Origin of the sequence: Pantoea sp. EKM103V, from assembly GCF_011800365.1 — a bacterium.
Lineage (GTDB): Bacteria > Pseudomonadota > Gammaproteobacteria > Enterobacterales > Enterobacteriaceae > Pantoea > Pantoea anthophila.
Genome location: NZ_JAALFQ010000008.1, coordinates 57,672 through 172,134 on the forward strand (window position 1 = coordinate 57,672; position 114,463 = coordinate 172,134).

108 protein-coding genes, 1 tRNA gene, 1 other RNA gene, 1 pseudogene and 1 riboswitch (1 of these 112 running past the window's edge) are annotated in these 114,463 nt (G+C 56.0%); of the genes and pseudogenes, 50 read left to right on the plus strand and 61 right to left on the minus strand.

The genetic code is table 11. From position 1 onward, the window contains the following. The 3 genes from HFD97_RS15755 to exbB form a co-directional block, all read right to left on the minus strand. A protein-coding gene (locus tag HFD97_RS15755) for an MFS transporter (RefSeq protein ID WP_140924933.1) crosses the window boundary here: on the minus strand, positions 1-743 show its 5' portion. It extends 580 nt beyond the left edge of the window; 743 of the gene's 1,323 nt are visible here — the first part of the coding sequence; the start codon lies at positions 741-743; its stop codon lies beyond the left edge, outside the window. A 236-nt stretch (positions 744-979) separates the two neighbouring features. Then, on the minus strand, positions 980-1,402 hold the full coding sequence (gene exbD, locus HFD97_RS15760; protein WP_009087249.1) for a TonB system transport protein ExbD: 423 nt from the start codon (positions 1,400-1,402) through the stop codon (positions 980-982). A gap of 6 nt (positions 1,403-1,408) precedes the next feature. Continuing rightward, complete coding sequence (gene exbB / locus HFD97_RS15765) at positions 1,409-2,131, minus strand: tol-pal system-associated acyl-CoA thioesterase (RefSeq protein WP_009087251.1); 723 nt, start codon at positions 2,129-2,131, stop codon at positions 1,409-1,411. 261 nt (positions 2,132-2,392) lie between these two features. On the opposite strand from exbB, the gene metC reads away from it, so the two are divergent. Together metC and HFD97_RS15775 are read left to right on the plus strand one after the other, a co-directional pair. Next, a complete protein-coding gene (metC, locus tag HFD97_RS15770; protein ID WP_167432265.1) occupies positions 2,393-3,583 on the plus strand; it encodes a cystathionine beta-lyase in 1,191 nt (396 codons plus the stop codon). Positions 3,584-3,754: 171 nt separating this feature from the next. Then, positions 3,755-4,417, plus strand: coding sequence for a DedA family protein (locus HFD97_RS15775; protein ID WP_009087255.1), 663 nt, complete (start codon positions 3,755-3,757; stop codon positions 4,415-4,417). Positions 4,418-4,449: 32 nt separating this feature from the next. Here the strand turns inward: HFD97_RS15775 and HFD97_RS15780 are convergent, their stop codons facing one another. Beyond that, entirely contained in the window at positions 4,450-5,358 is a 909-nt protein-coding gene (locus tag HFD97_RS15780) for an AraC family transcriptional regulator (RefSeq protein ID WP_009087257.1), read from the minus strand. A 203-nt stretch (positions 5,359-5,561) separates the two neighbouring features. Between HFD97_RS15780 and dkgA the strand changes: the two genes are divergently transcribed. Next, positions 5,562-6,386 carry a 2,5-didehydrogluconate reductase DkgA gene (gene dkgA / locus HFD97_RS15785; RefSeq protein WP_009087259.1) on the plus strand — a complete coding sequence of 275 codons (825 nt, stop codon included), beginning with the start codon at positions 5,562-5,564 and terminating at the stop codon, positions 6,384-6,386. Positions 6,387-6,466: 80 nt separating this feature from the next. Here the strand turns inward: dkgA and ftsP are convergent, their stop codons facing one another. From ftsP to HFD97_RS15805, 4 genes are all read right to left on the minus strand, one after another. Then, a complete protein-coding gene (gene ftsP / locus HFD97_RS15790; RefSeq protein ID WP_009087261.1) occupies positions 6,467-7,897 on the minus strand; it encodes a cell division protein FtsP in 1,431 nt (476 codons plus the stop codon). Between the two features lie 146 nt (positions 7,898-8,043). Next, positions 8,044-8,781, minus strand: coding sequence for a 1-acylglycerol-3-phosphate O-acyltransferase (locus HFD97_RS15795; RefSeq protein ID WP_046102557.1), 738 nt, complete (start codon positions 8,779-8,781; stop codon positions 8,044-8,046). A gap of 45 nt (positions 8,782-8,826) precedes the next feature. Then, positions 8,827-11,100: a DNA topoisomerase IV subunit A gene (gene parC / locus HFD97_RS15800; protein WP_154929159.1), complete on the minus strand. Its 2,274-nt coding sequence runs from the start codon at positions 11,098-11,100 to the stop codon at positions 8,827-8,829. A gap of 193 nt (positions 11,101-11,293) precedes the next feature. Further along, on the minus strand, positions 11,294-12,058 hold the full coding sequence (locus HFD97_RS15805) for a transporter substrate-binding domain-containing protein (protein ID WP_111208169.1): 765 nt from the start codon (positions 12,056-12,058) through the stop codon (positions 11,294-11,296). Positions 12,059-12,215: 157 nt separating this feature from the next. On the opposite strand from HFD97_RS15805, the gene HFD97_RS15810 reads away from it, so the two are divergent. Together HFD97_RS15810 and HFD97_RS15815 are read left to right on the plus strand one after the other, a co-directional pair. Further along, a complete protein-coding gene (locus tag HFD97_RS15810) occupies positions 12,216-12,797 on the plus strand; it encodes an NAD(P)H-dependent oxidoreductase (protein ID WP_009087272.1) in 582 nt (193 codons plus the stop codon). 48 nt (positions 12,798-12,845) lie between these two features. Next, a complete protein-coding gene (locus HFD97_RS15815; protein WP_009087274.1) occupies positions 12,846-13,154 on the plus strand; it encodes a putative quinol monooxygenase in 309 nt (102 codons plus the stop codon). 298 nt (positions 13,155-13,452) lie between these two features. Here HFD97_RS15815 and HFD97_RS15820 read toward each other — a convergent pair whose 3' ends face one another. The 6 genes from HFD97_RS15820 to nudF all read right to left on the minus strand — a co-directional run bounded on the left by HFD97_RS15820 (position 13,453) and on the right by nudF (position 18,907). Then, entirely contained in the window at positions 13,453-14,352 is a 900-nt protein-coding gene (locus HFD97_RS15820) for a LysR substrate-binding domain-containing protein (protein WP_167432264.1), read from the minus strand. Between the two features lie 98 nt (positions 14,353-14,450). Continuing rightward, positions 14,451-16,346, minus strand: a complete 1,896-nt coding sequence (gene parE, locus HFD97_RS15825; protein ID WP_009087278.1) for a DNA topoisomerase IV subunit B — start codon at positions 16,344-16,346, stop codon at positions 14,451-14,453. Positions 16,347-16,394: 48 nt separating this feature from the next. Further along, a complete protein-coding gene (gene yqiA / locus HFD97_RS15830; protein WP_009087280.1) occupies positions 16,395-16,976 on the minus strand; it encodes an esterase YqiA in 582 nt (193 codons plus the stop codon). 3 nt (positions 16,977-16,979) lie between these two features. After that, positions 16,980-17,807 carry a 3',5'-cyclic-AMP phosphodiesterase gene (gene cpdA / locus HFD97_RS15835; RefSeq protein WP_058956430.1) on the minus strand — a complete coding sequence of 276 codons (828 nt, stop codon included), beginning with the start codon at positions 17,805-17,807 and terminating at the stop codon, positions 16,980-16,982. Positions 17,808-17,849: 42 nt separating this feature from the next. Then, the gene (locus tag HFD97_RS15840) at positions 17,850-18,275 is read right to left on the minus strand and encodes a DUF1249 family protein (protein ID WP_009087284.1); all 426 of its coding nucleotides are present in this window, start codon (positions 18,273-18,275) and stop codon (positions 17,850-17,852) included. Further along, a complete protein-coding gene (gene nudF, locus HFD97_RS15845; RefSeq protein WP_009087285.1) occupies positions 18,272-18,907 on the minus strand; it encodes an ADP-ribose diphosphatase in 636 nt (211 codons plus the stop codon). Before nudF ends, HFD97_RS15840 begins: the two co-directional genes overlap by 4 nt. 211 nt (positions 18,908-19,118) lie before the next feature. On the opposite strand from nudF, the gene tolC reads away from it, so the two are divergent. The 3 genes from tolC (at position 19,119) to HFD97_RS15860 (ending at position 22,571) form a co-directional block, all read left to right on the plus strand. Next, the gene (gene tolC / locus HFD97_RS15850) at positions 19,119-20,588 is read left to right on the plus strand and encodes an outer membrane channel protein TolC (protein WP_058956432.1); all 1,470 of its coding nucleotides are present in this window, start codon (positions 19,119-19,121) and stop codon (positions 20,586-20,588) included. Positions 20,589-20,732: 144 nt separating this feature from the next. Next, on the plus strand, positions 20,733-21,404 hold the full coding sequence (locus HFD97_RS15855; protein WP_009087289.1) for a DUF1190 family protein: 672 nt from the start codon (positions 20,733-20,735) through the stop codon (positions 21,402-21,404). Between the two features lie 6 nt (positions 21,405-21,410). Then, positions 21,411-22,571 carry a glutathionylspermidine synthase family protein gene (locus HFD97_RS15860; protein ID WP_046102560.1) on the plus strand — a complete coding sequence of 387 codons (1,161 nt, stop codon included), beginning with the start codon at positions 21,411-21,413 and terminating at the stop codon, positions 22,569-22,571. Positions 22,572-22,622: 51 nt separating this feature from the next. Here the strand turns inward: HFD97_RS15860 and ygiD are convergent, their stop codons facing one another. Together ygiD and ribB are read right to left on the minus strand one after the other, a co-directional pair. After that, positions 22,623-23,408: a 4,5-DOPA dioxygenase extradiol gene (ygiD, locus tag HFD97_RS15865; protein ID WP_167432263.1), complete on the minus strand. Its 786-nt coding sequence runs from the start codon at positions 23,406-23,408 to the stop codon at positions 22,623-22,625. Positions 23,409-23,564: 156 nt separating this feature from the next. Next, a complete protein-coding gene (gene ribB / locus HFD97_RS15870; RefSeq protein ID WP_009087293.1) occupies positions 23,565-24,221 on the minus strand; it encodes a 3,4-dihydroxy-2-butanone-4-phosphate synthase in 657 nt (218 codons plus the stop codon). 110 nt (positions 24,222-24,331) lie between these two features. Then, positions 24,332-24,488: riboswitch (FMN riboswitch) on the minus strand. 170 nt (positions 24,489-24,658) lie between these two features. Between ribB and HFD97_RS15875 the strand changes: the two genes are divergently transcribed. Further along, positions 24,659-25,054, plus strand: coding sequence for an accessory factor UbiK family protein (locus tag HFD97_RS15875; RefSeq protein WP_167432262.1), 396 nt, complete (start codon positions 24,659-24,661; stop codon positions 25,052-25,054). Between the two features lie 39 nt (positions 25,055-25,093). Here the strand turns inward: HFD97_RS15875 and hldE are convergent, their stop codons facing one another. The 3 genes from hldE to HFD97_RS15890 form a co-directional block, all read right to left on the minus strand. After that, complete coding sequence (gene hldE, locus HFD97_RS15880; RefSeq protein WP_009087295.1) at positions 25,094-26,518, minus strand: bifunctional D-glycero-beta-D-manno-heptose-7-phosphate kinase/D-glycero-beta-D-manno-heptose 1-phosphate adenylyltransferase HldE; 1,425 nt, start codon at positions 26,516-26,518, stop codon at positions 25,094-25,096. A gap of 70 nt (positions 26,519-26,588) precedes the next feature. After that, positions 26,589-29,441, minus strand: a complete 2,853-nt coding sequence (gene glnE / locus HFD97_RS15885; protein WP_167432261.1) for a bifunctional [glutamate--ammonia ligase]-adenylyl-L-tyrosine phosphorylase/[glutamate--ammonia-ligase] adenylyltransferase — start codon at positions 29,439-29,441, stop codon at positions 26,589-26,591. Between the two features lie 33 nt (positions 29,442-29,474). Continuing rightward, positions 29,475-30,785, minus strand: coding sequence for an inorganic triphosphatase (locus HFD97_RS15890; protein ID WP_167432260.1), 1,311 nt, complete (start codon positions 30,783-30,785; stop codon positions 29,475-29,477). A gap of 270 nt (positions 30,786-31,055) precedes the next feature. Between HFD97_RS15890 and HFD97_RS15895 the strand changes: the two genes are divergently transcribed. Both HFD97_RS15895 and HFD97_RS15900 read left to right on the plus strand, forming a co-directional pair. Then, positions 31,056-31,676, plus strand: a complete 621-nt coding sequence (locus tag HFD97_RS15895; RefSeq protein ID WP_009087298.1) for a TIGR04211 family SH3 domain-containing protein — start codon at positions 31,056-31,058, stop codon at positions 31,674-31,676. A gap of 158 nt (positions 31,677-31,834) precedes the next feature. Then, the gene (locus HFD97_RS15900) at positions 31,835-33,067 is read left to right on the plus strand and encodes a multifunctional CCA addition/repair protein (RefSeq protein ID WP_046102633.1); all 1,233 of its coding nucleotides are present in this window, start codon (positions 31,835-31,837) and stop codon (positions 33,065-33,067) included. A 15-nt stretch (positions 33,068-33,082) separates the two neighbouring features. Here HFD97_RS15900 and bacA read toward each other — a convergent pair whose 3' ends face one another. Together bacA and folB are read right to left on the minus strand one after the other, a co-directional pair. Continuing rightward, on the minus strand, positions 33,083-33,901 hold the full coding sequence (gene bacA / locus HFD97_RS15905; protein WP_009087300.1) for an undecaprenyl-diphosphate phosphatase: 819 nt from the start codon (positions 33,899-33,901) through the stop codon (positions 33,083-33,085). Between the two features lie 191 nt (positions 33,902-34,092). After that, positions 34,093-34,452, minus strand: coding sequence for a bifunctional dihydroneopterin aldolase/7,8-dihydroneopterin epimerase (gene folB, locus HFD97_RS15910; RefSeq protein ID WP_010249061.1), 360 nt, complete (start codon positions 34,450-34,452; stop codon positions 34,093-34,095). Positions 34,453-34,560: 108 nt separating this feature from the next. Here folB and plsY point away from each other — a divergent pair, with 108 nt between their 5' ends. Beyond that, positions 34,561-35,166: a glycerol-3-phosphate 1-O-acyltransferase PlsY gene (plsY, locus tag HFD97_RS15915; RefSeq protein WP_111208132.1), complete on the plus strand. Its 606-nt coding sequence runs from the start codon at positions 34,561-34,563 to the stop codon at positions 35,164-35,166. A 29-nt stretch (positions 35,167-35,195) separates the two neighbouring features. Here the strand turns inward: plsY and tsaD are convergent, their stop codons facing one another. Then, positions 35,196-36,209 carry a tRNA (adenosine(37)-N6)-threonylcarbamoyltransferase complex transferase subunit TsaD gene (tsaD, locus tag HFD97_RS15920; RefSeq protein WP_167432259.1) on the minus strand — a complete coding sequence of 338 codons (1,014 nt, stop codon included), beginning with the start codon at positions 36,207-36,209 and terminating at the stop codon, positions 35,196-35,198. A gap of 277 nt (positions 36,210-36,486) precedes the next feature. On the opposite strand from tsaD, the gene rpsU reads away from it, so the two are divergent. The 3 genes from rpsU (at position 36,487) to rpoD (ending at position 40,639) form a co-directional block, all read left to right on the plus strand. Further along, the gene (gene rpsU, locus HFD97_RS15925) at positions 36,487-36,702 is read left to right on the plus strand and encodes a 30S ribosomal protein S21 (RefSeq protein ID WP_001144069.1); all 216 of its coding nucleotides are present in this window, start codon (positions 36,487-36,489) and stop codon (positions 36,700-36,702) included. A gap of 118 nt (positions 36,703-36,820) precedes the next feature. Further along, positions 36,821-38,566 carry a DNA primase gene (dnaG, locus tag HFD97_RS15930; protein WP_009087304.1) on the plus strand — a complete coding sequence of 582 codons (1,746 nt, stop codon included), beginning with the start codon at positions 36,821-36,823 and terminating at the stop codon, positions 38,564-38,566. 231 nt (positions 38,567-38,797) lie between these two features. Further along, positions 38,798-40,639: an RNA polymerase sigma factor RpoD gene (gene rpoD / locus HFD97_RS15935; protein ID WP_009087305.1), complete on the plus strand. Its 1,842-nt coding sequence runs from the start codon at positions 38,798-38,800 to the stop codon at positions 40,637-40,639. 41 nt (positions 40,640-40,680) lie between these two features. On the opposite strand, the gene mug is transcribed toward rpoD, so the two are convergent. Continuing rightward, on the minus strand, positions 40,681-41,211 hold the full coding sequence (gene mug, locus HFD97_RS15940) for a G/U mismatch-specific DNA glycosylase (RefSeq protein ID WP_046102565.1): 531 nt from the start codon (positions 41,209-41,211) through the stop codon (positions 40,681-40,683). A gap of 374 nt (positions 41,212-41,585) precedes the next feature. Between mug and HFD97_RS15945 the strand changes: the two genes are divergently transcribed. After that, positions 41,586-41,661 (plus strand) — tRNA-Ile (locus HFD97_RS15945). A 691-nt stretch (positions 41,662-42,352) separates the two neighbouring features. On the opposite strand, the gene HFD97_RS15950 is transcribed toward HFD97_RS15945, so the two are convergent. From HFD97_RS15950 to HFD97_RS16000, 11 genes are read right to left on the minus strand one after another with little or no spacing between them, the layout of a single operon-like run. Then, entirely contained in the window at positions 42,353-43,312 is a 960-nt protein-coding gene (locus tag HFD97_RS15950) for an oxidoreductase (protein ID WP_167432258.1), read from the minus strand. A 15-nt stretch (positions 43,313-43,327) separates the two neighbouring features. Then, complete coding sequence (locus HFD97_RS15955) at positions 43,328-44,302, minus strand: aldo/keto reductase (protein ID WP_167432257.1); 975 nt, start codon at positions 44,300-44,302, stop codon at positions 43,328-43,330. Positions 44,303-44,313: 11 nt separating this feature from the next. After that, positions 44,314-44,859, minus strand: coding sequence for a carboxymuconolactone decarboxylase family protein (locus tag HFD97_RS15960; RefSeq protein WP_167432256.1), 546 nt, complete (start codon positions 44,857-44,859; stop codon positions 44,314-44,316). A gap of 9 nt (positions 44,860-44,868) precedes the next feature. Then, on the minus strand, positions 44,869-46,410 hold the full coding sequence (locus tag HFD97_RS15965) for an NAD(P)/FAD-dependent oxidoreductase (RefSeq protein WP_167432255.1): 1,542 nt from the start codon (positions 46,408-46,410) through the stop codon (positions 44,869-44,871). Beyond that, the gene (locus tag HFD97_RS15970) at positions 46,397-47,851 is read right to left on the minus strand and encodes an MFS transporter (RefSeq protein WP_167432254.1); all 1,455 of its coding nucleotides are present in this window, start codon (positions 47,849-47,851) and stop codon (positions 46,397-46,399) included. Before HFD97_RS15970 ends, HFD97_RS15965 begins: the two co-directional genes overlap by 14 nt. Positions 47,852-47,872: 21 nt before the next feature. Then, positions 47,873-48,148, minus strand: coding sequence for a putative quinol monooxygenase (locus HFD97_RS15975; protein WP_167432253.1), 276 nt, complete (start codon positions 48,146-48,148; stop codon positions 47,873-47,875). Positions 48,149-48,158: 10 nt separating this feature from the next. Further along, entirely contained in the window at positions 48,159-48,728 is a 570-nt protein-coding gene (locus HFD97_RS15980) for a histidine phosphatase family protein (protein WP_167432252.1), read from the minus strand. Further along, positions 48,725-49,003 carry an acyl carrier protein gene (locus tag HFD97_RS15985; protein WP_167432251.1) on the minus strand — a complete coding sequence of 93 codons (279 nt, stop codon included), beginning with the start codon at positions 49,001-49,003 and terminating at the stop codon, positions 48,725-48,727. The genes HFD97_RS15980 and HFD97_RS15985 overlap by 4 nt, the downstream gene beginning before the upstream one ends. Beyond that, positions 48,981-49,991: a beta-ketoacyl-ACP synthase III gene (locus HFD97_RS15990; RefSeq protein ID WP_167432250.1), complete on the minus strand. Its 1,011-nt coding sequence runs from the start codon at positions 49,989-49,991 to the stop codon at positions 48,981-48,983. The genes HFD97_RS15985 and HFD97_RS15990 overlap by 23 nt, the downstream gene beginning before the upstream one ends. Before the next feature lie 7 nt (positions 49,992-49,998). After that, the gene (locus HFD97_RS15995) at positions 49,999-50,850 is read right to left on the minus strand and encodes an AvrD family protein (protein ID WP_167432249.1); all 852 of its coding nucleotides are present in this window, start codon (positions 50,848-50,850) and stop codon (positions 49,999-50,001) included. 23 nt (positions 50,851-50,873) lie between these two features. Beyond that, entirely contained in the window at positions 50,874-51,551 is a 678-nt protein-coding gene (locus HFD97_RS16000; protein ID WP_167432248.1) for a thioesterase II family protein, read from the minus strand. Between the two features lie 944 nt (positions 51,552-52,495). Between HFD97_RS16000 and HFD97_RS22395 the strand changes: the two genes are divergently transcribed. Both HFD97_RS22395 and HFD97_RS16010 read left to right on the plus strand, forming a co-directional pair. Further along, positions 52,496-52,771 carry a GNAT family N-acetyltransferase gene (locus tag HFD97_RS22395; protein WP_255461654.1) on the plus strand — a complete coding sequence of 92 codons (276 nt, stop codon included), beginning with the start codon at positions 52,496-52,498 and terminating at the stop codon, positions 52,769-52,771. Between the two features lie 355 nt (positions 52,772-53,126). Continuing rightward, a complete protein-coding gene (locus HFD97_RS16010; protein ID WP_185155360.1) occupies positions 53,127-54,431 on the plus strand; it encodes a hypothetical protein in 1,305 nt (434 codons plus the stop codon). A gap of 49 nt (positions 54,432-54,480) precedes the next feature. Here HFD97_RS16010 and HFD97_RS16015 read toward each other — a convergent pair whose 3' ends face one another. Beyond that, on the minus strand, positions 54,481-55,383 hold the full coding sequence (locus HFD97_RS16015; protein ID WP_167432247.1) for a bacteriophage abortive infection AbiH family protein: 903 nt from the start codon (positions 55,381-55,383) through the stop codon (positions 54,481-54,483). 91 nt (positions 55,384-55,474) lie between these two features. Between HFD97_RS16015 and HFD97_RS16020 the strand changes: the two genes are divergently transcribed. The 7 genes from HFD97_RS16020 to ddlA all read left to right on the plus strand — a co-directional run bounded on the left by HFD97_RS16020 (position 55,475) and on the right by ddlA (position 64,316). Then, positions 55,475-56,392 carry a hypothetical protein gene (locus tag HFD97_RS16020; RefSeq protein WP_167432246.1) on the plus strand — a complete coding sequence of 306 codons (918 nt, stop codon included), beginning with the start codon at positions 55,475-55,477 and terminating at the stop codon, positions 56,390-56,392. A gap of 1,303 nt (positions 56,393-57,695) precedes the next feature. Continuing rightward, the gene (locus HFD97_RS16025) at positions 57,696-58,010 is read left to right on the plus strand and encodes a hypothetical protein (protein WP_009087309.1); all 315 of its coding nucleotides are present in this window, start codon (positions 57,696-57,698) and stop codon (positions 58,008-58,010) included. 752 nt (positions 58,011-58,762) lie between these two features. Next, the gene (locus HFD97_RS16030; RefSeq protein ID WP_167432245.1) at positions 58,763-59,452 is read left to right on the plus strand and encodes a DUF1120 domain-containing protein; all 690 of its coding nucleotides are present in this window, start codon (positions 58,763-58,765) and stop codon (positions 59,450-59,452) included. Positions 59,453-59,515: 63 nt separating this feature from the next. Next, positions 59,516-60,196, plus strand: a complete 681-nt coding sequence (locus HFD97_RS16035; protein WP_167432244.1) for a fimbria/pilus chaperone family protein — start codon at positions 59,516-59,518, stop codon at positions 60,194-60,196. Positions 60,197-60,214: 18 nt separating this feature from the next. After that, entirely contained in the window at positions 60,215-62,578 is a 2,364-nt protein-coding gene (locus tag HFD97_RS16040) for a fimbria/pilus outer membrane usher protein (RefSeq protein WP_167432243.1), read from the plus strand. Then, positions 62,575-63,126 carry a hypothetical protein gene (locus tag HFD97_RS16045; RefSeq protein WP_167432242.1) on the plus strand — a complete coding sequence of 184 codons (552 nt, stop codon included), beginning with the start codon at positions 62,575-62,577 and terminating at the stop codon, positions 63,124-63,126. Before HFD97_RS16040 ends, HFD97_RS16045 begins: the two co-directional genes overlap by 4 nt. Before the next feature lie 92 nt (positions 63,127-63,218). Then, positions 63,219-64,316 (plus strand): D-alanine--D-alanine ligase, encoded by a 1,098-nt coding sequence (gene ddlA, locus HFD97_RS16050; RefSeq protein WP_167432241.1) that lies wholly within the window; start codon positions 63,219-63,221, stop codon positions 64,314-64,316. A gap of 19 nt (positions 64,317-64,335) precedes the next feature. On the opposite strand, the gene HFD97_RS16055 is transcribed toward ddlA, so the two are convergent. The 4 genes from HFD97_RS16055 to HFD97_RS16070 all read right to left on the minus strand — a co-directional run bounded on the left by HFD97_RS16055 (position 64,336) and on the right by HFD97_RS16070 (position 69,524). Beyond that, positions 64,336-65,757, minus strand: a complete 1,422-nt coding sequence (locus HFD97_RS16055) for a GGDEF domain-containing protein (protein WP_009087321.1) — start codon at positions 65,755-65,757, stop codon at positions 64,336-64,338. A gap of 269 nt (positions 65,758-66,026) precedes the next feature. Then, the gene (locus tag HFD97_RS16060) at positions 66,027-67,502 is read right to left on the minus strand and encodes a SulP family inorganic anion transporter (RefSeq protein ID WP_009087324.1); all 1,476 of its coding nucleotides are present in this window, start codon (positions 67,500-67,502) and stop codon (positions 66,027-66,029) included. After that, positions 67,502-68,134, minus strand: a complete 633-nt coding sequence (locus HFD97_RS16065) for a carbonic anhydrase (RefSeq protein ID WP_033736060.1) — start codon at positions 68,132-68,134, stop codon at positions 67,502-67,504. The genes HFD97_RS16060 and HFD97_RS16065 overlap by 1 nt, the downstream gene beginning before the upstream one ends. Before the next feature lie 580 nt (positions 68,135-68,714). Continuing rightward, positions 68,715-69,524 carry a 5'-nucleotidase, lipoprotein e(P4) family gene (locus HFD97_RS16070; RefSeq protein WP_167432240.1) on the minus strand — a complete coding sequence of 270 codons (810 nt, stop codon included), beginning with the start codon at positions 69,522-69,524 and terminating at the stop codon, positions 68,715-68,717. A 106-nt stretch (positions 69,525-69,630) separates the two neighbouring features. Here HFD97_RS16070 and HFD97_RS16075 point away from each other — a divergent pair, with 106 nt between their 5' ends. Next, on the plus strand, positions 69,631-70,338 hold the full coding sequence (locus HFD97_RS16075; protein ID WP_167432239.1) for a polyphenol oxidase family protein: 708 nt from the start codon (positions 69,631-69,633) through the stop codon (positions 70,336-70,338). A 150-nt stretch (positions 70,339-70,488) separates the two neighbouring features. Then, entirely contained in the window at positions 70,489-72,507 is a 2,019-nt protein-coding gene (locus tag HFD97_RS16080; RefSeq protein ID WP_167432238.1) for an NADPH-dependent 2,4-dienoyl-CoA reductase, read from the plus strand. On the opposite strand, the gene rlmG is transcribed toward HFD97_RS16080, so the two are convergent. After that, complete coding sequence (gene rlmG / locus HFD97_RS16085) at positions 72,508-73,626, minus strand: 23S rRNA (guanine(1835)-N(2))-methyltransferase RlmG (protein ID WP_111208120.1); 1,119 nt, start codon at positions 73,624-73,626, stop codon at positions 72,508-72,510. It lies immediately after the preceding gene. A gap of 85 nt (positions 73,627-73,711) precedes the next feature. Here rlmG and HFD97_RS16090 point away from each other — a divergent pair, with 85 nt between their 5' ends. Further along, positions 73,712-74,215, plus strand: a complete 504-nt coding sequence (locus HFD97_RS16090) for a M48 family metallopeptidase (protein ID WP_009087337.1) — start codon at positions 73,712-73,714, stop codon at positions 74,213-74,215. Here HFD97_RS16090 and HFD97_RS16095 read toward each other — a convergent pair. Continuing rightward, a complete protein-coding gene (locus HFD97_RS16095; protein WP_167432286.1) occupies positions 74,212-75,900 on the minus strand; it encodes a chloride channel protein in 1,689 nt (562 codons plus the stop codon). The two genes, HFD97_RS16090 and HFD97_RS16095, sit on opposite strands and share 4 nt — an antisense overlap. 146 nt (positions 75,901-76,046) lie before the next feature. Between HFD97_RS16095 and HFD97_RS16100 the strand changes: the two genes are divergently transcribed. The 3 genes from HFD97_RS16100 to sstT all read left to right on the plus strand — a co-directional run bounded on the left by HFD97_RS16100 (position 76,047) and on the right by sstT (position 79,725). Further along, on the plus strand, positions 76,047-77,033 hold the full coding sequence (locus tag HFD97_RS16100; RefSeq protein WP_167432237.1) for a Gfo/Idh/MocA family protein: 987 nt from the start codon (positions 76,047-76,049) through the stop codon (positions 77,031-77,033). A gap of 255 nt (positions 77,034-77,288) precedes the next feature. Beyond that, positions 77,289-78,257 carry a TerC family protein gene (locus HFD97_RS16105; RefSeq protein WP_167432236.1) on the plus strand — a complete coding sequence of 323 codons (969 nt, stop codon included), beginning with the start codon at positions 77,289-77,291 and terminating at the stop codon, positions 78,255-78,257. Between the two features lie 235 nt (positions 78,258-78,492). Further along, positions 78,493-79,725: a serine/threonine transporter SstT gene (sstT, locus tag HFD97_RS16110; RefSeq protein ID WP_111208118.1), complete on the plus strand. Its 1,233-nt coding sequence runs from the start codon at positions 78,493-78,495 to the stop codon at positions 79,723-79,725. Positions 79,726-79,919: 194 nt separating this feature from the next. Here the strand turns inward: sstT and HFD97_RS16115 are convergent, their stop codons facing one another. The 3 genes from HFD97_RS16115 to uxaC are packed head-to-tail and all read right to left on the minus strand — an operon-like array spanning position 79,920 to position 84,281. Beyond that, positions 79,920-81,410 carry a UxaA family hydrolase gene (locus HFD97_RS16115; protein ID WP_167432235.1) on the minus strand — a complete coding sequence of 497 codons (1,491 nt, stop codon included), beginning with the start codon at positions 81,408-81,410 and terminating at the stop codon, positions 79,920-79,922. Then, complete coding sequence (locus HFD97_RS16120) at positions 81,394-82,863, minus strand: tagaturonate reductase (protein ID WP_167432285.1); 1,470 nt, start codon at positions 82,861-82,863, stop codon at positions 81,394-81,396. The genes HFD97_RS16115 and HFD97_RS16120 overlap by 17 nt, the downstream gene beginning before the upstream one ends. A gap of 2 nt (positions 82,864-82,865) precedes the next feature. After that, complete coding sequence (gene uxaC, locus HFD97_RS16125) at positions 82,866-84,281, minus strand: glucuronate isomerase (protein ID WP_058956450.1); 1,416 nt, start codon at positions 84,279-84,281, stop codon at positions 82,866-82,868. A 399-nt stretch (positions 84,282-84,680) separates the two neighbouring features. Between uxaC and HFD97_RS16130 the strand changes: the two genes are divergently transcribed. The 10 genes from HFD97_RS16130 to HFD97_RS16175 all read left to right on the plus strand — a co-directional run bounded on the left by HFD97_RS16130 (position 84,681) and on the right by HFD97_RS16175 (position 91,445). Next, positions 84,681-85,985 carry an MFS transporter gene (locus tag HFD97_RS16130; protein ID WP_167432234.1) on the plus strand — a complete coding sequence of 435 codons (1,305 nt, stop codon included), beginning with the start codon at positions 84,681-84,683 and terminating at the stop codon, positions 85,983-85,985. An 87-nt stretch (positions 85,986-86,072) separates the two neighbouring features. After that, positions 86,073-86,849, plus strand: a complete 777-nt coding sequence (gene exuR / locus HFD97_RS16135; protein ID WP_009087356.1) for a transcriptional regulator ExuR — start codon at positions 86,073-86,075, stop codon at positions 86,847-86,849. Positions 86,850-87,170: 321 nt separating this feature from the next. Then, a complete protein-coding gene (locus HFD97_RS16140; RefSeq protein ID WP_009087358.1) occupies positions 87,171-87,845 on the plus strand; it encodes a DedA family protein in 675 nt (224 codons plus the stop codon). After that, a complete protein-coding gene (mzrA, locus tag HFD97_RS16145; protein ID WP_009087359.1) occupies positions 87,845-88,192 on the plus strand; it encodes an EnvZ/OmpR regulon moderator MzrA in 348 nt (115 codons plus the stop codon). Before HFD97_RS16140 ends, mzrA begins: the two co-directional genes overlap by 1 nt. 191 nt (positions 88,193-88,383) lie before the next feature. Further along, a complete protein-coding gene (locus HFD97_RS16150; protein ID WP_009087362.1) occupies positions 88,384-88,758 on the plus strand; it encodes a DUF1090 domain-containing protein in 375 nt (124 codons plus the stop codon). A 35-nt stretch (positions 88,759-88,793) separates the two neighbouring features. Further along, a complete protein-coding gene (locus HFD97_RS16155) occupies positions 88,794-89,099 on the plus strand; it encodes a YqjD family protein (RefSeq protein ID WP_009087364.1) in 306 nt (101 codons plus the stop codon). A gap of 2 nt (positions 89,100-89,101) precedes the next feature. Then, positions 89,102-89,497 carry a phage holin family protein gene (locus tag HFD97_RS16160; RefSeq protein WP_009087366.1) on the plus strand — a complete coding sequence of 132 codons (396 nt, stop codon included), beginning with the start codon at positions 89,102-89,104 and terminating at the stop codon, positions 89,495-89,497. Beyond that, positions 89,497-89,781, plus strand: coding sequence for a YqjK-like family protein (locus HFD97_RS16165; RefSeq protein WP_009087368.1), 285 nt, complete (start codon positions 89,497-89,499; stop codon positions 89,779-89,781). Before HFD97_RS16160 ends, HFD97_RS16165 begins: the two co-directional genes overlap by 1 nt. Positions 89,782-89,983: 202 nt before the next feature. Beyond that, positions 89,984-90,394 (plus strand): DoxX family protein, encoded by a 411-nt coding sequence (locus HFD97_RS16170; RefSeq protein WP_009087370.1) that lies wholly within the window; start codon positions 89,984-89,986, stop codon positions 90,392-90,394. Positions 90,395-90,470: 76 nt separating this feature from the next. After that, positions 90,471-91,445, plus strand: coding sequence for a glutathione S-transferase family protein (locus tag HFD97_RS16175; RefSeq protein WP_140924887.1), 975 nt, complete (start codon positions 90,471-90,473; stop codon positions 91,443-91,445). A gap of 61 nt (positions 91,446-91,506) precedes the next feature. On the opposite strand, the gene HFD97_RS16180 is transcribed toward HFD97_RS16175, so the two are convergent. The 3 genes from HFD97_RS16180 to rsmI form a co-directional block, all read right to left on the minus strand. Next, complete coding sequence (locus tag HFD97_RS16180; RefSeq protein WP_050544646.1) at positions 91,507-91,734, minus strand: flagellar biosynthetic protein FliR; 228 nt, start codon at positions 91,732-91,734, stop codon at positions 91,507-91,509. Between the two features lie 306 nt (positions 91,735-92,040). Further along, positions 92,041-92,419: RNase P RNA component class A (gene rnpB, locus HFD97_RS16185), an RNA gene on the minus strand. 33 nt (positions 92,420-92,452) lie between these two features. Further along, positions 92,453-93,319 carry a 16S rRNA (cytidine(1402)-2'-O)-methyltransferase gene (rsmI, locus tag HFD97_RS16190; RefSeq protein ID WP_009087377.1) on the minus strand — a complete coding sequence of 289 codons (867 nt, stop codon included), beginning with the start codon at positions 93,317-93,319 and terminating at the stop codon, positions 92,453-92,455. A 62-nt stretch (positions 93,320-93,381) separates the two neighbouring features. On the opposite strand from rsmI, the gene HFD97_RS16195 reads away from it, so the two are divergent. From HFD97_RS16195 to dolP, 4 genes are read left to right on the plus strand one after another with little or no spacing between them, the layout of a single operon-like run. Beyond that, on the plus strand, positions 93,382-95,415 hold the full coding sequence (locus HFD97_RS16195; RefSeq protein ID WP_167432233.1) for a penicillin-binding protein activator: 2,034 nt from the start codon (positions 93,382-93,384) through the stop codon (positions 95,413-95,415). Beyond that, complete coding sequence (locus tag HFD97_RS16200; RefSeq protein WP_150030232.1) at positions 95,373-95,768, plus strand: YraN family protein; 396 nt, start codon at positions 95,373-95,375, stop codon at positions 95,766-95,768. Before HFD97_RS16195 ends, HFD97_RS16200 begins: the two co-directional genes overlap by 43 nt. Positions 95,769-95,782: 14 nt before the next feature. Beyond that, positions 95,783-96,370 carry a DnaA initiator-associating protein DiaA gene (gene diaA / locus HFD97_RS16205; RefSeq protein WP_003855538.1) on the plus strand — a complete coding sequence of 196 codons (588 nt, stop codon included), beginning with the start codon at positions 95,783-95,785 and terminating at the stop codon, positions 96,368-96,370. 14 nt (positions 96,371-96,384) lie between these two features. After that, positions 96,385-96,957 carry a division/outer membrane stress-associated lipid-binding lipoprotein gene (gene dolP / locus HFD97_RS16210; RefSeq protein WP_009087383.1) on the plus strand — a complete coding sequence of 191 codons (573 nt, stop codon included), beginning with the start codon at positions 96,385-96,387 and terminating at the stop codon, positions 96,955-96,957. Positions 96,958-97,018: 61 nt separating this feature from the next. Here dolP and HFD97_RS16215 read toward each other — a convergent pair whose 3' ends face one another. Next, positions 97,019-97,723 carry a pirin family protein gene (locus tag HFD97_RS16215; protein ID WP_154929170.1) on the minus strand — a complete coding sequence of 235 codons (705 nt, stop codon included), beginning with the start codon at positions 97,721-97,723 and terminating at the stop codon, positions 97,019-97,021. 129 nt (positions 97,724-97,852) lie between these two features. On the opposite strand from HFD97_RS16215, the gene HFD97_RS16220 reads away from it, so the two are divergent. Further along, positions 97,853-98,752 (plus strand): LysR family transcriptional regulator, encoded by a 900-nt coding sequence (locus HFD97_RS16220; protein WP_009087386.1) that lies wholly within the window; start codon positions 97,853-97,855, stop codon positions 98,750-98,752. Between the two features lie 18 nt (positions 98,753-98,770). Here the strand turns inward: HFD97_RS16220 and HFD97_RS16225 are convergent, their stop codons facing one another. The 11 genes from HFD97_RS16225 to pmbA form a co-directional block, all read right to left on the minus strand. Beyond that, a complete protein-coding gene (locus tag HFD97_RS16225; RefSeq protein WP_009087389.1) occupies positions 98,771-100,681 on the minus strand; it encodes a transcription antiterminator in 1,911 nt (636 codons plus the stop codon). Positions 100,682-100,803: 122 nt separating this feature from the next. Further along, positions 100,804-101,544 carry a KDGP aldolase family protein gene (locus HFD97_RS16230; protein ID WP_009087391.1) on the minus strand — a complete coding sequence of 247 codons (741 nt, stop codon included), beginning with the start codon at positions 101,542-101,544 and terminating at the stop codon, positions 100,804-100,806. Then, positions 101,541-102,662 carry a DgaE family pyridoxal phosphate-dependent ammonia lyase gene (locus HFD97_RS16235; RefSeq protein ID WP_167432232.1) on the minus strand — a complete coding sequence of 374 codons (1,122 nt, stop codon included), beginning with the start codon at positions 102,660-102,662 and terminating at the stop codon, positions 101,541-101,543. The genes HFD97_RS16230 and HFD97_RS16235 overlap by 4 nt, the downstream gene beginning before the upstream one ends. Beyond that, on the minus strand, positions 102,646-103,776 hold the full coding sequence (locus HFD97_RS16240; RefSeq protein WP_009087395.1) for an amidohydrolase/deacetylase family metallohydrolase: 1,131 nt from the start codon (positions 103,774-103,776) through the stop codon (positions 102,646-102,648). The genes HFD97_RS16235 and HFD97_RS16240 overlap by 17 nt, the downstream gene beginning before the upstream one ends. 43 nt (positions 103,777-103,819) lie before the next feature. Next, positions 103,820-104,461 carry a DUF4310 family protein gene (locus HFD97_RS16245; protein ID WP_009087397.1) on the minus strand — a complete coding sequence of 214 codons (642 nt, stop codon included), beginning with the start codon at positions 104,459-104,461 and terminating at the stop codon, positions 103,820-103,822. Between the two features lie 11 nt (positions 104,462-104,472). Further along, positions 104,473-105,249: a DUF4311 domain-containing protein gene (locus HFD97_RS16250; protein ID WP_009087399.1), complete on the minus strand. Its 777-nt coding sequence runs from the start codon at positions 105,247-105,249 to the stop codon at positions 104,473-104,475. Positions 105,250-105,383: 134 nt separating this feature from the next. After that, a complete protein-coding gene (locus HFD97_RS16255; RefSeq protein ID WP_009087401.1) occupies positions 105,384-105,683 on the minus strand; it encodes a DUF4312 family protein in 300 nt (99 codons plus the stop codon). Positions 105,684-105,685: 2 nt separating this feature from the next. Then, complete coding sequence (locus HFD97_RS16260; RefSeq protein WP_009087404.1) at positions 105,686-106,042, minus strand: SFCGS family glycine-rich protein; 357 nt, start codon at positions 106,040-106,042, stop codon at positions 105,686-105,688. A 13-nt stretch (positions 106,043-106,055) separates the two neighbouring features. After that, positions 106,056-106,391 (minus strand): glycine dehydrogenase, encoded by a 336-nt coding sequence (locus HFD97_RS16265; RefSeq protein ID WP_167432231.1) that lies wholly within the window; start codon positions 106,389-106,391, stop codon positions 106,056-106,058. A 294-nt stretch (positions 106,392-106,685) separates the two neighbouring features. Continuing rightward, entirely contained in the window at positions 106,686-107,072 is a 387-nt protein-coding gene (cybC, locus tag HFD97_RS16270; protein WP_046102594.1) for a cytochrome b562, read from the minus strand. A gap of 64 nt (positions 107,073-107,136) precedes the next feature. Further along, complete coding sequence (gene pmbA, locus HFD97_RS16275; protein ID WP_009087411.1) at positions 107,137-108,477, minus strand: metalloprotease PmbA; 1,341 nt, start codon at positions 108,475-108,477, stop codon at positions 107,137-107,139. A 115-nt stretch (positions 108,478-108,592) separates the two neighbouring features. Between pmbA and yjgA the strand changes: the two genes are divergently transcribed. After that, positions 108,593-109,135, plus strand: coding sequence for a ribosome biogenesis factor YjgA (yjgA, locus tag HFD97_RS16280; protein ID WP_009087413.1), 543 nt, complete (start codon positions 108,593-108,595; stop codon positions 109,133-109,135). Between the two features lie 91 nt (positions 109,136-109,226). On the opposite strand, the gene mpl is transcribed toward yjgA, so the two are convergent. Then, entirely contained in the window at positions 109,227-110,579 is a 1,353-nt protein-coding gene (gene mpl / locus HFD97_RS16285; protein WP_009087414.1) for a UDP-N-acetylmuramate:L-alanyl-gamma-D-glutamyl-meso-diaminopimelate ligase, read from the minus strand. A gap of 168 nt (positions 110,580-110,747) precedes the next feature. Here mpl and fbp point away from each other — a divergent pair, with 168 nt between their 5' ends. After that, positions 110,748-111,755, plus strand: a complete 1,008-nt coding sequence (fbp, locus tag HFD97_RS16290; RefSeq protein WP_009087416.1) for a class 1 fructose-bisphosphatase — start codon at positions 110,748-110,750, stop codon at positions 111,753-111,755. A 46-nt stretch (positions 111,756-111,801) separates the two neighbouring features. Here the strand turns inward: fbp and HFD97_RS16295 are convergent, their stop codons facing one another. Beyond that, positions 111,802-113,361 carry a methyl-accepting chemotaxis protein gene (locus HFD97_RS16295; RefSeq protein WP_009087420.1) on the minus strand — a complete coding sequence of 520 codons (1,560 nt, stop codon included), beginning with the start codon at positions 113,359-113,361 and terminating at the stop codon, positions 111,802-111,804. Positions 113,362-113,532: 171 nt separating this feature from the next. Between HFD97_RS16295 and HFD97_RS16300 the strand changes: the two are divergent. Together HFD97_RS16300 and HFD97_RS16305 are read left to right on the plus strand one after the other, a co-directional pair. Then, positions 113,533-113,943, plus strand: a pseudogene (locus HFD97_RS16300) (lysozyme inhibitor LprI family protein). Between the two features lie 59 nt (positions 113,944-114,002). Next, complete coding sequence (locus HFD97_RS16305) at positions 114,003-114,452, plus strand: DUF441 domain-containing protein (protein ID WP_009087425.1); 450 nt, start codon at positions 114,003-114,005, stop codon at positions 114,450-114,452. Positions 114,453-114,463: the final 11 nt, after the last annotated feature.

A 114,463-nucleotide genomic window follows, 5' to 3' on the forward strand; every position in this document is an offset into this window, starting at 1 on the left:
ACCATCAGCATCCCCGCCAGCACCAGCGCCCAGTTGCTGGCGACCGAGCGCATGATCTCCGTCATGCGCGGATGATGCTTGCGTTTGCTGAACGCTTCGGTCTCTTCCAGCGTGCGACGGATATAAAACAGAAACGGCACAATCAGACAGCCCACCACAAACGGGATACGCCAGCCCCACTCCGTCACCGCCTCTTTCGCCAGCAGATGGTTCAGCATCAGACCCAGCAGGGCGGCGAAGATCACCGCAATCTGCTGACTGCCCGACTGCCAGCTGACGAAAAAGCCTTTGCGCCCTTTCGGCGCCACTTCGGCCAGGTAGACCGACACGCCCCCCAGCTCAACGCCCGCGGAGAAGCCCTGCAGCAGCCGACCCAGCAGGATCAGAATCGGCGCCGCAGCGCCCAGCGTGGCGTAACCCGGCACCAGCGCGATAGTCAGGGTGCCAATCGCCATCAGGCCCAGCGTCAGCAGCAGGCCTTTGCGGCGACCATGATGGTCGATGTACGCGCCCAGAATAATCGCCCCCAGCGGGCGCATCAGAAAACCTGCGCCAAAGGTCATCAGGGTCAGCATCAGGGAAGCGAACGGGTCATCGCCGGGGAAGAAGGTTTTAGCAATGGCCGTGGCGTAGTAGCCAAAGACCATGAAATCGTACATCTCCAGGAAGTTACCACTGGTGACGTTGAAGATGGTTCGGGCGGCGCTTTTCGGGGGCTTTTGTAAAGACGGGGCGTGACTCATAACGGCTTCCTGTTGTTTTTTAGCCGTTTTAGCCTGCCTGCCGCGAGAATAATGTGACCTGGCTCACCATTGCACTTTACAGTTCTATGTACATAAGTAACAACAAATTAACAATACGGACCAGCCAGCATAAGTGATCGGTGTCACGGCGGATCGGCCAGATATCATCTGGTCAGCAGAGGGCCATAAAAAAAGGCGACTGCCTCAGTCGCCTCTTTGTCGTGCCGGATAACCCGCTATTTCTTCACGGTTTCCATGCCCATCAGACCAATTTTCAGGTAGCCCGCCGTGCGCAGCTTATCCATCACGCTCATCAGCGTTTCATAATCGACCGACTTGTCGGCCTGGAAGAAAATGGTGGTCTCTTTATTGCCCTGGGTCTGGCTGGTCAGCACATTCACCAGTGAGTCCGGCGTCACCGCGTCGTTACCGACGTAAAGCTGCTTATCCGCTTTAATCGACAGGTAAACCGGTTTTTCCGGACGCGGCTGCGGCGCGCTGGTTGAGGCGGGCAGATTGACGCGCACGTCGACCGTGGCCAGTGGCGCGGCCACCATAAAGATGATCAGCAGCACCAGCATGACGTCGATAAACGGCGTCACGTTGATCTCATGCATTTCACCATCGGTTTGCAGATCGTCGTTTAATCGCATTGCCATAAGAACTTACCCTAAGCGCAGTTTCTGAGCTGCTGCAGGACGCGGAACCTCAGTCGCCACGGTGCCCAGGTCGATGTCACGGCTCTGCAGCAGCATCACCTGCGCAGCGACATCACCCAGCGAGGCTTTGTAGTTGGCGATCATGCGGGCAAAGACGTTGTAGATCACCACCGCCGGGATCGCCGCGACCAGGCCAATCGCGGTCGCCAGCAGCGCTTCGGCGATACCTGGTGCCACCACCGCCAGATTGGTGGTCTGGGTTTTGGCGATACCGATAAAGCTGTTCATGATGCCCCAGACGGTGCCGAACAGACCGATAAAGGGCGCGACAGAGCCGATGGTCGCGAGGAAGCCATTTCCGCGTCCGGCGTGGCGGCTGAACGCAGCAACGCGGCGCTCCAGGCGGAAGCTGGTGCGATCTTTAATGCCGTTGGTATCTTCCACACCCGCCGACAGCGTCAGTTCATTCTGCGCATCGTTCAGCAGTACGACGCTGTGACTGTGATCGGTAAACGACTGGGCAATGCGGGCGGCGTCATTCAGACTGCGCGCTTCGCCCAGCGCCAGCTGCTCGCGCTTCAGGCGGCGCTTCGCGGCACTGAGTTCGGCATATTTGCCAAAGAATATCGCCCAGGTCACTACGGAGGCCAACAACAGGCCAATCATGACCACCTTTACCACGATATCGGCATGCTGATACATGCCCCAAACGGAGAGATCCGTTTGCATCAAATCACTGGCTACCACGCTGCTTCTCCAACTTCATATACAGGGATGCGGGACAAGCGCGAATAATAGCAAAATAATGGCGAATTGATAGTAGTTCTCATTACTATTTACAAACTCTGACCGCCCGCTTTGCCGTGACCCGCGCGGCTTTCAACCCGCTTTTTATCCTGCTCTCTGTTCTGATAATCGCCATTGAGTCTCAACCCTGCTGGCCGTTTCGTGGTAACGTGAGAGCTTAGTCAGAAGCGGCAAGGGCGACTCATGACCACCAGAAAAATTGATACCACGCTCGTCAGTGCAGGACGCAGCAAGCGTTATACCCAGGGTTCGGTGAACAGCGTGATTCAGCGCGCTTCCTCGCTGGTTTTTGATACGGTCGCGGAGAAAAAACGCGCGACCGCAGGACGGGCAAAAGGTGAACTCTTTTATGGCCGTCGTGGCACCCTGACGCACTTCGCGCTGCAGGATGCGATGACGGAGCTGGAAGGCGGCGCGGGCTGCGTCCTCTACCCCTGCGGTGCGGCAGCGGTGGCGAATGCGATCCTGGCCTTCGTCGAAGCGGGCGATCATCTCCTGATGAGCGGCGCGGTCTATGAACCGACGCAGGATTTCTGCACCAGAATTCTGGCCAAGATGAATGTCTCGACCAGCTGGTTCGATCACAGCATCGGCAGCGAAATCGGTGCGCTGGTCCAGCCCAACACCCGCGTCGTGTTTCTGGAGTCCCCCGCCTCAATTACCATGGAAGTGCAGGATATTCCGGCGATTGTGGCGGCGGTGCGCGCCATTGCGCCAGAGGCGATCATCATGCTCGATAACACCTGGGCAGCCGGTATTCTGTTTAATGCGCTGGCGCACGGCGTCGATATCTCGATTCAGGCTGGGACCAAATATCTGATTGGACACAGCGATGCGATGATCGGCACGGCGGTCGCCAATGCGCGCTGCATCGATCAGCTGCGCGAAAACTCCTATCTGATGGGCCAGATGGTCGATGCTGATACCGCCTATATGGCGAGCCGCGGCCTGCGCACTCTGGGCACCCGTCTGCGTCAGCATGAAGAGAGCGCCCTGCAGGTCGCGGAGTGGCTGGCAGCACGGCCCGAGGTGGCCCGCGTCAACCATCCTGCGCTGGCGCAGAGCAAAGGCCATACGTTCTGGCAGCGCGACTTTAACGGCAGCAGCGGCCTCTTCTCATTCATTCTGCAGGAAAAATTGAGCGCCCCGCAGCTGGCGGAATATCTCGATCACTTCCATCATTTCAGCATGGCTTACTCCTGGGGTGGCTATGAATCGCTGATCCTGGCCAATCAGCCTGAGGAACTGGCCGCGATTCGTCCGGCGGGCGGCGTGGATTTCACCGGTACGCTGGTCAGGCTGCACATCGGTCTGGAGCATGTGGATGACCTGATCGCCGATCTGGAGGCCGGTTTTGCGCGTCTGACGCGCTGAGCAAAGAAAAAAGTAAACAGAAGATAAACCGGGTCGCGGCTGACCAGTGAGTTTGCCGGGCTATGACGGATTTGTTGTTAACATTTATCCCGTATCGTTCAGCGTGTCAGTGCAGTCACTGCGCGCGCGGAATGCAGACGAATAGTTCCTTGTGACGTGATGGAATCGCTAATGGGTGTTTTACACGAGATTGTCCAGGCGCTCTGGCATCAGGATTTTGCCGCGCTGGCAAATCCGGATGTGGTATGGGTGGTATATGGCGTGATGTTTCTGACGCTGTTTCTGGAAAATGGTCTGTTACCTGCCTCCTTCCTGCCGGGCGACAGCCTGCTGTTACTGGCGGGTGCGATGGTGGCCAAGGGGGTCATGGATTTTGTCCCCACGATGGTGATCCTCACGACCGCCGCCAGCCTCGGCTGCTGGCTGAGCTATCTGCAGGGGCGCTGGCTGGGCAATACCCGTCTGGTGAAGAGCTGGCTGATGCATCTGCCCGCGCAGTATCATCAGCGTGCCTGGAATATGTTTAACCGTCACGGCCTGATGGCGCTGCTGGTCGGCCGCTTTCTCGCGTTTATCCGCACCATTCTGCCCACCATGGCGGGGATTGCGGGGCTGCAGAACAGTCGCTTCCAGCTCTTTAACTGGCTAAGCGGCGTGCTGTGGGTCGGCATTGTGGTCGCCTTTGGCTATGGCATCAGCCAGGTGCCGTTTATCAAGCGTCATGAAGATCAGGTGATGGCGATCCTGATGGTGCTGCCGATGGTGTTGCTGGTGGTCGGCCTGTTCGGCAGCATTCTGGTGATCTGGAAAAAGCGTCGGCAGAAACAGGCCTGATCGCAGCGCGTGTCGTCCGGATCTGCCGCCTCTCAGGCGGACGGATCCGCGACCGTCTGCCTGACCCGACTCACCTCTTCCCCCGGCGTTACGCCAAAGTAGCGCTTAAACTCCCGCGAAAACTGTGAAGGGCTTTCATAGCCAACCCGCACCGCCGCCGCGCTCGCTTTCAGCCCATCGTGCAACATCAGCAGCCGCGCCTGATGCAGACGATAGCGCTTGAGGTACTGCAACGGTGACGTCTGGGTGACCGCTTTAAAGTTATGGTGAAAAGCGGAAACGCTCATGTTCACTTCTGCCGCCAGTGCATCGACACTGAGGTTATCCGCATAGTGATTCTCAATCCGGCGCAGCGCACGCGCGATCTGGCTGAACTGGGTCTGCCGGCTCACCAGTGAAAGCAGCGCGCCGCCAATCGGGCCGGTCAGCACGTAATAGATAATCTCCCGCACAATGTGTGGTCCCAGCACCCGCGCTTCGCGCGGCTGAGTCATCACATCAAGCAGGCGTTCGGCGGCACAGAGCATCGGCTCTGTCAGCCACGCCGAGTGGATACCGGAGGTCAGCGGCTGCGGCTGAAACTGATCGTCATCGCCGATTTCGATCAGCAGATCCTGCAGGCTGGCGGTGTCCACATTGAGACACAGCCCGGCAATCGGGGTTTCCGGCGACGCCCAGGTTTCGCACTCCGCCGGCAGCGGCACGGTGAGCATCAGATATTTGCTGGCGTCATACTGAAAGACGGTGCTGCCAAGGTAGCCGGTTTTGCTGCCCTGAAACAAAATGACAATGCCGGGCTGATACATCATCGGCGTCCGGGGACGATACTGATTTGCGTAGATCAGCGACACATTTTCGACCTGACAGAGCCGGTCGCGACCCTGAGTCATTAAGTTAACTACCTGCTGTGCCAGCCGGTGACACAGTGCATCGTGCGCCATAGCGACTCCTTTACGGGTAAAAATCCAGTGTGCCGCGCGGATGTGCAAATCACCAGCGGGCTGGAGAATCAGGCAAGAATTTTACCGAATCAGGCAGGGCTTCAGAACGCGGGCGGATCGCTTCACTGAGCAGGCTGAAAATTGTTGGCTAGACTTAAGCACAGTGAAATCTCACGGGTTAACCGCAACGGAAAGGAGCAACTATGGCAGACCAGCCCATTATTAAACTGCGCGATGGCAATATGATGCCGCAACTGGGACTCGGCGTGTGGCAGGCCAGCATTGAAGATGCACGTCATGCGGTGCTGAAAGCGCTGGAAGTCGGCTATCGCTCAATCGACACCGCCGCGGCCTACAAAAATGAAGAGGCGATTGGTCAGGCACTGCAGGAAACCGACGTGCCGCGTGAAGAGATTTTTGTCACCACCAAACTGTGGAATGACGATCAGCAGAACGTTCAGCAGGCGATGGAAACCAGCCTGCAGAAACTGCAGCTGGAGCAGGTCGATCTCTACCTGATGCACTGGCCCTGCCCGGAAAAAGATCACTATGTGGATGCCTGGAAGAAGATGATTGAGCTACAGCAGCAGGGGCTGACCAAAAGTATCGGCGTCTGCAACTTCCATGAAGCGCATCTGAAGCGACTGATGGATGAAACCGGTGTTACCCCGGTGGTCAATCAGATTGAGCTGCACCCGATGCTGCAGCAGCGCACCCTTCACGCCTGGAACGCGATGCACCAGATTCAGACCGAATCCTGGAGCCCGCTGGCGCAGGGCGGCAAAGGGGTGTTCGATCAGGAGATCATCAAGTCGCTGGCGAAGAAGTATGGCAAGACCCCGGCCCAGATCGTCATCCGCTGGCATCTGGACAGTGGCCTGGTGGTGATCCCGAAATCTGTAACCCCAGCCCGTATCGAAGAGAACTTTAAGGTGTTCGACTTCCGTCTGGATAAGCATGAAGTGAGTGATATTGCGAAGCTGGACAGCGGCAATCGTCTGGGGCCGGACCCGGAAACTTTTAACTAAGCCCGGTAACGCACTGACCGCTCTGCGGCTGCAGAGCAGAAAGCGTGGGTCAGGCGGGTCTCCCCGCCTGACTCTGTGCGTTATGCAGAAGGCTGTACCACCAGCTGACCGGCCGTGCCACGATCGGCCAGTTCCAGCGTCTGGCTGTAATAGACGAACGGGAAATGGTCTGACGAACTCTGCGGGAAGCTGACCATCAGTTCCACACTGCCATCGACCCACACCGTATCTTTCCAGCCACGATCTTCGCCCATCGGCTGTGCGCCATTAACACTTTTAATCAGGAACATGACGCCCTGAATATGCAGCGCCTGTGGCCGGTCGGCGTGCAGGATCCAGCGCTCAAAGGTGCCCTGCTGCGCGGTGGTATCAATCCGGTTCATGTCCCAGAGCGCGCCGTTGATGCCCGGCATCGTGTCGCCGATACGGAATTCACGGGTGCGAACCGACGCCCCATCCAGAATCTGATCGGCCAGCAGCCGCATCGGCAGGTTATCGGTCACCAGCGGCAGTAAACCGGTGGGCCGCAGGGTCAGGATCAGGGTAGAGGTCAGAATCGATGAGGGCTCGAAGAAGCCACGCAGCCGATCCATGATGCCCGCCGCCGTTCCCGCCGTAATCGACACCTCATCGCCCTGCGACATGTCTATCAGCACCTCCCGGCGTTCACCGGGTGCCAGCGAGAGACGCTGCACCGCCACCGGGGCAGAGAGAAAACCCTGATCGCTGGCAATAACCATAAACGGACGATTATCGCTGAGCACCATCTCATAGCGTCGCGCATTCGAGGCATTCAGCAGACGCAGACGCACCCAGCCGCGTGACACCTCGACGTACGGATTGCGGACGCCATTCACCAGCAGCGTGTCGCCCAGGAAGCCGCCATCCTGCGGCGGGTCGTAGACCGGCGTGGCAAAGTTATCGAGCCGCTTGTCCTGAATAATAATCGGGAAGTCATCCACGCCGTAGTGCTTTGGCAACGGCAGTTGCTTGCTGACGTCATCCTCCACCAGCCACATGCCCGCCAGTCCATTGTAGATATGCGGAGCCATGCGGTTTGGCGTGTTGGCGTGATACCAGCAGGTCGAGGCGGCCTGACGAATCGGCAGAACCGGTGCCCAGTCAACCCCGGCCGACATCATGCGCGGCGCGCCGCCCATCAGGGCGCCTGGCAGCTGCAGACCGCTGACGGTCATGGAGACCGGTTCATTCAGCCGGTTGCTGTAGATCAGCTTAACGTCATCGCCGCTGTAAACCCGGACGGTCGGCCCCAGGTAGAGACCATTGATGCCCCAGACCGGTACTTTGTTGTTGTCGCCATTAAACGACCAGTGGCTGCGCTGCATCGTCAGGAACAGCGGCTGGCCGCGACGGGACTCCAGCAACGGCGGAACCGGAAGCGGTGTGTCGCCACTGGCAGAAGACGCGGCACGGGCCGCATGAGGGATGATACCGGCGCTAAGCGCCACTCCGGCAGAAAGCTGGATGAACTGACGTCTGCTGAAAGACATAAAACTTCTGACCCTTTACGCGTGGCGCTAACGCGCCGACCCTGTTTTTATTGCTCTGTTTTTGCTGTGCTGCGTTCACGACGGCGGGCAGTCACTGCCACGCCGTGTGGCATCCATGCAGGATAGTTCGGCGAACGGCTCGCCGGTCAGATTTTTCCGTTTTTTTCGCGTTCGGCCACTTCGGCGTTCAGCTCTTCCAGCTTCGCGGCCATCAGTTCGCGACAGTGGGTAGCCAGCTTGCGCACCGAAACCGATTCGAACGCCTTTACGTCAACTGGAGGCAGCATCTCAACGATGACCAGGCCATTTTTCAGGCGGTTAAGGTTGATCTTGTCATGGGTGTTGGAGACCACAATCGGAATGATCGGCACGCCCGCCGCGACAGCAGCGTGGAATGCCCCGGTTTTAAACGGCAGCAGACCGCGGCCCCGACTGCGCGTGCCTTCCGGAAACATCCAGATGGAGATGCGCTTGCGGTTGAACTGATCCACCAGCTCACCGATGGTGCCGCGCGCTTTGGCACGGTCGTCACGGTCAATCAGCAGGTTGCCGGTCAGCCAGTAGAGCGGGCCAAAAAACGGCACCCACAACAGGCTCTTTTTACCGACCGTGACCGTCGAAGGCTGCACAATTTTGGCGGCGGTGACCATGTCGTAGTTGTTCTGGTGGTTCGCGATGTAGATCGCATTCCCGTAGTTCTCCGCCCCTTCCGGTTTACGCAGTTCGACTTTCAGGCCAAACACCGTCGATAAGCGGCCAAACAGATGGCCAAAGGTGGCGACGTGACGCGGATCGCGCGGTGAAAAAAGACACCAGACAGAGCCAAAGACACAGATCAAAATCGAATAGATGATGACAATAATGGTACGCAGAATCAGTAGCATAGTTCCCTCATTGAGCCACGGCTGACACGGAGTCAGCCGGGTTGTTTACGCTTCGCTATCCGGGCTCGCCGGACGCGCAGGCGCATCCAGTTCAACACGATCAATTTTTTGCAGGCCGCGCGGTAACAGCGTGCCGCGACGTCCGCGATCGGCGCGGAATTTCTGAAGCTCTTCACTGCGCAACAACATTTTACGCTTGCCGACGTGCAGCGTAATCGCGCTGCCCGGTGGCAGGATCATCAGCCAGGCCAGTTTGTCCTGACCGGCGGCCGCTTCCGCGGAAGGAATGGAGATGATTTTGTTGCCCTTGCCTTTCGACATCTGCGGCAGCTCCCCGACCGGGAACATCAGCATCCGTCCCGCCTGCGTGATCGCCAGCAGCATGTCATCTTCATGATGCACGGCCATCGGCGTCATCACGCGGGCGTTGTCCGGCAGCGTCAGCAGCGCTTTACCGGCGCGGTTGCGCGATACCAGGTCGCTGAAGGTGCAGATAAAGCCGTAACCCGCATCCGAGGCCATCAGCAGACGCTGGTCATCAGCTTCCATCAGCACCTGTTCAACCACGGCGCCCGGCGGTGGCGTCAGCTTGCCGGTCAGCGGCTCGCCCTGTCCGCGTGCAGAAGGCAGCGACGTCGGGTCCAGGGTGTAGCTGCGACCGGTGGAGTCGATAAAGGCCACCGGCTGATTGCTCTTGCCGCGTGCGGCAGCCAGATAGCTGTCACCCGCTTTGTAGCTCAGGCCCGCCGGATCAATATCGTGCCCTTTGGCACTGCGTACCCAGCCCATCTGCGACAGCACAATGGTGACCGGCTCAGACGGCACCAGCTCGGTTTCACTCAGGGCTTTAGCTTCTTCACGCTCACGCAGCGGCGAACGGCGCTCATCGCCGTAGCTGGCGCTGTCAGCCTGCAGCTCTTTCTTCAGCAGGGTGTTCATCTTGCGCTCAGAGGCCAGCGTGGCCTGCAGCTGATCGCGCTCTTTTTCCAGATCCGCCTGCTCGCCACGGATCTTCATCTCTTCCAGTTTTGCCAGGTGGCGTAACTTCAGTTCGAGAATCGATTCGGCCTGAGTTTCACTGATGCCAAAACGCGACATCAGCACCGGCTTCGGCTCATCCTCCGTGCGGATGATTTCGATCACCTCATCGATGTTGAGGAACGCCACCAGCAACCCTTCGAGGATATGCAGGCGACGCAGCACGCGATCCAGACGGTAGTTAAGACGGCGTTTTACCGTTTCGCGACGGAACACCAGCCATTCGGTCAGGATCTCATGCAGGTTTTTCACCGCCGGACGGTTATCCAGCCCGATCATGTTGAGGTTAACGCGGTAGCTTTTTTCCAGATCGGTGGTGGCGAACAGATGGTTCATGACCTGATCGAGATCGACGCGGTTGGATCGCGGCACGATCACCAGCCGGGTCGGGTTCTCATGATCCGACTCATCACGCAAATCCTCGACCATCGGCAGCTTTTTATTGCGCATCTGGTTCGCGATCTGCTCCAGCACGCGCGCGCCTGAAACCTGATGTGGCAGCGCGGTGATAACCACCTCGCCCTCTTCCTTTTTCCAGACCGCGCGCTGGCGGATGGAGCCACGCCCGGACTGATAGATTTTGCGGATTTCGTCACGCGGCGTGATGATCTCCGCCTCGGTCGGATAATCAGGCCCCTGAACAATATCGAGCAGCTGTTCCAGCGTGGTTTTTGGCGAGTCGATCAGGGCAATCGCCGCCTGCGCCACTTCACGCAGGTTGTGCGGCGGGATGTCGGTCGCCATACCGACTGCAATACCGGTGGTGCCGTTGAGCAGAATGTTCGGCAGGCGCGCTGGCAGCATCTTCGGCTCCTGCAGCGTACCGTCGAAGTTCGGCTGATAATCGACCGTCCCCTGCCCCAGCTCGCTCAGCAGCACTTCAGCATATTTTGACAGGCGCGATTCGGTGTAACGCATCGCGGCAAACGACTTGGGATCGTCCGGCGCCCCCCAGTTTCCCTGGCCATCAACCAGCGGATAGCGGTAGGAGAAAGGCTGCGCCATCAGCACCATCGCTTCATAGCAGGCGCTGTCGCCGTGCGGATGGTATTTACCCAGCACGTCACCGACAGTACGCGCCGATTTTTTAAATTTTGCGCTGGCGTTCAGTCCCAGTTCGGACATGGCGTAGACAATACGGCGCTGGACCGGCTTTAACCCGTCACCAATATAAGGCAGGGCGCGGTCCATGATGACGTACATCGAATAGTTTAAGTACGCGTTCTCGGTAAACGTATGCAGGGCAAGACGCTCTGCACCATCCTGAGTCAGTTCACTCATTAATTTCTCATCCTCACATCGTGGCCCACAACGGCGGGACACCCGGCGGTGGTTTGGCGAGGATAGTACCTTATTCGCTGGTGTTAGTCACAGGGGAAGCGCGGGTCTGCGCGCCGTGCACCCGCGCGATTTCAGCCGCCCGAGGCGTGCCAGTCAGCGACCGGCACGCCTCGCGTCGTCAGGCAGGAGCCGGTCAGCGCGCGGCACCCATCCACTGGCGGGCAATATCACGGTATTCCCCGGTCGCGGTGCTGAGGTGCAGCCACTGATCGACATAGAGCTTCCAACTGATGTCGTCACGCGGAATCATGTACGCCTTCTCACCATACTGCAGCGGCTTGTCAGCATTCAGGGCACAGAGCGTCGGATAGTGCTGCTGCTGATAGCGCGCTTCGGAGGCGTCAGTGATCATGACATCCGCCTTGTTGTCCACCAGCTGCTGAAAAATGGTGACGTTATCGTGGAACAGCGTCAGTGATGCGTTGGGCAGATGGCTGTGAACAAAGGCTTCGTTGGTGCCGCCTGCCGGTTCAATCAGGCGCACATCGGGACGGTTGAGCTGCTCAATCGTCTGAAAGCGCGCTTTGTCGGCGCAGCGCACCAGCGGGATTTTGCCATCGACATCCAGCGGCTGGGCGAACCAGGCGGTCTGCTGGCGTTTCAGGGTGACCGAAATGCCCCCGACGGCGATATCACACTGCTTCGCCAGAAAGTCGGGCATCAGGGTTTTCCAGGTGGTCGGCACCCACTGCACCTTAGCGTTCAGCGAGGTCGCCAGCGCGTCAGCCATCGTGATATCCAGGCCCTCATACTGACCATCGGGACGCAGGAAGCTGTAAGGCTTGTAGTCGCCGGTGGTACAGACCTTCAGGACTTTAGAACTGAGGATTGTGTCGAGATGAGATTGAGCCTGGACAGCACCGCTGGCCAGCAGCAAAGCGAAGACGATTTTTTTCATTGGTGTTTTTTTTCATGATGAGTTTGCCCACTCATCGTGCCATAGACGGGCCGATTATTGCTGTCATAGCAAAAGTCTTGTGATCAACGTCCCATTTTTCTGCGGCCGCAGCGCGCGTAAGCTGAGCCCCATATTCAGACAATGAGGTAAACAGTTGATGAGCAAAATTTTAATTATCGATGGCGGCAAAACCTTTGCCCACTCTAAAGGCGAACTGAACCACACCCTGACCGATGTGGCGGCCAGTCAGCTGCGTGACATGGGACATGAGGTTTCTGTCACCGTCGCGGACAGCGACTACGTGGTAGCGGATGAAGTACAGAAGTACGTTGAGAGCGATGTGGTGATTTATCAGATGCCGGGCTGGTGGATGGGTGAGCCCTGGACCGTGAAGCGTTACATCGACGAAGTCTTCACCGAAGGCCACGGCTCGCTCTACGCCAGCGATGGTCGTACCCGCTCCGATGCTGCGAAAAAGTATGGTTCCGGCGGCCTGCTGCAGGGCAAAAAATATATGCTGTCACTGACCTGGAACGCGCCGCTGCAGGCCTTTACCGATCCGGAGCAGTTCTTTGAAGGCGTCGGCGTGGATGGTCTCTATCTGCACTTCCACAAAGCGAATCAGTTCCTGGGAATGGAGGCGCTGCCGACCTTTATCTGCAACGACGTGATTAAAGCCCCGGACGTGCCACGCGACATCGCCGCTTATCGGAACCATCTTAGCCAGGTTTTTGCCTAAGATAGAGGGTGGAGACTTACACTTTTCCCATGAAAGAGGAATTCGCGAATGTTAACTGTCGTAGCAGAAATTTGTGTCAAACCCGGACGCCGTCAGGCCGTGCTTGATGCCGTGAACAAGCTGATCCCGCAGGTGCTGGCAGAAGATGGCTGCCATCAGTATGACGCGCTGCTGGATCATCAGGCTCAGGTGCCGTGGAAGCAGAACTCCCCCGACTCTATTTTCATGCTGGAACAGTGGGAAACGCTGCGCCATCTGGAGCAGCATCAGCAGATGCCGCACATGGATGCCCATCGCGCGCTGATCAAAGATGACGTGGTGGATGTGAAGATTCTGGTGCTGGAACCCAGCGCCTGATTGTTGCTGAAGCTTTAATCCCTGTGGTGTAACCGGGGTTAAGGCTGGTGATAAAAACCTGGCCAGATTCGCTTTGCGATCGAGCCGGCACAGGGAACAGGGTCAGATCGGAAAAACGCAAAAACGTCATCCATGACTGCTCGGCCCGCGCCGTCCATGGCGCGGGACGTTTTCCTCTTCTGACCCTGTACCCTGCGCGCTGAGCTAATACATTGCGGCCAGACGTGCCCGCATGCGGGTTTAGCACTCATCTGAACCCCTGTCCCGCGACAGGGGTTTTTTATTTCTGACAAACTGCTCAGAGCAGCTGTCGACGATCGATCTCGCTGCGGAGAAAATCCAGGAAGCAGCCAATGCGCGAAGAGAGCGTGGTGTTTCGGTAGTAGACCGCATGCACCGGCAGTCGCAGCTCGCGGGTTTCCGCTGCCAGCACCGGCACCAGTCGCCCGGCGGCGCAATCTTCCCGACTGACAAAGTCGGAAAGGCGCGCAATCCCCTGTCCTGCCAGCGCCAGCTGCCGGATGGTCTCTCCGCTGGAAGCCGCGATCGTCGGCTTAACCCGCATAAACTCCCCTTCCGCCTGCCAGACCGGCCAGAGGTTATGGATCTCAGGATGACTGAAGCCAATGGTCTGATGCTGCGCCAGATCGGCAACGCTCTGCGGTGTGCCCGCCTTCGCCAGATAAGCCGGACTTGCCATCAGCCGGATCGCGCTGCTGCCCAGCATCCGGGCGCGCAGCGTGGAGTCGCGCAGTTCACCAATGCGAATGGCCACGTCGGTCTGCTGCTCCAGCAGATCGATCAGAATATTGTCGGTGTTCAGCTCAAGCTGGATCAGCGGATAGCGGGCGCGGAAATCCTCCACCAGCGGCACGATCACATGCAGCATAAAGGGCGTCGCTGCGTTGACCCGCAGTCGCCCTGACGGCATTTCACGCCGCAGGGCAATCTGCTCTTCAGCCTGTTCAACCGAGGCCAGAATCTGACGCGCATGTTCCAGAAAGACCTGCCCCTCTTCGGTCAGTGCCAGCCGTCGGGTGGTGCGATGCAGTAGCGTGGTCTGCAGTTTACTCTCCAGCCGCGACAGTGCCCGACTGATACCGGAACTGGTCTGCGCCAGCTGAGAGGCCGCCGCCGTAATCGAGCCGCTGTCTACCACCGCCACCCAGGCGCGTAGCTCTTCCAGGGTAATTTTCACAAGGGTTACTGTCTCTGCTGAGTGGACTGGCTTTCCGGCCACCGTTCACGGGTGATGCGTCGGGCATAAAAGAACAGGACGCTTTCGCGTCCTGCTTTTTACACTTCGATGTCGGCCATATCGCCTTTTTCCTGCAACCAGTTGCGCCGGTCTTCGGAACGTTTTTTCGCCAGCAGCATATCCATCATGCGCAGGGTCTGATCCGCATCCTCATCGCTGATGGTCAGCTGCACCAGACGGCGGGTATTGGGATCGAGCGTGGTTTCACGCAGCTGCAGCGGGTTCATCTCACCCAGCCCTTTGAAGCGCTGTACGTTAGGCTTACCCTTTTTGCGTTTCAGCTGCTCCAGCACGCCCTCTTTCTCATCTTCGTCCAGCGCGTAGTAAACCTCTTTGCCGAGATCGATACGGTAAAGCGGCGGCATGGCGACGTAGACGTGCCCGCCTTTGACCAGGGAACGGAAATGCTTCACGAACAGCGCACAGAGCAGCGTGGCGATGTGCAACCCATCCGAGTCCGCATCCGCCAGGATGCAGATCTTGCCGTAACGCAGCTGAGAAAGATCTTCGCTGTCGGGATCGATACCGATCGCCACCGAAATATCATGCACTTCCTGCGACGCCAGCACCTCATCGGACGAGACTTCCCAGGTGTTCAGGATCTTGCCTTTCAGCGGCATGATCGCCTGATATTCACGATCGCGGGCCTGCTTGGCCGATCCGCCTGCCGAGTCCCCTTCGACCAGGAACAGTTCTGTCTTATTCAGATCCTGGGCGGTGCAGTCCGCCAGCTTGCCTGGCAGCGCCGGCCCGCTGGTGAGTTTCTTGCGCACCACCTTTTTGGCGGCCCGCATACGCCGCTGGGCGCTGGAGATCGCCAGTTCAGCCAGCAGTTCTGCCGTCTGGATGTTCTGGTTCAGCCACAGGCTGAAAGCATCCTTCACCACGCCCGACACAAAGGCGGCACACTGACGTGATGACAGGCGCTCTTTGGTCTGACCGGCAAACTGCGGATCCTGCATCTTCACCGACAGCACATAGGCGCAGCGATCCCAGATATCTTCCGCAGAGAGCTTCACGCCACGCGGCAGGATATTGCGGTATTCGCAGAACTCACGCATCGCATCCAGCAGTCCCTGACGCAGACCGTTAACATGGGTTCCGCCCTGCATGGTCGGGATCAGGTTGACGTAGCTCTCCGTTAACAGCTCACCGCCTTCCGGCAGCCACAACAGCGCCCAGTCCACCGCCTCCACATCACCGGCAAAACTGCCGACAAACGGTTTTTCAGGCAGCGTAGGCAGGCCGTTCACGGCTTCACACAGATAGTCGGTCAGGCCATCTTCATAGCACCAGCGCTGTTCGGTGTTGTTGAGCTTGTCTTTAAAGATTATCTCAACGCCCGGACAGAGCACCGCTTTGGCTTTCAGCAGATGTGAAAGGCGCGAAACCGAGAAACGCGGGCTGTCGAAGAAGCTCTCATCGGGCCAGAAGTGGACGCGCGTACCGGTGTTGCGTTTTGCCACCGTGCCGGTCACGGTCAGATCCTGAACTTTGTCGCCATTCTCAAACGCCATGTCATAGATCTCGCCATTACGGCGCACCGTGACTTCGACGCGTTTAGAGAGGGCGTTAACGACCGAGATCCCGACGCCGTGCAGGCCGCCCGAAAACTGGTAGTTCTTGTTGGAAAACTTGCCGCCCGCATGCAGGCGGCAGAGGATCAGCTCGACGGCTGGCACGCCCTCTTCCGGGTGAATATCCACCGGCATGCCGCGCCCGTCATCAATGACTTCCAGCGACTGATCGGCGTGCAGAATCACTTCAACCCGCTTCGCGTGGCCGCCCAGCGCCTCATCGACGCTGTTATCAATCACTTCCTGACCCAAATGGTTGGGCCGCGTCGTATCGGTGTACATCCCCGGGCGACGGCGAACAGGCTCAAGGCCAGTCAGGACCTCAATGGCATCCGCGTTATAATTTGATTGACTCATCGTAAATGTCTGTCAGATGGGTGAAATGGGGTGCGATTTCCGCGTTACTCAGGTGTGATTCAGACCAAGAAAGTCCAGAATCTGCGGGAAATGGCGCTCGAATCCAGTAAATGCATGATTTCCGCCCTCTTCTACCGTGTGGCGACACGCGCTGTAGTAGTCGAGCGCCTGACGGTAATCGAGAACTTCATCGCCGGTTTGTTGCAGCAGCCAGAGTAAATCGGGCGCTTCCAGCGGTTCGATCTGCATCACTTTCAGATCGTAAATGTGGCGTGACTCTAACACATATTGCTGGCCGGTGTAGGGATTCTGATTGTCGCCGAGGAAATCGGCCAGCAGCTCAAAGGGGCGTACCGCAGGATTGACGACAACCGCCGGCAGCATAAAGCATTGTGACAGCCAGGTGGCGTAATAGCCCCCCAGCGACGAGCCGACCAGCCCCAGGGTTTCACCGCTGTGGCTCAGGACCAGCTCTTCCAGCAGGGCGGCAGCGTCCGCCGGAAAGGTTGGCAGTTGCGGCACAATCATCTTAATCGACGGATGATGCGTCTCTAACCATTGCCGGAACTGCGTCGCCTTCGCCGACTGCGGCGAGCTGTTAAAACCGTGCAGATAGAGCAGTGCCGCCACGCGTCAGTATCCTTCTGAGTCTAAATCGGGACGAAAAGCGTCGGTGTCGAGCCGGTTAACCTCGGTCTCTACGCCGCCATCCGGATGCAGGGTAAACCAGCGCCAGCCTGGCGCGACGGTATCAATCGCAAAGCTGGTGCAGTGGGGTTTGAACTGCACGCAGGTCGAAGGCGTCGCCAGCACCCGGCGGCCATGCCACAGCAGATCCAGCTCCTGATGAATATGACCACACACCAGCGTCCGGGCCAGCGGATAGCGCTGTAGCACCGCGTCAAGCTGATGGGAATTGCGCAGGCTGTGCTGGTCGAGCCAGGTGCAGCCTGAGGCCAGCGGATGGTGATGCAACAGGACCAGCGTATGTCGTTGAGGAAAGCGGGCCAGCGCGTTATCGAGCCACTCCAGCTGGTAGTCGCTCAGCATGCCGTGCGGCACACCGGGCACCTGGCTGTCGAGCAGGACGATCTGCCATTGTTCGCCCAGCAGCACCTGCTTGTGGGCATTGATGTGGGCGGCTGCCAGCGTATCGACCATCGCGGGCTGGAAATCGTGATTTCCCGGCAGCCAGACGCAGGGGCGGGGCAAACGTGAGATGCCCTCAGCAAAATGCTGATAGGCCTCCACTGAGTGGTCCTGAGCCAGATCGCCGGTGGCAATGATCAGGTCGTAGTCGCGCTGCTGCGCAGTAATTGCCTCCACGACCGCTTCATAGCTCGACCAGGTATTCACCCCAAGTAGCGACTCATGTTTTCCAGCGAACAGGTGGGTGTCCGTGATTTGTAAAATCCTGATTTCGGAACCGTTCGCCACAGGAAGAGTTAGCAGGCTATCCAAAGCGTTTCCTTCGTCTCCACGCCATTTACTGCATTATACGCATCAGCAGACCGGAACTGCCATTGCGCCATGTGCCAGGCAGTAGCGCAGCCAGTCTGCGAGAAACTGGTTTATCTGATGTTTTTCATCGCGCTGATGCAATTTTTTATTAGGATAATCATAGCGCGCTTTAAAGCGATAGATCTGTTGAGTTGAACACACTTCAGCGACCATCGCATCGTGATAGAGCCGTACCGACATCGAAGGCAGGCTCCAGTAACTCACGGCAGGCGCGACCTGGCGAATCTCCACCAGCGTGGTGTAGCGGGTCGACTCCTGGATGGTCAGCTGATAACGGGCGCCACTCACCTGATAGATCACCGATGCGCCCGCCTCATCGCTGCGCGGCAGCAGGCGGCGTAACTGGGCGAAATTGGTTTCGCAGAGCCGCATCATTTCGGGAAAATCAGGGGTATAGCGCTGTTTCATTTTTGTATCCACTCTTCACGTAGTTTTTCATGGTGCAACGCCAGCCATTGCAGGGCGATGACAGACGCCGCATTATCGATAATCCCCTCTTCCACCCAGCGATAAGCCTGTTCGCGGCTCACCACATGGACAAGAATATCCTCATTCTCTTCCTCCAGACCATGGCATCCCTCTGCCAGGCTGGCATCCACTTCCCCGATCAGCACCGACAGTCGTTCGCTGGTGCCGCCAGGGCTGGCCAGATAGCTCAGCATAGGCTTAATCCGGCCGACCTCTAATCCTGCTTCTTCCACGGCTTCACGACGCACGACCTGCTCAACAGACTCCCCCGGCTCGATAATGCCGGCGACCATCTCCAGCAGCCAGGGCGAGGCACTGCTGTCATAAGCCGGGATGCGGATCTGTTCAATCAGCACCACTTCATCACGTAAGGGATCATAAGGTAGCAGCACGGCGGCATGTCCGCGCTCAAAAACTTCGCGCTGCACTTCGCCGCTCATTTCGCCATTAAACTGGCGGTGGCGGAAGCGGTAACGTACAACGGAAAAAAAACCATCATAGACGGTTTCGCGTGTAATAATTTCTACATCGTTTTTTGTGAAAGTCACGGGGGATTTTTTTTCTTCCGGCATCATCAGGTTCCTTATGCAGATTGGGTGGAGCGAAAAAAGCCTCTGACCGTGCTCCATGTAGGGTGTTCTTTCTGAATTATTTACGTAAATTAGAGGGAGAAGGCACGTTCAGCCAACTTATCTCACAGTTGCCCTCTGCTAGAATCGGCGATAATTTTTGGCTTACCCGGCAGCGCACGCACTGCAATTTGCTGCAACAAAAGGAATGCAAATGAAAAAACTGCTCCCATTTTTTATTGGGCTGAGCCTGGGCGGTTTCAGCTTTACCGGCCAGGCCGAAGATCTGCTGCAGGTTTACCAGCAGGCACGTCTGAGCAACCCGGATCTGCGCAGCGCCGCAGCCGATCGCGATTCTGCTTTTGAGAAAATCAACGAAGCGCGTAGCCCATTATTACCACAGCTCGGCCTGGGTGCAGATTACACCTACAACAGCGGTTATCGCGATAACAGCGGACTCCATTCCAACACGACCAGTGGCTCGCTGCAATTAACCCAGACCATTTTCGACATGTCGAAATGGCGCGCGCTGACCCTGCAGGAAAAAGCGGCCGGTATTCAGGATGTGACCTATCAGGTTGCGCAGCAGGATCTGATTCTGAACACCGCCACCGCCTACTTCAACGTGCTGAAAGCGATTGATACGCTTTCTTACACCGAAGCGCAGAAACAGTCCATCTATCGTGAGCTGGACCAGACGACTCAGCGCTTTAACGTCGGCCTGGTGGCCATCACTGACGTTCAGAACGCCCGCGCGCAGTATGACAGCGTGCTGGCTAACGAAGTGACCGCGCGAAACAATCTGGATAACAACGTAGAGACGCTGCGTCAGATCACCGGCATGGACTACCTGTCGCTGGCGTCGCTGAATATCGACCGTTTCAGAACCGATAAGCCGGAAGCGGTCAGCGCGCTGCTCAAGCAGGCCGAGAGCCGTAACCTGTCGCTGCTCTCTGCACGTCTGAACCAGGATCTGGCCCGTGAGCAGATCCGCTCCGCGGAAACCGGTCATATGCCGACGCTGGATCTGACCGCCTCTACCGGCATGTCGAACAGCAAATATGGCGGCAGCCGTGCTAACCAGAGTGCAGGCTCTACCGACTCCATCACCGGTTCAAACCAGGTGGGTCTGAGCTTCTCCCTGCCGCTTTACAGCGGCGGCGGCGTGACCTCTCAGGTGAAACAGGCGCAGTACGGTTTCGTCAGCGCCAGCGAACAGCTGGAAAGCGCTCACCGCACTGCGGTGCAGACCGTGCGCTCATCGTTCAACAACGTGAACGCCTCGATCAGCAGCATCAACGCCTATAAACAGGCCGTTGTCTCTGCGCAGAGTTCACTGGATGCGTCAGAAGCCGGTTATCAGGTGGGTACACGTACTATCGTCGACGTGCTGGATGCGACCACCGTACTCTACAATGCCAAGCAGCAGCTTTCTGATGCGCGCTACAGCTACCTGATTAACCAGCTGAACATCAGCTATGCGCTGGGCACGCTCAACGAGCAGAGCCTGCAGAAACTGAACAGCCAGCTGGGTAAAGAGATCCCGACCTCTCCGGAAACCGTGGCACCGGAAAACGCGCAGCAGACCGCGCGCGTGGACAACGGTCCGGTCGCGACGGGTTCAGCAGAGGCTGCACGTCCTGCCGCTGCCCGCCAGAAAAGCGGTAACCCTTTCGGTAACTAATCAGCACTGACGGGCTGCTTTGCGGCCCGTCTCTCTGTTGAACGTATAACTAAGTAAAGATCCCTGCGGCATCAGGCCTTCAGCTTCAATTTTACCCCCCCATCCCCTATTCTATGCGCTACCTTTGGGCACAGGATAATCATAATGAAACGCACAAAATCTATTCGCTATGCCGCTTTTCGTAAGAGCTGGCAGGCGCGCCATTTAACGCCTGTTGCTATCGCGGTTTCAGCGGTATTTATGCTGGCAGGCTGCGAGCAGAACGATGAAACGGTTTCGATGTATCAGAACGCCGATGACTGTTCTAAAGCCAATCCGGGTCAGAGTGCGCAATGTACCACCGCCTTCAATGAAGCCAAAAAAGAGGCGGAGCGCACCGCGCCAAAATATGCCACACGTGAAGATTGTGTCGCTGAATTTGGTGAAAACCAGTGTCAGCAGACCCCGGCTCAGGCGGGCGCCGGCACCACCAATGCTGAAGCCCAGCAGAGTGGCGGCAGTTTCTGGATGCCGCTGATGGCCGGTTACATGATGGGTCGCATGATGGGCGGTGGCGCAGGCTTCGCACAGCAGCCACTCTTCTCGTCGAAAAACCCGCGCAGTCCGGCAAATGGCCAGTTTGTGGATGCTTCCGGCCGTAATTATGGTGCCGCGACCTCCGGCAAAACCATGAACGTGCCGAAAACGGCGCTGGCCCCTAAACCGGCCACGACCTCCACCATCACCCGTGGTGGCTTCGGTGAAACCGTGGCGAAGCAGAACAGCATGCAGCGCAGCAGCGCCAGCGGTACCTCCAGCCGCTCAATGGGAGGCTAACCCCCGATGGAACGCATTGCCATTTCAGAACGTCCGGGCTGGCGCGAAAAAGCCACCGAGTTCGGTTTCCGTTTTCACACCATGCATGGCGAGCCCTACTGGTGCGAAGAGGCGTACTACCAGTTCACGCTGGCGCAAATCGATCATCTGGAAGAGGTGACGGCTGAGCTGCACCAGATGTGTCTGCAGGTGGTGGAAAAAGTGGTCAACAGTGAAGCCCTGCTGACCCGCTTCCGCATTCCCCGGCACACCTGGGATTTTGTGCGGGATTCGTGGCGTCAGCGTCAGCCCTCGCTCTATTCGCGCCTCGATCTCGCCTGGGATGGCAAAGGCGACATCAAGCTGCTGGAGAACAATGCCGATACGCCGACTTCGCTATATGAAGCGGCCTTTTTCCAGTGGCTCTGGCTGGAAGACCAGCTTAATGCCGGACAGCTCCCGGCTGGCAGCGATCAGTTCAACAGCCTGCAGGAGAAACTGATCGAGCGCTTTGCCACCCTGCATCAGCAGCATGGGTTTAACCTGCTGCATTTCGCCTGCTGCCGTGACACCGAAGAAGATCGCGGCACGGTGCAGTATCTTCAGGACTGCGCGACCGAAGCGGGTCTGCCGGTTGAATTTCTCTACATTGATGAAATTGGCCTGGGAGAAAAAGGCGAGTTTACCGATGCCCAGGATCAGGTGATCAGCAACCTGTTTAAGCTCTATCCGTGGGAATTCATGCTGCGTGAGATGTTCTCCACCAAGCTGGCTGATGCTGGCGTGCGCTGGCTCGAACCGGCCTGGAAGAGCATTCTGTCGAACAAAGCCCTGCTGCCGATGCTCTGGGAGATGTTCCCGAATCACCCTAATCTGCTGCCCGCCTGGTTTGCGGAAGATGATGTCCCGCCGATGGAAAAGTATGTGGTTAAGCCGCTGTTTTCCCGCGAGGGCGCGAACATCCGCATCATCGAGAAGGGTCAGGAGATCGCCCGCGTCGACGGGCCTTACGGTGAAGAGGGAATGATCGTCCAGCAGTTTCATCCGCTGCCTAAGTTTGGTGACAGCTACACGCTGATCGGCAGCTGGCTGATTGACGATCAACCCGCCGGTATCGGCCTGCGTGAAGATCGCGAGCTGATCACTCAGGATCTTTCACGTTTCTATCCGCACGCGTTTATCGGTTAACACAGCGCGACAAGAACAGGCCAGCCCCTGGCCTGTTTTCTCTCAGCAGCCCTAACCTGCCTGAACCGACAACATGCTGATGGCACCCATTTCCATACCCTCAACCGGAAGGGTGATGGCGTCATCCGGCTGACGCGCACCGAGCACATAGAGCAGCGGCAGATAGTGCTCAGGCGTCGGGTTCGCCAGCGCCGCATCAGGATGCGTCATAAAGTTCACCAGCGGATGGGAAACGGCATCGCTCTGCACCTCAAGGTTATCGCGGACAAACTGCTCAAAGCGGCTGGCCCAGGGATAGACCTCGTCTCCGCCTCCCCAGCGCACCTTACGCAGGTTATGCACCACGTTACCACTGGCGACGATCATCACGCCCTGATCGCGCAGTGCGGCCAGTTTCTGCCCCATCTCGAAGTGAAATGCAGCAGGTTTTGTGCCGTCGATGCTGAGCTGCACCACCGGAATATCGGCCTGCGGGTACATCTTAATCAGCACGCCCCATGAACCGTGATCGAACCCCCATTCATGATCCAGCGTTACCGCCACCGGTGCCAGCTGCTCCACCAGCTGCTGCGCCAGCTCAGGCGAGCCCGGTGCGGGATAGCGGGTGTCAAACAGCGCCTGCGGAAAGCCACCAAAATCATGAATGGTTCTGGGAGAGGACATCGCCGTTACCGCCGTACCGCGCGTATACCAGTGCGCAGAGACCGCCACAATCGCCCGCGGGCGTGGCAGAGTTTCACCTGCATGGCGCCAGGCGGCCGTATAACGGTTCTCTTCAAGGGCATTCATTGGGTTGCCGTGGCCCAAAAACAGCGCCGGCATGCGTAACTGGCTCATTCGTGATCCCCCGGGATCGGTTAGGTGATAGCCACTACGATACGCGCATTCCCGACGTTAGCACGCTGATAAGCGTGATGATGATTATCAGAAAATTTGAATAACTCAGAAAGGAAAACAGGTCACGATGCGTGACCTGTTTTTGACGGTCAGCGATTAGCTGGCGTGACGGGTCTCGTGTTCACGACGCCAGGCAATCAGATCTTCAATGGTCACCACCGGCATGTTGTGCTGACGCGCGAACGCAATTGCCTCAGGCGCATGCGCCATAGTGCCGTCGTCGTTGGTCAGTTCACACAGTACGCCTGCGGGCTTAAAGCCGGCCAGCGTCACTAAATCGATGGTCGCTTCGGTATGACCGCCACGGCTTAAGACGCCGCCTTCACGCGCACGCAGCGGGAAGACATGGCCAGGGCGATGCAGATCGGTGGGTTTAGCGTCATCAGCAATCGCCGCACGGATCGTGGTAATACGATCCTGAGCAGAAACGCCGGTGGTGACGCCCTCTGCAGCTTCGATGGTCACCGTGAAGCCGGTGCCAAACGAGCTGGTGTTGTTCTCCACCATCATTGGCAGGTCGAGCTGCTGACGACGTTCTTCGGTCAGGCAGAGGCACACGATGCCGCTGCCGTGACGAATGGTCAGGGCCATCTGTTCAACGGTCATGGTTTCTGCGGCGAAGATCATATCGCCTTCGTTTTCACGATTTTCATCGTCGAGCACCATCACACCGCGTCCCTCACGCAGGGCGGCGATAGCACGTTCTACACGCTGTTGAGGCGTGCCAAATTCAGAAAGTAGCGTCTGATTCATGGTAATAAAAACCTTAAAATGTATGGGTTACCAGAATCAGGGCATGCTTAGGAGTGACGTCAAAAAGACGTGGCAATAACGTGATGCAGACACAATTGTCCGACAGGTGTCGTTACCCTCTCCCATCCGGACTGTAACCGTCGGCCCCGGAATTGCACCGGATCTGCTGTCCTTTACCCCGCTTTTCAGTGGAATAAAGCGCTCGCGGGCTTTCAGCTGAGCTGATTTACCGCCGGTGGGGAATTGCGCCCCGCCCTGAGAATAAGCAAATCAACTATAACGCCGATCGTTTGTAGCGGCAATCATCAATAGCGCAATTGCTTTTGCATTTTCTGCGTTACCGATTTGAGGTTTATCCTTTTCATTTCTGGCATTACACTTAACACTTATTACGTTGGTAAACACGCTGACACAGCTCCCGTAACCAGGAAATCATCATGATCGACACGAAAAAAATTGAACAACTTGCCCGCCAGGTTCACGACGCGATGCCTAAAGGCGTTCGCGAGTTTGGCGATGATGTCGAAAAGAAAATTCGTCAGGTTCTCCAGGCGCAGCTGACCCGGATGGATCTGGTTAACCGTGAAGAGTTTGATGTGCAGACGCAGGTGTTACTGCGTACGCGTGAGAAAATGGCGGCACTGGAGCAGCGTCTGGCCCAACTGGAAAGTCAGGGTTCATCAGCAGGTACGCCGCCGACCGCGACCGCACCGGTTGCCCCTGCTGCGCCGGTTACCCCGCCGTCATCCGTAGCGACCTCCCCTGCAGCAGCACCGGTATCAACACCGGCTGCCGATGTGGTGAAACCTGCTGCGGAGAACAAGCCAGAATAAGCCGTTAAGCGGGAGCACGGCTCCCGCTTAACACCGCTGTCAGCTGCTGCGGATGGTTTTGATGATGTTGGTAGTCGAGATACCGTCTTCGAAGTTCAGCACCTGTACGTCGCCGCCATTTGCCCACACCTCTTTGCTGCCCGCGATATCTTCCGGCTTGTAATCGCCGCCTTTGACCAGCAGGTCAGGCAGAATGCTGGCGATCAGCCGCTGCGGGGTATCCTCTTCAAACAGCACCACCCAGTCGACCGCTTCCAGCGCACCGAGAACAATCATGCGATTTTCCTGCGGATTGACCGGACGGCTCTCCCCTTTCAGACGTTTGGTTGACGCATCGCTGTTAACCGCGACAATCAGCCGATCGCCGAGTTTGCGGGCGTTCGCCAGGTAAGAGACATGACCGGCATGCAGAATGTCGAACACCCCGTTGGTCATCACCACTTTTTCACCGCGGCGGCGCGCCATCTCAACGGCGGCTTTTAACTGCGCTTCCGTCATGATGCCGAACCCCTGCTCCGGTCGGGCATGAATAGCGTTTTCCAGCTCAACGGTACTGACCGTCGAGGTTCCCAGTTTGCCGACCACGACACCGGCTGCTGCATTGGCGAGGAAACAGGCTTCTTCCAGTGAATCGCCTGCCGCCAGCGCCGCCGCCAGTACGCCAATGACCGTATCGCCGGCACCGGTCACGTCATAGACCTCCTGCGCCTGAGTCGGCAGATGCAGCGGCGCTTTGCCTGGCTGCAGCAGCGTCATGCCATTCTCGGAGCGGGTCACCAGCAGCGCAGAGAGATCGAAATCGGCAATCAGCTGCATGCCGCGCGAGACAATCTCCTCTTCGCTTTTGCATTTGCCGACCACGGCTTCAAATTCTGAAAGGTTTGGCGTCAGCAGCGTCGCGCCACGGTAGCGGGCAAAATCGGTGCCTTTCGGGTCGATGAGAACCGGCACACCGGCGTCACGCGCCAGAGTAATCATGGTCTGCACGCTTTCCAGCGCGCCTTTGGCGTAATCGGATAGCACCAGCGCACCGGCAGCTACCAGGGATTCACGCATCTTCTGATGAATCGGTTCCGGATCGACCTGATCAAAGCCCTCTTCAAAGTCGAGGCGGATCAGCTGCTGATTGCGGGAAAGCACGCGCAGTTTGGTGATGGTCGGATGGCTTTTAACCGCCACGAAGTCACAGTGTACATTGACATCTTTCAGCGTGCTGCTTAACACGCGCGCCGCATCATCTTCGCCGGTCAGGCCAATCAGGCGTGACGCGGCACCGAGTGCTGCAATGTTCATCGCCACGTTTGCTGCGCCGCCAGGACGCTCTTCAACCGTGTCCACTTTCACCACCGGCACCGGTGCCTCAGGGGAGATACGGCTGGTTGGGCCATACCAGTAGCGGTCCAACATTACATCGCCGACGACCAGCACTGAGGCTTGACCGAACGCGGGCAGAGTCACTTTCATTCCAGACACTCCAGACTGCATTAAAAATAGTGCGCGGATGATAGCACAGTTGCGATTTGTGCTATCAGCATCACGCCAGGATAGACGCAGGCGTTACCAGCCAGCGCTGCCAGCTGCTCAGCACCGTCTGCTGCTCCGCGCCATAGGCCTCTGGCTCCACGTGGCCAGGCAGCTCCTGCAGCGCGCGATGGTGCAGGGCGTCCCGCAGGGTAACGTAAGCCTGCGTCAGCGCCTCCGCTTCATCGGCGGCCATTTTGTGGTACGTCGCCATCAGCTCAAAAATGCGCACATTATCTGACCAGCGGGTGAGTTCAGGCTGCTCAGCGGCGTAGCGTAAGACAAGATATTGCGCGATGAATTCAATATCGGTGATGCCGCCCGCGTCCGTTTTAATATCCCAGCGACCTTTGTGCTTGTTGCTGAGGTGAGTGCGCATCTTTTCACGCATCTCACGCACTTCGGTCTGCAGGGCTTCCGCGCTGCGCGACTGCGAGAGGATCGCCCGGCGAATGGCATTGAAGCGTTCCCCCAGCGCCGCCTCGCCAAATACCACGCGCGCCCGGACCAGTGCCTGATGCTCCCAGGTCCAGGCTTCGTTGCGCTGATAGTCGTCAAAGGCGTCAAAGGTACTGACCAGCATGCCCGCCGCACCGGAAGGACGCAGCCGCGCATCCACTTCATAGAGAATGCCGGAGGCGGTGCGGGTACTGAACAGATGCATGATGCGCTGAGCAAGACGCAGATAGAACTGACGGCCATCGATGCTGCGCTCGCCGTCAGTCACCGCGTCTGCCGGGCAGTCATGCAGGAAGACCAGATCGAGGTCGGAACTGTAACCCAGCTCCCAGCCCCCCAGCTTGCCGTAGCCCAGCACGGCAAAGCCGCGCTCATGTTCGCTGGTCAGGTGCGAGGGGCGACCGTAGCGCTGCACCATCATCGTCCACGCCTGCCGCACCACGGAGTCGATAATCGCCTCCGCCAGCCAGGTCAGGTGATCGCTCACTTTCATCACCGGCAGCGTGCCCGCGATGTCGGCGGCGGCAATACGCAGATGCTGAGCCTGTTTAAACTGCCGCACCGCTTCCAGCTGCTGCTCTTCATCCTCGGTGGGAATACGCAGCAGATACTGTCGCAGTTCGTCACGATAGGCGTCGGTGGCAGTGGGCTGATAGAGCGTGGCGGGATCGAGCAGCTCATCCAGCAGCAAGGGGTGACGTGCCAGCTGGCTGGCCACCATCGGTGAGGCGGCACACAGGCGGATCAGATGCCGCAGCGCGCCATGATATTCGGTGAGCAGCTCCAGATAGGTGCTGCGGGTCAGCACGCCAAGCAGCAGCGGCGTCACGCGGCTGAGCGTGACCGCCGCGTCTTCGCGCAGGCAGACTTCGCTCAGCAGCCGCGGCATCAGCTGATCCAGCGCCTGACGGCCTCGCGGGCCAATGGTGCGTCGGCTGATGTCCTGACGAAAAGCCTCCAGCGTCTGATGCAGTGACAGCCGCTGATCGTCGCTGAGCTGCGGCACCAGCGGAGCCAGCTCGCTGTCCTCCAGCTGGTCCTGCCACAGAACCTGAAACTCCGCCAGCTCACGCTGGTCGTCGATGTCCGGGGTGTCCTCACCAATCAGCTCGTCGAAGATAGTGCGCACGGCCGCCATCTGGCTGTCGAGCTGCGTCATCAGCGTCGCCCAGTCGGCACAATCCATTGCCCATGCCAGCCGGGCGCGATGCAGCGCATCCTCCGGCAGGGTCTGTGTCTGCTCATCGCCCAGGCTCTGCAGCAGATTCTCAAGCCGCCGCAGAAACAGGTAGGCCTCGCGCAGCGCATCGACCTGTTCAGCAGGGAGCAGAGCCAGCGTTTTAATCGCCTCCAGCGTTGGCAGCAGCGCACGCAGCTGAAGTGAGCGCTCACGTCCCCCCCGAATCAGCTGAAACACCTGCACGATAAATTCGGTTTCGCGAATGCCGCCCGCGCCCAGTTTGATGTTGTTTTTCAGTCCACGTCGCCGCACTTCGCGGCTGATCATCCCTTTCATGTTACGCAGCGACTGAATCACGCTGAAGTCGATATAGCGCCGGTAAACAAAGGGCCGCAGCATCTGCTGCAGCTCAAGGCTCCAGCGATCCTGGTCATCGCCCATCAGCCGCGCCTTGACCATGGCATAGCGCTCCCAGTCGCGCCCCTGCTCCTGGTAGTAATCTTCGAGCGCGGCAAAGCTCATCACCAGCGGGCCGCTGTCGCCAAAGGGGCGCAGCCGCATATCCACCCGATAAACAAAGCCATCCATGGTGGGCTGATCGAGCACTTTGATCAGCCGCTGCCCCATACGGGTAAAGAACTGCGCGTTGTCGAGTTCACGTCGTCCGCCACGCGTGGTGCCGTTTTCCGGCCAGGCAAAAATCAGGTCGATATCAGAGGAGAAATTGAGTTCGCCGCCGCCCAGCTTGCCCATCCCCAGGATCAGCAGCGGCTGTGCCTCACCATCAGCATTGCAGGGTGTGCCGAAATCATGACAGCAGGCCTGATAAACCCAGTCACGCGCCCGGCTGATCAGCACTTCCGCTAACACGCTGAGCTGCTGCAGGCTCTGTACGGTCGAGGCCTGTTGCAGGGCCTGCATCCAGGCGACCCGCACCAGCATACGACGACGAAACAGCCGCAGTTCCCGCATCAGGCTCGCTTCACTGTCAACCGTACTCAGCGCCTGATTCAGCCACGCGGCATAGTGTTGCCACTCATCAGGCTGCGGCGGCTGGTCGCGCATCGCCTGCCACCAGTCGGGATGTTGTTGCAGGTTTTCCAGCACGAAATCACTGAAAGCCAGCCCGGCAGCCTCCTCCGGGCTGAGCGAGGCCAGCGGCACCCCAAGCTGTCGGGCGGCCTCTTCGGCCTGATCGCGTAACAATGCGGGAAGTGCTGACAACATAACGCCCTCCTTGATGGCGTGACCTGAAAGCGGTTAGCGGCCTGTGCCGCTGGTGAGCCAGAACGGCGACTGTTTCATTGCCTGCGAGGCCAGCCAGGCTAAGCCCGACTCCTGCTTTTCATGAATGGCTGACAGCAGCTGCTGCCAGGGTTCCAGCCAGCTGGCGACGGTTTCAGGCGCGTAGGATCCGGCCAGCAGGTGAATCGTCAGCAGCTGACGCGCCAGACGGGTCGCCTTGTCCTGATATTCGTTCGGCTGTTTCACCGTGCTGAAGGTCTCTCTCAGATCGGCATTCACGCGGCTCAGCATGATGTCGCTGAAGCGTTTAAAGGAGCCCTGTAGCTTGGTTTCCCCTTTGGCGTCGATCCACTGACGCCACTGAGATTCCGCCAGCCAGTGAGTCAGAGCCAGCTGGGTCTCAACGGAGAGTGATGAGAGACAGAAGGCAGCAGCGGCCTGCTCTTCATTCACCAGCGTCTCTTCCAGCGTGGCCAGTTGCTGACGCAGCGCGCTGCTGGCTTTGCGTGGCACCAGCGCACCAAACAGGCTGAACGCCTGGCGCAGCAGATCCAGCGCTTCGCGCACCGCATCCTGTGCTGCCGCATTGCCCCGCAGCCAGACCTCTTCATGATACTGCCAGTGGCTGAGGCCCGCCGACATGGCGGCGACCATCCCCTGCTCCACGGTGGCTTTCGCCCCCGCTTTGAGCAGCGGGAACGGCTTGATCAGGCGCGGCGGATTCCCCTGCGCCAGCTGATAACCCCGGGCGGCTTTACTCAGACTGCCCATCCGCAGTCCCCCCTGCGCCACCAGCTGCTGTGCAAAGGTCAGCAGATCCTGACGTTCGCCACGCTTCAGCTCAAGCTCGACCTCGCACAGCGGTTCGCTGAACTCACCGGCCGACACCTCGCCCTGGTCAAACGCCACTTCAATTTCGCTGTTTCCAGCGGTAATCAGCCAGATCTCGCGCTGGAAATGGGTGGTAAAAAGCGGCTGTAAGCGCGACTGGAGCGCCGCGACATCGGTGCCCTGCGGCCAGATCGTGGCAGGCAGGCGCGCAATATCGAGCACCGGTTCGCTGAGTTCAACGTTGTATTCCGGGCGCTGATGCAGTCCGCCCAGCGTCTGCCCCGCGGCCTTCAGGGTCATCTCATACTGTTTATCGATGCCACGAATGCGTAAGCCCATGTCCCAGCGTCGCAGCTGGTTGTCATCGGTCTCAAAGTAGATGTTGGTCAGTTCACGGGCCGCCTGATGCTGATGCGGCAAAGTGGAGAAGTACTCAGCCAGTTTCCCGGCCGCTTGTGGAGTTGCAATGAACTTTAGTTCGATTTCGATGGTCATAATTTTTTATTCACTACGCCGCTGGCACTTAAGAGGGTTTTTCCTGCATATTTCAGGCGATTATCAGCAGGCTGGTTACGCTGTCGCCTGAGGGCAAGGGGTTATGAGGCGAAGATTAATGCACAGAAGCGGCGCTGTCTCTGCTTTCTTTGCGCTTTGCAGACCTTTTCGCACTCCCATGAGACCAGGATAGTTCTCATTCAGATTTATGCGGGGCCTCTCCAGACTGTGCCGGTAAATTTTTAGTCAGATTAAGCCAAACGAAATCGAATGAAAAAAATCACACTCGCTGGAATCACTTTGCTGGCCCTCAGCACCCTTGCACCTGCCCACGCCGACGAAAAACGCTATGTCTCTGATGAACTCTCGACCTGGGTGCGCAGCGGCCCCGGCGACCAGTTCCGCCTGCTCGGTAAGCTGAACGCCGGGGAAGAGGTGCAGCTGTTACAGACCAACAATGATACTCATTATGGCCAGATCCGCGATTCGGAAGGCCGCACCACCTGGATCCCCCTGTCGCAGCTCAGCGCAAATCCGAGCCTGCGCACCCGGGTGCCGCAGCTTGAACAGCAGGTCAAAGATCTGACCGCCAAGCTGGATAACATCGACAACAGCTGGAACCAGCGCACCGCCGAGATGCAGAACAAAGTCGCCAGCAGCGACGGTGTCATCAACGGACTGAAAGACGAAAATCAGAAGCTGAAAAATGAGCTGATCGTCGCGCAGAAGAAAGTCAGCGCCGCCAATGTTCAGCTGGATGACAAGCAGCGTACCATCATCATGCAGTGGTTTATGTATGGCGGCGGCGTGCTGGGCGTCGGCCTGCTGCTGGGTCTGTTACTGCCGCACATGCTGCCGCGCCGCAAGAAAAGCGATCGCTGGATGAACTGACCGCATTCTGCCGGTTTTAAAGGGGGGATCAGACGATCCCCCCTTTGGCATGTCTGCAATCCGGGCAATCTGTGCAACAATAAAACCAGATGCACCGCTGATTTCAGGCGCGGGATGCGCCCGGCGTGCCGATCATTTCTTTTTCTCTGGAGTTTTACGTGAAGACGTTTCTTGTTGGCGGTGCGGTGCGTGATGCGCTGCTGAATCTGCCGGTTACAGACAAAGACTGGGTGGTGACCGGTGCCACGCCTGAAGCCATGCTGGAGCAGGGCTATCAGCAGGTCGGTCGCGATTTTCCCGTTTTCCTGCATCCTGTCAGCCGCGAAGAGTATGCGCTGGCACGAACCGAGCGGAAAAACGGGAAAGGCTATACCGGATTTGTGACCTGGTCTGCTCCCGACGTGACGCTGGAGCAGGACTTACAGCGGCGCGATCTGACGATTAACGCTATTGCGCAGGATGAGCATGGCGAGCTGGTCGATCCCTACAACGGCCAGCGCGATATCGCTCAGCGGCTGCTGCGCCATGTCTCTGCGGCTTTCAGTGAAGACCCGCTGCGGGTTTTGCGGGTCGCGCGCTTTGCGGCGCGCTTTGCTCACCTCAACTTTCGTATCGCCCCTGAAACCCGGCAGCTGATGCAGCAGATGGCGGAGAGCGGAGAGCTGGCAAATCTTACGGCTGAGCGGGTGTGGAAGGAGACGGAAAAAGCACTGAGCACCCGTAATCCGCAGGTCTATTTTCAGGTACTGCGCGACTGCGGTGCGCTGAAGGTGCTTTTCCCCGAACTGGACAATCTGTTTGGCATCCCGGCCCCTGCGAAGTGGCACCCGGAGATCGACACCGGCGTCCACACGCTGATGACGCTGGCGATGGCTGCCGCGCTCTCCGGAGAGATCGAGGTGCGCTTCGCCACGCTGTTCCATGACGTCGGTAAGGCACTGACGCCGCCTGAGCGTTGGCCCAGCCATCATGGTCATGGTCTGGCGGGTGTACCGCTGGTTGAGGCGCTGTGTCAGCGGCTGCGGGTGCCCAACGCGATTCGCGATCTGGCCCTGATCGTGACCGAATTTCACGACGTGGTGCACACCATTGAGCGGCAATCCGCGGCGTCGCTGGTGGCGCTGTTCGACCGGATTGATGCGTGGCGCAAGCCGCAGCGCGTCGAACAGATGGCGCTGACCAGTGAAGCGGACGCACGCGGGCGTGCCGGGCTGGAGAGTATGGCCTATCCGCAGGGTGACTATCTGCGTCGCGCTTTTGCGCTGGCACAGGCGGTTCCCACTAAAGCCGTGATTGAGGCGGGATTTAAAGGTGCGGAAGTGCGGGAGGAGTTAACGCGACGACGGGTTGACGCCGTCGCGCAGGGTCTGGCGATCGGGCAGACTGACTAGCAGTCTGCCTGCGGTTTACATGAAGACCATGTAGACCGCTGCCGCGACGATAAAGCGGTAGATGGCGAACGAGACAAAAGAGATGCGTTTGATCAGCTCAAGGAAGGCTTTGATCGCAATCAGCGCCACGATAAATGCCGTCACAAAGCCCACCGCGAACATCGGGAAATCGGCCATCGTCAGGAAGCCGATGCTCTTGTACATATCCAGCACGGTCGCGCCCATCATCATTGGCACGGCCAGGATGAAGGAGAACTCCGACGCGGCATAACGGCTGACGCCCATCAGCATCCCGCCAGAGATAGTGGCACCGGAACGGGAGAAGCCAGGCCACAGCGCCAGGCACTGGAAGCAGCCAATCATAAACGCCTGACGATAGGTAATATCATCGACGCCCACGGCTTTCGGCTGTTTTGGCTTCAGGAACTCGGCGGCCAGCAGCAGCACACCCCCGACCACCAGCGCGTACATCACGTTGATCGGATTAAACAGCGTTTTAATCTGATCGTGCAGCACCAGACCCACCACGACCGCCGGCACCATGCCCAGCAGAATATGGATCAGCGACAGACGACCGCTGCCGACACCCTCATGTTTCACTTCGCCAAAGTGGATGCCGATCAGCCCGAACAGACGGCGCCAGAACATCACCACTACGGCCAGAATCGATCCTAACTGGATCACAACTTCAAAGGTCTCGGCTTTTTCACCCTCAAAGCCCAGCAGGTGACCCACTATAATCATGTGCCCTGTGGAAGAGACCGGTAAAAATTCGGTCAGCCCTTCCACAACGCCCAGGATTGCAGCTACCCAAAGCTGATGAATATCTGCCATCAAATGTTCCCTCTATCCGTTTCAAAACCATTAAAAAGGCGGTAGCGCGCTGCTATCGCCTGAAATCATGCCGCTGTTAGCCTGAAGTAAACCTTAAGGTCTAAACCGATTCGCCTGCTGTAACGCATCGGTACAGGCTATGACAGACAGTAATTTGGTTTGGTTTCATTGTGATGGCAATCACATCGTATTTATTTAGGAATAGTCCCGCGCTCGATTCGCACGCCAACCTGCGCCGCCTGGGCCACCGCGCCCGGTTTGCTGACCTTTATGCGTACGCCAGGCGAATTGAAACGGTTCATCAACAGATCCGCAATTTCTTCAGCAACCCGTTCCACCAGAGCGAAACGGCTGCCGGTCAGATGCGTCAGAATAGCCGAGGAGACATCGGCATAGCTGAGGCAGTCCTTCACATCGTCGCTACTGGCCGCCAGCCGGTTATCCCAGGCCATTTCGACATCGAGCACCAGCTTCTGCTGTATGCCCTGTTCCCAGTCGTAAACGCCAATGGTGGTGAACACCGTGAGTTGTTCTATAAATACGATATCCATGATAAGACTCTCTGTTTTTGGCCAAGCCGGATACCACTTCCGGCGGATTATGCGTATTATCCACGGTTGAAGAGATCAAAACGACCCTGAAGGGAACGGTACGGTGTTATGAGTGCTTTCGCGCTTGGTATGATTATTTTCGCGTATCTTTGCGGTTCGATTTCCAGTGCCATTCTGGTCTGTAAACTCGCTGGCCTGCCCGATCCCCGCACACACGGCTCCGGCAATCCGGGGGCGACCAACGTGCTGCGCCTGGGCGGTAAAGCCGCAGCCGCCACCGTATTAGTGTTTGATGTGCTGAAAGGGATGGTGCCGGTCTGGCTGGCCTGGCTGATGCACGTTCCCCCGCTTTATCTTGGCCTCACCGCGATTGCCGCCTGCCTGGGTCATATCTATCCGGTGTTCTTTCGCTTTCGCGGCGGAAAAGGGGTGGCGACGGCATTCGGTGCCATCGCGCCCATTGGCTGGGATCTGACCGGCCTGGTCACCGGCACCTGGCTGTTAACGGTTCTGCTCAGCGGCTACTCGTCACTGGGCGCTATCGTCAGCGCGCTGATTGCGCCGTTTTACGTCTGGTGGTTCAAACCGCAGTTCACCTTCCCGGTTTCCATGCTCTCCTGTCTGATCCTGCTGCGTCATCACGATAATATTCAGCGGCTGTGGCGGGGACAGGAAGGCAAGATCTGGAAGCGCAAAAAGAAATCTCAGCCATAAAAAAAGCCGGCAAGCCGGCTTTTTTCACATCAGATGGCGGGCAGTTCCGCCAGCGGCCAGCGCGGCCGCACGCTGACGCCTAACCCCCCGCGCGTTCCTCCTTTCAGTCGCACCATGCCCGCATACGCGATCATCGCACCATTGTCGGTACAGAACTCAGGACGGGCGTAGAAGACTTCGCCGCCGCGCTTTTGCATCATGGCCGCCATCTGCTCGCGCAGCGTCCGGTTAGCGCTGACGCCGCCCGCAATCACCAGACGTTTAAAGCCGGTCTCATCCAGTGCGCGCTTACATTTGATCGCCAGCGTGTCCACCACCGCATCCTCGAAGGCGCGGGCGATGTCGGCTCGGGTCTGTTCGTCATCCGGATTAGCGCGAATAGTGTTCGCGGCAAAGGTCTTCAGCCCGGAGAAGCTGAAATCCAGCCCCGGACGATCGGTCATCGGACGCGGGAAGGTGAACCGCCCCGCCGTGCCCTGCTGCGCCATTTTGGAGAGCATCGGCCCACCCGGGTAATCGAGACCCAGCAGCTTCGCCGTTTTATCAAAGGCTTCACCTGCCGCATCATCAATCGACTCACCCAGCAGGAGATATTCCCCGATGCCGGTGACGCTGATCAGCTGAGTATGTCCGCCCGACACCAGCAGCGCGACAAACGGAAATGCCGGTGGATTCTCTTCCAGCATCGGTGCCAGCAGATGACCTTCCATATGGTGAACCGGCACCGCCGGCACTTTCCAGGCAAACGCCAGTGCGCGACCGATCGTCGCCCCGACCAGCAGCGCACCGACCAGCCCTGGCCCGGCGGTGTAGGCCACCGCGTCGATCTGCTGTGGTGCCAGACCGGCTTCTTTCAGCGCCGCCTGAATCAGCGGCACGGTTTTACGCACGTGATCGCGTGAGGCCAGTTCCGGCACCACACCGCCATAATCTGCGTGCACTTTAACCTGGCTGTAGAGCTGGTTAGCCAGTAATCCGGCCTCGTCATCATAGATTGCGATGCCGGTTTCATCGCACGACGTTTCAATACCCAGAATTCGCATTGCATCACCTCATTCTTGCGGCGCGCAGTTTATCACAGCAATGGGAGATGCAGCGCGGCCATCCCGCGTAAAAAGTCATTTTCTGTCGGCTAAAGAGTGCGCTATACTCCCGCCCCTGGAAAAACCGGCAGCCGCACAGGCAAACGCTCCTGTTGGTTTCAAATTGTCCATGGTGCTTTACAAACCAACCTGGGTTGGAGTAAAATGCTGCACCATTTTGAAATGTGCTGGCGCCGCAGTCAGCAGCAAAACCGAATTTTATCGAGGTGAGAGTTACATGCCGGTAATTAAAGTACGTGAAAACGAGCCATTTGACGTAGCACTGCGTCGCTTCAAACGTTCTTGCGAGAAAGCAGGCGTTCTGGCTGAAGTTCGTCGTCGTGAGTTCTATGAAAAACCGACTACCGAACGTAAGCGCGCTAAAGCGTCAGCAGTTAAGCGTCACGCCAAGAAACTGGCTCGCGAAAACGCACGCCGCACTCGTCTGTACTAAGTCGTTCCGGAGGTTCGCCTCCACCGCGTGATTCACGCAGACAGAGTCAAGTAAAAGGCCGTGCTTTCCGAAAGGAAGCGCGGCTTGTTGCCGTTTATGAGCTGAAAAACCGGGGCGTATGGCTGGACGAATTCCACGCGTATTTATCAACGATTTACTTGCCCGCACGGATATCGTGGATCTTATCGATGCCCGCGTTAAGCTGAAAAAGCAGGGTAAGAATTTCCACGCGTGCTGTCCTTTCCACAATGAAAAAACCCCCTCTTTCACCGTAAACGGCGAAAAACAGTTTTATCACTGTTTCGGCTGTGGCGCGCACGGCAATGCCATCGACTTTTTAATGAACTTTGATCGTCTGGAGTTTGTTGAGAGTATCGAAGAGTTAGCCACCGCCCACGGTTTAGACGTGCCTTATGAAGCAGGCAGCGGGCCCAGCCAGATGGAACGCCATCAGCGCCAGAGCCTGTATCAGCTGATGGAGAGTCTGAACGGTTTTTATCAGCAGAGCCTGCAGCAGTCCAGCGCGCAGCCAGCCCGCGACTATCTCGATCGTCGCGGTCTGAGCGCCGAAATCATCGATCACTTTGCGATAGGGTATGCCCCCGCCGGCTGGGACAACGTTCTCAAGCGTTTTGGCAAGCAATCCGAAGACCGCGAGTCACTGATGGAAGCGGGCATGCTGGTCAGCAATGACAAAGGCCGTACCTATGACCGGTTTCGCGACCGCGTCATGTTTCCGATTCGCGATAAGCGTGGCCGCGTCATCGGTTTTGGCGGTCGTGTCCTGAGTAACGAAACGCCGAAATACCTGAACTCGCCGGAAACACCGATTTTCCATAAAGGCCGCCAGCTCTATGGCCTGTATGAAGCAGTAAAAAATCATCCTGAACCCGCCCGCCTGTTAGTGGTCGAGGGATACATGGACGTGGTTGCGCTGGCGCAGTATGGCATCGATTATGCCGTTGCGTCGCTGGGCACCTCCACCACGGCTGAACACATTCAGTTGCTGTTCCGCAGTACCGACACCGTGATCTGCTGTTACGACGGCGACCGGGCCGGACGTGAAGCAGCATGGCGTGCGCTTGAGACCGCATTGCCTTACATGAATGATGGTCGTCAGCTACGCTTTATGTTTTTACCCGATGGCGAAGATCCGGATACGCTGGTCCGCAAAGAGGGTAAAGCCGCTTTCGAGGCGAGGATGGAGCAGGCAATGCCGCTCTCTTCGTTTCTGTTTGATAGCCTGCTGCCGCAGGTGGATCTGAGTTCACGCGACGGTAAAGCGCGCCTCAGCACGCTGGCTTTACCGCTGATTACGCAGATCCCCGGTGAGACCTTACGTATTTATATGCGTCAGGAGCTGGGGAATAAACTGGGTATTCTCGATGACAATCAGCTTGAAAAGCTGATGCCAAAGCTGGCCACAAGCGGAACGGCGCCGGTTGCCCCGCCGCTTAAGCGTACCACCATGCGCGTGCTGATTGCGTTACTGATTCAGAACCCGCAGCTGGCGTCGATGGTGCCTTCGCTTGACGGGCTGTCTGAGTCAAAAATGCCGGGTTTACCGCTGTTTATTGAATTAGTCGGTCGCTGTAATGAGAATCCTGGATTGACCACCGGACAGCTACTAGAGTTATATCGCGGAACAAATTTTAGTCAGACGCTTGAAACGCTGGCGATCTGGAACCACATGATAGTAGATGAAGAAGCCGAAGCGGTGTTTCAGGACTCGCTGGCCAGCGTCTACGACTCAGCTCTGGAAGAGCGTCTGGAGTTTCTGATAGCGCGTGAACGCACCCAGGGACTGAGCGCCGATGAGCGCCGTGAGCTCTGGACACTCAGTCAGGCGTTTGCCCGAAAATAATTTAGCACGCTGCCCGTTCTGATGGAGGGCGGCGTGGCTGTTTTAAGGCCGTGGGCGTTAAGCCAGGCCTGTACCACCAACGATTTATACACGCGGCTTAAGTGCCGATTACTGATGGGCAAAGCCCACGCCGCGACGAAGGCAGCGGCAAGAATTAAAGGCCTTCACTGCTATTGTTGGCTCGCTGCCGACCGACACCAATCTAATTAACAGAAGTGTGGATACCGTCTTATGGAGCAAAACCCGCAGTCACAGCTCAAGCTTCTTGTCACCCGTGGTAAGGAGCAAGGCTATCTGACCTATGCTGAGGTCAATGACCATCTGCCGGAAGATATCGTCGACTCCGATCAGATCGAAGACATCATCCAGATGATTAACGACATGGGTATTCAGGTAGTTGAAGAAGCCCCTGATGCCGACGATCTGATGCTGAACGAAAACAGCTCCGATACTGACGAAGATGCCGCGGAAGCTGCCGCTCAGGTGTTATCCAGCGTTGAATCTGAAATCGGGCGTACGACTGACCCGGTTCGCATGTACATGCGTGAAATGGGTACCGTTGAACTGCTGACGCGCGAAGGCGAAATCGACATCGCGAAGCGTATCGAAGACGGTATCAACCAGGTTCAGTGTTCCGTTGCCGAATACCCTGAAGCGATTACTTACCTGCTGGATCAGTACGACAAAGTTGAAGCAGGTGAATCACGCCTTTCCGATCTGATTACCGGTTTCGTCGATCCTAACGCAGAAGAAGATCTGGCCCCAACGGCTACGCACGTGGGCTCTGAGCTGTCTGAAGCCGATCGTAACGACGACGAAGATGAAGACGAAGATGAAGACGACAACTCCGAGGACGATAACTCCATCGACCCGGAACTGGCGCGCGAGAAGTTCTCCGATCTGCGCAAGCAGTACGAAACCACCCGTAGCGTGATTAAAAGCAAAGGTCGCAGCCATGCCGCCGCCGTTGCTGAAATCCAGAACCTCTCTGACGTCTTCAAACAGTTCCGCCTGGTACCGAAGCAGTTCGATTACCTGGTAGGCAGCATGCGCACCATGATGGAACGTGTCCGTACCCAGGAACGTCTGATCATGAAGCTCTGTATTGAGCTGTGCAAAATGCCGAAGAAAAACTTCATCACGCTGTTTACCGGCAACGAAACCAATGAAAGCTGGTTCAAAGCGGCGCTGGCGATGAACAAGCCGTGGTCTGAAAAGCTGCTGGAAGTGCAGGATGACGTTATGCGTTCCCTGCAGAAGCTGGCGCAGGTCGAAGAAGAGACCGGCCTGACCATTGAGCAGGTTAAAGATATCAACCGTCGCATGTCGATCGGTGAAGCCAAAGCGCGTCGCGCCAAGAAAGAGATGGTGGAAGCGAACCTGCGTCTGGTTATTTCGATTGCCAAGAAATACACCAACCGCGGTCTGCAGTTCCTCGACCTGATTCAGGAAGGTAACATCGGCCTGATGAAAGCGGTCGATAAGTTTGAATATCGCCGTGGTTACAAGTTCTCGACCTATGCGACCTGGTGGATCCGTCAGGCGATTACCCGCTCTATCGCGGACCAGGCACGTACCATCCGTATTCCGGTGCACATGATTGAGACCATCAACAAACTCAACCGTATTTCGCGCCAGATGCTGCAGGAGATGGGTCGCGAGCCGACGCCGGAAGAGCTGGCTGAACGCATGCTGATGCCAGAAGATAAAATTCGCAAAGTACTGAAAATCGCTAAAGAGCCGATCTCGATGGAGACGCCGATTGGTGATGATGAAGATTCACATCTGGGCGATTTTATCGAAGACACCACGCTGGAGCTGCCGCTGGATTCTGCTACCTCAGAGAGCCTGCGTTCTGCCACCCATGACGTGCTGGCTGGCCTGACCGCGCGTGAAGCGAAAGTGCTGCGCATGCGTTTCGGTATCGATATGAACACCGACCATACGCTGGAAGAAGTGGGCAAACAGTTTGACGTAACGCGTGAGCGTATTCGTCAGATTGAAGCGAAAGCCCTGCGTAAACTGCGCCATCCGAGCCGCTCGGAAGTGCTGCGTAGCTTCCTCGACGATTAAGTCCGACAAAAACCCCGGTTCGCCGGGGTTTTTTTTGCCTGCTACTCCCATGCCCTGCTCTCCTCCGGATGCAGCTCCCGGTAAAGCTGACGATAGGCTTCGACCATCTCCTCCAGTGAGGCGCGATTAAGCCCGCTGGGATTCGGCAGCACCCACACCTGGGTTTTCCCCATAAAGACGGGCTGCTTACCCCATTCCACTTTACGCTGCTGAAAGGCGTGACGAAACGCATCCTTACCCAGGATGGCGAGCGCGGCGGGCTGATAATTCAGCACCTTTTCCATCAGGCGTCTGCCGCCCTCACGTAGTTCATCCGTGGCAAGCTGGCTCGCCTGCACCGTGGGTCGCTCAACCAGCATGGTGATACCGCAGCCGGTTTCGGTTAAGCGCTGCTCTTCTTCCGGTTTCAACTGCTCCCGGGTGAACCCGGCCTGATGGATGACTTTCCAGAACCGGTTGCCGGGATGCGCAAAGTGAAAGCCCTGATGGGCGGTTGACTGGCCGGGATTAATGCCGCAGAACAGCACATCAAGCCCCGGAGTGATAATGTCGCGGATAGCGTGTTCACTCATGCCTTTCCCGCCCTGCTGTCGCTAAGCTGTGGCGTAAGCGCTCTGCTACTCTGCTTCTCCATAGAACGTCCTGTGCTCTCTGCCACGTGATCTCTGGCTAAGATAGTAGTGATTACGCTCAGTACATTCCAGCCTTCAGGAGTCAACGCGTTACGCTATCGACGTGACAGAGGAAGCACACGACTGCTGCAGCCTGATGTCCAGTTTCGCTAAAGGCACGGCGTCGCATTTTCCACGCTGTTTTAAAACTTCGCTAACGCCGTTCATCAGTTTTGTTATAGAAATCAGCAGGTAAATCGCTGCTGTTTATTTCAGCAACCGATGGCGGAGTGCTGGATCGCCCTGAAGAGATACTTTATAATCCCCGCTCCGCTGGCCCCTTAGCTCAGTGGTTAGAGCAGGCGACTCATAATCGCTTGGTCGCTGGTTCAAACCCAGCAGGGGCCACCAAATAAAACAAGGAGTTAGATGAGAAATCGTCTGACTCCTTTTTCTTTGGATGCGATTCAGGTGATGTAGTGGGTGACGTAAGTGAATGGCTGGGTGACGTAAGTAGTGTGGGTTTAAATGTATGACTGGCCGGTTGCCAGAAACCTGATTTCCTTTTTCGAAAAGCCTGACAGCCATCCGGATTCAATCATTAAGACAGCCTTACCTGCCCCCCAGGATTGCAGGACAAAAACAAGCCATGAGTTTCGACGATTCCATTCAGCAATTGCGTAATGAGTAACTCGCGCACCGGTCTTATACAGAACGCTTCATCAGTGTTAAGACTCTATTTGAACAGCTCAAACAGCGTTATCCCGATCAGAGCTACAATGCCCTGTGCCTTTTAGCGTTGAAAAAGTATCGACGTTCAGAGCATCAACCTTCGCTGTATTGGTTCAGATATGAAAGCTGGTATGACACTTCACCCGTTGCCCCATACCAGCTCCTGGATAAACATGGCGCGCCAAATATTAGTGCTAGAAACGGAACTTGCTAATACCTGGCCGATTCAATCAATATATAGCCGTTCATACTGGCCTAGTATAATGAATAACGTGTCGATGTTTAGTTAAAAAAGAGCAAATTCACATGACAATGTTACGCAAATAAAAAGCTGGCCATCATATGAGCCAGCCTTTTTTATTTTAAAAAATTATTTGTCAGAAAATGTATTTACGCCTGTCAGATTAGCCGTAAATTTCCACAATTTTAAAGCCTCTTCTGGGTCAACAGCATATTCGCAAACACCAACAAAAGGCTCTGGATATTCAGATGCGAGCGCGGATACATCACAATCTTCACAATAAAGCCCGCCAAGACCATTCAGTTGAGGACTGGTAGCCGCCCAGACTTCGGTTGCTGCTCCCTGAGCTGTGGATTTGAAAGTGGGATCAATTGGATTTCCATTTTTGTCCATCCATCCTTCTCCAGCCATCTCTTCATTTGTCAGATGTCGCTGCAACGGAGTAAATATTTTTCCAGGATGCAGTGAGAATGCTCGAATATCACGACTCTTACCGTAGCTGTCGAGCTGCAACGTGAACAAGATGTTGGCAGTTTTAGACTGGCCATATGCTAGCCATTTGTCGTACCCGCTGGTGAACTGAATATCGTCCCACCGGATTGGCGAGTTGTGGTGTCCTGCTGATGAGACACAGACTACTCGTCCACCTGAACGAATGTTATTCCAGATTAAGTTTACCAGCACATAATGGCCTACATGATTGGTTGCAAACTGGGATTCCCAGCCCGGCCCTACTCTTCGTTCAGGGCATGCCATGATACCGGCATTACACAGCACGTAATCGAATACATAGCGGTTAGCTGAAACAATGGCGGCCACGTTTTTAACAGAGGCGATATCAGACAGATCCAATGGGAGGATAGTGACATTTTTCTGTTCACTGAGATTTTGGGCAGCTGATTTAACATCTCTTGCTGCCACAACAACATGAACTCCCGCAGCAGAAAGGGCCTTTGTTGCCTCAAATCCCAGACCAGAATGTCCCCCCGTGATAAATGCAGTTTTTCCTACAAGGTCGAGACTTTTGAGCACATCAGATGCTGTTGAGGACGCATCAAATCCTGACTTTACCGGTTTCTGAACTGCCATCTTATCCTCCTGACTTTACTGTAATTCTGCTGTGGCATGAGGGGTGTAAAACTCTTCCAAAGCAGCTATCTCACGTTCATCCAGATTGATTTCGACGCTCCGGATATTATCAGTGAGTTGTTCAACCGAAGTGGCCCCAATGATGGGTGATGCCACACCTGGACGGGAAAGAAGCCATGCGAGTGCAACATGTGCAGGCTTGCATTCTTTATTTCTGGCAATCTCATTGAGTACGGTAATGACTTTCACATCGCTGGCTTTAGCCGACTCATACAGCCATGACTGGACTTTATCCGATCGGGAACGGGCAGTTTCCGCGTTTTTAGCAAGCCTCCCTCGAGCCAGTGGGCTCCAAGGTGTTACACCAATTCCCTCAGACACACAATAAGGAAGCATTTCACGTTCCTCTTCTCGGTTAATGAGGTTGTAATGGTTTTGCATACTGATAAACGGCGTCCAGCCATTATTGTGCGCAACATTTTGTGCCTGAATGAATTGCCATGCCCTCATCGAGGAAGCACCAATATAACGAACCTTGCCAGAACGGACTAAGTCATTAAGTGCTGACATGGTCTCTTCAATTGGCGTATTGGGGTCCCAACGATGAATAATATATAAGTCAATGTAGTCCGTTTGCAGACGCTTTAAACTCTGGTCAACCTGTGAAAAAATTTCTTTGCGTGACAATCCACCTGACTGTGGTGAATCACTCATTTTTTCATAAACTTTAGTTGCAATCACGACATCATCACGTTTTGCATGTCTTTTCAGACATTCACCCAAGATCTCTTCGCTCGATCCTAAAGAATAAATATTTGCGGTATCGAAAAAATTGATTCCTGAATCTAGTGATTCAACAATGATTCTTTCACTTCTAGCGAAGTCAAGTGTCCAAGGGTGTGCTCCCCTAGACGATTCTCCAAATGACATACATCCTAGGGCAATACGAGACACGACCAGGCCTGATTTACCGAGGTGAGAATAAATCAACCGCTACCTCCTTAATTGTTTAATTCTGTAAGGCGTGACCAGGATGTCTCCTGCTCATCTAAAGGTATGTCCAGACTTGAAAGATACATGGCTGTCATCCAACAGTGCCCTGCCAAATGTGTTGCATCTGCAATCTCGCCTTGGGAATAAAATTCGTTAAGCTTGCGAAATGCATCAGGTGAGGCTTTGCCATTATTAATACATTCGGTGATGTAGTGAACCATAGCCTGACGACGAGGTTCCATCACACTATAATTGCCATTTTCAATATCACTTATTTCTTGCTCTGATAAACCAGCTTTAATCGCTAAAGGGTAGTGAATGAGCCGCTCGAACTCACTGTCAACGAGTTTAGCCACACGCATCACAATGATTTCGCGCTCATAATCATTGAGATAACCTTTTGTGATGGCACCTCCCAATGCAAGATGAGGGCCAGCGGAGCATTTTGTGAGAAGCAGACTACGAGTCAGATTTGACGGGAACTTCTCATAAACGCTAAGCTGTTCTTGAGTAAAGTCTTTAACATCTGTCAATTTAACAAGTGGCTTATTCATAAATTATCCTCATGCAGGTTGTTGATTAATTTTACTGTTCAAAATACCGAAAACTTCATTTGAAGAGTTTTCGCTGATCTCTATCAAGTCGCTGATAAATCCATCCGGGCGTACAACGATGCAAACAGACTTACTGGGCAATAGGTCCTTCAATAAACCGAGTACCTTACCGCTTAAATTTACAAGAGTGGCACCTCTCACGGCCGCTGAAGCTTTTTCAAAGTAGGATAGCCAGTCTGAATAGATGTAATGGTTTCCCGGCCAGAATAAAACCGTATGCGTTGTCAGGCTCAGATGCGGAGAAAGGAAACTACTACGCCATTCAAGAGGTACTCGTCGTCCTATTTCCAAGCGATTTTTACCTTCAGGAAGTTCACCGTGTGGAATATCGATTTGAGCAATTCTAGGTGAAAGGAATTTATCAACTAGCCCGGTTCTGGAGGCCATTCTGAATGCTACGTCACGTGCAAATATGGCCTGACGATTTTTATACAGGCTGACGTTGGCTAGGAATGTGGAAAGTTTAGATGTGCGGTTAATCCCATTCATTCTTTCCTCAGAATACGACTCAAGAAGCGATGGATTGTATTCACCACGGATGACACCGGCGAGTTTCCATCCAAGGTTTACCGCGTCCTGAAAACCACTGTTCATCCCCTGCGCACCTGAAGGACTCATAGCATGCGCCGCATCCCCCACAAGGAAGACATTCTCATTTCTGTAAGAGGATGCAGAGCGAACATTAGCGTTAAAAATTCCGCAGAAATTCATGTGCCCCAGTGTTTTGTTTCCAGGAACACGGTCTCCTAAAATTTTTTCGAAGAACTCACGATTGATCTCACCTTGGTAGTCAGCAGGCACACTTGCACCTACTCGGAAAAGGCCATCACCTATTGGAGCCAGCACCATGTTTCCCTTGCGGTGCAGGTAATATCCTACCTCACGGCTAGTTGATTCACTGACCAGCTCCGCATCAGTGATAGCAAGTCTGGTTTCCATCTGAAAGCCATCAAAAGTGAAACCAAAACACTCCCTGACTTTACTGGAGTAGCCATCTGCACCAATCACCCATGCAAAGGATTCGTGAGTTATGTTTCCATCCGGATTGCGCAAGGTGACATTAACGCGCTCATGGTCGTTATGGCCGTCGATAAATTCACATCCGTATTCAATTTGGATTCCTTCTTCATTGAGTCGGTCTTCCAGAACCTTTTCCGTTTTCCACTGAGGTATCGTAATTCCATAGCGGTAATTAGTGAACTTCAAGCGGTCGAAGCAGATATTGCCGATCATCTTCTTGTTTGAGTAATAATTCATCTGGTCAAAGTAATGACCAGACTGGATGACACCCTCTGAAACACCGGTGCGGGATAGCAACTCCAGCACTCGTGGCCATATAATCGTCGCTTTTGAATGCGGTGAATATCGCTCATGTTTGGAAATAATCCTTGCCTTGATTCCAAAAAGCGATAATTCCAGCGCAGTCAGCATTCCCACTGGGCCGCCACCAACAATTAATACATCACCTTCATTCTTTTCAGGAAATTTCATTAATTTGCCCCCCCTTTTTACTAGCATGATAAAGATTAATAATCATCACAGAAAAGATAAGGCACAGTGCTGATATAGCCATGAGTAATAGAGATGCAGATGTAATGAAGATTTTATGCGTGCTGTCAATTACATTGTCATCTATAATGAAAACATGCTCAAGCCGCCCACTAAAATTGCCATTCAACAATGTAGCCATTGAAGAAGTTAGAGGAATGAAAATAGACTCGCCACCTATCCTGAAAGTATTAAATGTTCCTGCTGCTAGCCCAGTTTGATGAGATGGAACAGAGTTGACGGCCACTCCATCAATATAGGAAAGAGAGATACCAAAAGAACTGCCAAAAACAAACATTGCTATCTGGTGAAGGAGAACGCTTTCACTACCTAACACAGCCGTTAAAATAATCGGTGCAATAACAATCGATAGAAGAGTAATCTTCAATAGAAATTCGTCGCTGAGTTTTATTCTGAATTTCGCAATCACTGGCGGGAATACTAGCGACGGGAGTGTCGCCACAGTCATAATAGAGCCAATTTGAAGAGTTGAGAAGTCGGTCGCCTTACTCAGATAGAATGGAAAATAAAACAGCACACTTATATATCCAAAACCAAGGAGTAAAGACGTGATGCTCATTGCTGAGAAATCCTGATTTTTGAAGATACGAATGTCAATCAATGGAAATTTTGATTTTTGCTCTACACGGCAAAGCAAAAATCCAAGTATCACGGATGTGAACAGTAAAACTAGCGTTCTGGGATCGCTAATCGTCCAGTCAGAAAGGAATGACACCATCATTACAGATGTCAGCAAAAACATGGTCAATAGTACCCCGCCAGCCCAGTCAAAAGGATGGCTTGCACGATGCGCTTTTGCAGAAATTAAAATCAAAGAAATGAACAGGGCGATTAGTATCAGAGCCATGATCGTACTGAAAATCAGCCATCCATGGTCTATATAGTTTAACCAAGATGCAAGCAGTGGACCACTAATCATTCCCATTCCCAGAAAAACACCAAAAATGGAAAAAGCACGTGCTTTCTTCGTTTCATTAAGATGAGTCGCCAGCAGAGCGGTTGCTGAAGTTGTGACCGCGGCCGCAGCGACACCACTAATGGCACGGCATGTGAGCAGAAGCACATAGTCATTCACAAGCCCCCCTGAAAAAAAGCCAATGGAAAAAAGGAGAAGGCCGAACAGGAACACATTTTTTTTACCAATATAGTCAGATAGTGATCCTGTTACTGGAAGGAATGCAGCATACATGACCATGAATATATTAATAAACCATTGCGCTTTTTGATAATTCAATGCGTAATCTTTCATAACTGATAGATTCAGAATGCTAGAAGACGTAATTGTCAATGGGATAATGAACATAGACAGGCATACTGTCAGCAGTACATGTAATTCCCTTCTGTTAAAACTGACTTCCGCCATGCTAACCTCTCACAGTAATCGCTAAATATTTTCCAGTTTGAAAACTTTTGTTTCTTCAAGATGCGCTTTTGTCTGACGGATAAATTCTTTTGTGTACGCTTCTTCCATATGTGCATCAATAGCCGACTTGTCTGCCCAGCGTTCAATCAATACATATTTGTTCTCAAACTTGTAGAAATTGAAAATGTCACAACCACTTTCTCTTAAAGTCATTTCTTTCAGAGCTGCAAGTTTTTTTCCAAAATCTGTGAAAAAGTCGGCTTCTGGTTTAATAAAAACCACGATATTAAGGCTCATATATTTCCTTTTAAAATGATGTATTCAACGTTTTAACGAAAAACTGCTGGCCCGGTCCGGCAGTCAACGTGTGAAAAGCACAGTTGTCCAGAAATGTGAAATTAGAATCAACCATCATGACATATTTCATAAAAAGTGAGATCACTCCGCCATGAGAGATAATTAAAATATTGCCAGCATGCTCCCTCGTCACAAGTTCTAGCGCCCGTGAAAACCGGCCTATACAAGCATCAACAGATTCACCCTCAGGCGGTATAAATTCCTTTTCTCCCAACATGGCAACCAGAGCAGAAAATTCCGGATTGTGTTTAAACTTCCCATCCATCACCCCTAGATGTCGCTCTCTAAAATCCTTATGGATACTGAAAAAAGTATCCATGGAAGATGCCAAAATATCAGCCGTCTGAAGAGCACGTAGATAAGGTGAGCTGAAAATGAAATTTATATTCAGCTCTGCAATCGCACAGGCAGTCTGCTTAACTTTTTCAACACCGATTGGGCATAACGGGATATCTGTTTGCCCCAACAATCGGCCTTCAACGTTAAACAGCGTATCACCATGCCTCATCAGATAAATCATGCAGCATCCGCATTGTTACCAAGAATGACACTCACTGAATGGCCAATCGACATTTCTGATTCAACAAGTCCATCAGGTATTTTAAGGTCAAATTCTTTTTCTAAAGCGACTGAGATTTCCAGCAATACTAGTGAGTCTAGTTCAAGATCGTCATACGCAACCTCGGCTGTTACTTTTTGGTAAGGCACGTAATACTTATCAACTAGCATTTCTTTGATACGGCTAAATATTTTATCTTCCATTTTTCCACCTCTATTTTTCGCTAATATCAGCATTGATTTTCTCATTGGGCCACCGGAGTACGACTGCTCCCCAAGTAATGCCTCCTCCAAACGCAGTCAAAACAATTTTTTTTCCAGAATTGATTGTTCCTGCTTTGACATGTCGTGCCAAAGTAATGGGAATTGAAGCTGCCGACGTGTTTCCATAATCTTCAAGACTCGTCAACGCCTGGTCTTCTTTTAGATCAAAAAGTTGACTGAGAGTGTCGATAATTCGCTTATTTGCCTGATGGGGAACCAGATAGTCCATGTTTTCTTTAACCAGCCCCCCCCTCTTCAGCACTTCATTAATCGATTCTTTCATTTGCGAAATAGCTTTGGTGAATACCTCTCTGCCCTCCATTCTGAAAAAAACATCCGCATCGTCATTATCCTGCTTGAGCGCTGATTCCGTACCGCCATCAGGAATGGTGATGAGGTTTTCATATTCTCCGTCGCTACCTGTGAAGGTTGCAAGAATGTTGTCATCCTCACTGCGGGTTAAAATCATGGCGCCTGCAGCGTCACCAAACAAGGGATATGTCGTTCGATCCTGCTTGCTTAAAATCGACGTAAATACATCGGCACCAATCAGCATTAGCTTCCTTGATTTGCCAGACCGGATTAAGGCATCAGCAAGCTCTAAGCCGTAGACGAACCCTGTGCATACTGCATTGATATCAAAAGCACTGATTTTTCCTAGGCCCAGCATCGTAGCAACTTTCGGGGCGGTTGCTGGGCACTTTCTGTCAGGAGTAGAGGTGGCAACAATTAGCGTGTCGATGTCACTGCTATCATCATGGGTGAGACTCTTCATTGCCGCCTCGCCAGCTTTGTATGCGAGGTAGCTGGTTGTTTCAAGTGGAGAAGAATGGTGTCTCCTTTTTATTCCAGTTCTCGTTGTGATCCACTCATCACTTGTATCAAGGCTCTGAGATAGCTCTTCATTTGTCACTGATTTCGTCGGTACAGAAGCACCAAGTCCGATTATTTTCACGCCCATAATGACCTCAGCGATTTAACTGGTGAGTAACTGAACATTTGACTTGGATATGATTTAAGCTTGCAACGATATCTGCACTTCGCCATTCAGCATCATGTTTTCGTATGAGTGTTGTATTTTCCAGAACAACATCCAAATGGTTTGAATTCGATGTGGTTTCTTTCGAATGAAATTTAAAATTGACACTCCTCATCCAAAGATTATTGGACCCTTCTCGGGTTATATCATCGAGTTCGTATAATAGTATTTGGCCTAGCTGGAGACCTGAAACAAAAGCATCAATGTAATCGAGTTTTTTAGCTCTTTCACCATTAATGGTTTTTATGACGAGTGCTTCGCTTTCAAACTTATTTTTAATCCTAATGTTTTTAATAGACTGAACTGAATGCTTGAATCCTTCAACATTAAAAGCTGGAGATAGTTGAAGATCGCGTTCTTCATGTCTGATAACTTCGATGTTGACACTCATGTTTCCAACTTTCCCGGAAAAAAAGAGCGTATTCTCAGACTCAGATATAACCTCAAAACTTATTTTGATATAATCGAGTTCCTCTATTGGTTTCTTTGAGGCCAGGATAGTTATACATGACATTTCGAAATTAAACTTATTTCTTGTTGATAATATTTTACCGCACGCGCGTGCGGACATAAGCATGACGTCAATACTACTCAGATGAGGTCGAAGCTTATTCTTCTTGACGGACCAATCTTCAGGGTAAATAATTTTAAAGCTAGATGCATACCCATTATTTCGGGCTAACTCATCCGCAATATCATAACTAACCCTTTTGTATCCAGAACTAAAAAAACGATTTCCCGATGGTCCCAGATATGCATCAGCATCTGCGATTAATGTCATGGTAAGTGGTCCTTTTATATCAACTACGAAATGAAGCAGGCTACTTCCTTTGATTTATTTCTGAAGTAAAAGTGGTCACCTTTAAATGTCGTGGTTTTGAACTCGTTCAACGTATAGTTTTTCCAGTTCAACATTTCCTTATCTGATGCAAGTGAATCATCGGTTGCAGCCAGTGCATGAATCGCGCAATTAATTTTGGGGTAATCATCTCTTTTGTAGTTGCCAAGTAACTTGAGATCATTTACCAGTTTGGATTTTGCTTCTTTAAGCCGTGAAGGGCTTTCAGCAATAACCTGCGGGATGCCCCCCAGTTCTACGATATTGTTGAACCCATTGTCAGCACCTGTACTGAAGATCTTGGAGTTCACAAGCAACTCTGGGGGTTTACAGGCTGACACGACCAGCTTTTTTATGTTGAGTTGATTGCTAAGTATCACCGCCAGTTCATACGCAACAATCGCCCCCATGCTGTGCCCAAAAAACGTAATGGGCGCCTCAATGCTATTTAGCTGTGATTTCAGCCCCTCCAGCATGCGGTTGAAACAGTATGGTGATTTTGCCAGCTCGATATCGTTCTGTTTGCCTGAATAGGACAGTGAAAGCACTTTTGCACCATATGTAAAATGTTTCTTAAGTATATCGAAAGATGATTTACCACCACCGGCATACGGAAAGCACACAATCACATTTTCCTTACTCATGAACACTCCTATTACAACAATAAAATCAATAGGGAATTCGCACCAACAAAATCACCTCATCTTCTACACGACAAATCTTTACATTTGTTAAACATATGCGTCAACCTTAAATCATTAGCCGCAACGATTAATTCACAAGTGCTTTACAAAAATTTTCGTGAAATTGCGCTTTACTTGACTTTTTTCTAAATTTACCAAAATTATCAAAAACTTAAGTGATTTCGCTCGTTAAATAATTTTTTCATATACATAAGGTTATTATATTAATGATTGGCGCAACGTTTTATGGCAGGGCTTTAACTGCGTGGCATTGTGCACCATGCGCTGGCTTCGATTAGCAGTAATCGATGGATCTGGATCTTTACTCAATACAGACTCTTACTGACAATGCCTTACAAACACCCAAATTAAACTCATACCATTGAAAAATATAGAAAAAAATTAATTTTATGCTTTTTTTTTGGTAAGCTTTTAAAAATGGAAAATTTTCTCCATGAATTAAGTTTCACCATGCAAAAGTTGCAGACTACATTCTTTAATAAACCTCAATTAGCCTAGTTGTCCGCTCCTCGCTCTAACAGACGTTCAAGAACACAGATCCGCTTTGTGCCATAAGCGGACACTGCTTACATCGTGATAGGGTGATTTATTTAGAGAAGTAAGCGAAAGTAATGCCTTCAGGTAAAAACGGGTGTCGGATGAACTTAGAAACTGCGCGTTTAAGGCTTGAGCCCTATCATGACTCACACTATGAAGACTTAAGGGTAATGGAAAACGACTCCGGCGTGATGCGGTATATCAGCAACGGCATTGTTAAAACACCAGAAGAGACTTGGGAAAGTATCAGGCGTGTTTAGGCCAGATGGCAGAAATATGAATTTTCGTGGTGGGCTATTAAAGAGAAAGCGTCCGGGGCCGTAGTTGGGGCAGCATGTCTCTAATATCTGGCAAACGTTGAAGGTGCCCACTTAGAGATTGGCTGGCGGCTCGTCCCGGAACACAATGGCAAAGGCTATGCAACAGAAGCTGCTAAAGCGATTACTGATTTCGCAGCAGAGCAGATAGGCGCGACGTATTTAGTGGCTGTTGCCGACCCTGAAAATGCGGCTTCTCAACGAGTGATGCAGCGATTAGGCATGACTTACAAAGTAATAGAACAGCATTATCATGTGCCTTACGTAGTCTATGAAATCAGCATTCTGCCCGCTCAATCATATTGAGAATATGAACTCCCAGCTCATAGCGGACGTTAGCCTGAACCCAGTCCGCTTTGTGCCAGAAGCAGACTTTACTAGTCTTCTTCTATGTTGATTAATAGGGACAAGATCAGCCGGTTACTGCCATCGGGCTGACGACCCGGCAACGCTAGGGAGTCGAAGGAGGAGAGTAAAATCCGCTTGTCTGAAAAACGAAAGAACCCGCGCTGAAACTCAGCTCTTAAAATGACAGAGACAGGCTTTGCAGTTAAGAAGCTAAGGATATGCGTCGAATATTGACGGGAATAAACATTAGAATGGCACTGATATTTTTTGTATTCTGAAAACTTACTGTCCTTCACTTGGATGCATACTACAAATGCTCCTTCTTCTGAAATTCCTTCATCCTTATTTGATGTTTTCAAATCTGGCGGCCTGGGGCCTAGCTCAGAACCTTGAAGGCCTCGGGCTCTTTCACTCTATAAATGACCTACCTTTACAGGTCGGAAATGACGTTATCTATCCCTGGAATCTAAGCCCGACGCACGGCGTTAATGGATTATCGGGTTTAATGACTATCTTGCTCCTCCCGATCGCACTACTGAATATCCGTGCCGGATTTTACCTTAATCGCAGCATGGGCTGGATAAGCCTGTTTTTCTGGATCTCGCCAGGGACGTTCAGCCTGATGGGTTATGTTCCTGACTTTAATAGTTTCGGTCCTGATGTGTTCCGGTTTGGGAGCGACTTTACGGGCAGTGTGTCTTCTGCGGCAGCCAATCTGCTTATCTCAATGGTTGCCGGGTGGTCCATCATTATGCTTGTCAGCGCGCTCTGGAAGAAAAATACCTTCAAAAATGCTTATGACCACATCTGGTACGTCTTGGGTCTTATCGCAGCTCTTTATTACGTTACGGACAGCGGCCTGCCCTCCTATAAAGAGGACCTGTCAGAAGCTGGTGAACGCACCACCCTGATCATGCAGCATTATCGCAACGGCGAGCAAAACCTTGGATATCTGTGTAAAGAACCGAACGTAATAAATCAGGTTCCAGATTTATGCAACCTGGCGTCTGAGATGCGGTGGTCGCTACAGGACAGCTTTGCTTTAAAAGATATTTTGCGCGCCAGAATAGATTTACCCGACTGGGTGACAAGAGTTGCGTACGATCGGGGCATCGGCAAACAGATTGAGACGTTCAATGCTCTGGCATGTTCTGCGCATGCGTTCAGGGGTAACTGTGAGGTTGTCCCCATCGAGATGGCTCTTAACGGTGTGGATTTTAAAACGCCCGGGGCCTTTCTAGCCCCAGTCTACGCCCAGAGACTTCTGCGACTGCATGAATCCATGCAAAAAGCCGACTCACGCATAAAAGATATCGAGCAGGGACATAAGACGCGCTATTTTGTGTTTCTTATGCTGGCCTTTGTCGCGGGGGGTAAACTTGCAAATACGTCCAGGTCGATGGTCGGCCATGATACGGTTCGCCCTCGCTCATGGCTGCTTTCCGGTATAAGGTTTATCATTCACAACACGTTGCTGGTGATAAAGTTCCTTATAGCAGAACTGGTCTTGCCGCTTCTGCAACGTATGGTACAACGGGTTAAATGGCATACCGCCCGAATTAAAACCAGAACGCCCAAAAGCGCGGTAGAACATGATGCCTCCTCCGGTAAAGGGTAACCAGTTGACGATCGTGCTGTGACCTGGAGCTGGTGCGAGAAGAGCAGACCTACAACGTATCCCAAGAGACTTGCCTGACAGAGACCGGTCTGATTCCCATCAGGTCAAGTTTGCGAGACTTTTCTATCCACTCCTCTTCGCTGCGGCACGCTATAGACCACTGTGCCGCTGCAACGGATTTCTGAAGAAAAAGATATTGGAAATAAGCCTCATCCACTTTAAACAGAGAATGGCCCAAAATCATCACTTGATTAACTCCGCTCAGTCCCTCGAAAAAGTGTCGGTGTTTAGCGATAAGCTCCTGTGAGGGTTTAAATGTCGCACAGAAATAGTCATCAATGATGCTGTTAGCCTCCATGAGCTGCGTATCCATATCTGCAATATCTGTCATGTCGTTGAGAGAGGCGCGGGATTCAGGCTCCAAGGCATGTCCAAGGATCAGTTCATCGTCCCCTGCTTCGGCAGAACCATGGATGTGGAGCACACGATCTGTCCCGACGCCATAAACGCGTTTCAGTGTGCTGGTGTAGTTAAAGGTGAGAAAAAGTGCCTGCGAATCCAGTTTAGTCAGGCGATTAAGCGAACTTTCACCAGAGGGTATCGGCAATTGACGGATCCACTGACCGAATCGGCTACGCATGCCCTTTGAGAGGCGTCTGACAACCTGATCCACCTCATACTGGAAATCATGATGACCTGCGTCACTCCAGTCCTCATCACCGTATGAACTCATTAAATGGCCGAGGTTGTTGATGAGCATGTAGGCATCGAGATATGCAAGCGCGGTTTCGAGGTCACACCAATCATCATCCACTGGAAGGTATTCTTCCACGTCCCAATAAATATCCGAATCCATGGCCAAAAGAAATTCCTTAAAATGCCACAGGCTAGAGGGGATGTTATGCCTGAGATCGAAGCCATTTCCAATGACATAGAGTGTAGTTGTCTGCATAGCCCCTCTCACGACAGATGACCTGTTTGCGTTGAAATACCAGAATATCTCGTGTTTTATAACAGCAGATATCTTGTATCCCCGGAAAATTATGGAAAAAATCAGCCCCGCAACAGTTCAGTTCATCAAACTTGGTGAGGCCGGTGAATGGGAACAGCAGTGCCTATCGGAGGGCACGCTTCGGTTTGGTTATCATAAAACCCCAGACAATCTTTGCGTTGACGAGCAATGGGAAGACGTTCACGAGATATGGCTTAAAGAGCGGAAGGGAAATAAGGCTAGCGCCAGCAGCGACGTCAGGCAGATCAAAACTTTCTACACGGCAGATGAAGATACACTATTCATTACCATCAGGGGGGGATTTCTTTACTGGTGTCGACCCATGGGGCCGGTTGAGGTACAGGCAGATAGTAGCCGGATCAGAAAAACGATAGAGGGGTGGCAAAACACCAGTGTTGGGGGCGTGCGATTAACCACGGATCACCTGAGCGGAAATCTGTTAAAGGTTCAGGGGTATCGAGGTACGATCTGTAACGTAAGCGCACATGATTACGTTGTACGAAAAATCAATGATGAAGATCTCCCTGCGGTGTCTGATGCTAAGCAGGCTGAAGTAACGTACTTGGTCGCGATAAAAAATCTGTGCCAAATGCTGACCTGGCAGGATTTCGAGCTACTAGTAGACCTTGTTTTTTCAACCAGTGGGGGGCGGCGCACCAGTATTGTCGGTAAAACCCAAAAAACGCTGGATCTTGAGCTTGAATCCCTCACCACCAGCGAGAAAGCTTTTGTTCAGATTAAATCATATGCGGACGCACATGCTTTCAGCGATTACGCAAAACGGTTCAGAGAAACCAGTGCCTATGAACGGATGTTTTTTATCTGGCACAGCGGACCGTTATCCGAAAGTATTAAAACCGAAGGCATCACGTTAATCGGTCCCGACAAGTTAGCTGGGCTCATTCTGGATAGTGGTTTATCAAGATGGCTTCGTAAAAAACTTTCATGATATTCCGGCTGTTTCTTCAACTCATCGGCAATTAATCAACGTGATAAGGCTCCGGAAACGGGCTTTACCAGGAAGCTATCGGACCTCAGTCGCAGGCGCAAAATGACTACTCAAGCAGTTCGGTGAAAATTTCCGTCCTACCGGTAAGCGCAGTCGGGCTGAAGACCCGGGGAGACGAAGGGGGCACTAGGTATGATGACTGTGATGACTCTTGTCTTGAATAGACAGTTAATAGTTACACCGTTGATCAATTTCATATTGTTCAATAGTTGATCATCCTGCAGGATTCTGTAGTTAAATGCTCTTTTTCAGGCATTGTATGGGAATTAAAAAAATTTTATCCTTCAGTTTAACTGAATCTTGATGGCTATAATTTATTACAACGTTAAACTTAATCTGAATATCAATTATTTAAATACAAATCAACCATCAACGAATCCCAAAACCTGCCAGAGAATTTCAGCACATCTGTAATAAGTCATCATGCATGAGGCGCTGATTTTTCTATTACACCGATGAATTCACAGAACATCGGATTAAATCTGACTGAATCCGTGAAGCTCTTCAGTTAACAGATGCCATGCTCCCTTTTTTCCGGTGATACTCATAAGGGACCGACAAGACGGCTGATCCTATAACCTGACGGCGCCCTGTTTAAAAAAGAGACCTTGGCGTACTTATTATGCTCAATACTACGATTTACTCGCGGATGATAGCGGTTATGAATTATTGATACAGGAAAAAGCAAATTAAACACTAAATAAAACTCCTGATATCAGACAACTACTCAGATGAACAGGCAGCCATTTTAGCCAGACGACGATGAGTCGACTCACTGATAAAATGTAAAAATAAAAAACAAATGATGCAAAATGAGGACAAATAAGTGATTCCAGCCATCAGAAAAAACTTTATTTATGCATAAAAAAATATATTGTTACATTACGCAAAACAGCCTATTACAGAGAGAAGATTGTTCCGTTATTCATCGCCAGCCAGCCCGATAAAACTCAGTGAGCCGGGGTACAGTTTTAAAGATGATTCAATTCACCACGATTTTCAGTCAGGCAACGTTTCCCGCTGCAGGCATAGGCGGAAGGATTTCCGCAGTATGGTAAACGGTATTATTTAACAGGCCCTCTTTTCGTTCATGTAGCATTAGTCGCTTAAGGTATCGGCCTGGAGGTAAAGAACTCAGCGTAATGCAGTGGCGCGCTTTTAAAAGGCATCAGCTTCATAACGCGGGTATAACAGCAGTAAAGATGCTTTAACTAACCGAAAATACATTAAAAGGAATTGAAATATGCGTGATTTAACTCTGTGTGAAATTGAAACCGTAAGCGGTGGTGAATTTGTCTCTACCATTGAAGGGGCGCTTGAAGGGGCTATCTGGGGCTTTATCGAAGGTCTGGCAACCGGTGTCACGGTCGGTGGAAGTGCAAGCCGCAGTGCTGTATTCGGACCTATTGCTCAGCTCTGTGGTGCGGTTCTGGGCGGCGTCATTGGCCCGGCTGTATGCGTCATTATGGGTGCCTTGTGGGGAAAAGATGCTGTCGCCGCATACGCTGCTGACTTCCGCGTCAACTACGGTACCAGCGGTTCACAGTTGCTGGTATAACAGCACAGCCCGTTATCACCGATCAAATAAATGCTGACGTAAATCCTTACCCCTCCCGGATAAACTCAGCCTTTAAGTTTTGCCGTAGCGAATGGCAGAAATTGACCGCTAAAATAACGGACTTCAAAAATCCCCGCCCTTATGCTGGCATTCGTTGTGATCGAATCTATCGAAAACAAGCGCGTTAAACGCCGCTGATAATGATGCTGATTTAAGGGCGGGGGTGGCATGATGCCGATCAACGTTATCCCCGACACCCCGATCGCTGACAGCCGCGTTCAACACTCACCCAGAGCATACCTCACCTTTTGCGCATTAGCAGGCAGGATTGCTTACGCTCCCCAAAACTGTCCGCGCTTAGACATCTTTTTTTTAAAATAAATCTATTTCAGGGGAGGTTGTTATTACCATTTTCTCCCTGCCGTTAATTTTAAATTATAAATATAAGGTTAAACAGAAAAATTATAACGCATCAAACATGCTATAAACACTCACCTTCAAATGAAGACAACTTTACTTATTCGTTAACTAAACCATTAATAAAGTTCTATGTTAGCCTGACCTTCCTGAATCAAAATTAAAAATCAGGAGAAGGCGATTAATCAGTGCGCTCAGTTTAAGGGATAAGAATATTATGCGCCTCATATCTCTTATTCATTATCACTTTGCACGCTGATTACTCCGCACAGCAAAGAGAGCGTTCGGTCTGTTCAGAACTGCTCATTTATAACAAATCTGATAAGAGAGATAATATGAGAAAATTATTATTAAGCACCGCCATTATTGCCGCGATGGCGTCCGTCAGTTTTGCGGGTCAGGCTGCAGAATCTGCGACCCTTTCCATCACGGGTACCATCACTCCAGCCGCCTGTGGTGTGGCATTAAGCTCTGCAAGCATTGATCTTGGCACCATCGCCGCAGCGACACTGCTGAAGGACAGCAATGTTAAACAGGGCAACACCGTTACCCTGAATGTGGATTGTGAAGCGCCTGTCGCGATTGCCGTTCAGACCACAGATAACCGTGCGGCAAGTGCCATGACGCTGGCGAACATGTCTGAAGAGATGAAAACCTCCGTTTCAGGCTTATCGGATGCACACATTTTCGGCTTAGGGACAGACAGCTCTCAGGGACATGTGGGGGCGATGGCACTGGCGATTACCGACGCAACCGCCGACGGTGCAGCGAATACCAATGTGCTGACCAGTAGCGATAAAGCGGCATGGTCTCTCACTCATGTGACGGCTACAGCACCCGCAACGCTGACTAAAAACGGCTATTTTACCCTGGCGGCGGATGCCAATAGCACCACCCCGGCAGCCATGACTAAAGCCTCCTATTCCATTGCGTCAAGAATGATTCTGAAGAAAGCGGATGCCTACCCGAGCGGTGAAGAAGTGCCTATTGACGGTAACGTCACCTTCTCTGTGGTTTATCTGTAATTTTTCATGATTGTCAGCGAAGGCCGTCCGGCCTTCGCGTTTTAAATACAGGGTAAAAATAAAATGAAAATAATTCTCTCTGTTGCCATTCTCTTTTCCTTGTCTGTATCCGGCGTATTTGCAGCCGGCATGAAGCCTGAAGTACCGGCTTTATTTCTTGATGACCAGAATCGTGAAGTGACGGTTAATGTCCTGAATACAGACAGGGATACGGCGCTGCTGCACAGCAGCCTGCAGACAATTCCTCAAGACCCTGAAAACCGGCTGATTATTACCCCTCAACTGGTTCGTGTTGATGGAGGGAAAAACCAGCAGATCCGGGTGGTGTTAAAAGAGGGTGTCAGGCTGGATACCCAGAAGATGCAGCGAATTAATTTTGTCTCTATCCCGCAGGATGATGGTAAAAAGAATCGCGCCCGCATTCTCATTGGCCAGAATATTCCGGTCATTATCTCCCCCGCCAGCCTGCCGGTAAACACCGCGCCCTGGACAGGGCTGACCTTCCATCTTTCAGGCGCCTCTCTGCACATTGAAAATCCGACACCTTATATCGTCAGGCTCACCAGAGAGATTAATTTACTGCCCGGCAAAGGGTCGGTTGAACTGAAAAATTCCTACATTCTTCCGGGTGAAAAGTTTGATGTGGCTCTGCCTGCTGCCTCCGCGAATAAGGTGAAAGCCCTGCTTCTGCACCCCGTCACCCGATATGGAATTTTAACCGCCCCTTTTAATGTGCCGCTCTGAGCCCGTTCACCTTTATCCATGAAACAATTTCTGATACTCAGCCTTGTGGTCAGTTCAGCCTGTGTGCAGGCGGCAAACCGCTATGACAAAGAGATGCTCAAAGCGCTCGGCTACGACGCCAGTGCCGCTGAACTGCTTGATGCAGGCACGCACTTTCTGCCGGGGAAACAGCCCGTCAATATTGTCGTTAACGGTCAAAGCAAAGGGGTGCATATCCTGACCTTTGATCAGGCCGGTAATCCCTGCTGGCCAGCCGATCTGCCAGAAAAGCTGGGGATCATCCCCGATCGTTTCCGTCAGGCAGAGGATGCGCGCTGCCTGCAGCTGCCATCCGACAGCCCGATTCTGCTGGAGCAGCAGGTTGACCGCAGCAGCCTGCTGCTGAAGGTCCCGGCAGGCGACCTGTCTGCGCATCCGCGCTTCTCCAGCGGGGGAAATGCGCTGGTGATGAATTACGATGGCCGACGCTATCAGTACCAGACGCGCGCCGGACAAAACCACCACTCGCAGACGCTGACCTCCGAGATTGGGGGCAATATCAACAACTGGGTACTCCGCAGCGGGCAGAGCTATACCAGCCAGAATGAACACCACCAGCTGACCCGACTGTACAGTTATGCCCAGCGCTCCCTTCCCGGCTGGGCGTCGGTCGTGCAGATAGGTGAGATCACCGCGGGCGACACCCTGTTTTCCGGCATAAACCTGCTGGGCGCACAACTCATGCCAGAACGCAGTGCAGAAAATAGCGGAAACAGCGGCGTGTCGCTGAATCTGCTCTTCTCACAAGCCGGTACTGCCGAGGTCTGGCAGGCGGGCATCCTGCTGAAGACCTATCAGGTCACAGCAGGCATGAACACACTGGCTGACATCCCGGCGATCAATCAGTCCGATGATTTTGAGATCGTCAGCCATGACCAGTCGGGTCATCGTCAGCAGCAGACGATCCCCTATATTCAGGCTCAGACCACGGTTTCTCTGGCGAATGCCGGACTCTCTCTGGCCGCCGGACGTCTGCGCCTGACCGATGAGTCGTTCCCGGTGTTCGTCGGTTCCGCCGGACTTTATAAGAATGGTTTCATGGCCGTGACGGCAGGCGGGCTGATGAGCGAGCACTATCAGGCCGCCTCCTGGCGCACCACGCTGCGGCTGACAGAACGCCTTATCGCCTCCCTGACCCAGACCGCCTCGCAGGTGCAGGATTCGGCCGGGGAGCGAGGCAACATGCAGGGCCTCAATCACCAGCTCAGCATCAGCGCAGGCGTGACGCCGCGATTATCACTGACCTCTTCCGCCAGCTTTCGCAGCCGTGATTTCAGGGATCCCGGCAGTTCATGGCGCGCCGGAGACGCCCGTCAGGAGAATGGACAGATCCGGTCACAGTACGCCGCGGGGATAAGTTATAGCCAGCCGCAGCTCGGCGTACTCGCCTTTTCCGGCAGCCTGTCACAGAGCTGGCAGAATGCAGAAAGTCTGGGCTACATGTTCAGCTGGGGCCGCACCTTCGGAAAAGTGAACGTCAATCTTGGCATCCAGAAAAACCGGCTCACGAAGGATCAACGCCACACTGATGACCATTACGTTTACCTCAATTTCGCGGTTCCGCTCGGCAGCCGCAGCAGCGTGCGCAGCTGGGTTAGTGACACCCGGGGAAAAACACGCGCCGGCATGGGTGTTGACAGCACCCTGAATGATAAATTTGCCTGGAGCGTCTCCGGGGAGAAAAGTCAGCGTGAGGATGCGTCAGTTGCGGGTTCCGCAACCTGGACCACCAAATACAGTCAGCTGAGCGGCGGCGTTTCGCATAATGAAAACAGCACCAGTTACAACGCGGGCGCGCGCGGCAGCGCCGTCCTGCATAGTGAGGGAGTGACCTTTTCGCCCCGCAAAACAGGCGATACCTTTGGCATTATTTCCCTTAACAGTCCCCAGCCTGACGTCAGTATCCACACCCCTGGCGGCGTAGTGTGGAGCGACCACACGGGTCATGCCATCACCTCCTGGACACCGTGGCAGAAGAATACCGTGCAGATCGAAAACCAGAGCCTGCCTGACAATGTCCAGGTCATCAGCGGTATTGCAGACATCACGCCTTACCGCGGCGCGGTAGTGCCGGTGATTCTGCCCGCCTATACGGTTCGCCGGGCGCTGGTGAGCTTCCCGCCAGAGCAAAGTCCGGCACCGGGTGCCCCTGTCAAAAATGGCAAAGGTCACCTGATCGCCTTTGTGAATGAAGATGGCACGCTCTTTTTCGACGACCTGCCGGACGAGCCGCTATTCAGCCTCGACCGCAATGGCAGCCAGTGTGCCATCGATATGCTTACGCCCTGGTATAACCAGCCCGGCACCCTTTATGCCTCACTTTCCGCGAGATGCGTCCCATGAAACAGCCCTCTGTTCTGCCTCTGCTGCTGGCTTTCAGTGGCCTTTTTGCCACACTCCCTGCCCGTGCGGCGTGCGAAATTCAGCTCAGCGATCCACGGATTGATTACGGTGAAATGACACGGGGCGAGCTGCTCGGTCGCCCGGGCAATGCGCTGACTGCCGTCGAACTGCGGATGGGTAACCCGCGAGAGTCAGAGATCACGGTCATCTGTGACCGCCCGACACCGCTGAAACTGATGTTCAGCGGGCCCGCGAAAGACGCCGACAGCTATCTGTTTGGCGAACAGGGCCGGGCGACACTGACCCTGCATGATGTGACGCTCGACGATCGTCCGGTCACGATCGAACGAGCCGGAACAGAGGCAGCAGCGATGGCGTTCAGCGCCGGTCAGCCTCTGCAGTTCCGCAAAGAGGGCCAGATCGCCTCCGGCAGCACGCTGCGTGCAAAAGTGAGGATAGTCACCTGGCTGGCTGCCGATGCCACCCGGGTGAGTGAGCGGAAACAGTGGCAGCTTAACGGCAGCTTTATCGTCAGCGATGAGGGCTGACGGCCGCTGAAAAATTATCTCGCGCCTTACCCTGTTTTCCCGCGCAACCCGCATGCTATCTTAAGGTTTTGATTTTTCAGTGGGCAAAATTGATGACTAAGTTGCGGGTAGGGATCGTGTTTGGCGGGAAATCGGCTGAGCATGAAGTGTCGTTGCAGTCGGCCAAAAATATCCTTGAGGCGATAGACAAAACCCGGTTTGACGTGGTGCTGCTGGGCATTGATAAACAGGGGCACTGGCGTCTTAACGATGCGTCCAACTTCTTACTGAACGCTGAAAATCCATCCCTGATCGCCCTGAATCGCGCGGCTGACGATGTGGCGCTGGTACCCGGTCATACTCAGCAGCAGGTTATCACCCGTCACAACGCACATCCGCTGTCGCAGATCGATGTCATCTTCCCTATCGTTCACGGCACGCTGGGTGAGGATGGCTCTCTGCAGGGCCTGCTGCGGATGGCTTCGTTACCCTTTGTCGGCTCCGACGTACTCGGTTCTGCGGTCAGCATGGATAAAGATTTTACCAAACGCCTGTTACGCGATGCCGGTCTGAAGGTCGCCCCGTGGCTGAGCGTCACCCAGGCGCAGCGCGCCCAGCTGGATGCAGAGGCTGTCATTGCCCGCTTTGGCCTGCCGCTGTTTATCAAACCCGCCAATCAGGGTTCATCGGTCGGCGTCAGCAAAGTGGACAGCCTGGAGGAATTTGACGCCGCGCTGGCGCTCGCCTTCTCCTTTGACCGTAAAGTGCTGATCGAGCAGGGCATTAAAGGGCGCGAAATTGAGTGCGCGGTGCTGGGCAACGATGCGCCCGAAGCCAGCCCCTGCGGCGAAGTGGTGGTGCATGATGCCTTCTACTCCTACGACACCAAATACATCTCGGAAAGCGGCGCGCAGACGGTGGTGCCCGCCGCCCTCTCCACGGAAACCAGCGAGGCCATTCGTGAGGTTGCCATTAAAGCCTTCACGGCACTGGAGTGTTTTGGTATGGCGCGCGTCGATGTGTTTTTAACCGACGACGGCGAGATTATTGTCAACGAAGTGAATACCCTGCCCGGCTTCACCAATATCAGCATGTACCCGAAATTATGGCAGGCAGCCGGACTCAGCTATCAGGATCTGATCAGCCGCCTGATCGACCTGGCCATCGAGCGCCACCAGCAGGCCAGCACCCTGAAAAGCAGCGTCAGCTAATTGCCTCAGCGGCGTGGCGTCAGGCCACGTCGCTGGTGAAGGTGCGGTAGTTAACCGGTGAGGTCTGGTTGCGGCCGTTGCGTTTCGACAGATAGAGGTTTTTATCTGCCGCAGAGATCAGCCGGTTGATGACGGGGGGCCACTCCGTCGCCTCAGCGGCGCTGTCATGCGCCAGTCCCAGACTGACGGTCACCGTCACGGTATTCCCCTGCAGCCAGAACTTCTCTTTCGCCATCGTCTGCCGGATATTCTCAGCCAGAAAATAGAGTCTCTCCGGGTTCTGATCGAACAGCACCACCACAAACTCCTCGCCACCAAAACGGCAGATGCGTCCCGCTTTGCCCACCACCCGCTGCATCCGGCGCGCGATCTCTTCCAGCACGCTGTCGCCCGCGTCGTGACCAAAATTGTCGTTAATGGCTTTGAAGTAGTCGACATCCAGCAGGATAACGCCCGCTTTACGTTCAGGGAAGATGGGTTCACTGCGCAGGCTTTCATAGAGACCGGAGCGCGACAGCAACCGGGTCAGGAAGTCGTAATTCGCCCGCAGCGCCAGGCGCTGGTTAAGCTGACGGATCGCATCCATACTCGCGGCCACGATCAGCGGGCTGATGGAGATAGTCGCCACCCCCAGCCGGGCCGAGGTGAGATGGTTAAGCGGCAGCATCGCGTCGCTGCCCTGAATGTTCATCACGCCGTGCGACACCAGGATAATTTCGGTAATGCCGGTCAGTAAAATCACCAGGCTGGTCAGCGGCATGGGCAATACCACCGCACACCAGATCAGCGCAGGAACCGGGAACGTCAGGCTGCCCGCGCCACCCATCATCGCCCCGATTGTCAGCGAACCCGCCACGGCGATAACCGGGAGCAGCTTGCGGATGTGCAGAAACTGGCGGGGCGACAGCGACGACCAGTCGCGGGTCAGCAAAAACGGCAGCAGCATCAGCCCGGTGGAGAACTGCTCGCTGAACCAGTCAGCCCATGCCACCGCCAGCCCGGTATCAAAATCAGCCTGCTGCGCCAGCGCGCCCCAGCTGGCACAGGTGAACGCCGCCAGCAGGCAGGCCGGGAAGATTCGCAGCACGCTGGTAATCCGCTCACTGCCGGAATCGTGCTGAAGATGCCTGACCAGCAGCGTCACCGCCACCAGCACAAACAGCACATTCGCCACGTTAAGGGTTAACGCTGAGAACGCCCAGCCCGAAAACACGGTGTCGTTGAACACCATGGCGGCCAGGATAGCCAGGTAGTAGCGGCCCCGGTGCAGAAAGGGATTGCGGACGATGACGCCCGTCACGATCGCATTGACCGGCCAGAAGAGAGAGAGCTCTTTGGGAAAGCGCAGATGTCCGCCGATAAAACAAAACAGCAGCGTGATTAAAAACAGCAAAACTGCGTTCTTCTTTGCGTTGTGCTCTTCAAACAGCGGTGTGCGCATGCGTCCGGACCTTATCGCGGTGAGGCTGGCTCTCCACGCCAGCCTGAACAGGCGCGTGGTGTCAGAATGATTAAATCCTGAATGCCTTCAATGTCATCCTGCGATAAAACCCCACTTCATGGGCTAACTCAATAAAATGACCCAGTGCCGGGTAAGCACAGCAGATGACAGCAGAAAACGGGGCTTTATTATGCCCCGCCGGTAAAAAAATCGGCTATCCGAGATATCCGATTTTTGCTCTTCTGCTGATGCTGCCGTTGCGCTTCGGGCTATTTTACGGCCACCGGCCACTGACTCAGGCGGATGCCGCGCTTGTCCGCGTTGTCGCCAAAATCTTTCAGCACCGCTTTCACATCGGGATCGATATATTCCGCATTGTCATTATCGATAATCACCACGCTGTTCTCCGGGATCTCATCCAGCAATCCCTGCAGCTTTGGGTTGTGCATAAACGTCAGGTTCTGCTGAAAGCGCAGGACGTAGTGATCGTCATAACGGGTGAGCTGCAGCGCGTTGCGATGGCTTTTATAGATGCTGTAGAGGATCTGCGTGGCGATACCGATGCCGATACCGACCAGCATCCCCAGCGTAATAATGCCGACGATGGTCGCCAGGAACGGCACATACTGCTGGGCCCCCATCCGGAACTGTTCGACAAAGAGTTTAGGGGTCGCCAGTTTATAGCCGGTGTAGAGCAGCACCGCGGCCAGGCTGGCCAGGGGAATGGCGTTCAGCATCTCACTGAACCACATGCCGCAGATCAGCAGCAACACACCGTGAATGAAGATGGAGAGCTTTGTCTGCGCCCCCGCGCTGACGTTGACCGAACTGCGCACGATCACCGCCGTTATCGGCATCGCGCCCAGAAAACCGGCGGTCAGATTACCGATGCCCTGAGCGAACATCTCTTTGTTGGGCGACGGCGCGGGCGTCTGCGGACGCAGCTTTTTCAGCGCTTCCTGACTCAGCAGGGTTTCCAGGCTGGCAACCAGAGCCAGCGTCACGGCGACGACCCAGACCTGCGGATTCTGCCAGGCCATCCAGTCAGGCGTTTCCAGCTCAGCCACCAGCGCAGAGACGCTGTCGAAGGCGGGCAGCGAGATGCGTGCCAGCCCCTGCGCCATCTCCGGGAACAGCCTTCCGCCTGCCACCGTAGCGACGCAGCCGACCAGCACCGCAATCAACGGTCCGGGGATCCAGGCCAGCGCCTTAATGCGTTTGATCGGGGCGGTTGTCCAGAGGCATAAAATGGCTAAACCGACCGCCGCCACGACAATCGACGGCAGTGAGAAGGTCATCTGCCCATTCACCAGCGAAACCAGCTCCGCATCGCCCGCCGCGCCCAGCGCCACCGGGATCTGCTGCATGATCAGCAGCAGGCCAATCGCCGCCAGCATGCCTTTAATCACACTGCCCGGCACCAGCGAGATAAACCGTCCGGCGCGCAACAGACCCAACAGGCACTGCAATGCCCCGGCAATAATCAGCGCGGTGAGGAAGGCGGAGAAGCTGCCCAGCGTCGCCATCGAGGCGACAACGATAGTGACCAGACCCGCCGCCGGACCGCTGACGGCAAAGCGGGAGGGACTTAACGAGGTGACGACCAGACCGCCAATCACCCCGGTCAGCAGACCGGCAAACGGCGGCAGCCCGCTGGCCTGAGCGATACCCAGACAGAGCGGTAAAGCCACCAGGAAAACCACCAGACCCGCCGGGATGTCGCGGCGCAGGGTATCAGAATTCATCATGAAGGCTCCTCTGAAGATTGATGAATCAGCTCTTTGAGATGGCCGGAGCGCAGGTCATAAACACAACCAAACACCTCCAGTTCCTGGCCCGATTGCCAGATTTGCCTGACCGGCTCAGACTTCACCAGCCTGGCGAATTGCGCTTTAACGTTGGCTTCAACTAGCCGATCGCGTTGTTCATCGGGGGTGGCGTCTGCTGGCCCTTCCTCGGCCAGCCCCTGCTGAATGTCATCACGTAGCCGCTGAATACGCCTTCCCAGTGCGGTGTCCTGCCCTTCCAGCACGCTGCCTGGCAGGTTCTGTGCGGCTTCTACCCCGCCGCAGCCGTAATGGCCGCTGAGCACGATGCGTTTCACGTTGAGAAAGAAGAGCGCGTATTGCAGCACGCTCAGCAGATTGTCATCCTCCTCCAGCACCATGTTGGCGATATTGCGATGCACAAAGAGTTCGCCTGGGTGGGAGCCGGTCAGCACTTCGGCCGGAACACGGCTGTCTGAACAGCCAATCCAGAGCGAGTGCGGTTTTTGCTGATGAAGGGATTTTTTGAAATAGTCTGGATTACGCTGGCGGCGCTGTAATGCCCAACTGCGATTTTTCGCTAATAAGGGTTTAAGTGTCGTCACATTCATCTTCTCTCTACTACCGGGATGTCGCATCCTGGCTGATCACAAAGTGTATCGGCTCACAAATAGCGTGAGAGCCGCCAGGTAAATAAGAACAAGGTCACAGAAAAAGGTTATAGACGTTAACCATTACCAATGCACGAGCAATATTTCACAACGCTTTAACATGGCATGATTTGTCAATTAAACGTCAGCAAAAGTCAGAGGAAAGTAAATTTAATTCAGCAGGAGAAAAATGAGGACACATAAACAGCGCAGATTAAGACAAGATATATCAGGCAATTAAAAACTATAAAATAAAAGGCTTAATTTATTGCTGACAAATAAATACAAACACTAACCGCATGGCTTTTTCTCACCCTGCCCGTTCGCCCCACTTTTACCAGGATTACTCTTAATTAAAAAATTAACCATTAGCACAATCGACCATCTTAATAGCAGAGAGCCAGTTAAATACGCCTGCTTTGAGATAAGAATAAAGCGAGAGATGATTAATTTAATTCGCAGCAAAATAGTGACAGCGGAAAGTAAATCAGGACCAGAATTAAACAGAGCCTGAACATGTCAGGCTCTTTTTCTTGACGAATTATTTACCGTTCCAGCTTTGCAGGCGCGATTCCCGCACGGAGAGCTGCTGTTCCGGCGTCAGCTTATTGTAATTCTCCGCCATCCCGCTCTCCCAGTCGCCGTAAAGCGGGTTCGGCAGCACGATGAACTGCGTGCCAAACTGCTGATGATTGAGATTCACAAAATCGCGACGCTGCTGATTGCCCTGATGCCAGGTCGCCCCGCCGAAATCGTTGAGGTTATCGCCCACGTAGAGCACCACGTTGTAGCCCGCATTTTTGATGGCATCGAAACGCGCCTGCTTGTTGGAGCTGTCGGTATTCAGACGCACCGTTTTTTCACTGACGTCAGGAAAACCGAGCTGCTGCATATTCGCCACCGTGGCGGCGTAATCTTTCTGATCGCGATTCGACACGTAGAACAGCGTGCCGCCGTTCTGAGTGACGTGGCGTGCAAACTCAACCGCGCCGGGCACTGCTTTCGCCTGTCGCGCCTGGGTCCAGGCTGACCAGCTCTTGCTGCTGAACGGCTGACCGTTTTTCGCCTGCCAGGCGCTGTAGGCGCTGTTATCCAGCATGGTTTCGTCCAGATCGACAATTACGGCTTTCGGTTTGCCGGTCAGCGACGGCGCCTGATCGAACGCCATGCGTGCGGTGTTAAACGCCTGCCAGGTCAGCGCCTGATATTCGCCGGACTGCTGGAACCAGTTGACTGCCAGCACCGACTGCTGCCCGAGCTGCTGCTGAGCGGTCTGATGTGACGGGGAGGCACAGCCGGTCAGCAGCAGGGCAACCAGTCCGGAGGCGGCAAGTTTTGCGGAGGTTTTCATCATTTCATCCTTAAGGTGAGAAAGGGCTGAGGAGACGCTTCAAAAATGTAGCAGTTAACGTAAGCTGTTGGCAGCCCAATGCACGCTGTTATCACAGGAGATTCCTATGGCCGTTATCCCGCGCTCGCCGTTGCTCGACTCGCTGGACTGGGTGGATTATGCCTTTCAGCCCGCCGGTGAGCCACCGCCCGCCGACGGCGCCTGGGGGCATCAGCGCCACAGTGCCACGGTCGTCTTCGACGTCGAAAACACCCCATCCAAAAGCTGCGAGTCGGATGGCATTATCAGCAGCGGGACGCGCCCGGTGGCGGTGTATACCGCTGACTGCCTGCCGGTGCTGATCGCCGATCCTCAGCAGCGCATCGTGGCGGCGGTGCATGCCGGACTGAAAGGCACGCTGGCGGGCGTGCTGATCCGCGCCGTGGAAAAACTGTGCGAACAGGGCAGCGAGCCAGAGAATCTGCTGGTGGCGATCGGCCCGGCACTCGGCCCCTGCTGTTATGAACTGGCCGAACCTCAGCTGGCGGAGATCGCCCGGAATCCGGCGCTGGCCCGCGGGCTGCGCTGGCACAGGCAGCAGCCGGTCAATGGTGAGGCTCAGCGCCCGCAGGCGACGGCGCGTCAGCAGGGTCTCTGGTTCGATCTGCCGGCGCTGGCGACGCAGATGCTGGTCGATGCGGGCGTTCCGGCTGCGCAGATCGATAATGTCGGCGTCTGCACCTACTGTATGGCCGAGAGTGGTTCAAGCTACCGCTTCAACACCCATACGGGCAGCGGCTATCACTCCCGCTACTCCTGGATCCGGCGGCGATAATCGCGCCCGCCCTGAAAATCGGCCACGGCGGACGCACAGCCTGTCGCGGCTGATGTTGATTTCACTCACACCCTGACACTCTTTCACTTTTTTTTAACACAGAAATGGCTAGAGTTAACTCATCCGACCACTTTATCGTGAGTGCTGATCATGGCCGTTCATTCCGACTATCCCGCGCTGTTCAGGCCGCTGGACCTGGGTTTTACCCGACTGAAAAACCGTTTCCTGATGGGTTCCATGCACACCGGCCTGGAAGAGCACCCGGATGGCGCAGCCCGGCTGGCGGCTTTCTATGGCGAGCGCGCGCGCGAAGGCGTCGCGCTGATTGTCACCGGCGGCATTGCCCCTAATGCACAGGGCGTCACCACCGCCCACGGCGCGATGCTGACAGAGGAGGCGCAGTGTCACTGGCACCGGCAGATTACCGATGCCGTTCATCAGCATCAGGGCAAAATCGCCCTGCAGATCCTGCATACCGGCCGTTACAGCTATCAGCCCGATCTGGTCGCACCCTCATCCCTTCAGGCGCCGATCAATCCGTTTACGCCCCAGGCGATGAGCGAGGCGGCGATTGAACAGACTATTGATGACTTTGCGCGCTGCGCCCGCCTGGCCCGCCAGGCCGGCTACGACGGCGTGGAGATCATGGGCTCTGAAGGCTACCTGATTAATCAGTTCCTGGTGAAGCACACCAACCAGCGCAGCGACCGCTGGGGCGGCGACTTCCGCCAGAGAATGCAGTTTGCCCTGGCGGTCACCCGCGCGGTGCGTGCCGCCACCGGCGACCGTTTTATCATTATCTTCCGGCTGTCGATGCTCGATCTGATCAAAGAGGGCAGCACGCTGGAGGAGACGCTGCTGCTGGCGGGCGAGCTGGAGCAGTGTGGGGTCACGCTGTTCAATACCGGTATCGGCTGGCATGAAGCGCGCATCCCGACCATTGCCACCTGCGTGCCGCGCGCGGCCTTTGCCTGGGTCACGCAGCGCCTGCGTGCTCACGTGTCAGTGCCGGTCATCGCCACTAACCGCATCAACCACCCCGCCGTCGCCGAAGAGCTGCTGCAGTCAGGCTGCGCCGATATGGTGTCGATGGCGCGCCCTTTCCTCGCCGATGCCGCCTTTGTCAGCAAAGCGCAGCGCGGCGAACCGGACAGCATTAACACCTGCATCGCCTGTAATCAGGCCTGCCTAGACCAGGTGTTCGCCGGAAAGATCACCTCCTGCCTGGTCAATCCGCGCGCCTGCCACGAGTCGCTGATGCCGGTGGTCCCCAGTCGCGCCCCGCGCAGGCTGGCGGTGGTCGGGGGTGGCCCGGCCGGAATGGCCTTTGCCCTGCAGGCGGCCGGGCGCGGACATCAGGTGACGTTGTATGAAGCCGCCGCCGATATCGGCGGCCAGTTCAATATTGCCCGGCTGATCCCCGGCAAAGCGGAGTTCAGTGAAACCCTGCGCTATTTCCGCCACCAGCTGGCGGCCGCCGGTGTGAAGGTCAGGACCGGCTGCCGGGTCACGGCCGAGGGGCTGGGTGATGCCGATGAGGTGGTGCTGGCCACCGGCATTCAGCCACGCACGCCGGATATTCCGGGCATCGATCACCCCAGCGTCCTGAGCTACCTTGAGGTGCTGCGCGATGGGCGTCCGGTGGGGAAACGGGTGGCGATTATCGGAGCCGGTGGCATCGGTTTTGACGTAGCGGAGTTTCTGTCGCAGCCTTCGCATGACGCAGATCGCGCGGCCTTTTACGCTGAGTGGGGTATCGATCAGAGCCTGACGCAGCGCGGCGGTGTGGTGGCCCCCGAGCCGCCCGCCGCATTACGGCAGATCTGGCTACTGCAGCGCCGCACAGGCAAACCCGGCGCCGGGCTGGCAAAAACCACGGGCTGGATCCACCGGGCCAGTCTGCAGGCGCGCGGCGTGGAGATGTGGGGCGGCGTGGAGTATCTGGCGATTGACGATCGCGGGCTGCACCTGCGGCGCAACGGTGAAACCCTGCTGCTGGCGGTCGATAATGTGATTATCTGCGCCGGACAGGAGCCGCAGCGCGAACTGGAAGCGGCGCTGCGTGCACGGGGACAGAAGGTGACGGTGATCGGCGGTGCCGATGTGGCACAGGAACTGGATGCGCGCCGCGCCATCGCACAGGCGACCGCGCTGGCGCTGCGTGTCTGATTAGCGCATTTTCACTGCACGCAGCACTACAAACTTCTGGTTAGAGGCGACCAGCGTGCAGTTGCCGAACAGCTTTTTCAGCTTCTGGTGATAGTCGAGGTGGCGGTTGCCGACGATGCGCAATTCGCCGCCATATTGCAGACAGCGTTTGGCATCACGGAACATCTGCCACGCCAGGTGATCGGTGACGGCGTGCTGCTGGTGAAACGGCGGGTTGCACAGCACCGCGTGCAGCCGGTCCGAGGGATAGCCGCTCAGCACGTTGTTGACCAGGAACTGACAGCGTGACAGATCCTCCGGACGGTTTACTTCCACGTTAAGCTGGCTGGAGGCGACCGCCATGTAGGACTCATCCAGAAAATGCACCTCAGCCTGCGGGTTCTGTGCCAGCGCCATCAGCCCCACCACGCCGTTGCCGCAGCCCAGATCGACAATCTCGCCTTCGATATTTTCCGGCAGATGCTGCACAAACAGGCGTGCGCCGATATCCAGCGAGCTGCGTGAGAAAACGTTGGCGTAGTTGTGGATCTGATAAGGAGTGCCATCCAGCGGCCAGACCTGCGTGGGACTGGCTTCGCGCAGGGCAGGCTGGCTGAACTGACTGAAGATCAGCCGCGCTTTTTTCCACGCCAGCGAGGTTTTCGTCTCGCCGATGATCTGTTCAAACAGCTGCAGGGTGGAGTTATGGATCTCTTTGGCGCGAGCTGCCGCCAGAATCACCGTCTCCGGGGTCACCACTTCACGAATCGCGCGCAGCTGATGCTCCAGCAGCGCCAGCGTCTTCGGCACTTTAATCAGCACCGCCGCCGGGGAAGCAGGCAGCGCCGCCAGGCTGTCAATAAAGTGGACGTCGCTGTCATCCATCCCGTTGAAAGAGAGGTTCTGCCGGGCGGCCTGCTGGCTCAGCCAGGAGTCGCTGACGTGCCAGACGGGACGCGGATTGAGACCACAGGTTAAGGCACCAAAACTGTCGTTGAATACCAGCACCGGCCCCTCTGGCAGCGCCTGCTGCAACAGATACTCATCAGCCGCATCCCAGGCTTGTAATGGACTTTCGTCACGCATCTGCGGGAAGCGATGCAGGATCAGTGTGCGATCGTTCAGTTCAAGTTGGCTCATGAATTCTCCGGCGTGGTACACTTTGATTAATTTTCGCCCCGATAAAAAGGGCGCGCAGTATACTCTTTTTCGCCTGGAATCCCTAATGTCCTCACTCATCTACCTTCAGGGTTATCCTGCTCCCCTTCTTGAGCAGGTGCAGACCCTGATTACCCATCAGCGCTTAGGCGCGTTTCTGCAGGAGCGCTATCCCGATACCCACGATGTCGTGAGCGATAAGGCGCTTTATGACTACACCCAGGCGCTGAAAAACCGCTTTATGCGCAACGCGCCGCCGATCAGTAAGGTGGTGTGGGACAACAAAATTAAAGTGATGAAGCACGCGCTGGGGCTGCACACCGCCATCTCGCGCGTGCAGGGCGGCAAACTGCGGGCAAAAGCGGAAATCCGTATCTCCACCTTTTTCCGCCTCGCGCCGGAGCCTTTTCTGCGCATGATCGTGGTGCATGAGCTGGCTCACCTGAAAGAGAAAGATCACGATAAGGCGTTTTACCAGCTCTGCTGCCATATGGAGCCGGATTACCACCAGCTCGAATTTGATGCGCGGCTCTGGATGACCGACCAGGCGATGCGCGGCAACGCGGCTTAAAGAAACTCCTGCGCTTTCTGGATCAGACTGGTTTTGGTCAGCGCGCCCTGAAAATGGCGCTCAGCGGGGTTGTTCAGCACCGGCAACCGCTCCAGCGTGACGGCGGCAAAGGCTTCCCACCCTTCACGCATGCTCTGGTTCTGATAGATCACCGGGAAATCCTGATCCATCACGCACTGCACCGGCGAGTCGAGGGTAATCTCCTGTGCCAGCACCCGGCGTGAAATCTCATGAATGGAGACCACGCCGAGGAAAGCCCCCTCAGCGTTGATCACATAGACGTAGCGCTCGCGCTTCAGTGAACTGACCGCCAGCGCCTGCCCCACCGACGCTTCCGGCTGCAACGCCGCGCCGGGAATAATCAGCTCGGCAATGCGCATGTTATCGAAATCATATTTCGCTTCTGAACGGCTGAAGTGATGGCTTACTACCGGGTAGGTGCTGGCCGATTGCAGCCGATAGACCACCATGGAGGCCAGCACCGTGGCGATCATCAGCGGAAACAGCAGGCTGCTGTTGAGGGTCATCTCCAGCACCATCAGCATCGCCATCAGCGGGGCCTGGCTGACCGCCGCCAGCACCGCCGCCATGCCGATGGCGGCATAGAGCAGCACATTGCCGAGCGGCAGATGCAGCATCGCCCCCAGCGTCGCCAGGATCACGCCGAGCAGCGCGCCGATCAGCAGTGACGGCGTAAACAGCCCACCGACCGCATTCGAGCCCACCGAGAGGCTGGTGGCAACGGTTTTCAGCAGCAGCAGAAGCAGCAGGCCCGGCAGCAGATAGTGGCCCGCCATCACCTTCACAATCACTTCGTAGCCGTTGCCGAGAATATCGGTTGAGAGCAGTGCCAGTAAGCCCACGACCAGTCCGCCTGCACCGAGGCGCAGCGGCAGGGAGGCGACCCGGCTGAACAGCGCTTTACTGCGGGCAATACACTTAATCAGCAGCCAGCCCGCCAGCCCGGCGCACAAACCAATCAGCACCGTCATCAGCAGGCTGCTGAGATCCATGGCAAAGTTTGCCTCCGCCAGCGGGTAGAGCGCGCTGCGAAAGCCCAGCGTCCACATGGTCATCACCGCCGTGGCGGAGGCGATAATCAGCGGGATCAGCCGCTGCAGGGCGGAGATGCCGAAGGCGATTTCGGCGACGAATATCGCCGAAGCCAGCGGCGCATGGTAGACCGATGAGAGCCCCGCCGCCGCCGCCATCGCCACCACGTCACTGTTTTTCAGGTTAAGCGAGGCGGGCAGCAGGCGGCCAATCGCGCTGCCGCACAGCGCCGAAAGCTGCACCATCGGCCCCTCTTTCCCTATCGACGCGCCGCTGCCGATACTGGCGATGGAGGACAAGGCGCGGAACAGTGAGGTTCGGGTCGGCACCGCATCGAGCCGGGCGTTGATCACCTCAAGATAGTCGGTTTTCACCGTCTGCTGCTGCTCAATGGCGACCGCATAACGCAGAAAAAAGCCCGCCAGCACACCACCAGCCCCCACCAGCAGCGGCCAGAAAATCCACGGCCAGAGCGGCAGTAACCCGCTAATCTCCCCGCTGCGGGCAAACAGCAGATGGTTGATCAGTTCAATCACGCCGCGAAAAGCCAGCGTCACCAGCGACGCGGCACACCCGACCGGAATGGCGATCAGCAGTGTGGTCCAGTTTAATGCGTGCTTACTTGCTTTCACCTGCGCTCCCTGGTTGGTGCCTGACATTCATCGCTCCCGCATAGTATTGGAATCGGGATCGCAGGATCAATCCCTGCCCGCCCCTCCCCGTTGCACCGCGCCGGAGAGATGTTACTCTGCCGCTTTACCGCTGCCGGAGAGAAAACGTGATTCGTTTTGCCATTGTGGGAACAAACTGGATAACACGCCAGTTTATTGATGCCGCGCATGAAACCGGCGGGATGCAACTCTGTGCGGTCTATTCGCGCAATCAGCAGCAGGCGGACGCCTTTATCGCCGACTATCCCTGCCAGGCAACCTTTACCTCGCTGGATGCCCTGGCCGCCAGCCCGGCGATCGATGCGGTCTATCTTGCCAGCCCTAACGCCCTGCACTGCCAGCAGGCACTGCTGTTTATGTCGCACGGCAAGCATGTCATCTGTGAAAAGCCGCTGGCTTCCAATCTGGCCGAGGCGGAGCAGATGATCGCCTGCGCCCGGGAACATCAGGTGGTGCTGTTTGAGGCGTTCAAAACGGCCAGCCTGCCCAATTTCCTGCATTTAAAAGCAGCACTGCCCGCCGTGGGGCGGATGCGGAAAGCCCTGCTGAGTTACTGTCAGTATTCATCGCGCTACCCGCGCTATCTCAACGGTGAAAATCCCAACACCTTTGATCCGCGCTGGTCGAACGGCTCGATCATGGATATCGGTTATTACTGCCTGGCCTCGGCGGTGGCACTGTGGGGCGCGCCGCAGCGGGTGCAGGCCAGCGCCACCCTGCTTGAGAGCGGCGTGGACGGACATGGGGTGGTGGTGCTCGACTACGGCGATTTTGACGTGACGATTCTGCACTCGAAAGTCAGTGACTCCAGCCTGCCCAGCGAGATTCAGGGAGAAGCCGGATCGCTGCTTATTGAGAAGTTATCGGAGTGTCAGCAGCTGACCTTTATGCCCCGCGGCGGAGAAAAGCAGGTGTTAAGTCAGCCGCAGCATAGCAACACGATGCGTTATGAAGCGGCCGAATTTGCCCGGCTGGTGGCGCAGCGTCAGGTGGCGCATCCCGGGCTTGCGATCTCACGCACCACGGCGGCACTGCTGACTGAAATCCGTCGACAGACCGGTGTTATCTTCCCGGCCGATCGGGCGGTTGTGTAAATATTTCTAAATATGTCTGCGAGCTGTTGCTTCCTGGGCGGTGAAACCGTAACGTAGCTTTCTGCAAAGGGGAGTAACTTGTAATCTGATTGATCGTCACTACGTTGCGCAAGCATCCGGTCGTCAGGCAACCCGGAATCGATTTCTGTGTTGTAAGTGAGACCTTGCCGGAAGGCGAGGTTTGCTTACACAAAAATAAGCGGCTGATGTCTTCTGACTTCAGCCGTTTTTTTATTTTTCAGACAGGATACGAATATGCAAACTGTGGGGACACCTTTACTCTGGGGCAGCTTTGCGGTTGTGGTGCTTATCATGCTGGCTATCGACCTGCTGTTGCAGGGACGCCGCGGCGCGCAGACCATGTCTTTTAAACAGGCGGCGATCTGGTCGCTGATCTGGGTTTCCGTCTCACTGCTGTTCAGCGCCGCTTTCTGGTGGTATCTGGAAGGCAGCGCAGGACGCGAAGTGGCTAACACCCAGACACTCGCCTTCCTGACCGGTTATGTGCTGGAAAAAGCACTGGCGGTGGATAACGTCTTTGTCTGGCTGATGCTCTTCAGCTACTTCTCTATTCCGGCCAACCTGCAGCGTCGCGTGCTGATCTACGGGGTATTAGGCGCTATCGTGCTGCGTACCATCATGATCTTCGCCGGTAGCTGGCTGGTGACCCAGTTCAGCTGGATCCTCTATGTGTTCGGTGCCTTCCTGCTGTTTACCGGGGTGAAAATGGCGCTGGCGAAAGAGGATGATGGCGCAGTAGGCGACAAGCCGGTGGTGCGCTGGCTGCGTAAGCATCTGCGTATGACGGACGATCTTGACGGCGAGAAGTTCTTTACCCGCAAAAACGGCGTGCTGTTTGCGACACCGCTGCTGCTGGTGCTGATCATGGTGGAGCTCAGCGACGTGATCTTTGCGGTCGACAGTATTCCGGCGATCTTTGCCGTCACCACCGACCCGTTCATCGTCCTGACCTCCAACCTGTTTGCCATTCTGGGTCTGCGTGCCATGTACTTCCTGCTGGCGAACGTGGCAGAGCGCTTCTCGATGCTGAAGTATGGCCTGGCGATTGTGCTGGTGTTCATCGGCTTTAAGATGCTGATTGTCGATCTCTACCATATCCCGGTCGGCATCTCGCTGAGTGTGGTCGGTCTCATTCTGGCATCAACCCTGCTGATTAATGCCTGGGTTAACAGCAAAAGAGACCAGAAAAAGCTCGCACCATAATTACCTGCGGGGGCAGCGGATGCCCCTGTTTTATTTTGTGGCAGCCTGCCGCGCCGTTTCATCCCTCTGTCACACTTCCACTATTCAGCATAATAAAAATCTGACGCGCTCCACAGCGGCAGAACTTTCTCTTTTCTCGTCCGATCTTTTCCTTATACTCCGCCGGGCAAACCGTTTTAGCCGATGCAAAACATCGCGCCTGAAACTACATTCGCGACAAAATATAGAAACTATTATGCAGAAAACTCTCTCCGCACGTCTGGGTACGCTGCTCGCCGGTAGCCTGGTGAAGCAAATCATGATTGGGCTGGTCGCCGGTGTCGCGCTCGCCTGGATCTCACACGATGCCGCGTTAGCGGTCGGCCTGCTGGGCGAACTGTTTGTCAGTGCGCTGAAAGCGGTGGCCCCCTTACTGGTTCTGGTGCTGGTCATCGCCTCGATTGCGAACCACCAGCAGGGCCAGAAAACCAATATCCGGCCGATTATCATGCTCTACCTGCTGAGCACCTTTTTCGCGGCAGTGGTCGCGGTGCTGTTCAGCCATCTGATCCCGCAGACGCTGACGCTGGCGGTCGGGAGTACCGAAATCGTTCCCCCTTCCGGCATCACGGAAGTCCTGCACGGGCTGCTGATGAGCATGGTGTCGAATCCGATCACCGCGCTGATGCAGGCGAACTATATCGGTATTCTGGTGTGGGCGATTGGTCTGGGTCTGGCGTTCCGTCACAGCAGTGACACCACCCGCGCCTTTCTTAATGACGCGTCCGAAGCCGTGACCTGGCTGGTGCGCTGCGTCATCCGCTGTGCGCCTGTCGGTATTTTCGGTCTGGTGGCGTCAATTCTGGCCTCCACCGGCTTTGGTGCGCTGTGGCAGTATGCGCATCTGCTGGCGCTGCTGCTGGGCTGTATGGTGCTGATGGCGCTGGTGGTTAACCCGCTGCTGGTGTTCTGGAAGATCCGCCGTAACCCTTATCCGCTGGTCTTCACCTGCCTGCGCGAAAGCGGCGTCACCGCCTTCTTTACCCGCAGTTCTGCCGCCAACATTCCGGTGAATATGGCGCTGGCGAAACGTCTGAAGCTGGATGAGGATACCTATTCGGTGTCGATTCCGCTGGGCGCGACCATCAGTATGGCGGGCGCGTCAATCACCATTACCGTGCTGACGCTGGCGGCGGTGCATACGCTGGGGATCAGCATTGATGTGCCGACTGCCATTCTGCTGAGTCTGGTGGCTTCCCTCTGTGCCTGTGGCGCATCGGGTGTGGCGGGCGGTTCGCTGCTGCTCATCCCGGTGGCCTGCAATATGTTTGGTATTCCGAATGACCTGGCGATGCAGGTGGTGGCTGTCGGCTTTATTATCGGCGTCCTGCAGGATTCGGCAGAAACCGCGCTGAACTCGTCAACGGATATTCTGTTTACCGCCGCTGTCTGTCAGGCAGAAGCGGAGCGCGAAACCAGCCGGGCTTAGTCTTTCAGATAGCTCAGCAGTTCAAAGAGTGGGTGGCTGAGTCCGAAGAGCAAAGCGTCCCGCGCCAGGGAAGGCGCGGGCCGAGCGAGCAGGGATGCTTTAAGCGACTTTGCGATCGGACTCTGCCACCCGCGAAGTGCACCGAATTAACAGACGGTAATGACGACCTCTGGATCGTCATTTTTGCCCGCAAATTATAACGTCACCCCGCTTTTGAAAATCGCCAGCTCGCGGAAGTCGTTCTTTTCGTTGTTGGTGGGCTGACCGCTGGCAATCGCCACGATGGTATCGACAAAATCTTCCAGCATCGCCTCCATGCTCATCCCCTCAATCAGCCGTCCGGCATTAAAGTCGATCCAGTGCGGTTTTTTCTCCGCCAGCGGCGTATTCGTCGCCAGCTTCACCGTAGGCACAAACCCCCCATAGGGCGTGCCGCGTCCGGTACTGAACAGCACCATGTGGCATCCGGCACCCGCCAGGGCGCTGGTGGCGACCGCATCGTTACCCGGTGCACTCAGCAGATTCAGCCCCAGTGTGGTTAACCGCTCGCCATATTTCAGGACATCGACCACCTGGCTCTGCCCCGCTTTCTGGGTGCACCCCAGCGACTTCTCCTCCAGCGTAGTAATGCCACCCGCCTTGTTGCCCGGCGAGGGATTCTCATAGATCGGCTGCTGGTGATCGATAAAGTACTGCTTGAAGTCGTTGATCATCGCGACCGTTTTATGGAAGGTCTCCTCGTCGCGACAGCGGCTCATCAGAATCCGCTCCGCGCCAAACATCTCCGGCACCTCAGTCAGCACGGTGGTGCCGCCGTTGGCGATCATCTGGTCGGAGAAACGTCCCAGCAGCGGGTTGGCCGTGATGCCGGAGAAGCCGTCCGAGCCGCCACACTCCAGCCCGAACTTCAGCTCGCTGAGCCTGCCCGGTTCACGCCGGTCATGACGCATCTTCTGATAGAGCGCATGCAGACGTTCCAGTCCGGCTTCCACCTCATCGTCATGCTGCTGGCACACCATAAATTCCACCCGGTCACTTTCAAAAGCACCGAGGGTGTCACGGAAGACATCGACCTGATTGTTCTCACACCCCAGACCAATCACCAGCACCGCGCCCGCGTTGGGATGCCGCACCATGTTTTGCAGCATGGTGCGGGTGTTGTCGTGATCCTGCCCCAGCTGCGAACAGCCAAAGGTGTGGCTGAACAGGAACGCGCCATCGATATCTTCCGCCTGCTGCGTCTCCTGCAGGAAACGCTGCAGGATCTGACGCGCAATGCCGTTGACGCAGCCGACGGTGGGCAGGATCCACAGCTCGTTGCGGATGCCGACCTCGCCACTGGCGCGCCGGTAGATCTGCACCTCGCGATCGCCACGCTGCGGCGGCAGCGTCACGACGTCGGGCTGATAAGCATAGTGGTCCAGATCGCTGAGATTGGTGCGGGCATTCTGCGAGTGGATCAGCTCTCCGGCCGCCACCGGCTGCGTGGCATGGCCAATCGGCAGGCCATATTTGATTACTGGCTCATTCTGCCCGACAGGCTGCAGAGCAAATTTATGCCCGCGCCCGACGGCCTGGTGCAGCACCACACGCTGTGGTGGCAGCTCAACCGTCGCGCCCGCGGCTAAGTCACGTAACGCCACGGCGACATTGTCGCGGGGATCGATTTTAATTGCGTCTTGCATCGCGTGACCTCAGTTGACTCAGCGCCTCACGAACGCCGTGGACGGTAATGTTTTGCAGGTGCCGGGTAACCGTCTCAGCCAGCCCGGGCTGACGGGTTAAATCTTCGCCCCAGTGCTGCGCATCGCTGAGCACGTTCTCCACCAGCTGCTGCAGCGACATCGCCCCGCTCTCCTGCGCCTGCCAGGCATCGGCATAGCGCTGTAACCAGTGGGGATCATCCTGCAGCGGCCACGCTTTTCTGGCCAGCTTGCCGCGATAAAAGGCGATCAGCGCCGCCAGCGCAAAGGTAATGTGCACCGGCCACTGCCCGGTTTGCTGATGTGCGGTAAGCAGCGGCGTCAGCAGACGGGTGCGGAATTTGGTCATGCTGTTCAGGGCAATCGATAGCAGCGCATGGCGAATAAAGGGATTACGGAAACGGCGCAGAACCGCATCGGCAAAGGCATGGAGCTCCGCAGCAGGCAGATCCAGCGTTGGGATGACATCCTCGCGCAGTAACGACGCCACAAACCCGGCAATAGCCGGATCGGCCATCGCCTCGCCCACGCTCTCCAGACCGGCCAGAAACGCCACCGGCACCATCGCGGTATGGGCACCATTCAGGATCGCCACCTTCTGCGCTTTATAGGGCGCGATGTTGTCCACATGCCGCACCTGCGGCGACAGCGCCTCCAGCTTCAGTTCACTGAACAGCGCCGACGGCCCCTGAATCACAAACTGGTAGTAGACTTCGCCCGCCACCAGATAGCGATCTTCATAGCCCAGTTCGCTTTGCAGCTGCTCACTCTCCGCCGGGAACCCGGTGACGATGCGGTCGACGAGGGTGTTATAGAAAGCGCAGTGCTGATGCACCCAGCTTTTAAATTCGGTCGGCAGATGCCAGTGATCGGCGTAGCGCAGCACCTGCTCACGCAGCGTGTCGCCGTTGTGGTCAATCAGCTCGCACGGCACCACCAGCCAGCCGCGGTCGCTGGCCCCACTGAAGTGGGAGTAGCGCGCCCACAGCAGCTGCGTCAGTTTTCCCGGGAAGCTGCTGGCGGGCTGGTCGGTGAGCTGGTCCGCCTCCGCAAAGGCGATACCCGCCTCGGTGGTGTTCGAGAAAACCATGCGCAGGTCAGGATTTTGCGCCAGCGCCATAAAGTCGCCGAACTGCTGATAAGGGTGGATCTCACGGTTCAGACTGCGGATGAGACGGGTTTCGCTGACCGGCTCACCCTGCGCGTTCAGCCCGCGAATCAGCGTGGTGTAGAGTCCCTCCTGCTGATTCAGCGTATCGCTGACGTCCCGGTTACGAGGCCGCACCACCACGATCCCGGCATCGGTGCCCTGATGCTCGTTCAGCCAGTCGATCTGCCAGTCGATAAAGGCGCGCAGGAAATTGCCTTCGCCAAACTGGATCACCCGGTCGCGATAGCGCGCGCCCGGAAAGTCGCGGCGGTTCAGCCTCTGCATCATCAGGCTCCCAGCTCAATGCCGAAGTAATCGCGGGCGTTGTTAAAGCAGATGTTCTGCACCATCTGCCCTAACAGGGCTTCATCGCCCGGCGCCTCACCCTGCTCTACCCAGCGACCGATCATCTGACACAGCAGGCGGCGGAAATATTCGTGGCGGGTGTAGGAGAGGAAGCTGCGGCTGTCGGTCAGCATCCCGACAAAGCGACTCAGCAGTCCGATCTGCGACAGCTGGGTCAGCTGGCGCTGCATGCCATCCAGCTGGTCGTTGAACCACCAGGCGGAGCCGAACTGCATTTTGCCCGCCTCTCCTTCGCCCTGGAAGTTGCCCGCCATCGTAGCCAGCACTTCGTTGTCGCGCGGGTTCAGGCAGTAAAGAATGGTTTTCGGCAGCGCGTTATTGAGGTTCTGTGCGCCCAGCAGGCGTGCCAGCGGTTCGGCCAGCGGCTGATCGTTGATCGAGTCAAAGCCGACGTCCGGCCCCAGCAGCTGATACTGACGCGGGTTCGTGTTGCGCAGCGCGCCAATGTGATACTGCTGCACCCAGCCGCGACGGGCATATTCGCTGCCCAGCCAGACCAGCACTGCGGTTTTGAACTGGGCCGTCTCGTGTGGCGTGGGCGTGGTGCCGCTGCGGCGGCGCGCCAGAATGTTATCCAGCGTGACGTCATCGGCGTCGGCATAACAGACCACATCCAGTGCGTGATCGGACACCTTACAGCCGTGCGCCGCAAAGTGATCCAGCCGCTGATACAGCGCCCGGCGCAGGTCATCAAAACGCTGCACGCTGATGTCGGTCAGCTGCTCCAGCGCTCCGATCCACGGCAGGAAGGTTTCGGCTTCAATGTTAAAGGCTTTATCCGGCCGCCAGCTCGGCAGCACCTTCACGCTGAAGCTGGCATCTTCTGCCAGGGCGCGATGATGGCGCAGGTCATCCAGCGGATCGTCCGTGGTGCCGACCATTTTTACCTTCATCTGCTGCATGATGCCACGCGCGGTAAAGGCGTCCTGCGCCAGCAGCTCGTTGCAGCGATGCCAGATGCTGTCGGCGGTTTTTTCAGACAGCAGGGTATCGGTGATGCCGAAAGGACGACGTAGCTCCAGGTGCGTCCAGTGATAGAGCGGATTACCGATGGTGTGCGGTACGGTTCGTGCCCACGCATCAAACTTCTCGCGATCGCTGGCGTTCCCGGTACAGAACGCCTCAGCCACACCGTTGGCGCGCATCGCCCGCCACTTGTAGTGATCGCCCTTCAGCCAGATGTCATAAAGGTTGGCAAAGCGATAATTTTCGGCAATCTGCTGCGGCGGCAAGTGGCAGTGATAGTCGAAAATCGGCTGATCCTTCGCATAGTCGTGGTAGAGACGACGGGCGAATTCACTATCCAGTAAAAAATCCTCGGTCATAAAACGCGACATAGAGACATCCTCATCAGCTGAACCACGTATGGCTCAAAGTTATCATACCAATTATGGTCCGTGACGGAATTATTTGCGATCCTGCTCACATAAACCGCGGCCACTCACCGCCTTCATGGACATTTCTGTCGCCCACAGCGCGCTAAATGGCTGTCATCTGTCAGGTTTCCAGTATCCCACAGCGCAGAAAGGGTTTTTGTGATGGCTCTCAACTTTTAAAGTTGTATAACAAGTTAGGCTCTGGCCCCATCGTGAGGTCGCAGGCGACCCACACATGGCAGGGTAAAAACGGGGTTGCTGACACAGAACCTGCGGGCGTGAGCCGAGCTGTATCACGTGCTGTCCCGCTCCAGATAACAACAGCGGCATGACCGCATACAGAACTGGAAGAGGTAGAGGATGCGTAAGATCAAAGGGTTACGCTGGTACATGATTGGGCTGGTGACGCTCGGCACGGTACTGGGCTATCTGACCCGCAACACGATTGCGGTGGCGGCACCGACACTACAGACCGAGCTGCATATCACCACGCAACAGTACTCCTATATCGTGGCGGCCTACTCGGCCTGCTACACACTGATGCAGCCGGTGGCAGGCTATGTGCTCGATCTGCTCGGCACCAAAATTGGCTATGCGGTGTTTGCCGTGCTGTGGGCGATCTTCTGCGCGGCCACGGCGATGGCGGGCAGCTGGGGCGGCTTTGCTCTGGCGCGCGGTGCCGTCGGGGCGGCTGAGGCCGCGATGATCCCGGCGGGCCTGAAGGCGAGCAGCGAATGGTTTCCGGCCAAAGAGCGTTCGGTGGCGGTCGGCTACTTCAACGTCGGCTCCTCCATCGGCGCGATGCTGGCTCCACCGCTGGTGGTCTGGGCCATCATGGCGCACAGCTGGCAGATGGCCTTTATCATCACCGGCGTGCTGAGCATGGTCTGGGCGCTGTGCTGGCTGCTGTTTTATAAACACCCGAAACAGCAGAAGAAACTGAGTGAGGAGGAGCGCCATTACATTATCTCCGGTCAGGAGGCGCAGCATCAGACCGGTAACACCCGCAAAATGTCGGCGCTGGAGATTATCCGCAACCGCCAGTTCTGGGGGATTGCCCTGCCACGTTTTCTGGCCGAACCGGCGTGGGGCGCCTTTAACGCCTGGATCCCGCTGTTTATGTTCAAGGTTTACGGTTTTAACCTCAAAGAGATTGCGATGTTCGCCTGGATGCCGATGCTGTTTGCGGACTTCGGCTGCATTCTGGGTGGCTACCTGCCGCCGCTGTTCCAGCGCTGGTTTGGCGTCAACCTGATCGTCTCCCGCAAGCTGGTGGTGACGATGGGCGCGGTCCTGATGATTGCGCCTGGCACCATCGGCCTGTTCACCAGCCCCTATGTCGCCATCGCGCTGCTCTGTGTGGGCGGGTTTGCTCATCAGGCGCTTTCCGGTGCGCTGATTACCCTCTCCTCTGACGTTTTTGGTCGCAATGAGGTTGCCACGGCCAATGGCCTGACCGGCATGGCAGCCTGGACCGCCAGTACGATGTTTGCGCTGGTGGTCGGCGCACTGGCTGATACGCTGGGCTTCAGCCCGCTGTTTGCCGCGCTGGCGGTGTTCGACCTGCTGGGTGCGGTGGTGATCTGGACCGTCCTGAAAAACAAACCGGTTGCCGAACTGACCGCTGAGGCCGCCCTGCCGCCTGCGAATGCCGTTCGCAGCTAACCCACCGGGCTGGCATACGCCAGCCCATTTCCTCCCGCCGCCTGAAGTGGTATAACAACTTATCTGTTTTGCTATCAGGACTGTGCCATGGACCTCACCGAATCCCGTCGACTCTACCAGAAGCTGGCCAGCGAGCTGAAAAGCCGTATTGAAACCGGGATCTACCCGGTCGGTGACAAGCTGCCCGCTGAACGTCTGATTGCCGAAGAGATGGAAGTGAGCCGCACCGTGGTGCGCGAAGCGATCATCATGCTGGAAGTGGAAGGCTATGTGGAGGTCCGTAAAGGGTCGGGCATCCACGTCATTGCCAGCCAGCAGCAGAATCGCATCGCGCCGACCAGCAGCCAGCTGGAGTTCGCGACGTTCGGTCCGTTTGAACTGCTGCAGGCACGTCAGCTGATTGAGAGTAACGTGGCGGAGTTTGCCGCCACGCAGGTGACGCGACAGGACATCATCGACCTGATGGCGATTCAGGAGAACGCCCGTAAGGAAGATCACTTCCGCGATTCAGAGTGGGATATGCAGTTCCATGTCCGCATCGCCCAGTCCACGCAGAACAGCGCGTTAGCCGCCATCGTTGAAAAAATGTGGCTGCATCGTCAGCACAATCCCTACTGGCTGAAACTTCACGAACACATCGACCAGCGCAGCATTCTCAGCTGGTGCGACGACCACGATCAGATCCTCAAAGCCCTGATGCGTAAAGATCCCGCCGCCAGCAAACTGGCGATGTGGCAACATCTGGAAAATACTAAACAGATGCTGTTTAACGCGACGGCGGATGATTTTGAATTTAATGTCGACCGATACATGTTCGGTGAGAATCCGGTCATCCTCCCTGACGGCTCTAGCCACGCCCGCTAAACAGCCTGAACGCGCCGGTGAGGGTCAGTTAATCTGCAATAGTGTCAGGTCATGTAAAGCTCCTTTTTACACGCCGTTTCACAAGGTAAAACTCCTGTTCGTCAGCGAGTTTTCCTGTCTCAGACAGGTGATTTTTGTTACAGTTATCGCCCTTTTATTACCCTTTGAGACAGGGGGTTATAAAATCGCTGATTTAACAATCAATTCTGGAAGGATCCGGAAAATCCCGCCCAGGCTGCGCTCCTAAAATTTATAACGACATGCCGGTCTGCGTTTAAGTCCCTGTGGGACATGTTTAACAATGATGTTCAGGAATGATTGATGGATATTCTGCAAGCGTTGCTGCATGCCCTGTGGCAACAGGATTACGAGACCCTTTCCGACCCCACGCTGGTATGGGCCATTTACGGCGTGCTGTTCATGATTCTGTTTCTGGAAAATGGCCTGCTTCCTGCCGCGTTTCTGCCGGGTGACAGTCTGCTGATTCTGGTCGGCGTGCTGATTGCCAAAGGCACCATGAGTTTCCCCTTAACGATTCTGGTTTTAACCACCGGAGCCAGTCTGGGCTGCTGGGTGAGCTATATCCAGGGGCGCTGGCTCGGCAATACCCCCACGGTACAGAAATGGCTCTCCCATCTGCCCGCCCAGTATCACCTGCGCGCGCATAGCCTGTTTCACCGCCACGGCCTCTCTGCCCTGCTGATTGGCCGCTTTATCGCCTTTGTGCGCACCCTGCTGCCTACCATCGCCGGCCTGTCCGGTCTGAGCAACGCCCGCTTTCAGTTTTTCAACTGGGTCAGCGCGCTGCTCTGGGTGGTGATTCTGACCGTTATCGGCTTTGCACTGGGTAAAACACCGATTTTCCGGCGCTATGAAGATGAGATGATGTTCTTCCTGATGATGCTGCCACTGGCGCTGCTGGTCTTCGGGCTGGTGGGCTCGCTGGTGGTGTTGTGGCGTAAACGTCAGGCGAATCAGAACGGGAAAGCCGAGTAATGAAAGCGTTGCAGGCGATTCCAAAACGGTGGATGCCGTGGTTGATGGCGGGCGCGCTGGCGCTGATCGCGCTTTGCGTGGTTCCCGCCCTGATGCAGCACGAGACGGTGGTGCAGATCCGGGTTTCCCATGCGGGTGCGACCCTGCCCGATGGCTTTTATCTCTATCAGCAGCTCAGCGCGCAGGGTATCCGTATTAAAAGCATTACCCCGGCGGGCGATGCACTGATTATTCACTTTGACAGCGAAGAACAGAGTCTGGCGGCACAAAAGGTGTTACGCCGCTTGCTGCCACAGGGCTTTATCGTGGCGCAGCACGATCACGCTCAGCACCTTTCCCTGGCCTGATACGCCCCGTCCCTGCTTTTCAGGCCGTCGCGGCATCGCGTGGCGGCCTGACAGCCTCTCTATCTCCCGGTCTTCTTTGAACTTTTTACGTTGCGTGTCTATGCTTAACGGAGAGTCGGTTCTCAGCATCCGCGATTTGCCTATGATCCCGCTGCTGAACAATCAGGTCGCAAAGGAAGGTACCCAAACGGATGAAATATCACCTATTACTGGGCGTTGCCCTCTTTTCGCTGTCTGGCTCACTGCTGGCCGCCGAATCGCTGTGCGAGCAGAAAGAGCAGGACATTAAGCACGAAATTGAGATGGCGCAGAAACATAACAATCTGCGCCGGGTCAACGGCCTTGAGCGGGCGCTGACCGAAGTCCAGGCGGACTGTAGCGACAAAAAGCTGGAAGCCGCCCATCTGGAAAGAATTAACGCGCAGAAGCAGAAAGTGGCTGAGCGCGAGCACGAACTCAGGGAAGAGCGTGATGAGGGCCACGACAGGGAGAAGATTGCGAAGCGACAACAAAAACTGGATGAAGCGCGCCGGGAGCTGAAAAAGTTACAGGCGGAGCCCTATTAATCGGAATTAATCTACTGATGTTAAAGGAGTATTTTATGTCTAAAGACACATCATCGGAACATCTGCGTGCTGAACTGAAAAATCTGGCTGATACCCTGGAAGAAGTGCTGAGCAGCAGCACTGAAAAATCGAAAGGGGAGCTGGATAAGCTTCGTAATAAAGCGCGTGTGGCGCTGGACAGCTCACGTGAGCGCCTGGGTGAATCAGGCGAACGCCTCGCGGCGACAACCCGTGAAGCGGCGCAGAAGGCGGAAGGCTACGTGCGTGAAAATCCCTGGCATGGTGTGGGTATCGGTGCAGCGATTGGCGTTGCACTGGGCATGCTCATTTCGCGTCGCTGATTATGGCTGATTCACAGCAGAACCACGGCCCGGCTAAAGGGGTCATTAACATCGGCCAGCGTATTGTCACCACGCTGGTTGGTATGGTCGAGACGCGCGTTCGTCTGGCAGTGGTGGAACTGGAGCATGAGAAAGCCAACCTGATACAGCTGCTGTTGATGGTGGGCCTGACGATGCTGTTCACGGCGTTTGGTCTGATGAGCCTGATGGTGCTGATTATCTGGGCAGTGGATGCGCAGTATCGCCTGATGGCCATCGGGATCACCACCGGCACCCTGTTCCTGCTGGCGGTTATCTTCGGACTCTGGACCCTTCACAAATCCCGTCAGTCCACGCTGTTACGCCACACGCGTAAAGAGCTGGAGACTGACCGTAATTTGCTTGAGGAGCAGCGCTGATGAGCCGCCGCGAGCGTGAAGAACGCATCCATGAACTGCTTAAGCATGTGCAGCAGCAGCGGCTGGATTTAAGCGCGGCGCGGCGCGACTGGCTGGAAAGTACCGCCCAGTACGATCGTGGCTGGTTCACGTTCCTGAGCTTACGTCGCTATCTGGCGATTGGCAGCAGCGCGCTGGCCGTCTACTCGATTCGCAGTCCTAACCGGCTGCTGCGCTGGGCCAAGCGAGGATTTGGTGCCTGGAGTACCTGGCGCATGATTAAGTCCGCCCTGCCTCCGCGTTAACTCTCTGAAAAGCCGGTCCTGAAAAGACCGGCTTTCTTCATCAGTTTTTCTGAAAAACACTGACAGTTTTTCCTGCTTACAACCTTTTCACGCCGCGATTATCATCTCCAGCTATCAACCCAATGAAAAGCATCACTGCTTTCAGCGGGCACAAACCCTGCGGGCAGCCTGCCCTGCACTACTGATAACGCTGGAGTAAATGATGAAAAAATTCGAAGATACTGGTCTGTTGCTGGCTCGCATCCTGATGCCAATCCTGTTCATTACCGCGGGCTGGGGCAAAATCACCGGTTATGCAGGCACCCAGCAATATATGGAAGCGATGGGCGTGCCCGGCTTTATGCTGCCGCTGGTTATCCTGCTGGAGTTTGGCGGCGGTCTGGCTATCCTGTTTGGTTTCCTGACCCGTTTTACCGCGCTGTTCACTGCCGGCTTCACCATCCTGACCGCGTTCCTGTTTCACAGTAACTTTGCCGAAGGCGTGAACCAGCTGATGTTCATGAAGAATCTCTCTATCGCCGGGGGTTTCTTGGTGCTGGGTCTGGTGGGTCCGGGCGCATACAGCATTGATCGCCTGATCAGCAAAAGAAAACCGCAGGCGATTGCGCACTAATCTCACATAACGTGTAATGCCACATATACTTAGCAGGGCGGGGACATTTCCCCGCCCTGTTTGCTTTGGAGCCATTATGGGACAGTTAATTGACGGTGTCTGGCATGACACCTGGTACGACACCAAATCGACCGGCGGACGCTTTAAGCGCTCAGAGTCCGCCTTCCGTAACTGGGTGACCGCCGATGGCAGCGCAGGCCCGACAGGCAAGACGGGGTTTACCGCCGAACGCGACCGCTATCATCTCTATGTCTCGCTGGCCTGCCCCTGGGCGCACCGCACGCTGCTGATGCGTCAGCTGAAGGGACTGGATAACCTGATCGACGTCTCGGTGGTGCATCCACTGATGCTGGAGAATGGCTGGACGTTTGACGATACGTTTCCGGAGGCAACCGGCGACAAACTCTATCAGAATGACTTCCTCTATCAGCTCTATCTGCACGCCGATCCGCACTACAGCGGTCGCGTCACAGTGCCGGTGCTGTGGGACAAGCAGCAGAACACCATCGTCAGCAACGAGTCTGCCGATATCATTCGCATGTTCAACAGTGCGTTTGATGCGGTGGGTGCGCGCGCCGGGGATTACTACCCGGTTGCCCTGCGTGAGAAGATTGATGAGCTGAACGGCTGGATCTACGATACGGTGAACAACGGCGTCTACAAAGCGGGGTTTGCGACCTCACAGAGCGCCTATGACGAGGCCGTCACCGCCCTGTTCCACTCGCTGTCGCGCCTGGAGCAGATTCTGGGCCAGCACCGCTATCTGACCGGCGATCAGCTGACCGAAGCGGATCTGCGGTTGTGGACCACGCTGGTGCGTTTTGATCCGGTTTACGTCACGCATTTCAAATGCGATCGTCACCGGATTGGTGATTTCCGGAATCTCAGCGGTTTCCTGCGCGACATCTATCAGATGCCGGGCATCGCGGAGACGGTCAGTCTGCCGCATATTCGTCATCACTACTACTGCAGCCATAAAACCATTAACCCGCACGGCGTTATCTCTCTCGGCCCGGCGTTTGACTGGAATGAGCCGCACGGTCGCGATTAAGCGGCATCAGCCCCACGCAGTGGCGCGGGGCTGAGTCTCACCCCGGCGGCGTCCCGCGCCCTCAGCGAAACCCCACCAGAATGTTGTTCACCGCGCTGAAGATCTCATTCATCTGATCCTGAAACAGGGTCGGAAGGTTATACATCAGCAGCAGCGCCCCCAATCCCAGGGTGATGGAGATGGGGAAGCCAATAACAAAGATAGAGAGTTGCGGTGTCAGGCGGTTAAGTAAGCCCAGCGTCAGGTTCAGCGCCAGCAGCAACGTCACCACCGGCATCCCAATCTGCAATCCACTGCTGAAGATCAGGCCCGCAGCCTCGGGTAACCGATAAATCGCGCTGGTCTATCGCCCGCTGACTGAACAGGCCCCGCTCAGTCAGTCCGGTGAAGCGGGTATGGAGGGCGAGCGCTAGCCGGGGCTGACCGACAGCGCCAGAAAGCAAAAACCCCGCCGGAGCGGGGTTTTGTAGTAAGACGTCGAAGCTGACCGTTAAGCCGCGCTCCTTTCATGAAAAGCGTCGTGGACAGTCATTCATCACCGAATGCACGTCGCCTGAAAGCAAAAACCCCGCCGGAGCGGGGTTTTTTAGTAAGAAGTCGAAGCTGACCGTTAAGCCGGGTTCTGTCGTGGACAGTCATTCATCTAGGCCAGCAATCGCTCACTGGCTCAAGCAGCCTACCCGGGTTCAGTACGGGCCGTACCTTGTGAACCCCTATTTGGCCTTGCTCCGGGTGGAGTTTACCGTGCCACGAACTGTTGCCAGTCGCGCGGTGCGCTCTTACCGCACCCTTTCACCCTTACCTGATCCCATTTCTGGGCCATCGGCGGTTTGCTCTCTGTTGCACTGGTCGTAGGCTTGCGCCTCCCAGGCGTTACCTGGCACCCTGCCCTATGGAGCCCGGACTTTCCTCCCCTCTGCCCGTCTCCCCACAAGTGAGGACGACGACAAAGCGGCGACTGTCTGGTCAGCTTCGGCGCGGGATAATAGGGCATTCGCCCGCATTTGTCACGCCTCTTGCTGCTCCAGCGCATACTTATAAAGCGCATTTTTCTTTACGCCGTGGATCTCAGCCGCCAGCGCAGCCGCCCGCTTTAACGGCAGCTCTTTCTGCAGCAGCGCCAGCGTTCGCAGCGCATCCGCCGGAAGCGCGTCTTCGTCATCGGCCTTATGGCCTTCAACGATCAGCACCATCTCGCCTTTGCGGCGATTCTCATCTTCTTTTACCCACGCCAGCAGGTCGGCCACCGGCGCGCCGTGGATCGACTCCCAGGTTTTGGTCAGCTCACGCGCCAGCACCACATAGCGATCCCCGCCCAGCTCACTCACCATATCCTGCAGGCTGTCGATCAGACGGTGGGTAGACTCATAGAAAATCAGCGTGCGCGGCTCCTGCACCAGCGCGCGCAGAGCGTCACAACGCCCCTTGGTTTTGGCCGGCAGAAACCCTTCGTAACAGAAACGATCGGACGGCAGCCCGGCGGCACTTAACGCCGCAATGGCGGCACAGGCGCCTGGCAGCGGCACCACCCGGATGCCCGCTTCGCGGCAGCGGCGCACCAGATGGTAGCCCGGATCGTTGATCAGCGGCGTGCCAGCATCCGAAACTAAGGCTATGCTTTGACCCTCCTCCAACTTCGCAATCAGCAGTTCAGCCTTGTGCTGTTCGTTGTGGTCGTGAAGTGCGAAGAGTCGCGCATTGATGGCGAAATGTTGTAGCAACAGCCCGGTATGACGTGTATCTTCCGCAGCGACCAGATCGACGCTCGAAAGCACCGTCAGCGCCCGCTGGGTGATATCACCCAAATTACCAATCGGGGTTGGAACGATGTAGAGCGTGCTGGCAGAAATCTCTGCCCGATCGAGTTGTTTCATTGTTTCATCCGAATTGCCGATTTAATATTGAGCATCTTGAAAAAAACATCACTGGATACAGTATGCTTCCTTCAAAAGTCGTTCGTCATAAAGCAGGACGCTTTCTGCCTGTCATTCTTGCTGGGCTGATTTTAGCCGCGTGTAGCGGTCAGGGGCCGCAAACCTCAACCGTCAATATTCAGGGGCCTGCCACAGCCAGCTCCGCTTACTATCTGCAGCAGGCGCAGCAAAGCAGCGATGATAGCAAGACCGACTGGCAATTACTCGCAATCCGCGCCCTGTTGAAGGAAGGAAAGTATCCTGAAGCGACCCAGCAACTGAGTCAGCTGCCGCAGCAGCTCTCTGAGACGCAGCAGCAGGAATCGCTGCTGCTGAAAGCGCAGCTGCTGATTGCCCAGCAGAAGATCAAAGAGGCTGAGCCCCTGCTGGCTGACGTGAAAACCGGTGCATTATCGAAGGATCAGCTGGCGCGTTTTTACAGCCTGCAGATCGCCAGTGCACAGGGTCGCCCTTCTCTCTCCCTGTTGCGCACCTATATTGCGCAGGAGCCGCTGCTGACCGGCAGCGACCATCAGGCCAACATCGATGCTACCTGGCAGGCGCTGACGCAGATGTCGCCGCAGGAGGCCAGCAACCTGGTCATTAACGCCGATGAAAACGTGCTGCAGGGCTGGCTCGACCTGCTTGCCGTCTGGCGGGCTAACACCCAGGATGCCGGGATGCTTAAGTCGGGCATCAAAGACTGGCAGACCCGCTATCCGCAGAATCCGGCGGCCAAAACGCTGCCGACGCAGCTGAGCCAGATGCAGAACTACACCAAAGCCTCAACCAGCATTATCGCGCTGCTGCTGCCCATGAATGGTCAGGCGCAGGTCTTCGCGAATGCGATTCAGAAAGGCTTTACTGACGCGAAGAATGGCGTCTCCGCCCCTGCGGCCCAACCGGCGGCCGCACAGCCCGCCGCGACGGATGGCACGGCCAGCACGCAACCGGCAGCTGTCGCCGGCTCGGCTTCCGACCCGATCAGCGCGCCGCAACAGCAGGCGGCTGAAGCCACCCCGCAGGCGCAGCCTCAGTCTCAGCCTGCCGCCACCGCCGAACCAGCCAGCAACGCTCAGATTAAGGTCTATGACACCAGCAGCCAGCCGATTGAGCAGGTGATGCAGCAGGCCCAGCAGGATGGCGCCACCCTCGTGGTGGGGCCACTGCTGAAGAGCAACGTGGAGAAAGTGGCTAACAGTCAGACGGCACTCAATGTTCTGGCGCTTAACGAGCCGGAAACGATCCAGAACCATCCGAATATTTGCTACTTTGCGCTTTCTCCTGAAGACGAAGCGCGCGATGCCGCGCACCATATCTGGGATCAGGGCAAACGCGAGCCGCTGTTGCTGGTTCCGCGCAGCGGTCTGGGCGATCGCGTCACCAATGCTTTCGCGCAGGAGTGGCAGACGCTGGGTGGCGGTACCGTGATGCAGCAGCGCTTTGGCTCGACCGCTGAGCTGAAGCAGGGCATCAACAGTGGCGCGGGCATCAGCCTGTCAGGCACGCCGGTGAATGCGGCCCCTGCCCAGCAGCAGCAGGGTGTGTCCATTGCCGGTCTGACCATTCCGGCGCCGCAGCAGAGCACGCCAGAGGCCGTCAGCACCAGCAGCGGCGGAGGCGTCGATGCGGTCTATATCGTTTCCACCCAGGATGAGCTGCAGCTGATTAAGCCGATGATCGCCATGCGCACCGGCAGCCGCAGCAACATTTCGCTCTATGCCAGCTCGCGCAGCGCGCAGGCGGGTGCCGGTCCCGATTTCCGTCTGGAGATGGATGGCCTGCAGTTCAGCGATATTCCTCTGCTCTCCGGCAGCAACCCGGGCCTGATGCAGCAGACCTCGAAGTCATTCAACAATGACTACTCGCTGGTGCGCCTCTATGCCATGGGGATGGATGCCTGGACGCTGGCCAATCACTTTAACCAGATGCGTCAGTCACCGGGTTATACGCTGGATGGCAACACCGGTAAGCTCAGCGCCAACACGGATTGTGTGATCAACAGGAAGTTGACATGGAACCAGTATCGTCGGGGCGAAATCGCACCGGCCAACTGACCCGCCGTCAGACTGGCGCCCGGTATGAAGAAGATGCCCGGCGCTATCTGGAGCAGGCGGGCCTGAAATGGGTCGCCAGCAATGTTCACTTTCGCGGGGGTGAACTTGACCTGATAATGCGTGACGGGCACTGTTGGGTGTTTGTCGAAGTTCGCTACCGCCGCGATGCGCGCTACGGTGGCGCACTCGCCAGCATCACCCGCCGCAAACAGCAGAAGCTGCTGCGCGCTGCCGCTCTCTGGCTGGCGCAACGCGGCGGCAGTTTTGCAACGGTGAATTGCCGTTTCGACATCATCGCCATTACCGGCACGGCGCTCGAGTGGCTGCCGGATGCCTTTAATGCAGACGTTTAGAACCAGGTGGTTGTGTGCAGGAAAGAATTAAAGCGTGTTTTACTGAAAGTATTCAGACCCAGATTGCTGCCGCTGAGGCGCTGCCCGATGCCATCTCCCGTGCGGCCATGACGCTGGTACAATCTCTGCTGAATGGCAATAAGATCCTGAGCTGCGGCAACGGCGCCTCATCCGCCAATGCCCAGCACTTCGCCGCCAGCATGATCAACCGTTTCGAAACCGAGCGCCCCAGCCTGCCGGCGCTGGCGTTAAGTGCAGACAACGTGATGCTGACCGCGATTGGTAACGATCGCCTACACGATGAAATTTATGCCAAGCAGGTGCGCGCGCTGGGCCACGCAGGCGATGTGCTGCTGGCCATCTCAACCCGTGGCAACACCCGCGACATTGTGAAGGCCGTTGAAGCCGCGGTAACACGCGATATGACGATCGTTGCGCTTACCGGGTATGATGGCGGTGAGCTTGCCGGACTGCTGGGCCCGCAGGATGTGGAAATCCGCATTCCCTCACACCGCAGTGCCCGGATTCAGGAGATGCATATGCTCACCGTTAACTGCTTATGCGATCTGATCGATAACACCCTCTTTCCCCATCAGGAATGACCGAAGGAGCACGAATGAAAGCATTGAACGCTATCGCTATTCTGTTAACCGCCATGCTGCTGCAGGGCTGTGTCGCCGTGGTTGCCGGTGGCGCAGCGGTTGCCACCAAAACCGCCACCGACCCCCGTACGGTCGGCACGCAGGTGGATGACGGCACGCTGGAGCTGCGCGTCACCAATGCGCTGGCGAAAGATCAGCAGATCAAAACCGATGCCCGCGTCATCGCCACCGCCTATCAGGGCAAAGTGCTGCTGACCGGTCAGGCACCGTCGCAGGAGATCGCCAATCGTGCCAAACAGATCACCATGGGCGTGGATGGCGCCACCGAGGTCTATAACGAGATCCGCATTGGTCAGAAGGTGACGCTTGGCACCACCTCGTCAGACACCTGGATCACCACCAAGATCCGCTCGCAGCTGCTGGGCAGCGATCAGGTGAAATCCTCCAACGTGAAGGTGACCACCGAGAATGGCGAAGTGTTCCTGCTGGGTCTGGTGACGCAACAGGAAGGGCAGGCGGCGGCCGATATCGCCAGCCGCGTCAGTGGCGTGAAGCACGTCACCACCGCCTTTACCCTGCTGAAGTAACGCGTAAAACGCGTAAGACGCAAAAAAGGCGGCCATGGCCGCCTTTTTTATTGCCTGAGGATCAGACCGGGATGTCGATGACCAGTGCCCGGGTCGCCGTTTTCGCCGTCAGCGTCAGCAGCGACTCTTCCTGCAGAAAGGCACCGTCGCCGCACCCGAGCGCTTCCCGATGCGCCGCACCCGATCGGGCTTCCAGCGAACCGTGAATCGACTGCAGATAGGCGCGCGGCCCCTGCAGATGCAGCGCGTGCTGCTCGCCCGGCGCCAGTTCGACCTGATGGATCCACACCTGCTGACGCAGTTGCAGGCTCTCATCCACGCCATCCGGCGAGGCGATCAGCTGAGAGGTGCGGCCCGCCGTCAGGGCCAGTTTCTGCATCCGCGGATTCTCACGCTCCGGGCAGGCGGCCAGCCACAGCTGCATACGGGTCAGCGGGCGCTCTTTGCTCAGGTTGATTTCGGTGTAACTGACCCCCGGCTGGGCTGAGAGCAGCAGCGCCTCCCCTTCCTGCACGCTGATCGTGTTGCCTTCGCTGTCGCGATACTCCGCTTCGCCCTGCAGCACGATGTTAAGCACATCGACCTGCGGATAGGTGCGCGGCTGAAAGGCGGCCCCTGGTGCCAGCACTTCCTGATTCAGTACGCGCAGTGACGCGTAGCCCATCAGTTTTGGATCAAAATAGTGGCCAAAAGAGAAACTGTAGCGGGCCTGCAACCAGCCAAAGTCGGCCTGGCCACATGCGGACGCACTGCGTGTCGTTATCATTATTTACCTCCGGCATCCGGTGACGAGGATCGGTCACGGACTCTATGCACACATGGTAAAAGTCTGGACGCCGGATTGTTAGCCAGTTAATCTGCCGGGCATGTTCAAATTTCCTGACAGAGAAACGGGATGGCTAAAGAGCGTGCGTTAACCCTTGAATCGTTACGCGTAATGGATGCGATTGATCGACGTGGTAGTTTTGCGGCGGCGGCCGATGAGCTGGGCCGCGTGCCCTCTGCACTCAGCTATACCATGCAGAAGCTGGAAGAGGAGCTGGATGTGGTGCTGTTTGACCGCTCCGGCCACCGCACCAAATTTACCAACGTGGGACGCATGCTGCTGGAACGTGGCCGGGTGCTGCTGGAAGCGGCCGACAAACTCACCACCGATGCCGAAGCGCTGGCGCGTGGCTGGGAAACCCATCTGACCATCGTGACCGAAGCGCTGGTGCCCATCGACGCCCTCTTTCCGCTGGTGACGCGCCTGGCCGACAAAGCCAATACCCAGTTTTCGCTGGTCACCGAAGTGCTGGCGGGGGCATGGGAGCGGCTGGAACAGGGACGGGCCGATATCGTCATCGCCCCCGATATGCATTTCCGCGCCTCAACCGAGATCAACACCCGCAAGCTCTACACCATGATGAGCGTCTATGTCGCCAGTGCCGACCATCCGATCCATAACGAGCCGGAACCGCAGTCTGAAGTGACGCGGGTGAAATACCGCGGCATTGCGGTGGCGGATACCGCGCGTGAGCGCCCGGTGCTGACTGTGCAGCTGCTGGATAAGCAGCAGCGCCTGACCGTCAGCAGCATGGACGACAAGCGCCGTGCGCTGCTGGCGGGTCTGGGCGTGGGAACCATGCCCTATCCGCTGGTTGAGCAGGATATTGCGGAAGGCCGCCTGCGGGTCGTGAGTCCGGAATATACCCGCGAGGTCGACATTATTATGGCGTGGCGGCGGGACAGCATGGGCGAGGCCAAAGCCTGGTGCCTGCGTGAGATCCCGCGCCTGCTGGCGAAGAAAAACTGACGGCGGCAGAGCCTCGCGTTAAGAGCGGCTCAGGCAATCCATCGCCACCGCTCTGAAACTGCTGAAGTCAGTGCTCTCCCGCAGGCGGATCATCGCCCTTTCCCGCAGAAACGTGACAAACAGATCGTAGATCGCCATCGCCTCTTCATATTCGCTTTTGCTGATCGCCAGCAGGAAAATCACATAGGCGGTGTCGTCGCCCCAGGCGATGCCCTGCGGGGCCAGCACGGTGTAGACCACGGTTTTCTTCGCCAGCAGCCCCAGCGAGTGCGGCAGCGCAATGCCTTCACCGAGCATGGTGCTGACAATCGCTTCGCGCTCCTCCACCGACGGATAGAAAGCAGCATCCACGAACCCCTCCGCCTCCAGCTGATCGCACAACTGCCGGAACAGTTCAGACTGGGTCATCGGCCTGTCGACGATATGAAAGTGCTGAGCATCAAAATATTTCGTCAGCATATAGGGACGGGTACGATCCACCAGTACCAGCTTGCCGATCTGCTCCAGCTGAAACCCGGTGGGAAACGGTGACATCACCACCACCGGTTTCTCTTTTTCGCTGAGCCGGATGGTCGAGATCACAAAGTCCTCATCGATGCGGCTGCGCGCCTCATATTCACGCTGAGAGAGGCGTGCCGTCACCTTCAGCTGCGGGTATTTGCGCAGCAGCATCGCCTCAATCATCCGCAGCGTCGAGTTACCGCTGTCGCAGACCAGCAGCACCTGGGGATGACGCTGATAGCCCACGTCATAGTGGCGCTCCAGCCCGACACCGATGTGCAGCACCAGAAAGCCAATCTCATTCTCGCTGATGACGTAAGGGGTATATTTCCCCCAGCTGGTCACCGCCGCTAAGGTGACATCATAGGCCATGGGGTAGTGCTGCTTGATGTTGCTGAGCAGCGGGTTAGGAATATGGATCTGGTAGCGCACCCGGGTGATCATGGTCTTGATATGGGTAAGCAGATCGGCACGCAGTTGCTGATCGTTCTGCAGATTAAAGTTGTAGTAGGTGTTGATGAAGCTGAGCAGGTAATCCACCAGCGCATCGGCGTCATCCGCATTGATGGCGCTGGGGGCGATAGCCTGAATGCGCCGTGCCGCAATGTTGACCCGCAGCCAGTTCTCTTCAGCCGGTGAGATCGGTTTACTGACCAGCGGGCGCATCAGCGTAATCAGCTGGTGCGCCGCTTCGCGCACGTCATCCCCAATCTCCTCGGCGCCGGGATCGTTAAGCGGATAGCCTTCGCTGATACGGCGCACCGCCACCGCACAGTAGATCCGCAGATAGCGTTCTCCCTCATCGCTGAGGCGGATATTGTGTTCAGCAAAGCAGCGTTGCAGCAGCGGCTGGAGGGTTTCCAGCATACCGCTGTTGAGCGCTTCAATGGTCAGCAGCGGACTCTCCGGCTGTGACTGATCGATTTGCCACAGCAGATCGGTCAGGCAGGTTCGGATCGCCACTTCGCTGCCGAACAGCTTCATGCCGTAGTGGGGCTTGCTTTCAATCGTCAGATGATAGCGTCCCAGCCACTCGCGCACTTCCGCCATATCGTTCTGCAGGGTGGCGCGGCTGACAAACCACTCCTCGGCCAGCTCTTCAAGTTTCAGCGAATAGGCCGCGGTGAGAAACCGGGTCAGCAGATAACGGATACGGTCAGGCGACGTGCGCGGGATGCGCAGTGGTGAGGCGCTGTGTTGCTGCAGATGCTGAAAGCGCTGAGCATCCTCAATCTTCAGCTGATAGCCCGCGCCACGGCTCAGGACGAACTGCGCACCATGTTCAGCCAGCAGCGCATTCAGCGCCGTGATGTCGGTGCGTACGGTGCGGGTCGAGACGGCAAAACGCCGCGCCAGTTCATCCTGAGGCAGCGTTTCGTTTTGCAGGGCATCAAACAGTTGCGCAAGGCGCTGATTGGGAAATCTCACGACAGTTACCTGTTTACAGAGAAAATCAGGGAAACGGAAACTCAGCCTACGGGGATCGTGACGCAACGTCCATGTTGCGTGCGCGGCCTGCCACCCGATCGGCCTGCCGCGCGGCGCGATCCTCAGGGCAGCAGCGTTTTACAGATCGCCAGCAACCGCTGCACATCCTCGATCCGGGTTTCACCACTCGCTTTGTCGATGATCGAACTGTAGACGTGCGGGATCACTTTGCTGACGCCCGCTTCCAGCGCAATGCGCACAATCTCGCCGACGTTCTCCAGATCGATGCCGCCGGTGGGCTCCAGCCAGAAATCCATTTTTGCGCAGGCGTCTGCTACGGCGCGATACTCATCCACCGCCTGTAAACCGCCCATCGGAAAATATTTCACCGAGCTGCCGCCCATATCCTGCAGCATGGCAATCGCGGTTTCGATCGGAACGATCCCGTCAGGCTGTGTTGCGCTGCGCGGGCCGGTTGAGATTTTTACCTTACCCGGCGTGCCGGTGGGTGAGATCAGACCGTTGACGACGGTCTGCGACTGGCCCAGCAGCGCCCGGCTGGTAGCCACGCCGGTGAAGACCTGATTGACATGCTGGGGTTGCAGCACCTCCGCCAGCTCACTCACCATCTGTGACTGCCGGGGATCGCCCGCGCCCAGACCAATTGAGAGTGCGTTGTCGATCAGCGCAGCGTACTCGCTCATGTCGGCGATAGCAGCGTCATTGCTGGCGTAGTTTTTTGACAGCACGCCGACCAGCACATGCCCTTCGGCCGCCTGCCAGATGGCGCGCGCATTCTCTTTTGATCCCGCCAGTACGTTAAGGCAGAGACGATCCTGATAGAAGTTGGGGGTCAGCGTCATGCGGTTTTCTCTCCGGTTAACAGCGTCTGAATACGGGTGAAAATGGTGTGCAGTTGATCGGCGCTGACGCTGCGTACGTCCGCCTCAATGATCCCTTCATTGGCTTTGTAGCCACGGAAATAGATCGCGACGTCGCCCTTTTTCAGCGCCTGCACCAGATCGCCGGTGCGCTGCCCGATCGCCGCTTCGTCAAATTTGATCTCTGCACGGGCGATGTCACGGCCGGCGGCATCCCACACCACGCGGGCCGTGACGCCATTCAGATGATTCAGCTGTTCGATGAACGGTGTCATTTTTTCCACCATCTGCGCGCCGCTGATTTTTGGCTGAGTCAGATAGTTTTCAATCGCGTGGGTCAGGCCGAGAATGCCCTCTTTGCCGACTTTCATTGCACGGCCAATCCCGTTGGTCTGGCGTTTGACCCACTCAACGTAGTGGTGGCGGCCAATTACCAGGCCGCTGGTCGGGCCTTCCAGCGCTTTTGCACCGCTGTAGATCACCAGGTCGGCGCCCGCTTCGTAGTAGCACTGCAGATCCTCTTCTGCGGCCGCATCGACAATCAGCGGGACGCCGTGCTGACGCGCAACGGCGGCAGCCTGCGCCACATCAAGGTGGCTCTTCTGCACGCAGTGATGCGATTTCACATAGAGGATCGCCGCGGTCTGTGGGGTGATCGCCGCCGCCAGCTGCGCGGGCGAACACTCATTGCTGTAACCCGCCTCCACCAGCTGGCCGCCTCCCAGCGCCACCATGCTGCCGACCGGTGCGCCGTAGTTCACGTTATGCCCTTTCGGCACCACAATCTGATGCGGGACGCTAAGCGGCGCGGCATGCAGGTTATCCAGCAGCCATTCGTTATCTTTTACGATGACCGCCGCCACGCTCTGGGCGATGCCTGCCGAGGCACAGGAGACCACCACCGCGTTCTCCACCTTCAGCAGACCGGCGATGTAAGCCCCGGTTTTATCGACCAGGTCTTTCATTTCGAAGTAGTGATCGAGGCCATATTTCACCGTGTCGATCACGTCGCTCGACGGCGTGGAGACGCCGAGAATCGTCATACGGCCAGAGGCGTTAATCACCGGCTTCAGGCCATACTTTTCATAAACCGAGGTCATGTGCTGCTCCTTCTTCTGTCGCGATCCACTGACCCGCGACGACTGCCGCCAGCGGGACCAGATGCTTCTCACCGGTTACCGTTTCACCTTCTGAATCGATGAAGGGCCGGTTTTCCTCTTTGACGCTAAAAATGGTCAGGTCGGCGTCATAGCCGACTTTCAGCTGCCCCTTGCGCGGCAGCCGCAGCCCTGCCGCCGCGTTGACCGTCACGCAGTCAATCACCTGCGGCAGCGTCATGCCGACGCTGAAGAATTTCGACATGACATGGGCCAGGCTGTGAACCGGGCCAGCCAGACGGTTGCGGCAGTAAATGTCAGAGCTGATGGTATCGGGCAGAATGCCCTGCGCTATCGCCACCCGGGCGACCTCAAAACTGAAACTGGCACCGCCGTGGCCGACATCAAGCTTCACGCCGCGCGCGATAGCCTGTTTAACGGCGGCCTTGAGTTCGCCCTGCGGCGTCAGAATGCGGTTGGGTTTGCCGTTAAAGCAGTGGGTGATGATGTCGCCCGTGGTGAGCAGATCCGCAATCTGGTCAAGATTGGGCGGATTGTTGCCAATGTGGACCATCAGCGGCAGCCCGCCGCTCTGCTGCTGAATCGCCTTCGCGCGGATCAGCGGCTGGATACCGTTTTCACCCACCACGCTGCTGCTGATGCGCGCCTTCAGCCCCACGATAAAATCGGGCAGCCGGGCCACCGCCTGCTGCACCGCCTCGCCATCGATCTGCCTCATGTCGGCCAGTTCGTTCTGAGTGACGATACCGGTGCGGGCGATGTTGATCAGGGCATACACCTGAGTCTGCGCCGCGCGGGTCAGCTGGTAAAAGTCATCAATATGATCGGCACCGGTGCTGCCCGCATCGACCACCGTCGTCACGCCGTGGGCCACGCCTATCGCATCGGCTTCATCATGGTAGATGGGGGATTTGGGATAGCAGTGAACGTGGGAGTCGATCCAGCCTGCGCTGAGGTAGTAGCGACCCGCCAGGTCGCGTTCCTGGCGTGCGCTGCCCTGCACCCGGCCAACAGCGGCGATGCGGCCATCCTGCACCGCGATGTCGACCACCTGCTCATCGCTGAGTCGTGCAGCGCGGATAATCAAGTCGTACATGGTTTCTCCTTAACGGCAGCCCGCTACCGGGCTGCCGGTGAGATCAGAGCGCGATCGGGAAAATCGCACCGAGGATCATGGCGCCGAGGATGGCGCCACCGGTGATCGGCTTGTTCCAGAGATAGAACAGCAGCGCCCCCAGCAGTGAACCCAGACCAATCGGAATCGACGCCGTCATGGCTGACAGGATAATCAGCGGGCCGAGGAAGCGTCCGGAGGCATTACCCGCGCCCATCATGACGTCTGCGCCGTAGGTGGAGTCGCTCTGATTGATGGTGAATTTACGCGCCAGGATAATGACGTAGCCAATCGCCACCCCAATCACCAGACCCGTCGCCAGCGAGGCGGCAAAGTTCGCCACCGGGAAGACGATACCCGCGCCCAGCAGCAGGGCCGGAACGCCCAGGCCGACACCGGTCTGAATCGCGCCGCCGATATCCAGAATCCCCACCAGCGACCCTTCGATAATGCGGGCGAACAGGAAGCTGGCGCCAAAGGCGGCGACCGCGCCGTAGACGCCGGTCTCCATGCCAGAGCGCAGCATCGACACAAACGCCACTTCGTTGAACGCGCCGATGCCATAGAGGTAGTACATGTGGGTTCCGGCAAACACGCCGGCGGAGAGCAGGCCAACAAAGATCGGGAAAGACCAGTCGGCGTACCAGAAGCCTTTATTTTCGTTCATTGCATCGCCTCCTATTTGCCGCTGACGGAGTTATGGATCATGTCGAGCCAGCCGGGAATGCCGAGCTGGAAGGACTGCAGCAGTTTCATATCGAAACCGCGGAAGAAGCCGCTCAGCACAAACAGCAGGACGATGGCGGTCATCATCACTTTGGTGACCCGGTTCCAGCCGCTCTCTTCGACCCCTTTGCCGATCAGAATACCCAGCACCAGGCCCGGCACGGCATTACCCATGATCAGCTGTGCCAGACCGCCGAAAATGGTGGCCCAGAAGCCTGACTTTTTGCCCGCGTCGATGGCCGCCAGCCAGAAGATGACCGGCATGACGGTGTTAACCAGCAGGTTAGCCGCCGGCACCAGCACTTTAACGGCCGTGACTTGAAGCGCCGCCGGAACGGCCGAGGCGGTGGAGTTGAGGAAGGCGACCACGACCATGCCGATAATGCCGCAGGCGATGGCCATTTTTTTCGGATTGTGCAGCGTTTCCGCCACGTTGCGGTTTTTGACCATCAGTGCCGCCGCACCCCAGTTTGGAATGATGCGGTGATCCACATCCTGGGTGAATGAACCGGCTGCAACAGAGGATGCCCAGGCGTTGAAAAAGAAGCCGAGACCAAACGAGAAGTGGGAAGCGGGATCGCCTTCGCATGAGTTCAGCTCGCCCAGCGTACGAAAGGCGCCCATCCCCTGGGTGGTTGGCGCATGAAACATGCGTGCGGCACCCGCGCCGACGCCGACGCCCACCAGCCCGCCAATGATCAACGACTTAAACAAAATGATTAAAAACATGTTGTTGTACCTTGTTGTCGTTTTTTTAATCCCGTCAGACTTCAGCCGCCGCCGCCTCACTCCGGCCTGCCCGCCGCGCGTGCGCGACAGCAGAGGAGCGGGCTACAGACAGGCTGACGTTAACAGGCGCTGTTTTATGATGCCGCCGTAAACGTCACCTGTTCGGTGTCGAAAACGGTGACGCTGACGGTGATCTCCAGCGTGACGCTGTAGTTCCGCCGCTGGCGCGCCAGAAAGAAGAAGAGAAACTTCTCGGTCCTGACGCTCTCCTGCGCGCGCAGCACCCGGACATCCTGAGGTTCAATGCGCAGCAGAATTTTTTGTGTCGCGCGCAGAACCTGGTTCTGCACACGACTCAGGGCATCGGCGAAGGCTTTCGCTTTGGTGTCGCCTTTGCCCTCGACCGTCACCTGGGTAACGTAGTGTTCTTTCATAATCAGCTGCCGTGCTTCTTGTTCCAGGCCTGCACCAGCCGCTCACCCAGCTCTTCTTTGTCCATAAAGCCGAAGCCCAGTACGGTGGCCCCTTCGTTGATGGCGGTTACCCCTTCATCGATAGAGCGCATGCCATGCTTCGCTTTGTAGCCATATTTGTTCTGCGCGGTGATGGCACCTGCGCCGCCGCTGCCGCAGAACGAGATGCCGAAGTCGGCGTTTTCTGCCTTCATGACGTCACCCAGTTTCATGTCCGCCGCCACACCCGGCACCACCACCGCACGGCCACCCGCTTTTTCGATACCTGCGGCCACTTTCTGTCCTTTCCCTAAACGATCGCCAATCACGACTGTCACCATGTTCTTTTCCTCTTCAGTTATTGGATCGTGCGACTTCAATGTGAACCGACAGCAGCCAGGCCTCTTCACGCGGCAGATTGCCAAACAGATCCACCACCTGCTGCGCCAGCGCGACGGTTTCCGGCGGAATATCCTCAAACAGCTCCGCTTCCACTTCCGGCAGCGGCTCGCCACTCAGAGAGCGTGATGCCATGGCCCGGACGTGGGATTCCAGCATCTGCTGCTGAACGACGTTGGGCTGGATACCATGCTGCTGATAGATCGCCGCAATTTGCGTCATGACACGTTCTGCCAGTTGCTGCACTTTCTCCGGTGGCGCTTCATACACCGGGATGCCGTTATTGCTCACCTTGTTACTCCTGTTGAACCGGATAATTCGCGTTGAAAATAAATTAACCGTCCCGGCTCCTGCTGTGGAGAGGCAACATTTCCAGCAGCAAGCGGAAATTGAGGTGAAGGCTGTGCGTCAGATCGCAGAGTGCACACTTCGTGCGAAAAATGACTCTTTGTGCGCAAAATAATGAATTTAACCGTGCCGGATCTTGATGTTGTGCAACATCACGGCAGGTCCGATACGTTTTAAGGCGCGGTGATAAGCAGAAGTGATGGAAAAAACCGCCGGTCGGGCTGACCGGCGGTCTGATTAGCGGAATTTCTTATGGTTGGTATTGCGGATCTCATCAAACTTCGCGGCTTCGCGCTTTGCGCCCTCCACGTTGTTCGCTTTCGCCAGCGTGCTGACCACGTCGATCTGCGCAATCAGAGAGTCGAGACCGGCGTGATAATCTTTGATCTGCGCGCTGTCAGCAGGCTGACCTTCCAGCTTGTCGGGCGTGGACTGCTTCGCATCCTGCGCTGCAGCACGCATCCGGGTTAATGCCTGCTGCATCTCCCGGGCATCGTCCGTTTTTTTAACGATTTTCAGGTTCGCATTCAGCGTGTCCATATCCTGCTCCAGATCCGCCGCACAGAGGCTGACGCTGGAGAACATCAGAGAAGCCGACAACATTGCAATTAGCTGCTTACGCATCATTACTTCCTTTTTATTGTGACGAAAAAAAAAGCAGCCAACAGGCTGCTTCAGGAATGCGTCGTTATTGTCCCGCTATCTTCATTTCAGGCAGTAAGACTGAACCGCACTGAATATTGCTGCGGGTTTCGATATCGTCGCCGATAGTCACCATATTGCGCCACATCTCTTTAAGATTACCGGCGATGGTGATTTCACTGACCGGATACTGAATCACGCCATTTTCGACCCAGAAACCGGCCGCACCGCGCGAGTAGTCACCGGTGATGGCGCTGACACCCTGTCCCATCAGTTCGGTGACCACCAGACCGGTGCCCATCTGCTTCAGCAGATCGTCAAAGCTGTGGCCCTGACCGGCAATGCGCCAGTTGTGAATGCCACCCGCGTGACCGGTGCTGGTCAGGCCCAGTTTACGGGCAGAGTAGCTGGTTAACAGCCAGGTCTGCAGGACGCCCGCCTGGATAATGTCGCGCGCCTGGGTGCGCACCCCTTCGCTGTCGAATGGCGTCGAGGCGAGCCCTTTCAGCAGGTGCGGCTGCTCACTGATGGTGAGCCACTCCGGCAGGATCTGCTGACCCATCGCGTCCAGCAGGAAGGTTGATTTCCGGTAAACGCTGCTGCCGCTGATCGCCCCGACCAGATGACCAAACAGGCCGGTCGCCACTTCAGAGGCGAAAATCACCGGCGCTTTCATGGTCGGAAGTTTGCGTGGGGCAAGACGGGAGAGCGTGCGACGCGCGCACTCTGCGCCGACCCACTCCGGGCTTTTCAGATCCTCAAACGCGCGGCCGATGGTGTAGGCGTAGTCGCGCTCCATGTTGCCATCCTGCTCAGCGATCACGCAGCTGGAGAGCGAGTGACGGCTTGAGCAGTAGCTCTGCAGCATGCCATGGCTGTTACCGAACACCTTAATGCCGACATGACTATTAAAGCTGCCGCCTTCGGTGTTGGTGATACGCTTGTCTGCGCGCAGTGAAGCCTCTTCGGCCTGCGCGGCCAGTTCAATGGCGCGGTCGGCATCGATCTCCCACGGGTGGTAGAGATCCAGATCTGGCGCATCATAGGCCAGCAGCGCCGCATCCGCCGGGCCGGCAAAGGGATCGGGCGAGGTGTAGCGCGCAATATCGATCGCCGCCTGCACGGTACGTTTGATCGCGTCCGGGCTGAGGTCGGTCGATGAGGCGCTGCCTTTACGGTTCTGATGATAGACGGTGATGCCCAGCGCACCGTCGCTGTTGAATTCGACGTTTTCCACTTCGCCATAGCGGGTGCTGACCCCGATGCCGGTGGTTTTACTGACCGCTACTTCCGCGCTGTCAGTGCTTGCTTTAGCCAGTTCAAGTGCCTGCGCAATCGCCTGCTCCAGTACTTTTCGCTGTTCTGCAACCTGAGTAGATACGTTCATCGACCTGCCGTCTAATCTTATGTGTGAATGATTTGAGTCTATCAGAGTCAGAGAACAATTTCGCAGTCACCCGATAAACTGGTAGGATTAGCCTCTTTTTTTTGGGAGCCCGGAAATGACCAGACAGCCCGATGAGTGGCTCGACGATGTGCCAGATAATGACGAACAGGAAGATGAAGAGATTATCTGGGTCAGTAAGAGTGAAATTAAACGTGATGCCGAAGAGTTAAAACGCCTGGGCGCCGAACTGGTAGAACTGGGTAAAAACTCGCTGGATAAGATCCCGCTGGATGAGCGCCTGCGCACCGAGATCGAACTGGCGCAACGTATTAAGAAAGAGGGCCGTCGCCGTCAGCTGCAGCTGATCGGTAAACTGCTGCGCAGTATTGATGTCGAGCCGATCCGCGTTGCGCTGGACAAGCTCAAGAACCGCCACAACCAGCAGGTTGCGCTGTTCCATAAACTGGAAATGCTGCGCGATCGTCTGATTGAACAGGGCGATGAGGCGATCAGCGACGTGATTGCACTCTATCCTGACGCCGACCGTCAGCAGCTGCGCAGTATGATCCGCAACGCGCAGAAAGAGAAAGCGGGCAACAAGCCGCCGAAGTCAGCCCGTCAGATTTTCCAGTACCTGCGCGAACTGGCCGAAGCCTGATAGCCCGGACAGCCGGTCTGTCGTGACCGGTAGCAGGAAGCACGTCAGAACGTCACCGGAAAATGAGCGCCCGTTACGGGCGCCCGTCATCTCAGGCCAGTCTGTCCAGCAGCTTCTGGTGAATGCCGCCAAACCCGCCGTTGCTCATCACCAGAATCGAGTCGCCTGGCTGTGCGGCTTTCGCCACCATCTCGACCAGCGTATCGATATCTGCGCTCCAGTGCGCAGGCGGAATGCACGCTTCGGCGACGTCAGAAACCTGCCACGGAATGTGGTGCGGCTGGAACAGAAAGACCTCATCTGCCCGGGCCAGTGACGGCGCCAGATCGTTTTTGCTGACGCCCATCTTCATGGTATTCGAGCGAGGCTCCAGAACGGCCAGAATGCGCGCTCTGCCGCCAACCTTGCTGCGCAGGGCCGCCAGCGTTGCCAGAATCGCGGTCGGATGGTGCGCAAAGTCATCATACACTTTGATGCTGTTCACTTCGCCACGCAGCTCCAGCCGGCGACGCGCATTGATAAAGCTGTTCAGCGCCTGGCCTGCATCTTCCGGTTTCACACCTACATGACGCGCGGCGGCGATCGCCATCAACCCGTTATGCATATTGTGTTCGCCGACCAGCGCCCAGTTCACCTCGCCGACCTTCTCGCCGTCGAGCCAGATTTCCCAGTGCGAGGCATCGGGCGTCAGCTTCTTCGCCTGCCAGCGCCCGTGGTCGCCCACGCTCTCCTGCTCGCTCCAGCAGCCCATCGCCATCACCTGCCTGATGTTGGCGTCATGCTCCGGCAGCAGGATTTTGCCCTGGCCCGGCACGATCCGGACCAGATGGTGGAACTGCTTCTGGATCGCCCGCAGGTCGTCAAAGATATCGGCGTGATCGAACTCAAGGTTGTTGAGGATCAGGGTACGCGGGCAGTAATGGACAAACTTGGAACGCTTGTCGAAAAAGGCGCAGTCATACTCATCCGCCTCAATGACGAAGAATGGACTTTTTCCTAATTTTGCCGAGACATCGAAGTTTCCTGGCACCCCACCAATAATGAAGCCGGGTTCCAGGCCGCAGGCCTCGAGAATCCACGCTGCCATGCCGGCTGTGGTGGTTTTCCCGTGGGTTCCCGCCACCGCCAGCACCCAGCGGTCGCGTAACACGAAATCGTGCAGCCACTGCGGGCCGGAGAGGTAAGGAATGTTGCGTTCCAGCACCGCTTCCACACAGGGATTACCGCGCGTCATCGCATTACCGATAATCACCAGGTCAGGGGCCGGGTCGAGCTGGCTCGCATCGTAACCTTCTGTTAATTCAATGCCTTGCTGTTCGAGCAATGTGCTCATTGGCGGGTAAACGTTGGCGTCTGAACCGGTCACCTGATGACCAAGTGAACGGGCCAGCACGGCCAAGCCGCCCATAAAAGTGCCACAAATCCCGAGGATGTGAATGCGCATAACGTGATCCATTACTCTAAAGTTCGGCGCACAGTGTAACCCTGCTCGCAGACGGAAGAAACGGATTAGGACTATGGTTTTTGAAGTTCAATCGGCTAAACTGCGTACGCATCCGTTGGCAGACTGTTACGCGTGCTGCCACTCCATCGCAGATTCAGGGAATGTGTTATGAAAACGTTGGGCGAATTTATCGTCGAGAAGCAGCACGACTTTCCGCACGCCACAGGGGAACTGACGGCGCTGATCTCAGCTATCAAGCTGGGTGCCAAAATTATCCACCGCGACATCAATAAAGCCGGTCTGGTGGATATCCTCGGTGCCAGTGGTGTGGAAAATGTTCAGGGTGAACAGCAGATGAAGCTCGATCTGTTTGCCAACGAAAAACTGAAGGCCGCACTGAAAGCGCGTGGCATTGTCGCCGGTATCGCGTCTGAGGAAGAAGACGAGTTCGTCATCTTCGAAGGTGAGGAGAACGGCAAGTATGTGGTGTTAATGGACCCGCTGGATGGGTCGTCTAACATCGACGTTAACGTCTCTGTCGGCACCATTTTCTCTATCTATCATCGCGTCAGCGAACCGGGCACCCCGGTGGTTGAAGCGGATTTCATGCAGCCCGGCAACAAACAGGTCGCGGCCGGTTACGTGGTTTACGGCTCCTCCACCATGATGGTTTACACCACCGGTGCAGGCGTGCATGCCTTTACCTACGATCCGTCGCTGGGTGTCTTCTGCCTCAGCCATGAACGTATGACCTACCCGGAGACCGGTTACACCTACTCCATCAACGAAGGTAACTACATTCGTTTCCCGCAGGGCGTGAAGAAATATCTGAAGTTCTGTCAGGAAGAGGATCTGCCTACGCACCGTCCTTACACCTCACGTTACATCGGATCGCTGGTCGCGGATTTCCATCGCAACCTGCTGAAAGGCGGCATCTACCTCTATCCCAGCACCGCCAGCCATCCTCAGGGCAAGCTGCGTCTGCTCTATGAGTGCAACCCGATGGCGTTCCTGGCGGAGCAGGCAGGCGGTAAAGCCAGCGACGGTCAGAGACGTATTCTGGACATTCCACCGGTCACGCTGCATCAGCGCTGCCCGTTCTACTGCGGCAACGAGGCAATGGTCAACGACGTTGAGCGTTTCCTGGCTGAGTTCCCGGATTGCCGTCAGGGCTAATGCGGCAGAGATAAAAAAGGGCGCGATTATCGCGCCCTTTTTTTTATCACGCTGGCTGCAATCTGAACTGCGCCATGGTTGCCTGAAGCTGATCGGACTGCGCTTCCAGCGACTCGGTCGCGGCCTTCGCCTGCTCCACCAGCGCCGCATTCTGCTGCGCCGCCACATCCATCTGCGTGACCGCCAGATTCACCTGCTCGATGCCACGGCTCTGCTCGTCAGACGCCATGGAGATCTCCTTCATCAGTGAGGTCACGCGCATCACCTCACCGGAAATCTCATCCATGGTTTCCCCGGCACGCGTCGCCATCTCACTGCCCTCTTTGACCCGCGACTGTGAATCGCTGATCAGCGTGCGGATCTCTTTGGCTGCATTAGCACTGCGCTGCGCCAGCGTACGCACTTCATTCGCCACCACCGCAAAGCCACGGCCCTGCTCGCCCGCACGAGCCGCTTCAACGGCAGCGTTGAGCGCCAGGATGTTGGTCTGGAACGCGATGCCGTCGATCACGCTGAGAATATCGCCGATGCGATTGGCGCTGTCGGTAATCTCATGCATTTTTTCCATCACATAGCAGACCACTTCCGCGCCGCGGTCGGCGGTATCGGAGACCGCATTTGCCAGCTGATGGGCCTGCTGAGCGTTGCTGGCGTTAAGCCGCACCGTTGCCGTCAGCTGCTCCATGCTGGCCGCCGTCTGCTCAAGCGAAGCGGCAGACTCTTCCGTACGCTGTGACAGGTTGACGTTGCCGGCGGCCAGTTCACGGCTGCCGAGGTCGATCTGCATACTCGCCTCACGCACCTGACTGACGGAGTGACGCAGCGACTGCTGCATCCCGGTCAGCGCATGGTTAAGGCGTCCCAGCTCGTTGTTGCTGGACGGCGGCAGCACCTGAGAGAGATCGCCCGCTGCGATCTGCTCAAGATGCACAATCGCGCTATCCAGCGGCTGCAGCAGCATCCGGCGCAGCAGTTGCCAGGCGAGCACCAGCAGCAGCAGGGTTAAGGCCACCGCCACGGCGATCAGGATTTTCATTTTGGTTTCGTTATGGGCAGCCTGCACCAGCTGCGCCGCCGTGACCTGATCGGCGAACTGGCTGAAGTCCGTGACCGCCTTGTTGTAGCTGGCCGCCAGCGTCGCCAGGTTGCCTTCCAGCAGCTGGTAATACTCGTCGGTGTATTGCTTGTCCAGGGCGCTCATCATCGGCTTGATGCCCTGGTCGAGATAGGCCTTGTAGCTCGCTGAAATCGCATCCGCCAGCATTTTACCGTGTGCCGTTACCGTTCCGGCATCGATAAAGCGCTTGAGCTGCTGCTGGGAGGAGTCGACATCCGCCTGCGACAGTCGGGTGACGGCGGCGCCCTCTTCCAGCATGCCGATTTCAATTTTTCGTACCGCCAGCGCCGCGTTAGCGCGGGCCCGCATTAAATCTGCATTGCTCTGATAAAGACTGTTCAGCTCGATCCCCTGAATGCGGTTGATAACATCCAGCGAGCGGTTCCCTTTGTTAATTGCCACAATACCCATAAAACTCACCGCCAACAGCAGCAGTGTCATAAATGCCAGCAGCGCCAGCAACCCCGTGCGAAGTGATAACTGTTTCATCTTGATCGTTTCCGTTTATGAGAATAGGCGAAATGTCCAGCGGCCCTAAAACGGAACAGATATCGGCAGTAACGGACCGAAACTTTAACCCTGATTGAGTGTTAACAGCTTGATCATCACGGAAACATCAATCAAGCTAATCGCCGCTTACCCTCAACCCGGAGAAACACGATGAAAGCAGGCCTGTTTCTGACGCTGCTGCTGACCAGCACGGTGACGATAGCGGGGGATCTGCCGTCAGAAGCCTCGTTCGACCGCTGCCTGAATAACGCCCGGACCACGCTGGACATGAACCAGTGTTACGCTGCCGCCACTCAGGCCTAGGATCAGGCGATGAATAAGGAGTACGGCAGGCTGATGAAAACCCTCAACGGCGAACCCCGGGATAAACTGCGTGCCGCTCAGCGCGCCTGGCTGAGCTATCGGGACAGCTGGCTTGAGGCGGGCTACAGCCAGCTCAGTTCACAGGGCTCTCTGGGCAGCGTGGCGCTGAGCGCCCAGCGTCTGAGCCTGGTGCGCAATCAGGCGCAGATGCTGCAGGCGATGGCAAGGGGCAGTTGCGCTAACCCCGACGACTGCTGATCTGACCCGATTTTGCGCTGGCTGAGGCTGGCGCGTTCATTGACCTTCAGGGAGAAACCATGGCCGCCTATGCTTCAACGCTTATTCTGATTGGCCTCGCCGTGCTGAGCTATTTCGTGCACAACAACGCGGTCACCCTGTCGATTCTGGTGCTGCTGGCGATTAAAGTGACCCCGCTGGCACAGTTCTTCCCCTACGTGGAAAAACAGGGCATTACCTTAGGCATCATTATCCTGACGGTGGCCGTGATGGCCCCGCTGGCCAGCGGCTCTCTGCCGGCCGCTGCGCTGATCAAATCCTTTGCCAGCTGGAAGTCGATTGTGGCTATCCTGGTGGGCATTTTTGTGGCCTGGCTCGGCGGTCGTGGCGTCAGTTTTATGAGCGTTCAGCCGTCAGTTATCGGGGGCCTGCTGATTGGTACGGTGATTGGCGTGGCGTTCTTCCGAGGCGTGCCGGTAGGGCCACTGATAGCCGCAGGAATCGTTTCGCTGTTGGTGTCGGCGAAGTAGCCTTAGGGCGC

Bases quoted from the DNA above. Each gene is read 5' to 3' on its own strand.
- HFD97_RS15855 (WP_009087289.1), top strand. From the start codon at position 20,733: ATGAAACGCACAAAATCTATTCGCTATGCCGCTTTTCGTAAGAGCTGG.
- rsmI (WP_009087377.1), bottom strand. From the start codon at position 93,319: ATGAAACAACTCGATCGGGCAGAGATTTCTGCCAGCACGCTCTACATC.
- fbp (WP_009087416.1), top strand. From the start codon at position 110,748: ATGAAAACGTTGGGCGAATTTATCGTCGAGAAGCAGCACGACTTTCCG.
- HFD97_RS15815 (WP_009087274.1), top strand. From the start codon at position 12,846: ATGTTAACTGTCGTAGCAGAAATTTGTGTCAAACCCGGACGCCGTCAG.
- mzrA (WP_009087359.1), top strand. From the start codon at position 87,845: ATGAAAGCGTTGCAGGCGATTCCAAAACGGTGGATGCCGTGGTTGATG.
- HFD97_RS16075 (WP_167432239.1), top strand. From the start codon at position 69,631: ATGGCCGTTATCCCGCGCTCGCCGTTGCTCGACTCGCTGGACTGGGTG.
- HFD97_RS16060 (WP_009087324.1), bottom strand. From the start codon at position 67,502: ATGAATTCTGATACCCTGCGCCGCGACATCCCGGCGGGTCTGGTGGTT.
- exuR (WP_009087356.1), top strand. From the start codon at position 86,073: ATGGACCTCACCGAATCCCGTCGACTCTACCAGAAGCTGGCCAGCGAG.
- HFD97_RS15860 (WP_046102560.1), top strand. From the start codon at position 21,411: ATGGAACGCATTGCCATTTCAGAACGTCCGGGCTGGCGCGAAAAAGCC.
- HFD97_RS15810 (WP_009087272.1), top strand. From the start codon at position 12,216: ATGAGCAAAATTTTAATTATCGATGGCGGCAAAACCTTTGCCCACTCT.
- HFD97_RS16140 (WP_009087358.1), top strand. From the start codon at position 87,171: ATGGATATTCTGCAAGCGTTGCTGCATGCCCTGTGGCAACAGGATTAC.
- HFD97_RS16080 (WP_167432238.1), top strand. From the start codon at position 70,489: ATGGCCGTTCATTCCGACTATCCCGCGCTGTTCAGGCCGCTGGACCTG.
- HFD97_RS15875 (WP_167432262.1), top strand. From the start codon at position 24,659: ATGATCGACACGAAAAAAATTGAACAACTTGCCCGCCAGGTTCACGAC.
- exbD (WP_009087249.1), bottom strand. From the start codon at position 1,402: ATGGCAATGCGATTAAACGACGATCTGCAAACCGATGGTGAAATGCAT.
- bacA (WP_009087300.1), bottom strand. From the start codon at position 33,901: ATGGCAGATATTCATCAGCTTTGGGTAGCTGCAATCCTGGGCGTTGTG.
- HFD97_RS16065 (WP_033736060.1), bottom strand. From the start codon at position 68,134: ATGAATGTGACGACACTTAAACCCTTATTAGCGAAAAATCGCAGTTGG.
- HFD97_RS15985 (WP_167432251.1), bottom strand. From the start codon at position 49,003: ATGCTGATATTAGCGAAAAATAGAGGTGGAAAAATGGAAGATAAAATA.
- dkgA (WP_009087259.1), top strand. From the start codon at position 5,562: ATGGCAGACCAGCCCATTATTAAACTGCGCGATGGCAATATGATGCCG.
- HFD97_RS16245 (WP_009087397.1), bottom strand. From the start codon at position 104,461: ATGAACGAAAATAAAGGCTTCTGGTACGCCGACTGGTCTTTCCCGATC.
- ftsP (WP_009087261.1), bottom strand. From the start codon at position 7,897: ATGTCTTTCAGCAGACGTCAGTTCATCCAGCTTTCTGCCGGAGTGGCG.
- HFD97_RS15980 (WP_167432252.1), bottom strand. From the start codon at position 48,728: ATGATTTATCTGATGAGGCATGGTGATACGCTGTTTAACGTTGAAGGC.
- HFD97_RS16025 (WP_009087309.1), top strand. From the start codon at position 57,696: ATGCGTGATTTAACTCTGTGTGAAATTGAAACCGTAAGCGGTGGTGAA.
- HFD97_RS15895 (WP_009087298.1), top strand. From the start codon at position 31,056: ATGAAAAAAATCACACTCGCTGGAATCACTTTGCTGGCCCTCAGCACC.
- HFD97_RS15960 (WP_167432256.1), bottom strand. From the start codon at position 44,859: ATGAATAAGCCACTTGTTAAATTGACAGATGTTAAAGACTTTACTCAA.
- glnE (WP_167432261.1), bottom strand. From the start codon at position 29,441: ATGTTGTCAGCACTTCCCGCATTGTTACGCGATCAGGCCGAAGAGGCC.
- HFD97_RS16155 (WP_009087364.1), top strand. From the start codon at position 88,794: ATGTCTAAAGACACATCATCGGAACATCTGCGTGCTGAACTGAAAAAT.
- pmbA (WP_009087411.1), bottom strand. From the start codon at position 108,477: ATGAACGTATCTACTCAGGTTGCAGAACAGCGAAAAGTACTGGAGCAG.
- rpsU (WP_001144069.1), top strand. From the start codon at position 36,487: ATGCCGGTAATTAAAGTACGTGAAAACGAGCCATTTGACGTAGCACTG.
- HFD97_RS16055 (WP_009087321.1), bottom strand. From the start codon at position 65,757: ATGCGCACACCGCTGTTTGAAGAGCACAACGCAAAGAAGAACGCAGTT.
- rlmG (WP_111208120.1), bottom strand. From the start codon at position 73,626: ATGAGCCAACTTGAACTGAACGATCGCACACTGATCCTGCATCGCTTC.
- parE (WP_009087278.1), bottom strand. From the start codon at position 16,346: ATGAGTCAATCAAATTATAACGCGGATGCCATTGAGGTCCTGACTGGC.
- HFD97_RS15990 (WP_167432250.1), bottom strand. From the start codon at position 49,991: ATGGGCGTGAAAATAATCGGACTTGGTGCTTCTGTACCGACGAAATCA.
- HFD97_RS15840 (WP_009087284.1), bottom strand. From the start codon at position 18,275: ATGAAACAGCGCTATACCCCTGATTTTCCCGAAATGATGCGGCTCTGC.
- HFD97_RS16305 (WP_009087425.1), top strand. From the start codon at position 114,003: ATGGCCGCCTATGCTTCAACGCTTATTCTGATTGGCCTCGCCGTGCTG.
- HFD97_RS16105 (WP_167432236.1), top strand. From the start codon at position 77,289: ATGCAAACTGTGGGGACACCTTTACTCTGGGGCAGCTTTGCGGTTGTG.
- HFD97_RS16165 (WP_009087368.1), top strand. From the start codon at position 89,497: ATGAGCCGCCGCGAGCGTGAAGAACGCATCCATGAACTGCTTAAGCAT.
- HFD97_RS16010 (WP_185155360.1), top strand. From the start codon at position 53,127: ATGCTCCTTCTTCTGAAATTCCTTCATCCTTATTTGATGTTTTCAAAT.
- HFD97_RS15780 (WP_009087257.1), bottom strand. From the start codon at position 5,358: ATGGCGCACGATGCACTGTGTCACCGGCTGGCACAGCAGGTAGTTAAC.
- HFD97_RS16170 (WP_009087370.1), top strand. From the start codon at position 89,984: ATGAAAAAATTCGAAGATACTGGTCTGTTGCTGGCTCGCATCCTGATG.
- HFD97_RS16070 (WP_167432240.1), bottom strand. From the start codon at position 69,524: ATGAAAACCTCCGCAAAACTTGCCGCCTCCGGACTGGTTGCCCTGCTG.
- HFD97_RS16220 (WP_009087386.1), top strand. From the start codon at position 97,853: ATGGCTAAAGAGCGTGCGTTAACCCTTGAATCGTTACGCGTAATGGAT.
- sstT (WP_111208118.1), top strand. From the start codon at position 78,493: ATGCAGAAAACTCTCTCCGCACGTCTGGGTACGCTGCTCGCCGGTAGC.
- HFD97_RS16015 (WP_167432247.1), bottom strand. From the start codon at position 55,383: ATGCAGACAACTACACTCTATGTCATTGGAAATGGCTTCGATCTCAGG.
- tolC (WP_058956432.1), top strand. From the start codon at position 19,119: ATGAAAAAACTGCTCCCATTTTTTATTGGGCTGAGCCTGGGCGGTTTC.
- exbB (WP_009087251.1), bottom strand. From the start codon at position 2,131: ATGCAAACGGATCTCTCCGTTTGGGGCATGTATCAGCATGCCGATATC.
- HFD97_RS16120 (WP_167432285.1), bottom strand. From the start codon at position 82,863: ATGCAGAGGCTGAACCGCCGCGACTTTCCGGGCGCGCGCTATCGCGAC.
- HFD97_RS16250 (WP_009087399.1), bottom strand. From the start codon at position 105,249: ATGTTTTTAATCATTTTGTTTAAGTCGTTGATCATTGGCGGGCTGGTG.
- HFD97_RS16035 (WP_167432244.1), top strand. From the start codon at position 59,516: ATGAAAATAATTCTCTCTGTTGCCATTCTCTTTTCCTTGTCTGTATCC.
- HFD97_RS16130 (WP_167432234.1), top strand. From the start codon at position 84,681: ATGCGTAAGATCAAAGGGTTACGCTGGTACATGATTGGGCTGGTGACG.
- hldE (WP_009087295.1), bottom strand. From the start codon at position 26,518: ATGAAAGTGACTCTGCCCGCGTTCGGTCAAGCCTCAGTGCTGGTCGTC.
- mpl (WP_009087414.1), bottom strand. From the start codon at position 110,579: ATGCGCATTCACATCCTCGGGATTTGTGGCACTTTTATGGGCGGCTTG.
- ddlA (WP_167432241.1), top strand. From the start codon at position 63,219: ATGACTAAGTTGCGGGTAGGGATCGTGTTTGGCGGGAAATCGGCTGAG.
- HFD97_RS16295 (WP_009087420.1), bottom strand. From the start codon at position 113,361: ATGAAACAGTTATCACTTCGCACGGGGTTGCTGGCGCTGCTGGCATTT.
- ribB (WP_009087293.1), bottom strand. From the start codon at position 24,221: ATGAATCAGACGCTACTTTCTGAATTTGGCACGCCTCAACAGCGTGTA.
- rpoD (WP_009087305.1), top strand. From the start codon at position 38,798: ATGGAGCAAAACCCGCAGTCACAGCTCAAGCTTCTTGTCACCCGTGGT.
- HFD97_RS16235 (WP_167432232.1), bottom strand. From the start codon at position 102,662: ATGACCTCGGTTTATGAAAAGTATGGCCTGAAGCCGGTGATTAACGCC.
- metC (WP_167432265.1), top strand. From the start codon at position 2,393: ATGACCACCAGAAAAATTGATACCACGCTCGTCAGTGCAGGACGCAGC.
- uxaC (WP_058956450.1), bottom strand. From the start codon at position 84,281: ATGTCGCGTTTTATGACCGAGGATTTTTTACTGGATAGTGAATTCGCC.
- HFD97_RS15805 (WP_111208169.1), bottom strand. From the start codon at position 12,058: ATGAAAAAAATCGTCTTCGCTTTGCTGCTGGCCAGCGGTGCTGTCCAG.
- nudF (WP_009087285.1), bottom strand. From the start codon at position 18,907: ATGCCGGAAGAAAAAAAATCCCCCGTGACTTTCACAAAAAACGATGTA.
- HFD97_RS16115 (WP_167432235.1), bottom strand. From the start codon at position 81,410: ATGCAAGACGCAATTAAAATCGATCCCCGCGACAATGTCGCCGTGGCG.
- dolP (WP_009087383.1), top strand. From the start codon at position 96,385: ATGAAAGCATTGAACGCTATCGCTATTCTGTTAACCGCCATGCTGCTG.
- HFD97_RS16255 (WP_009087401.1), bottom strand. From the start codon at position 105,683: ATGAAAGAACACTACGTTACCCAGGTGACGGTCGAGGGCAAAGGCGAC.
- plsY (WP_111208132.1), top strand. From the start codon at position 34,561: ATGAGTGCTTTCGCGCTTGGTATGATTATTTTCGCGTATCTTTGCGGT.
- HFD97_RS16150 (WP_009087362.1), top strand. From the start codon at position 88,384: ATGAAATATCACCTATTACTGGGCGTTGCCCTCTTTTCGCTGTCTGGC.
- HFD97_RS15965 (WP_167432255.1), bottom strand. From the start codon at position 46,410: ATGAAATTTCCTGAAAAGAATGAAGGTGATGTATTAATTGTTGGTGGC.
- HFD97_RS15995 (WP_167432249.1), bottom strand. From the start codon at position 50,850: ATGACATTAATCGCAGATGCTGATGCATATCTGGGACCATCGGGAAAT.
- cybC (WP_046102594.1), bottom strand. From the start codon at position 107,072: ATGCGTAAGCAGCTAATTGCAATGTTGTCGGCTTCTCTGATGTTCTCC.
- HFD97_RS15970 (WP_167432254.1), bottom strand. From the start codon at position 47,851: ATGGCGGAAGTCAGTTTTAACAGAAGGGAATTACATGTACTGCTGACA.
- ygiD (WP_167432263.1), bottom strand. From the start codon at position 23,408: ATGAGCCAGTTACGCATGCCGGCGCTGTTTTTGGGCCACGGCAACCCA.
- HFD97_RS16175 (WP_140924887.1), top strand. From the start codon at position 90,471: ATGGGACAGTTAATTGACGGTGTCTGGCATGACACCTGGTACGACACC.
- HFD97_RS15890 (WP_167432260.1), bottom strand. From the start codon at position 30,785: ATGACCATCGAAATCGAACTAAAGTTCATTGCAACTCCACAAGCGGCC.
- HFD97_RS16020 (WP_167432246.1), top strand. From the start codon at position 55,475: ATGGAAAAAATCAGCCCCGCAACAGTTCAGTTCATCAAACTTGGTGAG.
- HFD97_RS16160 (WP_009087366.1), top strand. From the start codon at position 89,102: ATGGCTGATTCACAGCAGAACCACGGCCCGGCTAAAGGGGTCATTAAC.
- HFD97_RS16230 (WP_009087391.1), bottom strand. From the start codon at position 101,544: ATGACGCTGACCCCCAACTTCTATCAGGATCGTCTCTGCCTTAACGTA.
- HFD97_RS16215 (WP_154929170.1), bottom strand. From the start codon at position 97,723: ATGATAACGACACGCAGTGCGTCCGCATGTGGCCAGGCCGACTTTGGC.
- HFD97_RS16045 (WP_167432242.1), top strand. From the start codon at position 62,575: ATGAAACAGCCCTCTGTTCTGCCTCTGCTGCTGGCTTTCAGTGGCCTT.
- HFD97_RS15775 (WP_009087255.1), top strand. From the start codon at position 3,755: ATGGGTGTTTTACACGAGATTGTCCAGGCGCTCTGGCATCAGGATTTT.
- HFD97_RS16240 (WP_009087395.1), bottom strand. From the start codon at position 103,776: ATGTACGACTTGATTATCCGCGCTGCACGACTCAGCGATGAGCAGGTG.
- yjgA (WP_009087413.1), top strand. From the start codon at position 108,593: ATGACCAGACAGCCCGATGAGTGGCTCGACGATGTGCCAGATAATGAC.
- folB (WP_010249061.1), bottom strand. From the start codon at position 34,452: ATGGATATCGTATTTATAGAACAACTCACGGTGTTCACCACCATTGGC.
- HFD97_RS16000 (WP_167432248.1), bottom strand. From the start codon at position 51,551: ATGAGTAAGGAAAATGTGATTGTGTGCTTTCCGTATGCCGGTGGTGGT.
- HFD97_RS16090 (WP_009087337.1), top strand. From the start codon at position 73,712: ATGTCCTCACTCATCTACCTTCAGGGTTATCCTGCTCCCCTTCTTGAG.
- HFD97_RS15975 (WP_167432253.1), bottom strand. From the start codon at position 48,148: ATGAGCCTTAATATCGTGGTTTTTATTAAACCAGAAGCCGACTTTTTC.
- tsaD (WP_167432259.1), bottom strand. From the start codon at position 36,209: ATGCGAATTCTGGGTATTGAAACGTCGTGCGATGAAACCGGCATCGCA.
- dnaG (WP_009087304.1), top strand. From the start codon at position 36,821: ATGGCTGGACGAATTCCACGCGTATTTATCAACGATTTACTTGCCCGC.
- mug (WP_046102565.1), bottom strand. From the start codon at position 41,211: ATGAGTGAACACGCTATCCGCGACATTATCACTCCGGGGCTTGATGTG.
- HFD97_RS15795 (WP_046102557.1), bottom strand. From the start codon at position 8,781: ATGCTACTGATTCTGCGTACCATTATTGTCATCATCTATTCGATTTTG.
- HFD97_RS15950 (WP_167432258.1), bottom strand. From the start codon at position 43,312: ATGGCAGTTCAGAAACCGGTAAAGTCAGGATTTGATGCGTCCTCAACA.
- parC (WP_154929159.1), bottom strand. From the start codon at position 11,100: ATGAGTGAACTGACTCAGGATGGTGCAGAGCGTCTTGCCCTGCATACG.
- HFD97_RS16200 (WP_150030232.1), top strand. From the start codon at position 95,373: ATGGAACCAGTATCGTCGGGGCGAAATCGCACCGGCCAACTGACCCGC.
- HFD97_RS16195 (WP_167432233.1), top strand. From the start codon at position 93,382: ATGCTTCCTTCAAAAGTCGTTCGTCATAAAGCAGGACGCTTTCTGCCT.
- HFD97_RS16030 (WP_167432245.1), top strand. From the start codon at position 58,763: ATGAGAAAATTATTATTAAGCACCGCCATTATTGCCGCGATGGCGTCC.
- HFD97_RS16260 (WP_009087404.1), bottom strand. From the start codon at position 106,042: ATGGTGACAGTCGTGATTGGCGATCGTTTAGGGAAAGGACAGAAAGTG.
- HFD97_RS16040 (WP_167432243.1), top strand. From the start codon at position 60,215: ATGAAACAATTTCTGATACTCAGCCTTGTGGTCAGTTCAGCCTGTGTG.